Annotated in this window: 103 protein-coding genes, 4 tRNA genes and 1 pseudogene (2 of these 108 only partly in view); 40 read left to right on the top strand and 68 right to left on the bottom strand. The window is 65.7% G+C overall.

The features are described 5' to 3' along the window. From ACQP0C_RS05395 to mftA, 6 genes are all read right to left on the bottom strand, one after another. Positions 1-9,999, bottom strand: partial view of a non-ribosomal peptide synthase/polyketide synthase gene (locus ACQP0C_RS05395; protein ID WP_433731100.1) — the 5' portion only. The gene continues 7,938 nt to the left of window position 1, outside the view; only the first 9,999 of its 17,937 coding nucleotides appear in the window; the start codon lies at positions 9,997-9,999; its stop codon lies off the left edge, out of view. 485 nt (positions 10,000-10,484) lie between these two features. Beyond that, positions 10,485-11,861 (bottom strand): GAF domain-containing protein, encoded by a 1,377-nt coding sequence (locus ACQP0C_RS05390; protein ID WP_433731098.1) that lies wholly within the window; start codon positions 11,859-11,861, stop codon positions 10,485-10,487. Positions 11,862-11,989: 128 nt separating this feature from the next. Continuing rightward, positions 11,990-13,432 carry a mycofactocin dehydrogenase MftG gene (gene mftG, locus ACQP0C_RS05385; protein WP_433731096.1) on the bottom strand — a complete coding sequence of 481 codons (1,443 nt, stop codon included), beginning with the start codon at positions 13,430-13,432 and terminating at the stop codon, positions 11,990-11,992. A 42-nt stretch (positions 13,433-13,474) separates the two neighbouring features. Next, on the bottom strand, positions 13,475-14,875 hold the full coding sequence (gene mftF, locus ACQP0C_RS05380; protein ID WP_433731094.1) for a mycofactocin biosynthesis glycosyltransferase MftF: 1,401 nt from the start codon (positions 14,873-14,875) through the stop codon (positions 13,475-13,477). 228 nt (positions 14,876-15,103) lie between these two features. Then, the gene (mftC, locus tag ACQP0C_RS05375) at positions 15,104-16,651 is read right to left on the bottom strand and encodes a mycofactocin radical SAM maturase (protein WP_433734446.1); all 1,548 of its coding nucleotides are present in this window, start codon (positions 16,649-16,651) and stop codon (positions 15,104-15,106) included. Between the two features lie 14 nt (positions 16,652-16,665). Further along, positions 16,666-16,755 (bottom strand): mycofactocin precursor MftA, encoded by a 90-nt coding sequence (mftA, locus tag ACQP0C_RS05370; protein ID WP_433734445.1) that lies wholly within the window; start codon positions 16,753-16,755, stop codon positions 16,666-16,668. A gap of 473 nt (positions 16,756-17,228) precedes the next feature. Between mftA and mftR2 the strand changes: the two genes are divergently transcribed. Both mftR2 and ACQP0C_RS05360 read left to right on the top strand, forming a co-directional pair. After that, entirely contained in the window at positions 17,229-17,867 is a 639-nt protein-coding gene (gene mftR2 / locus ACQP0C_RS05365) for a mycofactocin system transcriptional regulator MftR2 (protein ID WP_433731092.1), read from the top strand. A gap of 43 nt (positions 17,868-17,910) precedes the next feature. Beyond that, positions 17,911-18,966 carry a 2Fe-2S iron-sulfur cluster-binding protein gene (locus ACQP0C_RS05360; RefSeq protein WP_433731090.1) on the top strand — a complete coding sequence of 352 codons (1,056 nt, stop codon included), beginning with the start codon at positions 17,911-17,913 and terminating at the stop codon, positions 18,964-18,966. Between the two features lie 14 nt (positions 18,967-18,980). Here ACQP0C_RS05360 and ACQP0C_RS05355 read toward each other — a convergent pair whose 3' ends face one another. The 3 genes from ACQP0C_RS05355 to ACQP0C_RS05345 all read right to left on the bottom strand — a co-directional run bounded on the left by ACQP0C_RS05355 (position 18,981) and on the right by ACQP0C_RS05345 (position 21,805). Further along, positions 18,981-19,721: a DNA alkylation repair protein gene (locus tag ACQP0C_RS05355; protein ID WP_433731088.1), complete on the bottom strand. Its 741-nt coding sequence runs from the start codon at positions 19,719-19,721 to the stop codon at positions 18,981-18,983. A gap of 5 nt (positions 19,722-19,726) precedes the next feature. Then, positions 19,727-20,488 (bottom strand): glutamate racemase, encoded by a 762-nt coding sequence (locus ACQP0C_RS05350; protein WP_433731086.1) that lies wholly within the window; start codon positions 20,486-20,488, stop codon positions 19,727-19,729. A gap of 117 nt (positions 20,489-20,605) precedes the next feature. After that, positions 20,606-21,805 (bottom strand): NAD(P)/FAD-dependent oxidoreductase, encoded by a 1,200-nt coding sequence (locus tag ACQP0C_RS05345; RefSeq protein ID WP_433731084.1) that lies wholly within the window; start codon positions 21,803-21,805, stop codon positions 20,606-20,608. 303 nt (positions 21,806-22,108) lie between these two features. Here ACQP0C_RS05345 and ACQP0C_RS05340 point away from each other — a divergent pair, with 303 nt between their 5' ends. The 3 genes from ACQP0C_RS05340 (at position 22,109) to ACQP0C_RS05330 (ending at position 24,414) form a co-directional block, all read left to right on the top strand. Then, positions 22,109-22,465 (top strand): SPW repeat domain-containing protein, encoded by a 357-nt coding sequence (locus tag ACQP0C_RS05340; RefSeq protein WP_433731082.1) that lies wholly within the window; start codon positions 22,109-22,111, stop codon positions 22,463-22,465. 5 nt (positions 22,466-22,470) lie between these two features. Further along, on the top strand, positions 22,471-23,094 hold the full coding sequence (locus tag ACQP0C_RS05335) for a TetR/AcrR family transcriptional regulator (RefSeq protein ID WP_433731080.1): 624 nt from the start codon (positions 22,471-22,473) through the stop codon (positions 23,092-23,094). A 141-nt stretch (positions 23,095-23,235) separates the two neighbouring features. Further along, a complete protein-coding gene (locus tag ACQP0C_RS05330) occupies positions 23,236-24,414 on the top strand; it encodes a lipase family protein (protein WP_433734444.1) in 1,179 nt (392 codons plus the stop codon). On the opposite strand, the gene ACQP0C_RS05325 is transcribed toward ACQP0C_RS05330, so the two are convergent. Next, on the bottom strand, positions 24,411-25,220 hold the full coding sequence (locus ACQP0C_RS05325) for an alpha/beta fold hydrolase (RefSeq protein ID WP_433731078.1): 810 nt from the start codon (positions 25,218-25,220) through the stop codon (positions 24,411-24,413). The two genes, ACQP0C_RS05330 and ACQP0C_RS05325, sit on opposite strands and share 4 nt — an antisense overlap. Before the next feature lie 202 nt (positions 25,221-25,422). Here ACQP0C_RS05325 and ACQP0C_RS05320 point away from each other — a divergent pair, with 202 nt between their 5' ends. Further along, positions 25,423-26,061, top strand: a complete 639-nt coding sequence (locus ACQP0C_RS05320; RefSeq protein ID WP_433731076.1) for a DUF4232 domain-containing protein — start codon at positions 25,423-25,425, stop codon at positions 26,059-26,061. Positions 26,062-26,160: 99 nt separating this feature from the next. On the opposite strand, the gene tuf (ACQP0C_RS05315) is transcribed toward ACQP0C_RS05320, so the two are convergent. The 8 genes from tuf (ACQP0C_RS05315) to hppD all read right to left on the bottom strand — a co-directional run bounded on the left by tuf (ACQP0C_RS05315) (position 26,161) and on the right by hppD (position 34,859). Beyond that, positions 26,161-27,351 carry an elongation factor Tu gene (tuf, locus tag ACQP0C_RS05315; RefSeq protein ID WP_433731074.1) on the bottom strand — a complete coding sequence of 397 codons (1,191 nt, stop codon included), beginning with the start codon at positions 27,349-27,351 and terminating at the stop codon, positions 26,161-26,163. Positions 27,352-27,554: 203 nt separating this feature from the next. Continuing rightward, positions 27,555-28,745 (bottom strand): elongation factor Tu, encoded by a 1,191-nt coding sequence (gene tuf / locus ACQP0C_RS05310; RefSeq protein ID WP_357471446.1) that lies wholly within the window; start codon positions 28,743-28,745, stop codon positions 27,555-27,557. Positions 28,746-28,891: 146 nt separating this feature from the next. Then, positions 28,892-30,994 carry an elongation factor G gene (gene fusA / locus ACQP0C_RS05305; RefSeq protein ID WP_433731071.1) on the bottom strand — a complete coding sequence of 701 codons (2,103 nt, stop codon included), beginning with the start codon at positions 30,992-30,994 and terminating at the stop codon, positions 28,892-28,894. Between the two features lie 140 nt (positions 30,995-31,134). Continuing rightward, entirely contained in the window at positions 31,135-31,605 is a 471-nt protein-coding gene (rpsG, locus tag ACQP0C_RS05300) for a 30S ribosomal protein S7 (RefSeq protein ID WP_014353063.1), read from the bottom strand. Between the two features lies 1 nt (position 31,606). Beyond that, positions 31,607-31,981, bottom strand: coding sequence for a 30S ribosomal protein S12 (rpsL, locus tag ACQP0C_RS05295; RefSeq protein ID WP_014353064.1), 375 nt, complete (start codon positions 31,979-31,981; stop codon positions 31,607-31,609). Positions 31,982-32,351: 370 nt separating this feature from the next. Then, the gene (locus ACQP0C_RS05290) at positions 32,352-32,909 is read right to left on the bottom strand and encodes a DUF3558 domain-containing protein (RefSeq protein WP_433731069.1); all 558 of its coding nucleotides are present in this window, start codon (positions 32,907-32,909) and stop codon (positions 32,352-32,354) included. An 11-nt stretch (positions 32,910-32,920) separates the two neighbouring features. Further along, on the bottom strand, positions 32,921-33,448 hold the full coding sequence (locus ACQP0C_RS05285; RefSeq protein ID WP_433731067.1) for a DUF3558 domain-containing protein: 528 nt from the start codon (positions 33,446-33,448) through the stop codon (positions 32,921-32,923). Between the two features lie 202 nt (positions 33,449-33,650). Further along, positions 33,651-34,859: a 4-hydroxyphenylpyruvate dioxygenase gene (gene hppD / locus ACQP0C_RS05280; protein WP_433731065.1), complete on the bottom strand. Its 1,209-nt coding sequence runs from the start codon at positions 34,857-34,859 to the stop codon at positions 33,651-33,653. A 159-nt stretch (positions 34,860-35,018) separates the two neighbouring features. Here hppD and ACQP0C_RS05275 point away from each other — a divergent pair, with 159 nt between their 5' ends. Together ACQP0C_RS05275 and ACQP0C_RS05270 are read left to right on the top strand one after the other, a co-directional pair. After that, complete coding sequence (locus ACQP0C_RS05275; RefSeq protein ID WP_433682530.1) at positions 35,019-35,543, top strand: Lrp/AsnC family transcriptional regulator; 525 nt, start codon at positions 35,019-35,021, stop codon at positions 35,541-35,543. A gap of 45 nt (positions 35,544-35,588) precedes the next feature. After that, the gene (locus ACQP0C_RS05270; protein ID WP_433731063.1) at positions 35,589-36,755 is read left to right on the top strand and encodes a low temperature requirement protein A; all 1,167 of its coding nucleotides are present in this window, start codon (positions 35,589-35,591) and stop codon (positions 36,753-36,755) included. Positions 36,756-36,796: 41 nt separating this feature from the next. On the opposite strand, the gene ACQP0C_RS05265 is transcribed toward ACQP0C_RS05270, so the two are convergent. Both ACQP0C_RS05265 and ACQP0C_RS05260 read right to left on the bottom strand, forming a co-directional pair. Next, positions 36,797-37,906 carry a winged helix DNA-binding domain-containing protein gene (locus ACQP0C_RS05265; RefSeq protein WP_433731061.1) on the bottom strand — a complete coding sequence of 370 codons (1,110 nt, stop codon included), beginning with the start codon at positions 37,904-37,906 and terminating at the stop codon, positions 36,797-36,799. Between the two features lie 137 nt (positions 37,907-38,043). Beyond that, positions 38,044-39,024 (bottom strand): NADPH:quinone oxidoreductase family protein, encoded by a 981-nt coding sequence (locus ACQP0C_RS05260; protein WP_433731059.1) that lies wholly within the window; start codon positions 39,022-39,024, stop codon positions 38,044-38,046. A 321-nt stretch (positions 39,025-39,345) separates the two neighbouring features. Between ACQP0C_RS05260 and ACQP0C_RS05255 the strand changes: the two genes are divergently transcribed. The 3 genes from ACQP0C_RS05255 (at position 39,346) to ACQP0C_RS05245 (ending at position 42,126) form a co-directional block, all read left to right on the top strand. Then, the gene (locus tag ACQP0C_RS05255; RefSeq protein WP_433725344.1) at positions 39,346-40,560 is read left to right on the top strand and encodes an IS110 family transposase; all 1,215 of its coding nucleotides are present in this window, start codon (positions 39,346-39,348) and stop codon (positions 40,558-40,560) included. Positions 40,561-40,669: 109 nt separating this feature from the next. Then, complete coding sequence (locus ACQP0C_RS05250; protein WP_433731057.1) at positions 40,670-40,993, top strand: type VII secretion target; 324 nt, start codon at positions 40,670-40,672, stop codon at positions 40,991-40,993. Then, the gene (locus tag ACQP0C_RS05245; RefSeq protein WP_433731055.1) at positions 40,990-42,126 is read left to right on the top strand and encodes a transglycosylase SLT domain-containing protein; all 1,137 of its coding nucleotides are present in this window, start codon (positions 40,990-40,992) and stop codon (positions 42,124-42,126) included. The genes ACQP0C_RS05250 and ACQP0C_RS05245 overlap by 4 nt, the downstream gene beginning before the upstream one ends. A gap of 18 nt (positions 42,127-42,144) precedes the next feature. On the opposite strand, the gene ACQP0C_RS05240 is transcribed toward ACQP0C_RS05245, so the two are convergent. The 4 genes from ACQP0C_RS05240 to ACQP0C_RS05225 all read right to left on the bottom strand — a co-directional run bounded on the left by ACQP0C_RS05240 (position 42,145) and on the right by ACQP0C_RS05225 (position 47,432). Continuing rightward, positions 42,145-43,335 (bottom strand): DUF7373 family lipoprotein, encoded by a 1,191-nt coding sequence (locus ACQP0C_RS05240; RefSeq protein ID WP_433731053.1) that lies wholly within the window; start codon positions 43,333-43,335, stop codon positions 42,145-42,147. Between the two features lie 23 nt (positions 43,336-43,358). Next, positions 43,359-45,305, bottom strand: coding sequence for a serine/threonine-protein kinase (locus tag ACQP0C_RS05235; RefSeq protein ID WP_433731051.1), 1,947 nt, complete (start codon positions 45,303-45,305; stop codon positions 43,359-43,361). Beyond that, complete coding sequence (locus ACQP0C_RS05230) at positions 45,305-47,113, bottom strand: serine/threonine-protein kinase (RefSeq protein WP_433731049.1); 1,809 nt, start codon at positions 47,111-47,113, stop codon at positions 45,305-45,307. Before ACQP0C_RS05230 ends, ACQP0C_RS05235 begins: the two co-directional genes overlap by 1 nt. A gap of 118 nt (positions 47,114-47,231) precedes the next feature. After that, positions 47,232-47,432 carry a DNA-binding protein gene (locus ACQP0C_RS05225; RefSeq protein WP_433682521.1) on the bottom strand — a complete coding sequence of 67 codons (201 nt, stop codon included), beginning with the start codon at positions 47,430-47,432 and terminating at the stop codon, positions 47,232-47,234. A gap of 175 nt (positions 47,433-47,607) precedes the next feature. Between ACQP0C_RS05225 and ACQP0C_RS05220 the strand changes: the two genes are divergently transcribed. Continuing rightward, complete coding sequence (locus ACQP0C_RS05220; protein ID WP_433731047.1) at positions 47,608-48,375, top strand: acyl-[acyl-carrier-protein] thioesterase; 768 nt, start codon at positions 47,608-47,610, stop codon at positions 48,373-48,375. A gap of 45 nt (positions 48,376-48,420) precedes the next feature. Here the strand turns inward: ACQP0C_RS05220 and ACQP0C_RS05215 are convergent, their stop codons facing one another. Further along, positions 48,421-50,091: an FAD-dependent oxidoreductase gene (locus ACQP0C_RS05215; RefSeq protein ID WP_433731045.1), complete on the bottom strand. Its 1,671-nt coding sequence runs from the start codon at positions 50,089-50,091 to the stop codon at positions 48,421-48,423. A 183-nt stretch (positions 50,092-50,274) separates the two neighbouring features. Here ACQP0C_RS05215 and ACQP0C_RS05210 point away from each other — a divergent pair, with 183 nt between their 5' ends. Further along, the gene (locus ACQP0C_RS05210) at positions 50,275-50,766 is read left to right on the top strand and encodes a SixA phosphatase family protein (protein ID WP_433731043.1); all 492 of its coding nucleotides are present in this window, start codon (positions 50,275-50,277) and stop codon (positions 50,764-50,766) included. 17 nt (positions 50,767-50,783) lie between these two features. Here the strand turns inward: ACQP0C_RS05210 and ACQP0C_RS05205 are convergent, their stop codons facing one another. Beyond that, positions 50,784-50,987: a hypothetical protein gene (locus ACQP0C_RS05205; RefSeq protein ID WP_354961774.1), complete on the bottom strand. Its 204-nt coding sequence runs from the start codon at positions 50,985-50,987 to the stop codon at positions 50,784-50,786. A gap of 59 nt (positions 50,988-51,046) precedes the next feature. On the opposite strand from ACQP0C_RS05205, the gene ACQP0C_RS05200 reads away from it, so the two are divergent. Next, a complete protein-coding gene (locus tag ACQP0C_RS05200; protein WP_433731041.1) occupies positions 51,047-51,415 on the top strand; it encodes a VOC family protein in 369 nt (122 codons plus the stop codon). A 3-nt stretch (positions 51,416-51,418) separates the two neighbouring features. Here the strand turns inward: ACQP0C_RS05200 and ACQP0C_RS05195 are convergent, their stop codons facing one another. Beyond that, a complete protein-coding gene (locus ACQP0C_RS05195) occupies positions 51,419-51,994 on the bottom strand; it encodes a Uma2 family endonuclease (RefSeq protein ID WP_433731039.1) in 576 nt (191 codons plus the stop codon). Positions 51,995-52,153: 159 nt separating this feature from the next. Between ACQP0C_RS05195 and ACQP0C_RS05190 the strand changes: the two genes are divergently transcribed. From ACQP0C_RS05190 to ACQP0C_RS05160, 7 genes and pseudogenes are all read left to right on the top strand, one after another. After that, a complete protein-coding gene (locus ACQP0C_RS05190; protein WP_433731037.1) occupies positions 52,154-52,624 on the top strand; it encodes a MerR family transcriptional regulator in 471 nt (156 codons plus the stop codon). Next, the gene (locus tag ACQP0C_RS05185; RefSeq protein ID WP_433731034.1) at positions 52,621-53,631 is read left to right on the top strand and encodes an aldo/keto reductase; all 1,011 of its coding nucleotides are present in this window, start codon (positions 52,621-52,623) and stop codon (positions 53,629-53,631) included. Before ACQP0C_RS05190 ends, ACQP0C_RS05185 begins: the two co-directional genes overlap by 4 nt. A 58-nt stretch (positions 53,632-53,689) precedes the next feature. Then, positions 53,690-53,983 (top strand): putative quinol monooxygenase, encoded by a 294-nt coding sequence (locus ACQP0C_RS05180; RefSeq protein WP_433731032.1) that lies wholly within the window; start codon positions 53,690-53,692, stop codon positions 53,981-53,983. A 90-nt stretch (positions 53,984-54,073) separates the two neighbouring features. Next, a pseudogene (locus tag ACQP0C_RS05175) lies at positions 54,074-54,538 on the top strand (carboxymuconolactone decarboxylase family protein); the annotation flags it as partial. 12 nt (positions 54,539-54,550) lie between these two features. Then, the gene (locus ACQP0C_RS05170; protein ID WP_433734443.1) at positions 54,551-54,862 is read left to right on the top strand and encodes a GNAT family N-acetyltransferase; all 312 of its coding nucleotides are present in this window, start codon (positions 54,551-54,553) and stop codon (positions 54,860-54,862) included. Further along, on the top strand, positions 54,859-55,848 hold the full coding sequence (locus ACQP0C_RS05165; RefSeq protein ID WP_433731030.1) for a pirin family protein: 990 nt from the start codon (positions 54,859-54,861) through the stop codon (positions 55,846-55,848). The genes ACQP0C_RS05170 and ACQP0C_RS05165 overlap by 4 nt, the downstream gene beginning before the upstream one ends. A 131-nt stretch (positions 55,849-55,979) precedes the next feature. After that, positions 55,980-56,624 (top strand): hypothetical protein, encoded by a 645-nt coding sequence (locus tag ACQP0C_RS05160; RefSeq protein WP_433731028.1) that lies wholly within the window; start codon positions 55,980-55,982, stop codon positions 56,622-56,624. Between the two features lie 30 nt (positions 56,625-56,654). On the opposite strand, the gene ACQP0C_RS05155 is transcribed toward ACQP0C_RS05160, so the two are convergent. Next, complete coding sequence (locus tag ACQP0C_RS05155) at positions 56,655-57,506, bottom strand: helix-turn-helix transcriptional regulator (RefSeq protein ID WP_433731026.1); 852 nt, start codon at positions 57,504-57,506, stop codon at positions 56,655-56,657. Between the two features lie 100 nt (positions 57,507-57,606). Here ACQP0C_RS05155 and ACQP0C_RS05150 point away from each other — a divergent pair, with 100 nt between their 5' ends. Continuing rightward, positions 57,607-58,620, top strand: a complete 1,014-nt coding sequence (locus ACQP0C_RS05150; RefSeq protein WP_433731024.1) for an aldo/keto reductase — start codon at positions 57,607-57,609, stop codon at positions 58,618-58,620. A gap of 58 nt (positions 58,621-58,678) precedes the next feature. Here ACQP0C_RS05150 and ACQP0C_RS05145 read toward each other — a convergent pair whose 3' ends face one another. The 20 genes from ACQP0C_RS05145 to rplJ all read right to left on the bottom strand — a co-directional run bounded on the left by ACQP0C_RS05145 (position 58,679) and on the right by rplJ (position 81,441). After that, positions 58,679-59,149 carry a PaaI family thioesterase gene (locus ACQP0C_RS05145; protein WP_433731022.1) on the bottom strand — a complete coding sequence of 157 codons (471 nt, stop codon included), beginning with the start codon at positions 59,147-59,149 and terminating at the stop codon, positions 58,679-58,681. Positions 59,150-59,242: 93 nt separating this feature from the next. Continuing rightward, positions 59,243-59,599: a CD225/dispanin family protein gene (locus ACQP0C_RS05140; protein WP_433731020.1), complete on the bottom strand. Its 357-nt coding sequence runs from the start codon at positions 59,597-59,599 to the stop codon at positions 59,243-59,245. Between the two features lie 114 nt (positions 59,600-59,713). Continuing rightward, positions 59,714-60,034 carry a glycerophosphodiester phosphodiesterase gene (locus ACQP0C_RS05135; RefSeq protein WP_433731018.1) on the bottom strand — a complete coding sequence of 107 codons (321 nt, stop codon included), beginning with the start codon at positions 60,032-60,034 and terminating at the stop codon, positions 59,714-59,716. Beyond that, entirely contained in the window at positions 59,935-60,219 is a 285-nt protein-coding gene (locus ACQP0C_RS05130; RefSeq protein ID WP_433731016.1) for a hypothetical protein, read from the bottom strand. Before ACQP0C_RS05130 ends, ACQP0C_RS05135 begins: the two co-directional genes overlap by 100 nt. Then, positions 60,206-60,433 carry a hypothetical protein gene (locus ACQP0C_RS05125; RefSeq protein WP_433731014.1) on the bottom strand — a complete coding sequence of 76 codons (228 nt, stop codon included), beginning with the start codon at positions 60,431-60,433 and terminating at the stop codon, positions 60,206-60,208. Before ACQP0C_RS05125 ends, ACQP0C_RS05130 begins: the two co-directional genes overlap by 14 nt. Before the next feature lie 163 nt (positions 60,434-60,596). Next, the gene (locus ACQP0C_RS05120) at positions 60,597-64,550 is read right to left on the bottom strand and encodes a DNA-directed RNA polymerase subunit beta' (protein ID WP_433731012.1); all 3,954 of its coding nucleotides are present in this window, start codon (positions 64,548-64,550) and stop codon (positions 60,597-60,599) included. A gap of 104 nt (positions 64,551-64,654) precedes the next feature. Next, positions 64,655-68,161: a DNA-directed RNA polymerase subunit beta gene (locus ACQP0C_RS05115; RefSeq protein ID WP_433731010.1), complete on the bottom strand. Its 3,507-nt coding sequence runs from the start codon at positions 68,159-68,161 to the stop codon at positions 64,655-64,657. Between the two features lie 380 nt (positions 68,162-68,541). Further along, positions 68,542-69,246 (bottom strand): hypothetical protein, encoded by a 705-nt coding sequence (locus ACQP0C_RS05110; RefSeq protein WP_433731008.1) that lies wholly within the window; start codon positions 69,244-69,246, stop codon positions 68,542-68,544. An 11-nt stretch (positions 69,247-69,257) separates the two neighbouring features. Then, complete coding sequence (locus ACQP0C_RS05105; protein WP_433731006.1) at positions 69,258-69,968, bottom strand: hypothetical protein; 711 nt, start codon at positions 69,966-69,968, stop codon at positions 69,258-69,260. A gap of 130 nt (positions 69,969-70,098) precedes the next feature. Beyond that, positions 70,099-71,340, bottom strand: a complete 1,242-nt coding sequence (locus ACQP0C_RS05100) for an MCE family protein (RefSeq protein ID WP_433731004.1) — start codon at positions 71,338-71,340, stop codon at positions 70,099-70,101. Then, positions 71,337-72,617 (bottom strand): MCE family protein, encoded by a 1,281-nt coding sequence (locus tag ACQP0C_RS05095; RefSeq protein ID WP_433731002.1) that lies wholly within the window; start codon positions 72,615-72,617, stop codon positions 71,337-71,339. The genes ACQP0C_RS05100 and ACQP0C_RS05095 overlap by 4 nt, the downstream gene beginning before the upstream one ends. Continuing rightward, the gene (locus ACQP0C_RS05090) at positions 72,614-73,888 is read right to left on the bottom strand and encodes an MCE family protein (RefSeq protein ID WP_433731000.1); all 1,275 of its coding nucleotides are present in this window, start codon (positions 73,886-73,888) and stop codon (positions 72,614-72,616) included. Before ACQP0C_RS05090 ends, ACQP0C_RS05095 begins: the two co-directional genes overlap by 4 nt. A 1-nt stretch (position 73,889) precedes the next feature. Next, on the bottom strand, positions 73,890-74,900 hold the full coding sequence (locus ACQP0C_RS05085) for an MCE family protein (RefSeq protein ID WP_433730998.1): 1,011 nt from the start codon (positions 74,898-74,900) through the stop codon (positions 73,890-73,892). Continuing rightward, positions 74,900-75,967, bottom strand: coding sequence for an MCE family protein (locus tag ACQP0C_RS05080; protein ID WP_433734442.1), 1,068 nt, complete (start codon positions 75,965-75,967; stop codon positions 74,900-74,902). The genes ACQP0C_RS05085 and ACQP0C_RS05080 overlap by 1 nt, the downstream gene beginning before the upstream one ends. 8 nt (positions 75,968-75,975) lie before the next feature. Beyond that, positions 75,976-77,328, bottom strand: a complete 1,353-nt coding sequence (locus ACQP0C_RS05075) for an MCE family protein (RefSeq protein ID WP_433730996.1) — start codon at positions 77,326-77,328, stop codon at positions 75,976-75,978. Between the two features lie 34 nt (positions 77,329-77,362). Beyond that, complete coding sequence (locus tag ACQP0C_RS05070) at positions 77,363-78,163, bottom strand: MlaE family ABC transporter permease (RefSeq protein ID WP_063045471.1); 801 nt, start codon at positions 78,161-78,163, stop codon at positions 77,363-77,365. A gap of 69 nt (positions 78,164-78,232) precedes the next feature. Next, positions 78,233-78,940: an MlaE family ABC transporter permease gene (locus tag ACQP0C_RS05065; protein WP_354961092.1), complete on the bottom strand. Its 708-nt coding sequence runs from the start codon at positions 78,938-78,940 to the stop codon at positions 78,233-78,235. A gap of 98 nt (positions 78,941-79,038) precedes the next feature. Further along, positions 79,039-80,115: an ABC transporter ATP-binding protein gene (locus ACQP0C_RS05060; RefSeq protein ID WP_433730994.1), complete on the bottom strand. Its 1,077-nt coding sequence runs from the start codon at positions 80,113-80,115 to the stop codon at positions 79,039-79,041. A 275-nt stretch (positions 80,116-80,390) separates the two neighbouring features. After that, on the bottom strand, positions 80,391-80,771 hold the full coding sequence (gene rplL, locus ACQP0C_RS05055; RefSeq protein ID WP_433682495.1) for a 50S ribosomal protein L7/L12: 381 nt from the start codon (positions 80,769-80,771) through the stop codon (positions 80,391-80,393). A gap of 133 nt (positions 80,772-80,904) precedes the next feature. Continuing rightward, positions 80,905-81,441, bottom strand: coding sequence for a 50S ribosomal protein L10 (gene rplJ, locus ACQP0C_RS05050; protein WP_354961082.1), 537 nt, complete (start codon positions 81,439-81,441; stop codon positions 80,905-80,907). Positions 81,442-81,869: 428 nt separating this feature from the next. Between rplJ and ACQP0C_RS05045 the strand changes: the two genes are divergently transcribed. Continuing rightward, the gene (locus tag ACQP0C_RS05045) at positions 81,870-83,483 is read left to right on the top strand and encodes an MFS transporter (RefSeq protein WP_433730992.1); all 1,614 of its coding nucleotides are present in this window, start codon (positions 81,870-81,872) and stop codon (positions 83,481-83,483) included. Positions 83,484-83,545: 62 nt separating this feature from the next. On the opposite strand, the gene ACQP0C_RS05040 is transcribed toward ACQP0C_RS05045, so the two are convergent. The 11 genes from ACQP0C_RS05040 to ACQP0C_RS04990 form a co-directional block, all read right to left on the bottom strand. Then, positions 83,546-84,079 (bottom strand): NADPH-dependent FMN reductase, encoded by a 534-nt coding sequence (locus ACQP0C_RS05040; protein WP_433730990.1) that lies wholly within the window; start codon positions 84,077-84,079, stop codon positions 83,546-83,548. 214 nt (positions 84,080-84,293) lie between these two features. Continuing rightward, positions 84,294-85,007, bottom strand: coding sequence for a 50S ribosomal protein L1 (rplA, locus tag ACQP0C_RS05035; protein WP_354960268.1), 714 nt, complete (start codon positions 85,005-85,007; stop codon positions 84,294-84,296). A gap of 94 nt (positions 85,008-85,101) precedes the next feature. Further along, the gene (gene rplK, locus ACQP0C_RS05030) at positions 85,102-85,536 is read right to left on the bottom strand and encodes a 50S ribosomal protein L11 (protein ID WP_355179587.1); all 435 of its coding nucleotides are present in this window, start codon (positions 85,534-85,536) and stop codon (positions 85,102-85,104) included. 111 nt (positions 85,537-85,647) lie between these two features. Next, positions 85,648-86,427, bottom strand: coding sequence for a transcription termination/antitermination protein NusG (gene nusG / locus ACQP0C_RS05025; protein WP_433734441.1), 780 nt, complete (start codon positions 86,425-86,427; stop codon positions 85,648-85,650). 140 nt (positions 86,428-86,567) lie between these two features. Beyond that, a complete protein-coding gene (gene secE / locus ACQP0C_RS05020; protein ID WP_433730988.1) occupies positions 86,568-86,966 on the bottom strand; it encodes a preprotein translocase subunit SecE in 399 nt (132 codons plus the stop codon). Between the two features lie 29 nt (positions 86,967-86,995). Then, positions 86,996-87,068: transfer RNA gene (locus ACQP0C_RS05015), tRNA-Trp, on the bottom strand. Positions 87,069-87,299: 231 nt separating this feature from the next. Further along, a complete protein-coding gene (locus ACQP0C_RS05010; RefSeq protein ID WP_433734440.1) occupies positions 87,300-88,358 on the bottom strand; it encodes a fused (3R)-hydroxyacyl-ACP dehydratase subunits HadA/HadB in 1,059 nt (352 codons plus the stop codon). A 260-nt stretch (positions 88,359-88,618) separates the two neighbouring features. Further along, entirely contained in the window at positions 88,619-88,789 is a 171-nt protein-coding gene (gene rpmG, locus ACQP0C_RS05005) for a 50S ribosomal protein L33 (RefSeq protein WP_011211653.1), read from the bottom strand. A 42-nt stretch (positions 88,790-88,831) separates the two neighbouring features. Next, positions 88,832-88,907, bottom strand: a tRNA-Met gene (locus ACQP0C_RS05000). A gap of 91 nt (positions 88,908-88,998) precedes the next feature. Further along, a tRNA-Thr gene (locus tag ACQP0C_RS04995) sits at positions 88,999-89,071 on the bottom strand. Between the two features lie 178 nt (positions 89,072-89,249). Continuing rightward, positions 89,250-89,741, bottom strand: a complete 492-nt coding sequence (locus ACQP0C_RS04990) for a YajQ family cyclic di-GMP-binding protein (protein ID WP_433730986.1) — start codon at positions 89,739-89,741, stop codon at positions 89,250-89,252. Between the two features lie 204 nt (positions 89,742-89,945). Here ACQP0C_RS04990 and ACQP0C_RS04985 point away from each other — a divergent pair. Next, positions 89,946-90,028 (top strand) — tRNA-Tyr (locus ACQP0C_RS04985). Positions 90,029-90,365: 337 nt separating this feature from the next. Next, entirely contained in the window at positions 90,366-90,818 is a 453-nt protein-coding gene (locus ACQP0C_RS04980) for a MarR family winged helix-turn-helix transcriptional regulator (protein ID WP_433730984.1), read from the top strand. A gap of 44 nt (positions 90,819-90,862) precedes the next feature. Here the strand turns inward: ACQP0C_RS04980 and htpX are convergent, their stop codons facing one another. After that, positions 90,863-91,744: a zinc metalloprotease HtpX gene (gene htpX / locus ACQP0C_RS04975; protein ID WP_433730982.1), complete on the bottom strand. Its 882-nt coding sequence runs from the start codon at positions 91,742-91,744 to the stop codon at positions 90,863-90,865. Positions 91,745-91,855: 111 nt separating this feature from the next. Beyond that, positions 91,856-92,878, bottom strand: coding sequence for a polyprenyl synthetase family protein (locus ACQP0C_RS04970; protein WP_433730980.1), 1,023 nt, complete (start codon positions 92,876-92,878; stop codon positions 91,856-91,858). A 194-nt stretch (positions 92,879-93,072) separates the two neighbouring features. Between ACQP0C_RS04970 and ACQP0C_RS04965 the strand changes: the two genes are divergently transcribed. The 3 genes from ACQP0C_RS04965 to ACQP0C_RS04955 all read left to right on the top strand — a co-directional run bounded on the left by ACQP0C_RS04965 (position 93,073) and on the right by ACQP0C_RS04955 (position 95,275). After that, the gene (locus tag ACQP0C_RS04965; protein ID WP_433730978.1) at positions 93,073-94,353 is read left to right on the top strand and encodes a geranylgeranyl reductase family protein; all 1,281 of its coding nucleotides are present in this window, start codon (positions 93,073-93,075) and stop codon (positions 94,351-94,353) included. 1 nt (position 94,354) lies between these two features. After that, positions 94,355-94,768 (top strand): helix-turn-helix transcriptional regulator, encoded by a 414-nt coding sequence (locus ACQP0C_RS04960; protein WP_433730976.1) that lies wholly within the window; start codon positions 94,355-94,357, stop codon positions 94,766-94,768. A gap of 72 nt (positions 94,769-94,840) precedes the next feature. After that, positions 94,841-95,275: a VOC family protein gene (locus ACQP0C_RS04955; RefSeq protein WP_433730974.1), complete on the top strand. Its 435-nt coding sequence runs from the start codon at positions 94,841-94,843 to the stop codon at positions 95,273-95,275. Positions 95,276-95,330: 55 nt separating this feature from the next. Here ACQP0C_RS04955 and ACQP0C_RS04950 read toward each other — a convergent pair whose 3' ends face one another. Then, entirely contained in the window at positions 95,331-95,837 is a 507-nt protein-coding gene (locus ACQP0C_RS04950) for a DUF2505 domain-containing protein (protein ID WP_433730972.1), read from the bottom strand. A 39-nt stretch (positions 95,838-95,876) separates the two neighbouring features. Between ACQP0C_RS04950 and ACQP0C_RS04945 the strand changes: the two genes are divergently transcribed. From ACQP0C_RS04945 to ACQP0C_RS04930, 4 genes are all read left to right on the top strand, one after another. Further along, positions 95,877-96,359 (top strand): DUF3592 domain-containing protein, encoded by a 483-nt coding sequence (locus tag ACQP0C_RS04945; RefSeq protein ID WP_433730970.1) that lies wholly within the window; start codon positions 95,877-95,879, stop codon positions 96,357-96,359. Positions 96,360-96,452: 93 nt separating this feature from the next. Then, a complete protein-coding gene (locus ACQP0C_RS04940; protein ID WP_433730968.1) occupies positions 96,453-97,595 on the top strand; it encodes a glycosyltransferase family 4 protein in 1,143 nt (380 codons plus the stop codon). 174 nt (positions 97,596-97,769) lie between these two features. Beyond that, on the top strand, positions 97,770-98,483 hold the full coding sequence (locus ACQP0C_RS04935) for a demethylmenaquinone methyltransferase (protein ID WP_433730966.1): 714 nt from the start codon (positions 97,770-97,772) through the stop codon (positions 98,481-98,483). Positions 98,484-98,616: 133 nt separating this feature from the next. After that, a complete protein-coding gene (locus ACQP0C_RS04930; RefSeq protein WP_433730964.1) occupies positions 98,617-102,873 on the top strand; it encodes a molybdopterin-dependent oxidoreductase in 4,257 nt (1,418 codons plus the stop codon). 4 nt (positions 102,874-102,877) lie between these two features. On the opposite strand, the gene ACQP0C_RS04925 is transcribed toward ACQP0C_RS04930, so the two are convergent. After that, the gene (locus ACQP0C_RS04925; RefSeq protein WP_433730962.1) at positions 102,878-103,912 is read right to left on the bottom strand and encodes an aldo/keto reductase; all 1,035 of its coding nucleotides are present in this window, start codon (positions 103,910-103,912) and stop codon (positions 102,878-102,880) included. An 82-nt stretch (positions 103,913-103,994) separates the two neighbouring features. Between ACQP0C_RS04925 and ACQP0C_RS04920 the strand changes: the two genes are divergently transcribed. Next, positions 103,995-104,639: a TetR/AcrR family transcriptional regulator C-terminal ligand-binding domain-containing protein gene (locus tag ACQP0C_RS04920; protein ID WP_433730960.1), complete on the top strand. Its 645-nt coding sequence runs from the start codon at positions 103,995-103,997 to the stop codon at positions 104,637-104,639. A gap of 114 nt (positions 104,640-104,753) precedes the next feature. On the opposite strand, the gene ACQP0C_RS04915 is transcribed toward ACQP0C_RS04920, so the two are convergent. Continuing rightward, the gene (locus ACQP0C_RS04915) at positions 104,754-105,329 is read right to left on the bottom strand and encodes a TIGR03086 family metal-binding protein (RefSeq protein WP_433730958.1); all 576 of its coding nucleotides are present in this window, start codon (positions 105,327-105,329) and stop codon (positions 104,754-104,756) included. Positions 105,330-105,461: 132 nt separating this feature from the next. On the opposite strand from ACQP0C_RS04915, the gene ACQP0C_RS04910 reads away from it, so the two are divergent. After that, the gene (locus tag ACQP0C_RS04910; RefSeq protein WP_354960287.1) at positions 105,462-105,698 is read left to right on the top strand and encodes a hypothetical protein; all 237 of its coding nucleotides are present in this window, start codon (positions 105,462-105,464) and stop codon (positions 105,696-105,698) included. 162 nt (positions 105,699-105,860) lie between these two features. Beyond that, positions 105,861-106,094 (top strand): hypothetical protein, encoded by a 234-nt coding sequence (locus ACQP0C_RS04905; protein ID WP_433730956.1) that lies wholly within the window; start codon positions 105,861-105,863, stop codon positions 106,092-106,094. Positions 106,095-106,103: 9 nt separating this feature from the next. Here ACQP0C_RS04905 and menD read toward each other — a convergent pair whose 3' ends face one another. The 3 genes from menD to ACQP0C_RS04890 form a co-directional block, all read right to left on the bottom strand. Continuing rightward, a complete protein-coding gene (menD, locus tag ACQP0C_RS04900) occupies positions 106,104-107,741 on the bottom strand; it encodes a 2-succinyl-5-enolpyruvyl-6-hydroxy-3-cyclohexene-1-carboxylic-acid synthase (protein ID WP_433730954.1) in 1,638 nt (545 codons plus the stop codon). A 338-nt stretch (positions 107,742-108,079) separates the two neighbouring features. After that, positions 108,080-108,523, bottom strand: coding sequence for a DUF6918 family protein (locus tag ACQP0C_RS04895; protein WP_433730952.1), 444 nt, complete (start codon positions 108,521-108,523; stop codon positions 108,080-108,082). Between the two features lie 86 nt (positions 108,524-108,609). Continuing rightward, on the bottom strand, positions 108,610-109,242 hold the full coding sequence (locus ACQP0C_RS04890; protein WP_433734439.1) for a PaaI family thioesterase: 633 nt from the start codon (positions 109,240-109,242) through the stop codon (positions 108,610-108,612). 236 nt (positions 109,243-109,478) lie between these two features. Between ACQP0C_RS04890 and ACQP0C_RS04885 the strand changes: the two genes are divergently transcribed. From ACQP0C_RS04885 to ACQP0C_RS04865, 5 genes are all read left to right on the top strand, one after another. Next, the gene (locus tag ACQP0C_RS04885) at positions 109,479-110,372 is read left to right on the top strand and encodes a 1,4-dihydroxy-2-naphthoyl-CoA synthase (protein WP_354959900.1); all 894 of its coding nucleotides are present in this window, start codon (positions 109,479-109,481) and stop codon (positions 110,370-110,372) included. Position 110,373: 1 nt separating this feature from the next. Beyond that, a complete protein-coding gene (locus ACQP0C_RS04880; RefSeq protein WP_433682471.1) occupies positions 110,374-110,766 on the top strand; it encodes a VOC family protein in 393 nt (130 codons plus the stop codon). A gap of 428 nt (positions 110,767-111,194) precedes the next feature. Further along, a complete protein-coding gene (gene menE / locus ACQP0C_RS04875; RefSeq protein ID WP_433730950.1) occupies positions 111,195-112,355 on the top strand; it encodes an o-succinylbenzoate--CoA ligase in 1,161 nt (386 codons plus the stop codon). Between the two features lie 255 nt (positions 112,356-112,610). Next, positions 112,611-113,594 carry an ATP-binding cassette domain-containing protein gene (locus ACQP0C_RS04870; protein WP_433730948.1) on the top strand — a complete coding sequence of 328 codons (984 nt, stop codon included), beginning with the start codon at positions 112,611-112,613 and terminating at the stop codon, positions 113,592-113,594. Then, a complete protein-coding gene (locus tag ACQP0C_RS04865; protein ID WP_433730946.1) occupies positions 113,591-114,430 on the top strand; it encodes an ABC transporter permease in 840 nt (279 codons plus the stop codon). The genes ACQP0C_RS04870 and ACQP0C_RS04865 overlap by 4 nt, the downstream gene beginning before the upstream one ends. Positions 114,431-114,478: 48 nt before the next feature. On the opposite strand, the gene ACQP0C_RS04860 is transcribed toward ACQP0C_RS04865, so the two are convergent. Continuing rightward, positions 114,479-115,343: the 3' portion of an AfsR/SARP family transcriptional regulator gene (locus ACQP0C_RS04860; protein ID WP_433730944.1), read on the bottom strand. 2,708 nt of this gene lie beyond the right edge of the window; the window shows 865 of its 3,573 coding nt (coding positions 2,709-3,573); the start codon falls outside the window, past its right edge — the gene reads right to left on this strand; the stop codon is at positions 114,479-114,481.

Genomic DNA, 115,343 nt, shown 5'->3' with positions numbered 1-115,343 from the left:
TTCCGCACCGTGCAGACCGTCCGGGTAGACAGTGCGCAGGCTCTCGTGCCGAGCGAGCACATCGGCCAGCGCGGCGGCCAAAGCCTCGACATCCAGTGCACCGGTGAGCCGCAGCGCGACCGGAATGTTGTCCACCGCATCGCCGGGTCCGGTCTCATCTCCCGCGAGAAAACGGTTGAGGAACCAGATGCGCTGCTGTGCGGCCGACAGCGGAATCCGCTCCGGGCGAACGCGAGCGGTCAACTCGACATCGCCATGTCCCGCGAATGCGCCGCGCGACACCTCATCCGCGAGCGCCGCGACCGTGGACACCGCGAACAAGATCCGCACCGGCACCCGCAGATCGAGCGCCGCACCCAACCTCGCCACGACCCGAGTGGCACTCAGCGAGTTGCCGCCGAGGGCGAAGAAGTCATCGTCCAGGCCGACCCGCTCGATACCGAGCACCTCGGCGAAGGTCCGGGCGATGAGCACCTGCATCGCCGTGCCGGGCGCACGGAAGACGGCGGCCTCGAATACCGGCTCGGGCAATGCCTTGCGATCCAGCTTTCCGGACGCGTTGAGCGGGAACTCATCGAGCACCACATAGGCCGACGGCACCATGTACGCCGGTAGCTCCCCGCTCAGTACTGCCTTCACGGCATCGGTATCGACCGTCGCACCGGCTTGCGCGACGAGGTAGGCCACCAACTGTTCCTCGCGCAGCACGACCACCGCCTGTGCGATCGAATCGCCTGCGGCAAGAGCGGTTTCGATATCGCCGAGCTCGATCCGCAGGCCGCGCAGCTTCACTTGGAAGTCGGTGCGTCCCACATACTCGAGCTCCCCATCGGCGCGCCAGCACACCAGATCACCCGTGCGGTACATCCGCGCACCGTCGCCGAACGGATTCGCCACGAACCGATCGCTGGTCAGCTCCGGCTGTCCGACATATCCGCGCGCCAATTGCGCTCCGGCCAGGTACAACTCGCCGGGCACGCCCACCGGCACCGGACGCAACCACCCGTCGAGCACATAGACCTGGGTGTTGAATACCGGCGCACCGATCGGCACGGTGTCGATATCGGCAGCGGTGACCTCGTGGCCGGTGACATCCACGGCCGCCTCGGTCGGGCCGTACAGATTGTGCACGGCCGCACCCGTCAACGCACGCAGGCGGTGGGCGGGCCTCGGTGGCAATGCCTCGCCCGATGCGAATACCAGCCGCAACGAATCACACTGCGCCGCTAGCGGTTCCGTGACGAACACCGATAGCATCGACGGCACGAAGTGCACGACACTGACCCGCTCGCGGCGGATCACCCGCGCCAGATACGCCGGGTCGCGATGTCCGTCCGGCTGCGCGACAACCAGACGCGCGCCGATCTGTAAAGGCCAGAAGAACTCCCACACCGACACATCGAAGGTCGCCGGGGTCTTCTGCAGCACCACATCATCGCCAGTCAGCGCATACGCGTCCTGCATCCACACCAGCCGATTCACGATGGCGGCGTGCGAAACCGCAACGCCTTTCGGCCGTCCGGTGGAGCCGGAGGTGAAGATCACGTACGCGGCATTGCCCGGCGCCAAGGCACCGAGTCGATCCGCATCGGTCAGCGGGGCATCCGAATAGTCGTCGGTGTCCAACAGATCCACATCGAGCACCGCCCACACCCGCGAACGCCCATCGACCTCGGTGGCCAACTCCAATCGGTCATCCGAACGGGTCAGCACGCAGACCGGCCGAGCGGTCCGCAGCACCTGCGCGATGCGCTCCGCCGGTTGATCCGGATCCACCGGAACATACGCACCACCCGCGGTGAGCACCGCGTACATGGCCACGACCAGATCGATGGAGCGCCGCATGCCGATCGCCACGGTGCTATCCGGACCAACCCCGATGGACACCAACAGCCGCGCCAGCCGATTGACCCGGCCCGCGAATTCCCCATATGCCAGCGTCGCGTAGCGACTCGTTGAGGGGTGGCGGTCGGGCGACGGGTGGGCCAGCGTCGCGTAGCGACTCGTTGAGGGGTGGTGGTCGGGCGACGGGTGGAGCGATTCACTCTCGAACGAGACCGCGACCGCCGCGGGCGTCCGTCTCACCTGCGCCTCGAACAGCGACACCAATGTCGCGTCGGTGTCGCCAGGATGCGCCGTCGCGTTCCAGGAGTTGAGGATGAGCGTCCGCTCTTCCTCGTCGAGCAGATCGAGATCGCCGATCCGCATCCCCGGATCCGCCATCGCGTCGAGCACGCGCCGCAGCCGGATCGCGAACGAGGCGACCGTCTCGGCGTCGAACAGGTCGGTCGCGTACTCGAAGGTCGCGGCCAGTCCGGCGGGGGCACCGGCGGCATCGACAGCTTCGGCGAGTGTCAGCTGTAGGTCGAATTTCGCTGTCCGCGTGTCGATATCGAGCGCCGACACCGCGAGTCCGGCCAATTCCAGGCTGGTCTGCGCGGTGTTCTGGAAGTCCAGCATGACCTGGAACAGCGGATGCCGTGCCGCCGACCGCTCCGGCTGCAATACCTCGACCAGCCGCTCGAACGGCACATCGGCGTATGCGAAGGCGCGCAGATCACTGTCGCGCACGGCCACGATCAAGTCGGCGAAGCGCAGCTCCGGACGCACATCGGCGCGCAGCACCAGGGTGTTGACGAACATGCCGACCAACTCGTCCAGCGCCTGATCACCACGTCCCGCGATCGGCGTACCGATCGCAATGTCCGGCTGCCCCGCGAGTTTCGCCAATACCGCGGCGAACGCGGCATGCAGGACCATGAACAGCGAGGCGTTCGCATCCTCGGCCAGGCCGCGTAGTCGCTGATGCGTCGCGGCATCGATGCTGAACGCGTGGCGCGCACCGTGGCCGGTGGCGACCGCGGGGCGTGGCCGGTCCACCGGCAGGGTCAGGACCTCGGGCACACCGGCCAGTTCGGCAGCCCAGTACCGGATCTGCTCGGCGATCAATGATTCCGGATCGTCCTCCGTACCCAGCGCCGCGCGCTGCCACAGGGTGTAGTCGGCGTACTGCACCGGCAATGGTGCCCACCCCGGCTCGGCACCGGCCAGGCGGGCCGCGTACGCGGCCATGAGATCCCTGGTCAGCGGCGCGATCGACCAGCCATCGGCGCTGATGTGATGAATGGAGACGACGAGTACGTGCTCGCCGCTTTCCGGAGCGTCCTCATGGATGTCACGCGCACCCTCGGACCGAATGCCGAGCAGTGTCAGCCGAACCGGCGGCTCCAGTTCCACGGCGAAGGGCATTGCCGCCACCGCACGGATCCGATCGGCCAATTCCGCCGCCGTCACCGCCTCGGGCACGAGCGAAGCCGCGACCTCTTCGACCGCCAGCACCTGCTGGTGCGCGATACCGTCCACCGCTGGATATCTGGTGCGCAATGTCTCATGTCGGCCGAGCACATCCGCAATAGCGGCGTTCATGGCGGCCACATCGAGTGTGCCCCGCAAGCGCATCGCGGCCGTCAGATTGTTCGCGACCGAATCGGCATCGAACTGATCGAGGAACCACATCCGCTGCTGCGCATAGGACAGCGGCACCCTATCGGGACGGGGACCGGCCACCAGCGCCGGACGGTTGCGCGCCGTGCCCTCGGTAGGCAGATGCGCGGCGAAGGCCGCCACCGTCGAATATTCGAACAGCAACCGCACCGGCACCTCGACACCGGCGACCGCGCCGATCCGTCCCGCGATCTGCGTGGCCACCAGCGAATTTCCACCGAGTGCGAAGAAGTCGTCGTCCAAGCCGACCCGCTCGAGCCCGAGCACCGCCGCGAACACCTCGGCCACCGCGAGCTCCGCCGAGGTGATCGGTGCGCGATATGCCTTCGCGGCCAGGACCGGATCCGGCAGCGCCCGCCGATCCAGCTTGCCGGAACTGGTCAGCGGCATTTCCGCCAGCGCGACATAGGCGGTCGGCACCATGTACGACGGCAGCGCGGCGCGCAGCCGCTGCTCCAGCACCGCGCTCAGCTGTGCCTGTGGGATGGCGGTGACCACATAGGCGACCAGCAGTTCACCCGCGGTATGCGCGAACACCCGGACCGCCGCCGCCCGCACATCGGCCGCGGCCACGAGCGCCGCCTCGATCTCGCCGAGCTCGATCCGCTGCCCGCGCAGCTTCACCTGAAAGTCACTGCGCCCCAGATATTCCAGTTCCCCGGCACGATTGCGTCGCACCAGATCGCCGGTCCGGTACATCCGCGCTCCGGCCGGTCCATAGGGATCGGCCACGAAACGCTCGGCAGTCAACTCGGCCCGGCCGTGGTACCCCCGCGCCACCTGGACTCCGGACAGATACAGCTCGCCGATCACCAGATCCGGCACCGGCCGCAGCCGCGCATCGAGCACCAGCACCTGACTCGCGCGCACCGGCCGACCGATCGGCACCGGTCCCGGCGCCGTCGCATCGACCGACGCGTAGGTGGCATGCACCGTGAATTCCGTTGGGCCGTAGAGATTGTGCAGCTCCGCTCGGCTCACCGCGGCGAAGTCGGCCGCGACCTCACCGGTCATCGCCTCACCGGCCACGAAAACCGTTCGCAGCGAGGCGATCTCGGCAATGCCGGTGGCATCGGCGAATACCGTCAGCATCGACGGCACGAACGAGGTCATCGTCACCCCGTGCGCGGCAATGGTAGCGGCCAGATACGCACTGTCGCGGTGTCCGTCGTGTTCGGCGACCACCACGCGCGCGCCACGCGCCAGCGGTGCGAACAGCTCCCACACCGATACGTCGAAGGTCACCGGAGTCTTGAACAGCACCACATCGTCGGACCCGATGCGATACTCGTCGGCAATCCACTCGATCTGGTTCACCACCGACGCATGCGGTACCGCGACGCCTTTCGGCTTGCCGGTGGATCCGGAGGTGAAGATCACGTACGCGGTATTGTTCGCCCGCAGCGGATAGAGCCGATCCGAATCCGTCACCGGCGCATCCGAATAGCCCGAGCAGTCGAGCGCATCGATGGCCAGCACCGTGGAATCGGATTCGATCGTCCATTCATCGCATGTGCGAGTCAGCACGCAGACCGGCCGGGCCGAGGCGATGACGTCCGCCCGCCGGGCCGCCGGTTGGTCCGGGTCCACCGGCACATACGCACCGCCCGCGCTCAGCACGGCATAGGCGGCCACCACGAACTCCACCGACCGCCGCATGCCGAGCACGACCAGCGCCTCGGGACCGACCCCGGCGGCGACCAGCCGCCGAGCGAGCCGATTGACCCGCCCGGACAACTGCGCATATGTCAGCGCACCGTCCCCATCGACCAGGGCCACGGCATCGGGCGTGCGCCGCGCCTGCGCCTGGAACCCGGCCAGCAGGGTAGCCGGACTCTTCAGCGGCGATTCGGCGATACCGCACTCGATCGCCCGCTGCCGACCGGCCGCGTCGAGCAGCGGCAGATCCCCCACCCGCGTCTCGGCATCGACCACGACCGCCCGCAACAACCGAACCAGCCACTGCGCGTAGTCCGCGATGGTGGATTCATCGAATAGATCTGTGGCATAGGCGAATTCGGCCCCGACACCGCTCGGTGCCAGCTCCGCCGATACCGGACCTTCCCCGAGTCCGGCACCGGCGAAACTTTCGGTGACCGTGAGTTGGAGATCGAATTTGGTCACCCCGGTGTTCAGCGTACTGGTGTCGACCGACAAATCGGGGAGTTCGAATCGGATGTCCGCGGCATTGTCGAAAGCGAGCAATACCTGGAACAGCGGGTGTCGCGCCTGCGAGCGCGGCGGGTTGATGGCCTCGACCACCTGCTCGAATGGCAATTCGGCGTGCCCGAAGGCGGCGAGATCGGTTTCGCGCACTCGCGCGAGCAGCGCCGAGAAGGGCGCGGCGGGATCGATCGCGGTCCGCAGCACCAGGGTATTGACGAACATGCCGACCAGGTCGTCCAGCGCCCGTTCACCGCGCCCGGCCACCGGCGTGCCGATCACAATGTCGTCGCCGCCGGACAGCCGCGACAACAGCACCGCGAATGCGGCATGCAGCACCATGAAGTTCGAAACACCCTGGGCACGTGCGAGTTCGGCGATTCCGGCGTGCAACTCACCGGGCAGCTCGAAGCGGAAGACCGCACCTCGCCCGGACGATACCGGGGGCCGCGGCCGATCGGCGGGCAGCTCGACAAGATCGGGCGCACCGGCGAGCGCGGCGGTCCAGAACTCCAGCTGCTCCGCCAAGGGTGCGGCCGGATCCGTTGCCGAGCCGAGCAATTCACGCTGCCAGAGGCTGTAGTCGGCATACTGCACCGGCAGTGGCGACCACTGCGGCACAGTGCCCGCATACCGGGATCCATACGCGGACATCACATCTCGCGCCAGGACCCGCAGCGACAGCCCATCGGCCGCAATGTGATGCAAGACCAGCGCCAACGCGCAGCTATCGTCATCGACCAGGAAGATCCGGGCCCGCATGGGAATTTCGCGCTCGAGGTCGAATCCGAGCGCCGCGAACCGAGCCAACTCCGCGTCCAGCTCACCGGCACCGATCGGCTCGGGCTCGCCGACGACCACGGACTCGTCCGCGGACAGCACCATCTGGCGCGCGGCGAACTCGGCCGCCGATACCGCGGGGAAGATCGTGCGCAGCACCTCGTGCCGGCCGACCACATCGGCCAGGGCCGACCGCAGCGCGGCCACCTCGACCGCACCGCGCAACCGCACCACGAAGGGCATGTTGTAACCGGCGCTGGCACGCTCGAACCGATTCAGGAACCAGATCCGCTGCTGCGCCGGAGATAGCGGAACCAGCGACGGCCGGTGACGCACCCGCAGCAGCGCGAGCACCGGCACGTCGCTGGCTCCACCCGTCCGCTCGATCAGTTCGGCGAGTGCGGACACCGTTGTGGCGGTGAACAATTCGCGAACTCCGAGCCGACAGCCCAGATCCGCCCCCAACCGGGCCGCGACCTGGGTGGCCACCAAGCTGTTACCACCGAGAGCGAAGAAATCGTCGTCACGTCCGACCCGATCGTGACCAAGAACCTCGCCGAACACCCGCGCGACCGCGGCCTCCACCGGCGTCGCCGCCGCGGCATAGTCGGTCGAACTGCGCTCGGGCGCGGGCAGCGCGCCACGATCCAATTTGCCGGAGGCATTGACCGGCAGCGCGTCGAGCACCACGAATGCCGCGGGCACCATATACCCGGGCAGCGCCTGGCTCGCCGCGGCCCGCAGCCGCGCGAAAGATACTGTGCCCGGCTCGGATTCGACGACATAGGCGACCAGCTGCTCGCCCACTCCGGCGTCATCGCGCACCACGACCACCGCGCGTACCACCGCATCGACGGCACCGAGCACGGCCTCGATCTCACCGAGCTCGATCCGCAATCCGCGCAGCTTGACCTGGAAATCGGTGCGACCCAGATACTCCAGCTCGCCATGGGTGGTCCACCGGACCAGATCACCGGTGCGGTACATCCGTGTGGCGGTGCCGTCCGGCCCGCCGAACGGATCGGCGACGAACCGGTCGGCGGTGAGCCCGGGTCGGCCGATGTAGCCACGAGCGAGCTGTACCCCCGACAGATACAGCTCGCCCGCAGCCCCGACCGGTACCGGCCGTAGCCGCGAATCGAGCACATAGAGCCGGGTATTGAACACCGGCGCGCCGATCGGCACCGAGAGGGTATCGGTGTCGGTCACTTCATGGAAGGTGACGTCGACCGCCGCCTCCGTCGGACCGTACAAATTGTGCAGCCGCGCACCGGTCAGCACCCGCAGCCGCTGGGCCAGCGCGGCGGGCAGCGCCTCACCGGAGGCGAAGACCGTGCGCAACGAGGTGCGGTTGGTGAACTCCTGCTGAGCCAGAAACGCTTCCAGCATCGATGGTACGAAATGTACGGTCGTCACGCCGTATTCGCTGATCACCGCGCGCAGATGGGCCGGATCGCGATGGCCGTCGGGCTCGGCGAGCACCAGCCGCGCCCCGACCTGCAGCGGCCAGAAGAACTCCCATACCGACACATCGAAGGTGGCCGGCGTCTTCTGGAGTACGACATCCTCGGACGAGAGCCGATACATCTGCTGCATCCACACCAGCCGATTCACGATCGCCTCGTGCGTAACGGCCACGCCCTTCGGCAGTCCGGTCGACCCCGAGGTGAAGATCACGTAGGCGGGCTGTCCCGGCCGCAAGGCGCTGCGGCGCTCCCGATCCCAGACCGGACCATCGGCGTATTCCGCGAGATCCAGCAGGTCGACACGGATCTGCGGGATCCAGGAAAACTCCGGTGTCGCAGCGGCTTCGGTGGTCAGCACGCAGGCGGGCGCGGCGGTGGCCAGAATATGCGCGGTGCGCTCGGCCGGATGATCTGGATCCAGGGGCACATAGGCCGCTCCCGCCGCGAGAATCGCGTAGATCGCGACGATGAGCTCCGGCGAGCGACGGATGTTAACCGCGATCAGCATTTCGGGTCCGGCGCCGAGACCGATCAGATGCCTTGCCAGCCGGTTGCTGCGGGCCGCTATTTCCCGATAGGTCAGATCCGGCGCACCGGCGCATCGCACCGCGACCGCATCCGGTGTCCGCCCGACCTGCGCCTCGAACATCGACACCAGCGTCGGCGCACCGGCGACCACCGTATGCATATCGAAGGCGGTCGCATTCCAGATCCTGGTGCTGACCTCGAGTTCCAGTTCGGTCGCCACCGCCACCGCCACCATCGGCGTATCGACCTCGGCGGCCACCACCCGCTCCAGATACCGCAGGAAGCGGGCGTGGTGGCGGGCGATGTCATCGGCGGAATACAGATTCGGATTCGCCTCGAAATCCACGTGCACGCTGTCGCGCTCGCCGTAGTACACATTGAGGCTCAGATCCTCCACCGGCCCGGTGGAGAGCACGTGATGCCGGCCGACCGTATCGCCCAGGGTCAGCTCGCTGCCGAAGAGCATGATGTTGGCCAGCGGCCCGAAGAGCGCCCGGCGCGCGGGCCGCCCGTCGGGCTCGGCATCGCGCCGGATGTCCTCGTGCCGATATCGCTGGTGGCGCAGTGCGCCCGCCACCTCGACCCGGGTCGCGCGCAACAGCTCGCCCCAGGTGCCGTCGACCGCGAGCCGCAGCGGCACGATATTCGACAGCATCCCCGCCGACCGCCGCATCGCGGCCGTGGTGCGCGCGGTCACCGGCAGGCTCAGCACCGCCTCGTCCCGATCGGTGAGCCGCCCGAGATATCCGGCGAAGGCCGCGAGCAATACCACCGCCAACGTCGAATCCTGGCTCGTGGCAACGAGATTCATCCGGTTGACCAGCGCCTCCGGCAGTACCCGACCGGCGATCAGATTGGCCGCCGAACGCGGTGCGGTGCGTCCGTCCAGAGTGGTCGCGCCGTCGAATCCGGCCACCCGCTCGGCCCAGTGCTCCCGGTCGGCCTCGAAACGGGCGCTGTCGCGGTAGGCGAGTTCGCCGTCGACCAGCGCGGTCAGCGCGTCCGGCCGCACCGCTGACGGCTCGGTGCCCAGCACCCGGGCGGTGTACAGCTCGGCCACCCGCTGGGTATTGGTCAGCGCGCCGAACCCGTCGAGCACGATGTGATGCGCCCGCAGATACCAGAACGATCGGTGGTCGCCGACCCGCAGCACGGCACCCGCGAACAACCGATCGGCCAGCATATCGACCGGCGCACTGGCATCGGCCCGCATCCATTCCTGCGCCGCCGCCACCGGATCGGCATGGTCGCGCAGGTCGATCGCCTGGATATCAACGGAATTCGCCGGATCCACCCACTGGCACGGCGCACCGCCGGATTCGCCGACCCGCACCAGCACCGATTCGTATTCGCGCGCCGCCTCGGCCGACACCTCTTGCAGGACCGCGGTATCCAGCGCCTGCGGCACATCCACGTACTGGGCCACATTGATCGGCACGTCGGGCTCGAGCAACTGTGCGTACCAGATCCCCAACTGCGCCGGAGCGAGCGGAAACGGTTGCGACGCGGTGTGCGCCGACCCTTCCGGTCGCGCCCCACCCAACTCCGTATCGTGCACCAGAGCCTCCTCGTTCGGCGAAACAACAGCTGGCCGAACGCTTTTGGGCACGACGAATAAGCCCCTGCGGCAACGCTGTTCAGCGTTGGACACATGGCTGGGACGCCACCACAAGATGATTCGGCGAATGCGCGGGGCACGACGACGGCACCCACACGAGATCGGAACAGATTGCGTGAAACGAGATCGGTGACCGTCGGTCACCACCGCGGCGACCGACGGTCACCGCTTGCGCCTAGCTCTTGATCGCTCCTCCAACGTTGCTGCCGCGGTGCGGACGCCGCGGCGGTGTCAGCTTCATCACACGGATGTGATCCGTGCATTGCGAACATTAGGCGCTTCGTTAATAAAAAGGAACTTTTTGCACTAAAAAAAGTTGGTCGATCGTCCAGCGCCCTCAACTGGGCCGACACAACAGGGCAAAGCTGTGTCCGCGACCACATTTCGATCGCGTATGTGAGCCACGGCACTTTCGGATGTGCAGACTATGAGCCCGAACGTTGCATCCGCGTTGCATCGGCGCCCAAGCGCCGATCGAGCACTCGAATCTTGGCCTCGATCTGCGCATATAACGGCGAATCACGATCCACCGTCGCGCGATAGGCGGCCCAGGACGCGGCATCGTCACGCCCCTCGGCGCATGCGGTCCACCGGCGCAGCACCGCGGTATCGCCGGAACTGAGTACCGCGGTGCGCAGCCGAACCCGAAGTTCATCTCGAATATCAATAATTCCGGGCGCGGTCGAGCGCGGCAGCACCGGACCGGCGTACAGCCGTAATGCGGAATCGACATCACCGGAGTCGAGTGCGGCCCGCAGCGCTTCGATATCGGTTGCGACATGCACCCGCAACCGATATGGGCGCGAACCGAATACGTTCGGACCGACCACCGCACGCAGCCGCGACATCGCGGCGCGAATGGTGCCGTTGTCCAGATCCGTGTCATCGAGGAGCAGCGCGAGATGGTCGGCGCCGAGCCCCTCGGGATGCTCGGCGAGCAGCAGCAGGATCTCAGCGTGGCGCTGCGACAACGGAACTCGATCACCCGCGACGCTCAGCAGCGGCTGTCCGAGCCCCAGCACGTCCAGACCGAGCCGGGCCAAGGCGATTTCGCCCGTCGTACTGTCATAGGCAACGGCACGGCCCGCCGACCCGGGCTGCCCCGCCCGCATGGCATTCAGCAGCAGATCCATTTCGGCCGCAGTCGATGTCGCCTTCACCAGCGCCAGGATCTCCGGTTTGGCCACCCGCACGCCCCCGGCGATCATCAGCACCCCGACCAGCCTGCCGTCGGGATCGTGTACCGGCGCGGCGGCACCGGTGATCTGATGCATCCGGTGCAGAAAGTGTTCGGGCCCATGGATCCACGCGGCCCGGCCGGTACGCACCACCAGGCCGACGGCATTGGTTCCGATGCGGCGTTCGCTCAGATCGTCGCCAGCACGCAGGCCGATTTCGGCGGCCGCGTCGACCTGATCGGTATTGCCGTGCACCCACAGCACCCGGCCGAATTGATCGGCCACCGCGACGATCAAACCCGTTCTGGCCGTGTCCTGTACGAGCAATTTGTCGATCAGCGGCATCAATGCGGCAAACGGGTGCGCATCGCGATAGCGCTGCAGATCGGCACCGCGCAGGCCGCGCCCGTCCAGCACGTCCATGGGGTCGATGCCGCCGCGCACGCTGCGCAGCCAGGATTCGAGCACGACCGGACGCAGCAGACCGGCAAGCTGCGACAGCTGCTCGCCACCCGCGCTAAGGTATCCGTGTGCTTGTGCGGCATAGGCTTCCAGAGCGCCGAGTTGAGTGCCGGGTTCGACGCCGTGCCGTGGGGGCCGCCCACCTGCAAGATTGCTGACCATTTGCCTTTCTTTCCGCCCCAAACTTTACCGGCGCGCATTACCTGACAAGGGCGGTTGTCTTGGTTTGTCCGCCAGCTCACATCCCGTTCAGACCTCGTACAAATGTGACCTACCCGTCTTTCAGATCCTTAGGTGAGATATTCGCTGACGCGTTCGGCGATCATTACCGTTGTCGCCTTCGGACCGCGGCTCAGCGGCACCGGCACCACGGAAAGATCCACCACGGATAAGCCGGTCGTACCGTGCACTCGGCACCGCTCGTCGACCACTGCGCGTTCGTCGTCCGCACCGCCCATTCGGCAGGTTCCCGATAGATGTTGAGAGGTAGCCAGATTCGCGTGCAGCCACGCATCGGCGGGTTCCGGTATCGATTCCGGCGCGCGCAGGATCGGGATTCCGTGCAATACCTCGAGCGCGATGGTCACCGCTTCGCGCAATCGAATCCGATCGGTGGCCGCCGATAAGTAGCGGAAATCGATGAGCGGCGCGACGGTGGGATCAGCGGAACGCAGCCGGAGCACCCCTTCGGATCGCGGACGCATGAGCGCAACGCCTAAACGATGGATATACGGGGTAAACGATACGGCGTACGGACGGATTTCGACATCGTCGAGTTCCAGCACATATTCCAGCGGGATACCAGCGCCGCTCGCGAGCGCCGGAGCACTGCGATACTCGATGCCGATCTCGGGATGATCACTGAACCACGCGCCGACCGGCGCGGGATGCAGCACCGGAATATCCAGCGCCCGCAACTGCCGCGGATCGCCGATACCGGAGCGCAGCAACAGCGCGGCGGATTCGATGGCGCCCGCACACAGCACGATGCGATCGGCCGCGAGCGTGCCCGCCCTGCCCTCGTGCAGGTAGTCGACGCCGACGGCGCGGGTGCCGTGGAAACGGATGCGAGTCACCACCATCGCGCCGGTGACCGTGAGGTTCGGCCGGGCGAGCGCGGGCCCAAGATAGGCCGTCCCGGTGTCGACCCGCCTGCCGTGCTCGATATTGCACGGCACCGGTCCGCAGCCTTCGGCCGGAGCGGCTCCGGGCAGCGCGTTCAGGTCGGGAATCGAGGCAAGGCCGAGTGCCGCACAGGCCGAGGCGAATTCGCGACTCAGCGGTGTCGGGTCGGCGGTGCGGCGCACCGGTATCGGCCCGGTCGTGCCGTGCCCCGGCCGATCGCCGTAATCGTGATCGCGCTCGAGTCGGCGATAGGCGGGCAGCACCGCATCGAAGGACCAGCTCGCCGTGCCGTCCAGTTCCTTGCTCCACGCCGTGAAATCGGCCGCCGTCGCGCGCACGAAATAGCCGCCGTTGATCGCGCCCGATCCACCGATCACCCTGCCGCGCACGATATTTCCGACAACGCTGTCGGTGAGGTCAACGGGATAGCGCCACACCACGGTCGATTCGGGGCCGATCGGCATTCGGGTCGCGTCGAGCAGTTGCGCGGCATCGATCGACACCGGACCGGCCTCGACCAGCCGCACACTATGGTCCGGATCCTCGCTCAGCCTGGCCGCCAGGACGCAACCGGCCGTGCCACCACCGACGATCAGCGTATCGACCATCTACATCAGCTCATCGAGAGGTAAAGCCATCACACATTCGATTCAGCTCCGGGGCGTACTCGGCTTGAGCGACTCCAGGCTGCGGGCGCGGAATGCGCCCAGCCACAAGCCGGTTCCGTACGCGATATCGTCCATCCGCTTGTAGGCCACATAGCGGAACGGGTCGAGGCCGCCCGCGTCCCGGTGGGTGAACCAGTCGGCGAAGCCATCCGCGACCGCCATGGTGACCGCGATGCGCCGAACCCGCCGCGACAGCAGCATCGCCACCATGGTGATCGGCCAATAATGTCGGCACATGGCAGAGGCCAGCCGCCAGATACCCGCGAAGTAGCCGCGCGCCAGATAGATCGCCGCGATTCGCGTCGGGTTGTCCAGTCCGGTGAATACCCGGTGTAGTCGCGCCAGCGCGGTCACCATGGTGACCAATCCGCCGAGCAGTCCCCATTTCGTCAGCGTGGCGAACAGTAGGGTCGCCACCGCCGTCCAGAGCGGCATCGACAGCGGCGTCACCATGCCCGGATGCCGCTCGCCGAGCGGTGCGGCGCCGGTGCCGTAGAAGAGCTTGCGACCGAACCAGGCACGGAATGAAATTCGACTGTCGTGCGCCACGTGCGCCGCGGGCTCATAGCGCAGCCGCCAGCGCGCCTGCTCCAACCGCCAGCACAGATCGACGTCCTCGGCCACCTGCATCGACTCGTCGAATCCGCCCTCGGCCAGCAGCGCCCTGCGCCGCACCAGCAGCGCGGCGCTGGGCACATACGACACCAGCCCGCGCGACTGCACGGCCGATTCGCGCCGACCGAGATCGAGTGAGGAGCGAGTGTGTTCATAGCGCGCCAGCGCGTTCGACTCCGGATCGAGTGTGACGATCCGGGGCGCGACCAGCGCCACCTCCGGATCGCTGAAATGCCCCAGCATCACCTCGAGCCAGCCGCTGCGCGGGACCACGTCGGAGTCCAGAAACGCGACGAAGTCGGTTGTCGCGGCCCGCAATCCGGCATTGCGCGCGGCGGCCGGGCCCTGTCTGCGGTCGTGGCGCAGCACCGTCACCCGGCAGCGGGTGCCACGGTTGCGCGGGATCTGGACGGGCTGATCCGAACCGTCGTCGACGACGATCACATTGTGCCCGCGCAGGGCCGCGAGCAGTCGGGCCAGCCCGTCGGTGTTGTTGTGCAGGGGCACGATCACGGTGACGTCATCGAGCGAGGGCAGCAGCTGGGGACGTGGATTAGCGACACCGGAGTCGAGCAGCCGTCTGGCAACAACGGCGGACTTCGGGCCGGTGACCTCGAGGTACCCGTCGCCGATCATCTCGGCGGCCTCCGGGGCAAGTCGCAGCAACCGGGCGGGCGAACCCCCGATCAAGATGCGTCCCCCGGAGTATGCGCGTACCCGTGGATCGATCCGCACCCCGAATCCATCGGGCAGGCGATCATGGCGCATTCCTGGCATGCTAGGCGGAGATTCGCGCATTGGCATCATCAGTCCGGAAAAAAGGACCGAATTCCGTACGAATACGCCCGCGGGGCGGGCTATCTCCCGACACGGCTTTCCGGCGGGTCGCGAGCGACTCGCCGAAGGCATCCGGCAACGAGCTGGCAATCATTGATTTGCCACTCGATAGCCATCGTCGATTGATCACACAGCACATAACTGGCTACCGGCTCGAAATCATGTCAGGGGACTCTCATCGCAGGCGCGCGCGGGTCGCCGCTGCGGCGATGTGCGTTCAATAGCGGGGCGAGATATCGACAGCGTCAGCGGAATCGGGCCCGACTTACGCGATCCGGGTCGACTCGGCGCGGATCGGCGCGAGTGGTCGACCGACGAGCGCGGGATCATCCGTCCGGCGTCGGCCAGCGCCGCCTCGCCGTAGCCCTGCACGCACTCCGGGTCGGGTCCATCCGCGGGCAGTCCGGTGAAGAACTTCGCCGCCATGCAACCGCCGCGGCAGGAGTCGTAGTGGGCGCAGCCCGAGCACGCGCCGCCACCGGTGGGCTCGCGCAGTTCGGCGAAGAGTTCCGATTCCCGCCAGACGGTGCGGAAACCGCCGTCCGCCACCACATTTCCGGCACGGAACCTGTCGTGAATCGCGAAGGGACAGGCGTACACGTCGCCGACCGGATCCACCAGGCAGACCACCCGGCCCGCACCGCACATGTTCAGGCCGGGCAGCGCCTGGCCGAATGCGGAGAGGTGGAAGAACGAATCGCCGGTGAGCACGCCCTCGCCATTGCGCACCAGCCAGTCGTAGAGCACCCGTTGCTGTTGCGCAAGCGGATGCAGTTCGTCCCAGACATCCGCACCCCGACCCGATGGCCGCAGCCGCGTCAAACGCAGTGTGGCGCCGTACTTATCGGCAATCGCCTTGAACTCGTCGAGCTGAGCGATATTGTGCCGGGTCGCGACCACCGACAGCTTCGCGTCGGTGAATCCGGCCGCCGCCAGATTCTCCCATGCCCGGATCGCCATGGCGTAGGACCCCGGTCCGCGCACCGCATCGTTGACCTCGGCGTCCGCGCCATCCAACGAAATCTGTACGTCCACATAGTCACTGGCGGCCAGGCGCGCGGCGACCTCCGGCGTGATGCGAACTCCATTGGTGGAGAACTTCACTCCGACATGGTGCGCGGTCGCGTAGTCGACCAGCTCCCAGAAGTCCTGGCGCACAGTGGGTTCGCCGCCGCCGATGTTCACATAGAAGATCTGCATGCGTTCGAACTCGTCGATCAGCGCCTTGCACTGCTCGGTGCTCAGCTCGCGCGGATCGCGGCGGCCAGAAGAGGACAGACAGTGCACACAGGACAAATTGCAGGCGTAGGTCAGCTCCCACGTCAGGCAGATCGGTGCGACCGAACCGGTTTCGAACTCATCGATCAGCCGCCCACCCGCGCCAGCTCGCGGCTGCCCGGCCAGCGGAAGTGGTGCGGGCATCGGCGTTGGCGCACTGCCCGGCGCGGCCTGCCTGATCATGTCCGAATCGGCCAACTGCGCCAAGGCGCGCACATACGGCCCGGCGAGGTCGTCCGAGACGCCCGCCGCCCGCAGCGCCGCGCGCGCCGAGACATGCGCGGGCAGCGACCGCACGATCTCGAGGATCCGCGGACTCTTCAGGAAGGAGAGTTTGCGCGTGCCGAAGTGGTAGAGCAGCGCACCGAACGACTCCGGCCGCAGCGCCACCCGCGGATGCGGCTCCCATCGGGTATCGAGATCGAGCATGGTCGCACCGCCGGTCAGTAGACGCCGCACATACCGTCGATGGAGACCTCTTCGATGAGGGTCTCTTCGATCAGCGGCGTCTCCTCGATCGACCTGGACTCGATCGTCGCGATCCGTCCGGTGTTGTCGGTATCGGTGTGTCCGATGGATCCGTGCTCCGGCATGCCTACCTCCGAGATGCGACCAGTTACCCCGGCCACGAGCGCGGCCGTGCTCACACGATAACGTCACGAGCTGACAAAATGGAACACGTTTCAGTACGTGAATTACACCAGAGCCAATCCGGCCGGCGCGCCCCCGGGCGTCGCCGCAGGTTTGCCTGCCCACACACGCCGACCGAGCCGCGACCGCGCGCTCTAGACTGCGGGTGGCAAGCAGCTGAACAGGACATGTCGGGCGACATCGCCCGCGGCGGTAGAGGTGGCATGGGAGTCGGACGAATGCAGACGAGCGGGGGCGGCTACACCCCGCGGTGCGAGCTCGAGGCCCGGAGGCAGCAGCTTGCGTAATCAGGTAGGGCCCGGGAACGCCGCAAATAGGACCCCGCGGTGCGAGCTCAAGGTCCGGAGGCGGGAGCTTGCGTAACCACGGAGGGCCTGGGAGCGCCGCAAATAGGACACTGTCGGAATCCGAGATCGTCGAGGCCGCGTTGCGCGTGGTGCGCGAGGACGGCGTGGAGAAACTGTCGATGCGTCGGCTCTCCCGCGAACTCGGAGTTTCGCCGATGGCGCCGTATTACTACGTCGCCGATAAGCGCGAGCTGCTCGACCTCGTCGCCAGCGCGGCACTGACCGGAGTTCGCAAGCCACCGCCCGATTCCGGGCCGTGGCAGCACCGCCTTCGCGATCTGATCGACCAGATCGACGACAAGCTGCGCAAACATCCAGGACTCGGCGATGTGCTGATCGAGCAGATGCTGGGCAAACAGCTCGATCTGATCGCCGCCATCATGGAGATCCTGTTCGAGGCGGGTTTCAACGACCGCAATGTGCTGGCCGGGTACGCGACGATCCACACCTACCTGTTCGGCCGCAGGCGGGTGAATCCGCGCGACCGGTCGCCGCTATCGGAGGTGGCACTGCCGGAGTCGGTGGAGCGGGCCACCAAATACATGGCGGACCTGCGCGGGAAGTACGCCTACGACTTCGGCATGGAAGTGCTGATCGATGGTCTGCAGGCCCAGCTTGTCCGTCAGCCCGATCCCGACGTACGATGAAACTGAAACACGTTCTAGTTTTGGTTGTGTTCGAGAGGACAAGATGACCACCGTCGAAGTTCCACACGGTTCGCGTTCGGTCGTGCTGCGGGTATCCGCGGTCATCGCCGAAACGGCCGACACCTGTTCGCTGGTCTTCGACGTGCCCGACGAACTGCGCGAACGTTTCGACTACCAGCCGGGCCAGTTCCTCACGCTGCGCATCCCGAGCGACCTCACCGGCTCGGTGGCGCGCTGCTATTCATTGGCAAGCTCACCGCACACCGACGACCGACCCAAGGTGACCGTCAAGCGCACCGTGGGCGGCTACGGATCGAATTGGGTCTGCGACAACGTCAAAGCGGGCGACCAGCTCGAAGTACTGCCCCCATCGGGCGTTTTCACGCCGAAGAACCTCGACGACGATCTACTGCTGTTCGGCGCAGGCAGCGGCATCACGCCGGTGATGTCCATCCTGAAGTCGGCGCTGGCCCGCGGGAACGGCCGAATTGTGCTGGTGTACGCCAATCGGGATCACGAATCGGTGATCTTCGCAGGCGAGCTGCGCGAATTGGCCGAGAAGCATCCACAGCGGCTCGTCGTGATCCACTGGCTCGAGCACCTGCAGGGACTGCCGACCGCCGACGGTTTGGCCGCGCTGGTCGCGCCGTATGCGGGCTACCACGCCTTCATGTGCGGGCCGAAGCCGTTCATGGACCGGGTGCACGATGCGCTGGCCCGACTCGACGTGCCGCGTTCGCGCACGCACGCGGAGGTGTTCAATTCCCTTGCGGGAGACCCGTTCGCGGATCAGGCGCCGGTCGAGGTGACCGACGAGGAAGCCGCCGACGCGGCCACCGTCGAGGTCGAACTCGACGGCGAGGTGCACGAGCTGACGTGGCCGCGCAAGCAGACCCTGGTCGACATCATGCTGTCCAAGGGGCTGGATGTGCCGTATTCCTGCCAGGAGGGCGAATGCGGTTCCTGCGCGTGCACGGTGCTCGAGGGCAAGGTCGAAATGGACAATGCCGAGATCCTCGATCCCGAGGATATCGAGAACGGCTATATCCTCGGCTGCCAGGCGCATCCGGTCACCGACCACCTGCGCATCCAATTCTGATCCGGCGCAACCGGTTACAGTCCGCGGTAGTGGACGCGGAGGGCGGGATCGAGGCGCTCGGTCGCATAGCTCAGTGCGGTGCGGCCCATAGCGGCCGCATGCTTGTCGAGGAAGCCGGTCAGCAGTCGCTCGTCGACGCGCTTGCCGACCTCGCGCAGCATCCAGCCGAGCGCCTTCTGGATCAGATCGCGGCGGTCGTCGAAGAGTTGTTCGCAGAGTTCGAAGGTGGTCGAGGCATCACCCGCCTTGATGAAGGCGAAGGTCGACAGCAGTGCCACCCGGCGCTCCCAGAGGGAGTCCGCGCGCGCTAGTTCGAAGAGCAGGTCGCGTGGCCGATCGAGCAGCCAGGGGCCGATGACGTTCTCGGCGGAGACGTCGACCAGATCCCAGTTGTTCACCCGGCCCCGGCGCACCGCGGCAAGATAGAGCTCGACCATCGCCGACTGCCCATCGGTATCGAGCGTGCGCGGTTTGCTCGCCTTGGCGAATCTGGCATTGAGGATGACCAGCGCGGCCAGCCGTTCCTCGTGCACGGCACTGTCGAGCAGCACATCGATCTCATCGAGTGGAAGTGCCGCAAAGCGTTTCGCGATCGATCGGGTGACGGGCACCCGCACACCGATGAAGACATCACCCTCGCCGTACTCACCGGGTCCGGTCTTGAAGAACCGCGCCAGCTGGCCGACATCGGCGGGGTCGGCGACCTCGGCCAACGCCGCACGCACCGCGGCGGCGGTCGGTGGGGTTGCGGCCATCGTTGCTATCCCTGCGCTCCCAGGATTCGTCCCGATTCGAAAGCCGCTGCGCTGACCGGCAATTCGCCCGGCCTACCACTGTTGAGCACCCGCACCGAACCATCGCCGGTGGTCGGCCTGCCGAGCGCGTCCATGCGCCGAATCGTCTGTGCCGCAACGGCTTGCGCGCTGTCGAAGAGCCGAACGCCATCGGGCAGTGCGGCGACGATGGCATCGATGACCAGCGGGTAGTGGGTGCAACCGAGCACCACGCCCTCGACATCGTCCGGAGTCTGTTCGGCCGCGCGCGCGATCGAATCGCGGGCCGCGACCAGGTCACCGCGATCGATCGAATCCGCCAAACCGTGACAGGCGATGCCGACCACCTTCGCATCACCGCCGAAGCGGGCGATCAGATCTGCCTGATACCGACTGGCGGTGGTGGCCGCGGTGGCCCATACCGCGACCGACTTGCAGACCGCCGCAGCCGGTTTGATCGCCGGAACGGTGCCGATCACCGGGACGCCGGGCCCGACCTCCGCGCGCACCTGGTCCAGCGCGGTGACGCTGGCGGTATTGCACGGCAGCACGATCACCTCCGCCCCGAGTTGCACCGAACTCCGCGCGGCGTCGACCACCCGGTCGGTCACCCACTGCTCGGGTTTGGGTCCCCACGGCGCGCCATCCGGGTCCAACCGCAGCAGCAGGTCGACATCCGGCCGCAGCTTGCGCAGCCAGGCGGCCGTGGGCAGCAACCCCAGCCCGGAATCGATGAGCGCGACGATCACCCGACCACCGTATTACAGCCGACCATCACGCCCTACTCGGCCGCCGGGCTGGTGGTATCGAGCGCCCACGCGAGCAATCGCTACGACTGATCCTTTCGAGCGACCTGCAAGCAATCGCTACGGTGTGGCCGCGAGCAGATCCGCGATCGGCGCATTCGCGGCGATCTTCGCGCGAACCTTCATCACCTGGCCGGTCATGCCCGCGCCGACCACACCGGTCAGATTGCCGTGCTGGGAGTAGTAGGCGAGGAATTTGCGGCCGTCGTCGGCGACGATGTGGATATCGTCATTGGCGCTCGGGGTGCCGAGGGCCTGGATCTTCACGTCGTACTGATCGCTCCAGAAGTACGGCACCCGCGCCGCGGTCGGCGGTTCGGCGCCCAGCAGCGCGCAGGCCAGCAGCTTCGCCTGCTCACCCGCATTGGTCCAATGCTCGACGCGCTTGCGCAGCCCGGTCTCGTGCAGCCAGGCGGCCACATCGCCGACCGCCCACACCCCGTCGACCGAGGTGCGGCCCACCTCATCGGCGAGCACACCGCCACCGGCCGCGGGTTCGGCGAGCTCGATACCGGAATCGGCGAGCCATTCGGTCACCGGACGCGATCCGACGCCGATGACCACCAGATCGGCGGATACCTCACTGCCGTCGGAGAGCAGGGCGCCACGCACCCGCTCGGCATCATCGGCGAGGAAGGTGTCCAGGCCGGTCTCGCAGCGCAGGTCGACGCCCTCGGCGCGATGCATGCGGGCCACCAGCGCGCCGATCTGTTCGCCGAGCACCGAGGCCAGCGGCGTCGGCTGCGGTTCGACCAGGACGACCTCGACGCCGCTGGCCCGGAAGCTCGCCGCGAGTTCGCAGCCGATGAATCCGGCACCGACCACCAGCGCGGTACCGGCGCCGGACAATTCGGCGCGCAGCGCGGCGGCATCGGCATGTCCGCGCAGGACGTGCACACCCCGCAGATCGGGCAGTCCGGGCAGACGGCGCGGCCGCAGACCGGTCGCGATGATCAGCTGGTCGTAGTCGAGCGTGCCGCCATCGGCCAGGCGCACCTGGCGCGCGGCCGTATCCACGCCGACCACCTCGGTATTCAGCCGCAGGTCGATCTGCTTCTCGTCGAAGAATTCGGCGGGCCGCAGGGTGGTGTCGTCGGTCTCGCCGCGCACGAACTGCTTGGACAGCGGCGGGCGGTCGTAGGGCAGCCGCGACTCCTCGCCGATGAGGATCAGCTCGCCCTCGTATCCGGCGCGACGCAACTCCTCGGCGGTGCGCAGCCCAGCGAGACCGGCTCCGACGATCACAATCGGCCCGGTCATGCCCGCGCCTCGCTGCGCTCGGCTCCGGCATGACCGGGCCAGCCCGCTGTGGTGACGGTTCGCTCGCTCATGCGGCCTTCCCTTCATTGACGCCGAACCGGCGCCGGGTCGAGTTGGCATCCGTTACTGACGGTGACACGAAGCTCACCCTAACCTTTGCTTGGTCGCACACCGCAGTGAGGGCCGCCACACCGGATCACCCGCCGATCGGTGCGCAAACGTATCCATATCTACATTGATCGGTCGGTCAATCAGCGTTAGATCTGAGTTAGGAGAACAATTCAGAGCCCGAGGAGGCAGACCATGTTCACCGAAAGTCGCGCGCAGGATTTCCTGGCCGTTGTGCTGGGCATCTTTACCGCGCTGTCACCCCTGTGGGTGAACACGAACGACAACGCCATGTGGTCGTTGATCGTCTTGGGCGTGCTCATCGCCCTCACCGGCCTGACGCAGATGTACCGGGCGACCCTGGCGGCCGCCGACTATGCGATGGGCCTGTTCGGCGCATTGCTGTTCATCTCCCCATGGGCGATGAACTACACCGACTACCGCGGCGCATCCTGGACCGCATGGGTAGTGGGTGTGGTGACGGTGGTGGTCGCGGTGGCGGCGTTGCCGACGGTATCGGGTCGGCTGCACGATATGGCGCCGCATCACTGATGCAGATGCCGAAACCCCGGCGAGGCGGGCGGCGCCGTAGCGCGAAAGTCGACGGCGACGCCCGTCAGCTCATTCTCGATGCCTCGGAAAAGCTTTTCGCGGCACAGGGATTCGACGCGACCGCGACCGCGGCCATCGCCGAGGCTGCCGGTGTCCCCAAGGGCCTGGTCTTCTATTACTTCCCCACCAAGGATTCGATCCTGTCCACGCTGATGGCCGAGCGGGTGCCCGCGGAGCCGATCGGCGATATCGGCAGGGTGGTCGCGCCGGGCGATCCGGCGGCCAGCCTGGTCAATCTCGATGCCGCGCTGAATCTGCGCGATCACCACTCCTCGGTGCTGCGCGTCATCATGTGGCGCGAGGCCGATACCCATCCCGATGTCCGCCGCCAATTGCGCCGCCTGCGCGATCAACTACTCGACATCACCGCCGGGGTGCTGCAGGCCAGCGCGCCCGTTCCGGTCCAGCCCGGGACGCTGCGTGCCTGCGCGGCCGCCTGGGTCTCGGCGATGTTCGCCATTGCCAGCAGCGATCGGCTGCACGCGCTCGACGGGGTGCCGCTGCCGACGGCGGATGAGATCTTCAATGTCGCGCGGGTGGTCGCGGCGGGCATGACGCAGCTCGGCTGAACATTCTTTCGGCTGGATAACTGAAAGGCGCGCCTTTACCGATGTCCTCCGGGGCGCGTGATAGACCTTCGGCTTGTGCAGATCAATCGAACCATTCGAGATCTCACCGGTCTCGCGACGCGCGCATTGATCGTCTGCCTCATGGTCGGCGCCTCGACAATATTCCTGGGCGGTACCGAAGCCCGAGCCACACCGATTTACCCCACCCCGGACCCGGACCCTTTCTATGCGGCACCATGGGATCTGGCGAATAAGCGACCGGGTGAGGTGCTCGCGACGCGACAACTGCCACCGCTGCTGGTTTTCCCGGAAACCACGGTCACGCAGATCAAATTCCGTTCGACCAATTCCGCTGGACAGCCCATCGCGGCGACGACCACAATGCTGACGCCGCGCTCGCACGTCCCCGATGGACCGGTCCTGTCCTATCAGCACATCATCAACGGCCTCGGCACGCAGTGCACGGTGTCGCGCGTGCTCTACACCTCCGATCCGGCGTTGCAGCTGCGCGAGGCGGTGCTGCTCAACGCGGTGCTGTTGTACGGCTGGAGCGTTGCACTGCCCGATCATCTCGGGCCGAACTCCGCCTATGGCGCGGCCCGGCTCGGCGGCCAGATCACCCTGGACGGTATTCGCGCCATTCGCCGGGTTCCCGAACTCGAAACAGCGAACAGCAGGATCGCGATGGCGGGCTATTCCGGCGGCGGAATGGCCACCGCATTCGCCGCCGCGATGGCGCCGCGGTACGCGCCCGAACTGGATATCGCGGGTGCCGCGATCGGCGGCGTACCGATGAACCTGGTGAAAATGGTGGAGTGGGTCAACACCGATCCGCATCCGGCATTCGGACTGTTGATGGCTGCCGGTATCGGGCTGGAACGGGAGTACCCGTACCGCTTTCCGATCAGCGACTACCTGAATCAACGCGGGCTGGAGGCACGCACCGCGATAGCCAACGCGTGCACCAACGAAATCCTCTACGTCGGCGCTGGGCACAGTGCCCGCGATTACGCGCGGAATATGCATCTGGCCGATGATCGGAATGCCAGGGCGGTGGTCGAGGAGAACAGTCTGGAACTCTTCGACGGCCTCCCGAGAATGCCGATCTTCGAATGGCATTCGCCGTTCGATCCGCTCATTCCGGTCGACGCGATCGACAATGTCGACCAGCGGTATTGCGCCGCGGGCGTCGCGCTGCAGGCCGAACTCACCTACTCCCCCGAACATCTGAGTGCCGCCGTGCTCGGGATACCCGCGGTGCTCTCCTGGCTCGACGCCCGCTTGCGCGGCGATCCGGCGCCGAACAACTGCCCAGACTAGTCCGCGAGGAATGCGACGACATCGGGCACGAAGCGCTTCACGACCCCCAAGTGGGTGGTATGCGGGTAGATGATCAAGCGCGAGTTCGGGATTCCGTCCGCGGTGCGGCGGAAGTTTTCCATGCTGTAGGCGCTGTCGCTGTCACCGCCGAGAACCAGGGTCGGCGCGGTGATATCGCCGAGCCGACCCATCAGGTCGAAGGCGTCCTCGGCACGGATGAAGGCCAGGGTGTCGGCCGGATTCCGCGGGCGCGCGAGGGGATCGGCCAACCACATGCCCGCGGCGGCGAGGCGCTGCGCGATCGGTGATTTGAAGGCGACCCCGGCCATGTGGTGCAGTCCGCGCTTGCCCGCATAGGCGGCCTCGCCGTAGCGCAGCTGCGCAGTGCGGGCGGCGTTTTCCAGGGTGTAGCCCGATGAGGCGATGATCAGTCGCCGGACGGCGGCGGGGTGGTCGGCCGCGAGCTGCAGGGCCAGCGATCCACCCGAGGAGACGCCGAGAACATCGACGGGTTCGCCGAATTCGTCGTGCATTGCCCGCGCGTGCTCGGCGGCGATATCGGCCATCGTCGTGCCCTCGGCCATACCGGGCGCGCGGTTCACCGCGTAGACCCGGAAATGCGCGGCGAGCGGGGCCAATGTCCTGATCTCGGACTGTCGCAGCCATCCGGTGGGATTGGCGTGATCGGGGGTGAACCACCGCAGGAAGACCAGCGGACGTCCGAATCCGAGCGCGAGATACGGCATGCCATGCGTCCACGTGCCCTCGGTGACGTCCAGTGCGGTGGCCAGGGCCGAATTGCTCATGCTTCCTCCGATCAACCGGTCTTACCTCTTTGCTCGACGTTAGCGCCGACCCATGCCGACCCGCGATAACCTCGGAGGTCATGGGTTCGAGTACCCACTCGGAGGGGTACAGCTACCGCACCGGCGCGAAGTTCGCCCAAAAGTTCGTATGCCCGGATGCGTTGTGGTCCGTAGTCGCCTATTTGGCGGTTACCGTGGGAATATGCGCCTGATAGCAGCGGCCGCCCTGGTGGCGGCGTTGCCGATGGCCGCCTGCGAGAGTTCGTCGCCCGCGCCATCGGCCAGTATGATCACGCGGCCCGCTGTCGCGACAACTCCGCATACACCGATTCCCGGACCATCGGTCCCCGCGGCATCGGTGCCCGGAGCGACAACACCTGCCACCACCGGCCCGCCGGCCGAGACGCCGCCCCCGGGCGCACCGTACTGTGCCGCCACCGATCTCGCGCTATCGATGGAGAGTGCGGGCGGGGCGGCCGGGAGCATCTACGCACCCGTCGACTTCACGAATATCAGCGCCCGCACCTGCACGCTCTTCGGCTATCCAGGAGTGTCACTGGCCGCCGGAGATCCGCCACTGTCGATCGGCCCCGGAGGCGAGCAGATCACCGGAGGCGAGCCGCTACCGGTCATCCTCGGCCCCGGCGCGGTCGCGCATGCGACAGTGCGCTACACCCAGGCGGGAAAATACGACTGCGAGCGCGCTCCGGCCGAATATCTGCTGGTATATCCGCCGAATCAGACTGTCCCGGTGACTCTCCCATTCGATGTGGACGCCTGCGTACAGCCCCCTATAGCGCTACTGCACGCCGAGTACGTGAAACCGGGCACTGTGAACTGAAAACCCGAGCGGCACCGCACCTTTCGATGCGGTGCAGTCCTGGGGCAGCCGGTCTGCGAGAGCGGATCCGAAGCGGCACCGCTCGGCACGCTCAGGAAATCACTCGAGGATCTTAATAACTCGGCCCGCGCCGACGGTGCGGCCGCCTTCGCGGATGGCGAAGCGGAGACCTTCGTCCATGGCTATGGGTTGGATCAGTTCGACCTTCATTTCGGTGTTGTCGCCGGGCATGACCATTTCGGTGCCCTTGGGCAGGGTTACCACGCCGGTGACGTCGGTGGTGCGAAAGTAGAACTGGGGGCGGTAATTGTTGAAGAACGGCGTGTGCCGGCCGCCCTCATCTTTGGACAGGATGTAGACCTGACCTTCGAATACGGTATGGGGCGTGATGGTTCCGGGCTTCACCACCACCTGACCGCGTTCCACATCCTCGCGCCGAACGCCGCGCAGTAGCAATCCGACGGCGTCACCCGCTTGGCCCTGATCGAGGAGTTTGTGGAACATCTCGATGCCGGTGACGTGCGTTTTGGTGCGCTTGTCGCGGATACCGATGATCTCGACCTCATCATTGAGCTTGATGGTGCCGCGCTCGATGCGGCCGGTGACCACGGTGCCGCGGCCGGTAATCGTGACCACATCCTCGACCGGCATCAGGAACGGTTTATCGGTCTCGCGCACGGGCTCCGGAATCGCCTCGTCGACCGCATCGAGCAGTTCGACGATCGATTGCTGCCACACCGGATCACCCTCCAGCGCCTTCAGACCGGAGACCCGGATCACCGGAGCGTCCTCGTCGAATTCCTGGGCCGCCAACAGATCCCGGACTTCCAGCTCGACGAGCTCCAGAATTTCCTCGTCATCGACCATATCGGCCTTGTTCAAGGCGACCAGGATATAGGGCACCCCGACCTGACGGGCGAGCAGCACGTGCTCCCGGGTCTGTGGCATCGGCCCATCGGTCGCGGCCACGACCAGAATCGCACCGTCCATCTGCGCCGCGCCGGTGATCATGTTCTTCACATAATCCGCATGCCCCGGCGCATCCACATGCGCGTAATGTCTACGCTCCGTTTGATATTCGACATGCGCGATATTGATCGTGATGCCACGCGCCTTCTCCTCCGGCGCCTTATCGATCTGATCGAACGCGGACACCCGATTCAAACTCGGATACTTCTGCGCCAAGACCTTGGTTATCGCCGCGGTCAACGTGGTCTTGCCGTGGTCAACATGCCCGATGGTGCCAATGTTGACGTGCGGCTTCGTGCGATCGAATTTCGCCTTCGCCACTGTGCAGCCCCCTTGTGGACTTGCCATGAACAAATGACGAGGTCCCCAACGGCAAGAGCGGCCCCGTACGAACGCCGAGGGCCTCACTCCGACGATAACCCCGAAATCCCCTGCCCACCCCACCTTTTCACCAGATGTCCCCCGAAACGCCGAACGGCGCCGCCCCTTTCGGAGCGACGCCGTTCGAAAAGCGATTCAGTGAATCACTTGATGATCTTCGTGACGCGACCGGCGCCGACGGTGCGGCCACCCTCGCGGATCGCGAAGCGCAGACCCTCGTCCATGGCGACCGGCTGGATCAGCTTGACGGACATCTCGGTGTTGTCACCGGGCATGACCATCTCGGTGCCCTCGGGCAGGGTCACAACGCCCGTCACGTCCGTGGTACGGAAGTAGAACTGCGGACGGTAGTTGTTGAAGAACGGGGTGTGGCGGCCGCCCTCGTCCTTGGACAGGATGTAGGCCTGACCCTCGAACTCGGTGTGCGGGGTGGTGGTGCCCGGCTTCACGACAACCTGGCCACGCTCGACATCTTCGCGCTTGATACCACGAACCAGCAGACCGACGTTGTCGCCAGCCTGGCCCTGGTCGAGCAGCTTGCGGAACATCTCGATACCGGTGACGGTGGTCTTGGTGCTCTTCTCGCGGATGCCGACGATCTCGACTTCCTCGTTCACGTTGATGATGCCGCGCTCGACACGACCGGTGACGACGGTGCCACGACCGGTGATCGTGAAGACGTCCTCGACCGGCATCAGGAACGGCTTGTCGGTCTCACGAACCGGGTCCGGGATGGACTCGTCGACCGCGGCCATGAGCTCGACGATCGACTCGGTCCACTTCGGGTCGCCCTCGAGCGCCTTCAGACCGGAAACACGCACGACCGGCGCGTCCTCGTCGAACTCCTGGGCAGCCAGCAGCTCGCGGACCTCCATCTCGACGAGCTCGAGGATTTCCTCGTCCTCGACCATGTCCGACTTGTTCAGCGCAACCAGGATGTAGGGCACGCCGACCTGACGGGCGAGCAGCACGTGCTCACGAGTCTGCGGCATCGGGCCGTCGGTCGCGGCGACCACGAGGATGGCACCGTCCATCTGCGCCGCACCGGTGATCATGTTCTTGATGTAGTCGGCGTGACCCGGCGCGTCGACGTGAGCGTAGTGGCGCTTCTCCGTCTGGTACTCGACGTGGGAGATGTTGATCGTGATACCACGAGCCTTCTCCTCCGGCGCCTTGTCGATCTGATCGAACGCGAACGCCGCGTTCAGATCCGGGTACTTGTCAGCCAGCACCTTGGTGATCGCTGCGGTCAGCGTGGTCTTGCCGTGGTCGACGTGACCGATGGTGCCGATGTTGACGTGCGGCTTCGTCCGCTCGAACTTCGCCTTCGCCACTTGGTGTCCTCCTGGACTTGTTGGTGCGTGCAGTTGCAGCAGTGCGGTTTACATATTGGGGGTCGTGCTGACTCCCGGCTGATAGGGGCAAGTCTTGCACCTGCCCCGATCATGCAGGCGCGGAGCCTGCGTAGCGCCCGAAGACACTACTCGCCGGTCGCCTTGGCGATGATCTCCTTCGACACGTTGGCCGGAACCTCCGCGTACGAATCGAACACCATGGAGTAGTTCGCCCGGCCCTGGGTCTTCGACCGCAGATCGCCGATGTAACCGAACATCTCCGAGAGCGGAACCAGCGCCTTGACGACACGGGCACCACTGCGTTCCTCCATGGCCTGGATCTGGCCACGGCGGGAATTCAGGTCGCCGATCACATCGCCCATGTAATCCTCGGGCGTGATGACCTCGACCGCCATCAGCGGTTCGAGGATCACCGGACCGGCCTTACGGGCCGCTTCCTTCAGGGCCTGCGAGCCGGCGATCTTGAAGGCCATTTCCGACGAGTCGACGTCGTGGTACGCGCCGTCGAGCAGCGTGACCTTCAGGTTCACCAGCGGGTAGCCCGCGAGCACACCGTACTGCATGGCATCCTGCGCGCCCGCGTCCACCGAAGGGATGTATTCGCGCGGCACGCGGCCACCGGTGACCTTGTTCTCGAACTCGTAGGTAGCACCGTCCTCGCCGACGAACGGCTCGAGGGCGATGATGACCTTCGCGAACTGACCGGAGCCACCCGTCTGCTTCTTGTGGGTGAACTCGAGCTTCTCGACCGGCTTGGTGATCGTCTCGCGGTAGGCCACCTGCGGCTTGCCGACGTTCGCCTCGACCTTGAACTCGCGCCGCATGCGGTCGACGAGGATGTCGAGGTGCAGCTCGCCCATGCCGCCGATGACGGTCTGGCCGGTCTCCTGGTCGAGCTTGACCGAGAAGGTCGGGTCCTCTTCGGACAGACGCTGGATCGCGGTGCCCAGCTTCTCCTGGTCGGACTTGGTCTTCGGCTCGATGGAGACCTCGATGACCGGGTCCGGGAAGGTCATGGACTCGAGCACGATCTGGTTCTGCGGATCGCACAGGGTGTCACCGGTGGTGGTGTCCTTCAGGCCGATGACCGCGTAGATGTGGCCCGCGACGGCCTCGGTGACCGGGTTCTCCTTGTTGGAGTGCATCTGGAACAGCTTGCCCAGGCGCTCCTTCTTGCCCTTGGTCGAGTTGATGACCTGGGCGCCGGAGTCGACCTTGCCCGAGTACACGCGGACGTAGGTCAGCTTGCCGAAGAAGGGGTGCACGGCGATCTTGAACGCCAGCGCCGAGAACGGCTCGCTGGTGTTCGCGTCGCGGTGGATGATCTCCTCTTCCTTGCCCGGGACGTGGCCGTCGGTGCCACCATCGTCCAGCGGGGTCGGCAGGTAGTCGATCACGGCGTCGAGCATGGGCTGCACGCCCTTGTTCTTGAACGCCGAACCACACAGGATCGGGTACAGCTCGGAGTTGACCGTCATCTTGCGGATGGCGCCCTTGATCTCCTCGATCGAGAGCTCCTCGCCGCCGAAGAACTTCTCGAGCAGCGCTTCATCCGATTCGGCGACGGTCTCGAGCAGCTCCTGGCGGTACTGCTCGGCCTTCTCCTGCAGATCGGCCGGGATCTCTTCGATCTCGTACTTCTCGCCGAGCTTGGTCTCGCCCTTCCAGACCTTGGCGTTCATCTCGACCAGGTCGACGATGCCCTCGAAGGTGTCCTCAGCGCCGATCGGCAGCTGGATGACCAACGGCTTGGCACCGAGGCGGTCCTTGATGGTCTGCACGGTGAAGTAGAAGTCCGCACCGAGCTTGTCCATCTTGTTGACGAAGCAGATCCGAGGCACGCCGTACTTATCGGCCTGACGCCACACCTGCTCGGACTGCGGCTCGACGCCTTCCTTGCCGTCGAACACCGCAACGGCGCCGTCGAGCACGCGCAGCGACCGCTCCACCTCGACGGTGAAGTCGACGTGCCCGGGGGTGTCGATGATGTTGATCTGGTTGTTGTTCCAGAAGCATGTGGTCGCCGCGGAGGTGATGGTGATACCACGCTCCTGCTCCTGCTCCATCCAGTCCATGGTGGCGGCACCATCGTGGACTTCACCGATCTTGTAGGTGATACCGGTGTAGAAGAGGATGCGTTCAGTTGTGGTCGTCTTGCCCGCATCAATGTGGGCCATGATGCCGATGTTGCGGACCTTGTTCAGGTCGGTGAGCACGTCCTGTGCCACGGAAATCTTCCCCGCTCGTAGCTAGTTGGGATTTTCGGGGACGACCCAGTGGTCGTCTCTATGTCAACGCCGGAAGCGGCAGGTAAGTGCCGCATTCCGACTCTGCCTCCCGACCCAGAAAACGACGGGCCGGGCAGACGTCACCAGCGGTAGTGCGCGAAGGCCCGGTTGGACTCGGCCATCTTGTGGGTGTCCTCACGGCGCTTCACCGAAGCACCGAGTCCGTTGCTGGCGTCGAGCAGTTCGTTGGCGAGGCGCTCGACCATGGTCTTCTCGCGACGGGCGCGCGAGAAGTTGACCAGCCAGCGCAGCGCCAGGGTGTTGGCGCGGCCGGGACGAACCTCGACCGGCACCTGGTAGGTGGCACCACCGACGCGGCGAGGCTTCACCTCGAGCGACGGCTTGACATTGTCGAGCGCGCGCTTCAGGGTGACGACCGGATCGGTGCCGGTCTTCTCGCGCGCCTGCTCCAGCGCGCCGTAGACGATGCGCTCGGCGGTGGACTTCTTGCCGTCCAGCAGGATCTTGTTGACCAGCTGAGTAACCAGCGGCGAACCGTAGACCGGGTCGTTGATCAACGGACGCTTGGGTGCGGGGCCCTTGCGTGGCATATCAGCTCTTCTCCTTCTTGGCGCCGTAACGGCTGCGGGCCTGCTTGCGGTTCTTCACACCCTGGGTGTCGAGCGAGCCACGGATGATCTTGTAGCGGACACCCGGAAGGTCCTTCACACGACCGCCGCGAACGAGCACCATCGAGTGCTCCTGCAGGTTGTGGCCCTCACCCGGGATGTAGGCCGTGACCTCGACCGCGCTGGTCAGGCGAACACGCGCGACCTTGCGCAGCGCGGAGTTCGGCTTCTTCGGGGTGGTGGTGTACACGCGGGTGCACACGCCACGACGCTGCGGGCTCCCCTTGAGGGCCGCGGTCTTGGTCTTGGCGACCTTGTCACGACGACCCTTGCGGACCAGCTGGTTGATGGTTGGCATAGACCGGCTTTCCTTAATTAGTTAACGCGGTGTCTGGAACTTCATGTCTGTGTTCATTTGGCAGCGCTCTCGGGACCCTCCGTGGTCACGCAAGCTACCGCCTCCGGGTCCGTCGTTCACGCTGCGGTCATCGAGTCTTCACTCGCACGTCCGGCCACGTTTCTCGCGTCCCGAGGTCGGGCGTGTCGCACGCAAGACATAGTCCGAATTCCGGGCACGCCGGAAAGGTCGGCCGCTTTCGCTGGCCTACGTTTGCGCACGAACTTGCCCGCATGCTTCCGGGCACAGCGATCCACGATACCCGTGGCCTCGACACATGGTCAAAGTGGGGTCGGTCGACGCGACCGGAGGGCCACTACCACCGGCCGGGCTACCTGGCCAGATTCAGGGTCAGCTCGACCAATTTCTGGGCACCGGCACACGGATCGGGATGCCCGCCCGGTCGGTAGTTGATCCACCAGCCGATGATGCCGGTATCGGCGGCGCCCGCACTCACCCCGCACGAGTCGGGATCGTTCGGACGGGTCGTCTTCAGACCGCGCCGCCCCTGCACGGTGATGTTCTCGGTGTTGTAGCCCAGCTTGTCGTTATTGGACTTCTCGTTATTCAGTGAGCCTTCCTCGTACCAGTTGAGGGTGACCATGGCCGAGCCGCCGGGTGCGTCCTCGACATCCCACATGCAGACCGCGCCGTTGAACGATGGCGAGACGACCTTCGCATTGCCCACCGCCGAACCGATCTGGTCGAGCCCGACCACCTCGCATTCACGCAGCAGCTTGTCGAAGTTGGAATTGACCGTGGTGGCTCCGCTGCCGCCCGCCGGATGCGCAGAGCCCGTGACGGTCTTACCGCAGCCACCAGCGCTCAGCGCGACCGCGCACACGGTGGCGGCGACGGCCGCGATCCGCAGGCCCGGACGTGAACTCATCTGTGCTCCCCTCACTGCAGCCGCTGCACGGTCAACTCGGCCAGCTTGCGGGTCCGGTCACACGGATTGCCCTGACTGGAGAACAGTCCATAGGACATCGACCATTCGAAGAAGTCGTCGTTGAGCTGCACCGCGAGATCGCAGACCGCACCGCCGGGGTCGAGCGCCTGGAATCCCTTGCGGCCGCCGACATCGATGGTCTCGGGATTGCGGCCGACATTGGAGACCCAGGCCTTCTCGCGATCGATCGGGCTGCCCCGATACGACGCGAAAGTGACACTCGGCGAAGCGAGTCCGGCGGCCTGGAAATTGCAGCCGACCGAGTTCCGATAGACCCGCGCGAGCTGGGTCAGTCCGGCGATATCGCGAACCTCTTGTTCGGTGACATGCCCACATTCACCGACGAACGGGCCGAGCGTGGCGACCTTCGGCGGCGGCCGCAACGGGGCATTCGAGGAATCGGAGTCACCGTCCGAGCCGCACGCCGCTAGCGTCAATGCCAAGGCCAGACCGGTGACGATCGCCGACGGGATCCGCATGCGATGAACTCTACTGAGTTTTTGGCGGCGCGGGCGCCGCGTGTTCGCGGCCCCCGGGAGTCTCGCGTCCGAGCCGTCGAGACTCGCGCCTGCGGCGCATGCGCTTCGACGACTCGGACGCGAGACGGGCCGCGAACGGGTCGCTCGTAAGACTCGCTCCGTTGTGGCTGGTAGTGCGGTGATCTGGCGAACCGATGCGCTGTTATAGATTGCCGCGCGCCGCTTGTTCGCGTTCTATCGCTTGGAACAGGGCCTTGAAGTTGCCCTTGCCGAAGCCGAGAGAGCCGTGGCGTTCGATGAGTTCGAAGAAGACGGTGGGGCGGTCGGTGAGCGGTTTGGTGAATATCTGCAGTAGATAGCCGTCCTCGTCGCGGTCGACCAGGATGCCGCGGCGTTGCAGTTCGCCCACCGGGACGCGGACATGGCCGATGCGGGCGCGCAGTTCGGGATCGGAGTAGTAGGTGTCGGGTGTATCGAGGAATTCGACGCCCTCGCGGCGCAATACATCGACGCATTCGAGAATGTCGCTGGTGGCCAGTGCGATGTGCTGCACGCCGGGACCGCGGTAGAACTCGAGGTATTCGTCGATCTGGGAACGCTTCTTACCCACCGCGGGTTCGTTGAGCGGGAACTTCACCCGGTGATTGCCATTGGCCACCACCTTGCTCATGAGCGCCGAGTACTCGGTGGCGATATCGTCACCCACGAATTCGGCCATATTCGTGAAACCCATGACCCGGCGGTAGAACTCGACCCACTCGTCCATCATGCCCAACTCGACATTGCCGACAACATGGTCGATGGCCTGGAACAGCCGGGTCGGCGTGCCGGGCCGCGGCTGATAGGCGGAGCGGCGGGCGATATACCCGGGCAGATACGGCCCGTAATACCTGGAGCGATCGATCAGCGTGTGCCTGGTCTCGCCGTAGGTGGCCAGTGCCGCCGACCGGACAGTGCCGAATTCGTCTGTGTCGTCATGTGGTTCGGCCAGAATCGTTGCGCCGTGCGTGCGCGCCCATTCGATGCAGCGGTCCACATCCGGCACCTCCAGCGCGATATCGATGACGCCGTCGCCGTGCCGGTCGTGGTGGGCGACCAGCGGGCTGTCCGGTGCGACCGCGCCGGTGACGACGAATCTGGCCGCGCCGCTGCGCAGCACATAGGCCTTGTGATCGCGGTTGCCGGTCTCCGGGCCCGAGTAGGCCTCCAGCCGCATGCCGAAGGCGGACTCCAGGAAGTGGGCGGTCTGGGTCGCGTTGCCGACCACCCAGACCAGCGCGTCCCAGCCGATGACCGGAAACGGATCGACGGCGTCATCGTGATCGACGAGCCCGACGAGCCTGCGCAGCTCGCCGTCGGTGGGCAGCGGGCCGCTGTGTCGCTGGGAGTTCGGCAGGTGCTCGATGGTCATGATCCAAGGAAATCGCCGCCCCCCTGGATAGGCAACATCACCGATTTTCGATAGACACTGTGGCGAATTCGGCTAGGAACTCACCCCTGATGCTGGACAATTTGAATAGCATCGTCAGTGACCCGCATCACGCCGGTCGCGCCCCGAACGGAGGCCGTCATGTCGCGCACGCCCGCGAAACTGGATGAACTCGATCTCGCCATCCTCACCGCGATGCACGAGTATCAGAAGGCGGGCATTCTCGAACTGTCCCGGCGCACCCGGGTCGCGCGCGCCACCGTCCAGTCGCGCATCGGACGGATGGAGGAGTCGGGCGTCATCGCGTCCTATGATCCACAAATCGACGTCACCGCAGCGGGTTTCGATGTGCAGGCCTTCGTCACGCTGGAGATCGCACAGGGTGCGCTGGATACCGTGGCGGCCGAACTCGACGCGATTCCAGGGGTTTTGGAGGCGTATGCGACCACGGGCTCCGGTGATGTGCTGTGCCGGATCGGCGCGGATTCCCATGCCGGGCTGCAGGCGGTGCTGTTGAGTATCGACCGGACGAGTTCGGTGGTGCGTTCGCACAGCGTGATCGTGCTGTCGACGGTCATCGCGCACCGGACGCTGCCGCTATTGCGCACGCTGACACCGACCGGGACCACCAAAGCACCCGCCTACCGAGACAACCCGGAGCACTGACCCCATCTAGTCTCGTAATCCTGTGTCACCGAGTACGAGACTTCGATGAGCGAGCCTGCCGAATCCACCACCGCCACACCCCATGCCCGCGCCACCTGGGCCGAGTTGTTCTTCGATCTGGTCCTGGTCTTCGCGGTCACCCAGACCGCGCATGTGCTCGGCCAGCACACCTCGATCGCCACCCTCGGCCACGCCCTGGTCCTGCTCGCACCGCTGTGGTGGGGCTGGGTCGGCGTCACCATCCTGGTGAATACCGTCGAGGAGACCAATGCCCAACGTCTCGTGCTGTTCAGCTGCGGGCTGTTCATCTACTTGATGGCGGTGGCGGCGCCCGCCGCACTGGATCAACCACGCGGGGCCGCATTGGTTTTCGCGGGGGCGCATCTGCTGTTGCGCATCGTGCTGTTCATCGCCGTCACCCGCACCCACGGCTTCGAGACCGCCATCAATCCGTTCAGCATCGGATTGGTCACGGCCATAGCGATTTTCGCGAGCGCACCGCTGCCGGAACATACGCGCATCTGGGTCTGGACCGGAGCGCTGGTGGTGCAGTTGGGCGCACCGCTGCTGTACGGGCGGGCCGTGCGCAACCGGGCGATCGGGGTCTCACATCTGGTGGAGCGGTTCGGCCTGTTCATCATTATCGCGCTGGGTGAATCGGTGGTCGACGCGGGCGCGCAGGCCGCATCGACCGACCTCGATCCGGAGGTGGTGACCACGCTGGCGCTGGCCTTCCTGGTCGGCGCGGGGCTGTGGTGGATCTACTTCCATCGCTCGGCGCGATTGCTCGAGCACGCGCTGACAACCATGCCCGCGCCCGGGTTGATCGTGCGAGATGTGCTGAGCTATGGGCATTTGGGACTGGTGGCCGGGCTGGTCGCGGTGGCGGTCGGGCTGGGTCATGCGGTGGCCGATCCCGGTCACATCGCACACGGTGTTGCCGCCGCACTGGCACCGGGCGGCGCTGCGCTGTTCCTCATGGCCCTGGTGGTGAATCGGTGGCGAATGCTGGGCAATGTGGCCACGACCCGCATCGCGGCGGCGCTGGGTTTGATCGTCGTCGCGCTGGTGTCGTCGATGCTGCCCGCCATCGCCGTGGTCGGACTCACCGCGGCCGTGCTGGTGGTGGTCGATATCGCCGAGCAGATGGTGGCCGGACCCGGTCAACCGTTGCCCGTGGTCCGGGTGCGGCGGCAATCGCGCTCGGTGTAGTGCCGGGCATATAGGCGGAGCGAGCGGGCCTGCCAACCTCGTCAGGGCCGCAAATCGGCGTCCACATCGAGGATTTCGACGCTCGGCTGCTTATCGGCCTCCAGGAACCCGACCAGTGCATGCGCTTCGGCGTCCACTGCCCGTCGCTCCGCGGCCGTCCACTTCCTGATCGGCGTTATGCGCAGTCGGGCGACGCTCTTCTCCAGGAAGATCTTGTAGAAGCCCGCGAGGAAGCCGTCGACCAGGACCGGTGAAACAGCGGCGGCGAATGCGCGCAGTGGCGGCGCCGCGCCGTCGGGCACGATTCGGGACCGATCCTGATGGGACAGGATCGCATTGTCGTACCAGCCGAGCAAACGGACCGGGGCGGGCAGGTCCGGATCGGCGAGTTCGCCGTCGGCGACGTCGTAGAGGGTGCGGCCGCGCTCGTCGGTATAGGTGCGCAGGCGGTCGCCGAGTTGCGCCACGGCGGCCTTCATACCGGTCAGCTTCGACCAGGTCTGCATATCCATGGTGCTGGCAGGGCCGAAGGCGCGCAGATAGCGAAAGACCAACTCCGCCAGCGGATAGCTCGGATCCAGCGGTGCGCCGAGCCAGGGTTCGACGCGGGACCACACCGGCCTGCTGTTGTCCTTCCACTTGCCGCGCGGCGGGGTCTGCAGCACCGGCAATTGGTACAGCCAGGTCTGCAGCACCGCACCGGCATCGCGATCCGGGTAGATCGCCGCGGCCTTGGCGCGCAGCTCGGCCGCCGACATCGGCGCATCGCCCAGCGCCGCCTCACCGTGCTCGCGCACCTCATCCGGATCCAACCCGACCATCGCGCCGTAGTTGAAACCCTTTCGGAAGGGGACCTTTTCGAGCTCTGGCTGAATATGCGGGGCGATGCGCAGCGCATCCGGCGGCGTCACCAGATGAATCGTGCCGCGCATCAACGTGATCCGCACCAGCGCGCGATCCTCCAGCCCGACCGAAACCGTCGCGGGATCGAAATCCGCTATGCGACTCCACAATCCGACGAACGGCGGCGGTGAATCCTGCGCCTGCAATCCGACCAGATGCTCACACATCTCGAACACATTCAGCGTCGAACGCTCCAGCAGATGCTGACGCGCGAGCAAGGTCCGATTCAGTACTCGATCAGACAGCATCTGCGCAGCGATTCCCTGAGGGCGACGGGTGGGCCAACTCCATGATCAGATCACCGTACCGGTGCGCATGATCTGTCGCGCCGCGCAACGAATAGCCGGAGAATCCATGCGCGGCGTGCCGATTCGTGCCCGGCGGCTCAATGATCAGCGAGGGTGACGACGACCTTGCCGGTGGCGGTGCGATTGTCCAGGGAGGCGACGGCCTCGGCGGCGCGCTCCAGTGGGTAGAGCACGGGCTCCGGCGGGGTGATCTCGCCGGAAGCCAGCAGGGGCGCGACCTCGGCCCACTGTTCGGTCAGGTAGCCCGGATGGGTCATTACCCATTCGCCCCAGGCCGCGCCGGTCACCTCGACGTTCTTCAGCAGCAGTCGATTCACCTTGACCGTGGGGATCTCGCCCGCGGTGAAGCCGACCACCAGCAGACGACCCGCCGAGGCCAGGCTGCGGATGCTGTCGGTGAACCGGTCGCCGCCGACCGGATCGAGCACGATATCCACACCGCGACCACCGGTGAGTTCCTTGACCGCCGCGAGCCAGCCGTCGGTCAGCACCACATCGGTGGCGCCGTTGGCGCGTGCGACGGCCGCCTTCTCCTCGGTGCTCACCACCGCGATGACCCGGCCCGCCCCCAGCGCCGCCGCCATGCGCAGCGTCGAGGTGCCGATGCCACCGGCCGCGCCGTGCACCAGCACGGTCTCCCCCGCGGCCAGCCTGCCGCGGTTGCGCAGGCAGAAGTGCACGGTCAGATCGTTGAACAGGATCCCGGCCCCGGCCTCCAGCGATACGTTGTCCGGCAGGCGGAACACCATCTGCGCCGGTACGACCGCCACCTCGGCCATGGCATTGCCGAGCAGCGTCAGCGCGACCACCCGGTCGCCCGCCTCGACGTGCGCACCCTCCGGAGCCTCGCGCACGATCCCGGAGATCTCACCGCCCACGACGAACGGCAGCTCCGGCTTCATCTGGTACAGACCGCGCGTCATCAGCACATCGGGAAAAGCCACCCCGGCCGCGTGCACATCGATGACCACACTCCCGGGATAGGCCGCGGGTTCGGCGATCTCGACGACCTCGATCGCTTCCGGCCCCTCCAGCTTGCTGACCTGGGCTGCGCGCATATGCCGACCTCTCTGTCCACTCGGCGACACTCACATCATCACCGACGCCGTCACCAACCTAATGGGAGTTGATCGGCGAGCCTACCGCCGGTAGTGGTCGGTGGTAGGCAAGCTGATCGCCCGAGCCGCCGGTCGGTGAGCACTCCCCCCACCAGGAACGAGTGTCGATTCCTAGGGTTAGATCGTGCCCCGGCCGGTCGGTGAGGCTGCCTGTAGCGCTGATGGGGTGTCGTGCCGAGTTGAGCACTGATCCATTAGGTCGCCGCCGGGTCGCCTTGGGCTCCAACATTTTCGGTCTATTCGCGCCTGAGGAGGTGATCGATGATCTTCGTCGGCGATGACTGGGCCGAGGATCATCACGATGTCCATGTGATGGACGAAAACGGCAAGAAGCTTACTGCGCGGCGCCTACCCGAAGGGCTGGCCGGGATCAGCGGGTTCCACGACCTACTCGCCACGCACGCCGCCGAGCCGGACCAAGTGGTGATCGGCATCGAAACCGATCGTGGCCTGTGGGTCGACGCGCTGGTCGCGGCCGGATATCAGGTGTATGCGATCAACCCGCTCGCGGTCACCCGCTACCGCGACCGACACCACGTCTCGGGCGCGAAGTCCGACGCTGGTGACGCGAAGCTACTCGCCGATCTGGTGCGCACCGACCGGCACAACCACCGCCCGATCGCCGGTGACAGCCCCCAAGCCGAAGCGATCAAAGTCCTCGCCCGCGGACACCAGAACCTGATCTGGACCCGCAACCGCCACACCAACGCCTTGCGCTCGGCGCTGCGCGAGTACTACCCCGCAGCCCTGGCCGCCTTCGACGACCTCGCCGACCGCGACGCCCTGGCCGTGCTCGCCCGCGCCGCCACCCCCGCCGAGGGCGCCCGGTTGAGCCTGTCCGCGATCACTGCCACGATCAAACGCGCTGGGCGCCAACGCAATCTCGACACCCGAGCCACACAGATCCAGACCGCGCTGCGTGCCGAACACCTGCACGCCACCGACGCGGTCACCACCGCGTTCGCCACGACCACCCGCGCCGCGGTCGCCATCATCACCGCGATCAACACCCAGATCCACGACCTCGAAGCCGAACTCGCGAACCATTTTGAGAAACACCCGGACGCCGACATCTACCTCTCCCTGCCAGGACTCGGTGTCATCCTCGGCGCCCGGGTGCTCGGCGAGTTCGGCGACGACCCGAACCGATACACCACCACCAAGTCTCGCAAAAACTACGCCGGAACCTCACCCCTGACCATCGCGTCCGGGCGCAAACGCGCCGTACTGGCCCGCCACGTCCGCAACCGACGCCTCTACGACGCCATCGACCAATGGGCCTTCTGCACCCTCACCCAAAGCCCCGGCGCCCGCGCCTACTACGACCACCACCGCACCGCCGGCGACCTACACCACCAAGCCCTACGCGCCCTCGGCAACCGCCTCGTCGGCATCCTCCACGGCTGCCTGCACCACCACACCCCCTACAACGAACACACCGCCTGGGCACACCAACAAAACACCCAAGCCGCTTGACAACTTACGCACCTGGGATGTCTAACCGCCCCCTTCGGCCTCCTGTCCACACCACCCGTTTTTGCTATGCTGACCGCGACCTGAGGTGGGGACGAAGGGGGAGTTTTTCGTGGTGGACACCAATGACCCGGGGACGTTGCGGGTCGACGCAGGCGCGCTACAGACCTTTGCCAAAAGTCTTGGCGATGAGGCGAACGGCATCAAAAAGCTCAACGCCGGTGACGGCTTCAATGCCGCGATCAACGCATTGCCCGGCACCCAATTCGGCGCCGCGGTGCAACCGGCCACCGATGTCGTCAACCGCAGCCTGACCCGAATCGGCGAGCGCCTCGAGAAGATCGCCTCGATCACCCACAATGCGGCGGGCGCCTTCGAGGTCGCCGAGGCCGACTTCACCAACAACCTGAAGACGATCGGGCTGCAACTGCCATGACCCTCACCATCGACGATGTCGCCAAATGGGAGCCCGGCAACCTCACCACCGCCGCGAACAACGCGGGCAAGATCTCGACGGATCTGGATACCGCAGTCCGCAAAGGCACCGAGGACACCACGAAACTGGGAACCGACAAGACGTGGTCCGGCGTGGCCGCTACCGCGGCCAATACGCGGATGGAGACCGAAAAGACCCGTGCCTCCGCGCTGAGTCAGGCACTGCGCGATCTCCAGACCGCCTTCACCTCCCAGGTGGACAACCTGAACAATGCGAAGCAGAAGGTGCTCTCGCTGCGCGACCTAGCCACCAACCCGACCTGCCCGGTCCCTGGCGCGAAGACCGAACCGGGCTTCCACGTCGCCGCCGGCGGCACCGTCGACGCCAATGACCGAATCGCTTGGTACAAGGCGAATCTGAACGAGTCCGAAGCCAACCGGCTCACCTATCAGGCCGGCCTGGACGCCGCGAAATGGCAATCGGACATTGTCAACGCGCTCGCGCAGGCCGAAGGCGTGGCCGAACAGGCGAAGGTCCAGGTGGATCAGGCGCTCACCAAACTCCAGACCGCCTACGACGGCCTCGGCGACCCGAATGCCGTTGCGTCGCAGCCGCAGAACACCAGCACGACACCGACCTCTACCACGCCCACCTCCAATACGGGCAAGCCCAGCTATGTGTCGAGTAGTCACAACGGCGGCAGCTCCGGATCCCCTTCGAACTCACTGTATTCCGGCAGTACCGGCTCGAGCGCACCAACCGGGGCGAAGCCGAGCGGCGATGTGGCCAAGTGGATCGAGGACGCGAAGAAGGCGCTCATCGCCATGGGTTACGACCCGAAAGATATCGATGAGAACGCGATCGCTTTGATCATCCAGCACGAGTCGGCCGGCGACCCGTACGCCGAAAACCGCTGGGACAGTAACTGGGTGGCCGGGCATCCCTCCAAAGGACTCATGCAGACCATCGATAGCACTTTCAACGCCTACAAAGCGCCTGGCCACGACGATATCTGGAATCCGGTCGACAACATTATCGCTGGGGTTCGATATTCGATCGACACATACGGATCGCTCGGCAATGTGCCAGGTGTCGCGGCGGTCAATTCCGGTGGCGCATACCGCGGCTACTGACGGCGAGCGAACAAAACGTCATCGACTGTTGGCGAACAAGGCGTACTGTGCCGCTGCCCGCTGCTGGGTCTCCCACAATCGACGGCCCAGGAGCAATGCGGCGTAGCGGCGGTAGGCGACGAAACACCGGAACTGCGCGTCGGAGGATTGCGCCGAATAGTCCTGGACACAGGACGTATTCGGAACGTCCTCGGGTGGATCGACCGCACGGCGATCAACCGCCGCACCCAATTCCACCGATTCAGCGACGAATACGGTTGCGGCCGCGTCGTCTCGGGTTCGGAATACCAGTACGCTCGGCGTCATCGCGACCCGATCCACACCTGCGCGCTGCAACACCGGGAATCGTCCGCCCTGATCGAGGATGTAGTTCAGATAACCACGCGCGGTGTAGACGACCTCGCCTTGACCATCGGGTTCCGGAACGACTCCACCAGCATGCAGAGCACGAATGAGGACGCTATCCGGATCCTGACGAAGGGTACTGAATTTACCGATCGGAGTTGGGACGAATTTATCCAGTTCCGGGAGTTCGGCGTCGAGGTATTTCTGTGTCATCTCGGTCAGCCGAGTGAGATCCGTTGTCCGAGCATCCGCGAGGACGCTCACCACGTAAGCCCTGTGCGCGGTCGTACTGCCGAGCGTAGGAACCGACGGTCGCCAGTGCGCGCTGGATGTCGGATATTTGGGCAGCGTGACTGCGACATTCTCTGGATTGAGTCCGAAATCCACGGTATCGAGTTCCTTGGCCGCGGCCTCTGCCGCCGTCGCATCCGGAAACCGAAGCACCGTTATCACCAGGCCCTCCCGCTCGTGGCTACCGTGCGTGGCTTTGGTCAGCGGGCGTGAGTCGTCGGCGGATCCAGTCGAGAACCCCACGACGAAGTCGTATTTCTGCAGTACCGGAACGACGGCATCGGCCAAATAGAAGGTCACCGACTTCGCCTCGGTGTGTGCGAGCGCCGCGGCACCACCGGTGTACTTGCCGTCCACCTCATGTGGGCTCAGCACCGCATCCGACATCCGGGCGGCCTCCAGGCGCCGGTATCCGAGGTCGCTCAGATGTGACGACAGTTTGGGGGGTGACGTCGGTGATGTGCCGACATCGAGTGTGCGCACATCGATTTCGGCGGCGACACCCGTGCCGTGGACGGTCGCACCACATCCGGATACGACGACGACAGCGGCGAGCACGGCGACCGTGCGCATAGCTGAAAACATCCGGCCGCGCATCATCGGCTCACCTTGGGGAGATTGTCGAGAATGTTCTGCAGAATCTGCCGCGCGCCGAGGCACCGCAGCTCGGGATGTTCCCCGACCGAGGAACCCGCAACCGAGACCGTCACCACCTCGGACGGACGCCCATCGGTAGCAGGGCGGTACACCCCATGCCGAGTGCACGAGGTCGACTTCATCTCGGCCTCGTCGACATCGACCACATTCCCGCCACCGAAGTCGAAATGAATCGGTTTCTGCTCGTTGGGCGCAGTGTGCGTCCAGAGGTACACGGTTACTGTGTTGGCGGAAACCCACTTACAGGTATGCAGCAAGTCCGGGGTCCCATGAACCAGTTCGCCGATCGATAGTTTCAAGGTGATGGTGTCGACCACCGCACAAGGGTCGTGCCGTGCCAGCGAACCACGAAAGTTCTGCAGCTGCGGCACTTTGACAGTGAGGTTGCGAGCCAGCTCTGCCGCGGCTTCGTCCGAGATTCGGCAAAGTTCGTCGGCCGATCCCTGGCGCGCGGCCCCCACACGGACGACGATTCCGAACTGCGGGTCGGCGGCAGCGGGCGACAACGCCCGGTCGCACTGATTGTCCGCAGCCGCAGGGTTTTCGAGCACCGGAACTCCGCTGACCTTCCTGCTGCTGTCTCGAAATCCATCGATCCGCTCGACCGCCACGGTGATCGAATACCCACCCGCGGTCGCATTGCAGGATCCCCAATCGCCGAAGGCCGGCTTCCGCTCCCATTCCCCCAGGGAACCGACCAACGGATCGTTCATGGCGGCGCACACATCGATCGACCGCAGCTTGGTCATGTTGAACCCGGCAAGCGGGTTCGGTCTACCGGGGTCCGACCCGCCTCCGCTGAGCGCGACCGCACCGGTCACGGCCGCGCCGAGCAGAACCACCACTCCCATGAGCGCACCGATCAAGACCCGCTTGCGCTTGCGCCGATCCGATCGGTTCGGTGACCGTGCCTCGAGCTGCCGGAGTTTCTCATCGAAGCTCGGACCGGCCCCGGGGCTGGTGGTGTCGGCCGCGCCGACGATCTGCGTCGCTTCTGGATCGGTGAGCAGCGCAGACAGTTCCGCGCCCTGCGCGCGGATAGCCTTATGGACGGCGGCGGACCATGGATGTGCCTGGGGCGGAAGCGGTCCCAAAAAGTCGAGGATTTCCGCCGGGGTGGGGCGGGTTTGCGGGTCCTTGCGCAGACAGGGCTCGACGAGGTGACGCACCTCCGGCGCGAGGCCGCTGAGGTCGGGCTGGGTGTGCACGATGTTGTAGAGCGTGTGCGGCAGGGAAGATCCGGCGAAGGGGCTCTTGCCGCCCGCTGCCATCGCTAGAACAGCGCCGAGGGAGAAGATGTCGCTGGCGGGGGTCAGCGCCTCGGATTGCGCCTGTTCGGGCGACATAAAGGCAGGTGAGCCGATGATCGAGCCGGTGTGGGTCAGTTCGGATCGACCTTCGACGGCACGAGCTATACCGAAGTCGATAACACGCGGACCATCCTCGGCGAGGATAACGTTGGCGGGCTTGAGATCTCGATGGATCAACCCGACGCCGTGAATCGCGTGCAATGCGGAGGCAAGGCCGACGGCGAGGGTCCGCACTTGCGCAGATAATAGCGGCCCATGGTCTTGCACCGCCTTGTCCAAGGGCACACCGGGTACGAAAATCGATGCAAGCCAAGGTGTTTCAGTTTCGATGTCGAAGTCGATCACGGCCGCGGTGAAAGCGCCCGATACACGCGCCGAGGTTTGCACCTCGCGTCGGAAGCGCGGCAGGAAGTCCCCTTCGGTAATCAGGTGCGCGTGCACCTGTTTGATCGCGACCAAGCGGCCATCGGGCCCGACGCCGAGTAGCACCCGCCCCATGCCACCGGCACCGAGCTGCCCCAGCAGTCGGTATCTGCCGATCCGGACGGGGTCACCGGGCTGCAGCTGCGTCACCATCAGGATTTCCTCAATCTGTCGACAACCCCACGGAGTACCGATTCAGTTGCGGCACAGGCAGCCTCGACGGCCGTTCGATCTGCGGGCACGACCATCACGGTGATCAACTCCCCCCGATCTTCGATGGTCGGGCGTACCAGGTGAATTGTTGTGCAGACGCCACTGCTGGTGGTGATGCGCGTCGCGGCGAGACCGCCCAGCTTGCCACCGTCCACCACGAGGTTGCTATACCTCGAATTGTCGTCGACCCGTGGTTGCTCATCCGTCCGGACAGTGATGAGGCCGAAATTAGTGGCCATCCATGAGCAGGTGTGTACGTTTTCCGGCGACGGCTCGGCTGTCGATCCCATCGTGGCTGCAATAACCGTTGGATCGACCGATGTGCAGGGGTCCATCGGCACAACCGACTGCTTCGGCGGACTGATGCGCGGTGGATCGGTTGCTAATCGCGTGACAACAGCTTTAAGGGCCTGCGCGGCCAACTCACAGACATCCCCGTCCGCCAGACCGATCTTCACCTCGACACCGACAAATGGTTTGGCGCGAAGCGCGATACCGCGGGCGCACGACTGCGTTTCGGTTGTTGTATCGAGTACCGATTTGCCCGCAACGGAGGTGCCGGTTTCGTTGCGCGATCCCGCAAGTACGGTCCCAACGCCGACCGTCATAGCGGGCTTCTTGCCGTCAGCGGTCGCGAACTGTGTACTGCAGACCGAGGAATTCGTCAGCTTGGGTTTTAGCGGTTGGCCAAGGCCACCGACTACATCGGAGCCGAGCAGTTTGCAGGAGTCGACCAGCCGCAGTTGATCATCGGATAAATCGAGAGACTTGTTCGCCAGCGGATCGGGTGTGGGCTCGGTGCGAGTGACTAGCACCGCCGTGGTCGCGCCTGCCACCAGCAGCGTCACCGCGGTCGCGACAATTGCCCATCGAGGCGGACGCCTTCGCTTTTCGGGATCGGTGACCCGCCCGTCCAGCGCCACCCACCGTTGCGCATCGGCCCGCGCCTGCGCGATCTGTTGCCGGACTCCGCCCGACCAGCTGGATTGGGCGGTCACTGCGTCGACCGATTCGAGCAGCTGAGCGGGCGTCGGGCGATAGGCGGGGCGCTTATCGAGGCACGCATCGAGCACCGGGCGCAATATTGTCGGCACTCGGCTCGTGTCGGCCCGGTTGTGTACTACGTTGTACAAGGTCTGCGGCGGCGACGCCCCGAGGAATGGGCTCTGTCCGGTCGCAGCGAACAAGAGCATGGCACCGACGGAGAAAACATCACTGGCGGCGGTGAGCTGTCGGCCTTCGGCCTGTTCCGGTGACATGAACGCGGGCGATCCGACTACCGAGCCGGTGCTGGTGAGCTGGGGATCACCCTCCAACGCCCGCGCAATTCCGAAGTCGATGACCCGCGGACCATCCTCGGCGAGCAGCACATTGCTGGGTTTGAGGTCGCGGTGCACCATGCCCACACGATGGATTTCCATGAGTGCCGACGCCAGGCCCGCGGTGAGCAATCGGAGTCCGCCCAGCGGCAGCGGGCCGAATTGGTCGACCGCGGCGCGCAGGGATGGGCCCGGTACGAACACCGAGGCCAGCCACGGCTCGGCGGCGTCGGGGTCGGCATCCATGACCGCGGCGGTATAGGCACCGGTGACGCGCTGTGATGCCTGGACCTCGAGGCGGAAGCGGGCGCGGAATTCCGGGTTCTGCGCCAGGTGGCGGTGAATCATCTTGACCGCGACGAGGCGTCCGTCCGGCGATCGCCCGAGCAGCACTCGCCCCATCGCCCCCTGCCCGATTACACCGAACAAGCGATGGCGGCCTACCGTGCGAAGATCATGTGGCCCTAGTGATTTCAACCCCGCCCCTCCCCTCGGCCCTGCCCGGGATAGTACCGGCGAGATCGCCGATCGTCCCGCGGCGCAGCGCTCAGGCGAAGCTTTTGCCGCGTTCGGCCAAGGCGGTGCGGAGTTTGACGATGGCGGTCGGGCCGACGCCGTGCAGGGCGGCGACGTCGCGTTCGGTCCAGCTGGTCAGGTCGGCCAGGTGCTGGATTCCGGCGGCGGCCAGGGCGCGTTCGGCGGGTTTGCCGAGTTTGGCGGGCAGGTCGGAGTCGGGGCCACTGGTCACCGGCCATCACCTCTCATCGAATCGCTGCGCGGCACTCATTGCCCGTCCTGCTCGGCGGGACCGGCAAGTGAGAGTAGAGGCGGCTCGACGCGAGGGTGTGACGTACGCCCCGTAAAGTCGTCTCAGAACAGCAGCGTAAAAGAACGCGGCACACCGTGCAGCGCGAGGAGCACCAGTGTCACTCGATCAGCCACTCGCCCCGCTTCCCCAGGAGGGCATGGGGTTTGCGTCGGCGTGGCCCATCCGGGCTGGCGATGTAGATCCGTACAACCGGCTGCGGTTCGACGCAGTCGCACGCTATCTGCAAGACATTGCCTGGGAGCAGCTGCAGCAGACGAATCTGCATACGACCGATCCGACCTGGATCGTGCGTCGCACGGTCATCGACGTCATCCGGCCGATCCTGTGGCCCGACAAGGTGCGGCTGCTGCGGTGGTGTTCGAGCATGTCCACCCGGTGGACGAATATGCGGGTCCGGGTCACCAGCGCCAACGGCGGATTGATCGAGACCGAGGGCTTCTGGATCAATATCAGCGAGTCCAACAACATGCCAGCGCGGATCAGCGATGAGGGCCTGGCCTATCTGGCACAGACCACCAATGAGCACCGCCTGCGCTGGCGGCCCTATCTCACCGACGCCACACCGCCGGAATCGGATACCGATATGCCGTTCCCGGTGCGGGCCACCGATATCGACCAGTACAACCATGTCAACAATGCCTGCTACTGGCAGGCGGTGGAACAGTTCCTGGTCGAGTACCCCAAGCTGGTCGCGGGCCCGCATCGCGCGGTGATCGAGTATGTGGCGCCGGTGCTCGCTCGTCAGCACGTCACGGTGCGCAGCCGCTTCGAGCCGGGCGACCGCTCCGGGCGGCCGGTACTGCGGTTGTGGTTCGTCGTCGGCGGCATCACCACCACGGTCGTGCGCATCATGCCCCTGTAAGACAAACCGGCTCCGTTCACTCGAAACGGAGCCGGTCTCGCCGATTCAGCCGCGCGCGGCCTTGAGCAGGTCCTCGCGAGTGGTGAATTTGACCCGCGGACGTCCCGCGGCCTTGCCCGCGGACTTCTCCGCCGTATCGATGGCCTTCCACCCCGCACGGTCGACCAGATCGGCCTGCCGCTGCGCGATCAGCGCCTTCAGCGCGGCCCGATCGGCCTGTGGCGCACCGAGTTTGCCGGTGCTGAAGTCGGCGATCAGCAGCTCGACGGTCTCCTCGGAGTCGATGCGGTTGGACCCGATGACACCGCGCGGACCACGCTTGATCCAGCCGCTCACATAGACACCGGGCAGCGGGATACCGTCTTCGCCGATTACCCGCCCGTGCTCATTGGGAATGACCGCGCGACGCTCGTCGAACGGCAGATCCTTGATCGGTTCGCCCTTGTAGCCGATGGAACGCAGCACCAGCCCGGTCTCGAGGGTTTCGGTGCGATCGGTCGTGCGCGCCACCAATTGGCCGTTCTCGCTGACCAATTCGTTGTGCGCGAACTCCACCGACTCGACGTGATCGGTACCGTGCAATGCGGTCGGCGAGGCCAGGTAGCGGAAGACGATCCGCTTGTTCGCCGGATCGCGGGGCGCCGCCGCGAACTCCTCGGCGAGGGTGTACTTGAGCTGCAGCGACGGCTCGACCTCCGGATCGTCGAGCAGCGCCTGGCTGGCCGGGTCGAGGGCGAGGTCGGCCTCGTCGACGACGATATCGACGCCCTTCAGATGTGCGAGCGCCAGGAACTCCGGCGAGGTGTAGGCCGCTTGCAGCGGACCACGCCTGCCGAGCACGACCACCTCGCGGATATTGCTGGCGCGCAGCGCATCCAGGGCATAGTCGGCGATATCGGTCTTGGCGAGTTCGTCCGGATCCACCGTCAGCACACGGGCGACATCGAGGGCGACATTGCCGTTGCCGACGATCACCGCGCGCTCGGCGGATAGGTCGAAGTGCCGGTCCGCGAAGTCGGGGTGGCCGTTGTACCAGGCGACGAACTCGGTCGCCGAATGGCTGCCCGGCAGATCCTCACCGGGCACGCCGAGATGGCGGTCGGCGGATGCGCCGACGGCATAGATGACCGCGTGGTGATGGGCCAGCAGTTCCTCGTGCGTGATGTGCGTACCGACCTCCACGTTGAGGTAGTACTGCAGCGTCTCGCGACGGAACGCCGATTCGAACATGCCCGAGACCGTCTTGGTGCCCGGGTGGTCGGGGGCGACACCCGCGCGCACCAGCCCCCACGGCGTGGGTAGCCGGTCGAACATCTCGACCTCGACATCGCAGCGCCGCAGCAGTTCGTCGGCGGCGTAGCAGGCAGCCGGCCCCGCGCCGACGATGGCGACGCGTAGCGTGCCGAGCTCCTTGGGCGGACGTGGGGGCGTGACGATCGGATCGAAGTTCGATTCGAGCGGATGCCGTTGGAAGTAGGCGGCATTGATGTCACGGAACCTGGCCAGCGACGCGGTCAGATCATCCTCGGAGAAGATGGCCTCAACCGGGCACGCGTCGACGCAGGCACCGCAGTCGATACAGGTGTCGGGATCGATGTAGAGCATTTCGGTGGTCGCGAACTCCGGCTGATCCGGGGTAGGACGAATGCAATCGACCGGGCACTCGGTGACGCAGCTGGCGTCGTTGCAACAACGCTGCGTGATTACGTAGGCCATATTGTGCAGATCCTCGAAAATGTACGTGGGTTGTAGCCACCCAAGGGGGTCAGGTGTGGGCGGGAGCGTCACCGCCGCGGAGCCTGCGGAGGGTGCCCCAGGGGGCGCCGCGTTGTGATGCCGCTTTCAGTTTGCCTCGAGTGTGGCCGAGGCCTCTGTTCCCCTAGGCCTTACCGTATCTGCATGGTGCGGACTCTGATCCTCATGCGGCACGGTAAATCGGCCTACCCCGACGGTATCTCCGATCACGAGCGCCCGCTCGCGCCACGCGGTCGGCGCGAGGCCGGCCTGGCCGGACAGTGGTTGCGCGATACCCAGCCACCGATCGATGCGGTGCGCTGCTCGACCGCCACGCGCACGCGCGAGACCCTGGCCGCCACCGGCGTCACCGCGCCGGTGGTCTATGAGGCGGGCATCTATGAGGCGTCGCCGCGCACGCTCATCGAGTTGATCCAGCTCAGCGATGACGATGTCGCGACGCTGCTGGTGATCGGGCACGCACCCGGAATGCCGTGGACGGCATGGGAGTTGGCGAGCAACCGGGATTCGGATCCGGCGATCGAGCTCAGCAGGAAATTCCCCACCTCGGCACTCGCGGTGCTCGAATTCGAGCGGCCGTGGGCGCAGGTGGACGAGGGCACCGGCGATCTGGTGCGCTTCCACATCCCGCGCTGAGCACGGACTCGGCGTCGTCAGCGCAGTAGTTTGCCGCCGACGACCACGACGACGCCGAGGACGACGAGCAGGACGAACGCGGCGAATCCGCCGAGCAGCCACCACACGACGCCGAGCGCCAGTACGAACGGCGCCACCGCGATGGCGGTGATCACCGGGCTTTCCTTGACCGTGGCCCAGGCCGCGCGGCCCCTGATCCGGTCGATGTCCTTACCTGGCATGTCACCAGGGTAGGTGCGAAAACCAGTTCTCGCCGTCGACCCGGTGGGATGCTCAGCAGATGGATTGGAAAATCGAACTGGTCGCCATTCCGGTGACCGATGTGGACCGTGCCAAGGATTTCTACACCAAGATCGGCTTCAACGCCGACCACGACCAGCGCGTCAACGAGAGCTTGCGCTTCGTCCAGCTGACTCCGCCCGGCTCCGGGTGTTCCATCTGCATCGGCGAGGGCATCACCGATGCCGCACCGGGCAGCGTCGTCGGCATGCAGATGGTCGTCGCGAGCGCCGAGGACGCATACCAGCAGCTGGTCGCGGTCGGTGTGGAGGCGTCGCCGGTAAAGGACCTCGGCTGGGGCCTGTTCACTTTCTTCGCCGATCCGGACGGGAACAAGTGGGCCGTGCAGGAGTTGCCAAGGCGCGACTGAATATCAACCCAACTGATCGAGCCGAATAGTAAGCGGACACGGTGAGGTGGTTGTATACGTGCCGGTCACCTCACCGTTGTCGACGTAACCCAGCTCCTCGGTCAGCGACAACGGAAGCAGACTCACAGGTGAGTCGAGATCGATGATCCAGTAGTGCGGAATCCCGGCATCGGCATAATCGACACGTTTGACCTTGTAGTCCATGCGCCGCGATCCGGGCGAGACGATCTCGATGACGGCGACTACACCGGATGCACGCAGAATCCCGCCCTCGGACTTGCGACGCTGTAGTTCGCTGCGCCGCACCAGCACCAAATCTGGCCGACGGACTGTCGCAGGCTCGTCCTCACCCGCCAATTCCAGATTGATATCCACCTCCGGAACAGCGACCAAGTCCGGAGGAAGCTGGTCGCGCACCTGGGAACCGAGATCGAGGCCCGCCAGCATATGCTCCGGCTCTGGCGACGGCGCCATGGTGAGGCTTCCCTCCTGCAATTCCAAGCGGAACTGATAGTCCTCGTGAAGGGCCAACCAGTCCTTTATCGTCAGCAGCCGTCGTGGTTCAGGAAGTGCCGTCACCCTCGCTCCTCAGCTCGCCCCACCCTGGTCGGCTCCAGTGTCCCACGCGAAGTGCAGGGTCGGTGGCAAGCGAATCCGCGCTTCGGCAGAATTGAGACTTGCTTGGAGTGCACTCCAGGTGGCTAACGTCGTTTGTGTTCATCGAGAAGGGCGAGTGCAGTGGGTGGAGCCGTAGGTCAGGTTGTCGGTGATCAGCAGGCCGTCGATATCGATCGGGAGAAGCCGCGGTATTCGATCGGGGAGGCGGCCGATCGGTCCGGACTCAGCCGCGACACGTTGCGGTGGTACGAGCGGATCGGGCTGATGAACTACATCGGGCGCGATCACGCCGGGAAGCGCCGGTTCAGCAATCGCGATCTGGAGTGGTTGGCATTGATCGGCAGGCTGCGCACCACCGGCATGTCGGTGGCCGACATGGTCCGCTACGCCGAATTGGTGCGGGAGGGGGAATCCACCGTGCCCGAGCGGCTGCAGATGTTCCGCAATACCCGCGCCGAGGTGCTCGCCAAGATCGACGAACTTCGCCAGACGGTGGCCGTGCTGGATTACAAGATCGACCTCTACGAGGGCAAGACCTCCGCCATCAAGCCGGCCGCACTCACACAACCATGTGAAGGGATCAAAATATGAGCTCGCTTCCGACCGCGGCCTTGGGTGCCAGCGGCATCCAGGTGGGCACACAAGGCCTGGGCTGCATGGGAATCAGCGAATTCTATGGCCCATCGGACCTGACCGAATCGCGGGCGACCCTGGATCGCGCACTGGAACTGGGTGTCACGCTGTTCGATACCGCCGACGTGTACGGCTCGGGTCATAACGAAGAATTCCTGAGCGATTTCGTACGAGCCAACCGCGACCGGGTGGTCCTCGCCACCAAGTTCGGCATCGCCCGCAAGGCCGACGATCCCACCTACCGCGGCGTCGACAACTCCCCCGAATACATTCGCAAAGCGGTCGATGCCAGCCTGCGCCGTCTCGGCATCGACACCATCGACCTGTACTACATGCACCGTCGCGATCCGGCGGTCCCGATCGAGGAATCGGTCGCCACCATGGCCGAACTCGTCGCGCGGGGCAAGGTGCGGGCGCTGGGCCTGTCCGAGGTGACCGGCAACGAACTGCGCGCGGCCCATGCGGTGCATCCGATCGCGGCCGTGCAGTCCGAATGGTCGCTGTTCTCCCGGGATGTCGAGCGCAGCGCGGTACCCACCGCCGCCGAACTCGGCGTCACATTCGTGCCGTACTCGCCGCTGGGTCGTGGATTCCTCACCGGATCCTTCGCCGCAGCCGGCGAATTGACCGATGGCACGGACTTCCGGCACCGGCAACCGCGCTTCTCCGGCGATAACGCGGCGCACAATGTCGAACTGCTCGCACCGCTGCGCGCCATCGCGGACGCCCGCGGCATCTCGCTCGCCCAGGTGGCATTGGCGTGGGTGCACGCTCAGGCGGGTGTGCACGGGCTGACGGTGGTCCCGATTCCGGGCACCCGCAGCCGCACCCGGCTCGCCGATAACGTTGCCGCCGCGACCATTTCGCTCACCACCGAGGAATTGGCCACGCTGGACCCGATCGCCGACAAGGTGGCCGGAGACCGCTACGCGGATATGTCCTTCAGCTCCGCCAGCCGGGAATGACCGCGCGGAGCGACTGCGCTCAGGTTGCCCGAGTAGCACAACACATCAGGAGTCATCGGTGTCCACACTGACACTCAATGTCCGGTTCACCGCCAAACCCGGTCACGAGACCGAGTTGCGCGAAACGCTCGAGGATATGGTCGCGCCGACGCTCGCCGAGCCAGGTTGTCTGGCCTACGAGCTGTACCTGCACCCGAGCGATCCGAGCCGTGTGGTGCTGCTCGAGGAGTGGGTCGACGTGGCGGCGCTCGCGGCGCATTTCGAAACGCCGCATCTGAAGGAGTGTGCCGCCGCATTGGCGGAGATCCTGCTCGAGCCGATGCAGGTCCGGCGGTTCAACGACGTCGGCTGAGCCGGCACGGCACCCGATCACACCCAACGCAGCACGGCGATCCGGACCGCAGTCCGGGCATATCGCCGTGCTGCTCTACTATCCGGACCTATGGAGTCTCCAGGCGGGCGTGTGTTCATGGATAAGCAGACCCCGGAAGCGTTTCGAGCACTGAACACCGTGGCCAGCACGGTCCGCGCGGCGGGTGCCGCGGCCGGACTGGACCGCAAGCTCATCGAATTGATCAACCTGCGCGTGTCGCAGATCAACGGCTGCGCCTACTGCCTCGACGTGCACCATCGCGCGGCCGTCGCGGCCGGTGCCACCGAGCGCGAACTCGCCGTACTGCCCGCATGGGACCGCACCGAGCTGTACACACCTCAGGAACGGGCCGCGCTGGCACTGGCCGAACTCAGCACCACGCTGCCGGATGAGGCGACGATGGACCGTGAGTACGCTCGGGCCCGGGAGCATTTATCCGATGATCAGGTCTCGGCGATCCTCTGGATCGCCACCACGATCGGCGCGTTCAACCGGGTGTCCATCCTCAGCAAGCACCCGGTGCGCCCGCGGAAGGAGAAGCCGACCATGACCGAACCGACGCCCGAGAGCAAGGTCGTCCGCAACGACGAGAAGAACCGCTACGAGGTGTTCTTCGGCGGTGACCTGGCCGGGTTCAGCGAATACGAGGAGCGCGATGACGAGACGGTGTTCATCCACACCGAAATCGATGGCGCGTTCTCCGGTAAGGGCCTCGGCAGCATCCTGGCCAAGAACGCGGTCGAGGATGTGATCGCGCGCGGCCGGGTGATCCGGGCGCTGTGCCCGTTCATCAAGGCCTACCTCGAGAAGCATCCGCAGTACGACGAGCATGTGGTCGGCAAGGGTGTCACGCGGTGAGTGATCTCGACCCGCATCCGGAGGAGGCGGTCTGCGAGGCGTCGCCGGGTCCGGGACCGGTCGCGGAGTTCTATCCGGCGCGCGAGGTCCCACTCGGCGGTGTGCGCGGCGTCTACGTGGAACGCGTACTGCCGCAACGTGATCTGCCGACCGTCGGCGCCTGGTGCTTCCTCGATCATTTCGGCTCGCCAACGGTCACCAAGACGGGTGCGTCGCCGGATATCGACCCGCATCCGCATATCGGACTACAGACGGTGACCTGGCCGTTCGACGGACGGATCCGCCATCGCGATTCGATCGGCTCCGATGTGGAGATCGAACCGGGTCAGCTGAACCTGATGACCTCCGGCCGCGGCATCGCCCATTCCGAATACGGCGTCGCCGGTGCGCACGCCGGGCACGGGCTGCAACTGTGGATCGCATTACCCGGCCACAGCCTCGGCATCGATGCGCATTTCGAGCAGCATCGCGACCTGCCGGTCTACCAGGCCCCCGGAGTGCGGGCCATCGTCCTGATCGGCGCCTTCGCCGGACTCACCTCACCCGCCAAGGCATATACGCCGATCGTCGGCGCGGACGTGCGGATCGAGCCCGGCACCGATACCACCGTCGCCCTCGATCCCGATTTCGAGCACGCACTCATGGTGATCGAGGGCGACCTCACGGCCGCCGACACCGAAATCGCCGCTGGCCCACTGCTCTATCTGGGCACCGGCCGCGACGAACTGCGTCTCACCAGCACCGAGGGCGCCCACTTCGCGCTGATCGGTGGCGAACCGTTCGGCGAAGAACTGGTGATGTGGTGGAATTTCGTCGGCCGCAGCCACGAGGACATCGTGGCGGCCCGAAATGATTGGGAGAAGCACGATCTCGACCGTTTCGCCGATATCGCGGGCCACACTCCGGAACAGCGCATCCCGGCCCCGCCATTGCCGGGTCTGCATCTGAAGCCGCGCAAGCGCCGAATCGGCCGGGCCAGAACCTGATTCCGAGGCACCGACGCGCGGCCCCGGTGAAATTAGCGGCATGACCCTCTTCTGATACAGATCACAAAACGGTAACTTGGTGGGCAACCGAAACGGACATTCCACTCGGGTGGCGCGACGAGAAGAGCACGATGAGGATCTCCACTATTACCGCGACGGCACTGCTGGCTCTGGCAACCACGACGATCGGAGCCAGTGTCGTGCACGCGGAACCCACACCGCCCGTGGCGAATTCGACCGCTGACGCACCACTGGACCTGCAGGGCGTATTCCAGCAGATCGGCTATCACGTCACGGCCGCCGAGAACCGCCACGCCGTGGTGGCCACCATTTCGGAGGGTCGCTGGGATCTGGTCCGGGAGAACAAGGTCATCTCGCTGACCGACCACAACGGACAGGTCGTCGCCGCGCTGCCGACCGCGCTGAATATCGGCGGACACCGGATTGATCTGGCCCCGACCATCGAAGAGGCGGGTACCCGGCTGTCGCTGACGCCCATCAGCCAGACGGACGGGCCGGTGCGCGATGTCAGCACCCAGGAGCGCTTCTTCGGTGCGATCGAGAAGTCGATGCCGCAGGTCCTGACCGGCGCTGCCATCGGTGCGGCCATCGGGTTCGTACTCGGATTCCCTCTCGGCCTTTTCGTGATCGACGTGGTCACCGTTCCGATCACCACCGTGGTCGGTGGCGTCATCGGCGCGTTCGCGGGTCTGTCGGCGGGCGGTGGTGAGCCCGCGATCCAGGCCGCGATGGACTATTTCAACGTCAATCCCTGAGCACCGTAATCGACTGCGGAGCTGGGTGATTCACCCGTCGTGGGCGGGCAGCAGAAGCTGCGTGCCGATGACCCGCAACAGATCCAGCTTCTCCGCCGCATCGGTACCCGGACGGGGCAGGTAGACCAGCAGTCGCTGTGCCTCGTTCGGGGTGAGCAGGGTTTCGCAGATCGTATCGATCAGCCCGACCTCGGGATGCAGGATCCGCTTGGTGTCGGAGATCCGCACCGCCACTTCGTGTTCGTTCCAGAGCCGGTCGAATTCCGCACTCGCGGCACGCAATCGGCTCACGAATTCGGTGACATCGGCATCGCCGGAACGACGAGCGGCGGTCGCGCGCAGGTCCGCGACATGCTTGCGGCCCAGCCGATCCCAGTCCTCCGCCGGGAAGATGGCCCGCGACGACGGGTCGGTGAACCACCGCCAGGCGTAGAACCGATCCCAGCCACGGCGATTCCCGTGATCACCGACGAGCAGCGTGTGCATCCGGTTCTGCACCAAGACCTCACCGAGGTCGGTGATGACGGTGGCCGCGGTGTCGTCCAGCTTCGCCAACACATGCATGATCCCGGGACCGACGTGCTTATCCGCGAACTCGCGCCCGGGCGGGGTGTGGTCGCACAGGTGGTAGAGGTGGTCGCGTTCGTCATTGCTGAAGCGCAGTGCCCGCGCCAGCGCGGCGAGCACCTGCGTGGACGGCCGCGGGCCACGCGACTGCTCCAAGCGGGTGTAGTAGTCGGTCGACATGCCCGCGAGCAGGGCGACCTCGTCCCGGCGCAGGCCGGGTGTGCGGCGGCGGACCCCCGGCGGCAGCCCGACATCGGCAGGCGTCAGCTGTTCCCGGCGCCTGCGCAGGAAATCGGCCAGTTCGGAACGGTCCATGTCACCACTGTCCCGCAATACCCGCCGCCGAGCCAGGGATCGCCGATCCCCCGATAAGCGATCTCTGCCGCACCCCTTTCCCAGGGGTCACGCTTGAACCATGACGACATCGAAGATCACCACCGATACCGAACTCGGCAAAACCGGCCCTACGATCAGCCGCATCGGACTCGGCGCCATGGGCATGTCCGGCATATACGGCGCCGCCGACGACACCGAATCGATCGCGACCGTCCACGCCGCCCTGGACTCGGGCGCAAATCTCATCGATACCGGCGACTTCTACGGCGCCGGCCATAACGAGATGCTGATCGGCAGGGCAATCGCCGAACGTCCTCGCGAGGATGTCGTACTCAGTGTGAAGTTCGGCGCGCTGCGCGGACCGGGCGGCACCTGGGGCGGCACCGATAACCGACCCGTCGCACTGCGCAATTTCCTCATCTACAGCCTGCAGCGCCTCGGCGTCGATTACATCGACATCTACCGGCCCGCTCGACTGGACCCGAGCGTTCCGATCGAGGACACCATCGGTGCCATGGCCGAACTCGTCGAGGCGGGCTACATCCGGCACATCGGGCTGTCCGAGGTCGGTGTGGATACCATCCGCCGGGCCGCGGCCGTACATCCGATCGCGGATCTGCAGATCGAATACTCGCTGATCTCACGCGGTATCGAGGCCGAAATCCTGCCCGTGACACGGGAACTCGGCATCGGAATCACCGCGTATGGCGTGCTGTCACGCGGACTGCTGAGCGATTCGGTGCGCCAGGGCGCGACCTTCGCCCCCACCGATTTCCGTGCGCACAGCCCACGCTTCCAAGGGGAGAATCTCGACCAGAACCTCGAATTGGTCGATGCGCTCGCGAAGATCGCGGCGGCGAAGGATGTTTCGCTCGCGCAGCTGGCCATTGCCTGGGTGCTGACCCGGGGCGCGGATATCGTACCGATCCTCGGCGCGCGCACCCGCGAACGCTGGTCGGAATCCCTTGGCGCACTGGATGTCCAGCTCAGCGCCGAGGAGCTGGCCAACATCGAGGCCGCGGTGCCCGCGGATCGGATCGCGGGTGAGCGCTACGCGGCCGCGCAGATGGCGCTGCTGGACAGCGAGCGCTGATCCGGCCGGGAGGGCGGCTCCGCCGCCCTCCCGACTACGGCCTGTCCGATCTCCGCGGTCACTTCCTCCTGGGACGGATGACCGCGGTGAAAGCCGATGCGGCGACCGACTTTCCGGTGTTGTCGGTAATGTCCACCGGGACCGCCAATTCGACATCGACCCGCGCCGCGATATCGGCGCGCACTCGCTCGAGCGTTTCGGCGGACAACTCGCAGGTCGCGCGGAACGGGCCCGCCGCGCCCCTGGCCCGGGCCAGATATTCGATCCGGCCGTCGCGAGCCACGATGAACGTCTCACCCATCAGATCGACGATGCCCGAGACCGACGCACCCATCGCCGCGGTCTCGGCCAGGCCGAACAGCACCGCGGCGTGCAGATCACCGTTGTGGTTGAGGTGTTCGGGCTTGGGCGCGATCGTCACGACATTGCGGCCCGCGCCGAACTCGGCCCCCTCGATCCCGGCGTACTGGATAAACCCGAGCTTCTGAAAACCGGCCATCACCGGCTCGCCCATGGCTGCGCTGTCCATCGCATCTCCCACCAAACTGAAACGTGTTCTATTTTCATACCTCGGCGGTGCGCGGTTGTCCACAGTTCTCGCTCGGGTGGCGCAGTGCAGCGGTCAGTACGAGGACGAACTCGTCAGCGTGACGACGAGATAGCCGACCGCGAGAACCGCACAGACAACATTGGCAACGGTGGCGGCGATCGCCCAGGCCCGCGCCTTCTTGGACGCATCCAACGCACCCGCGAAATCCCCGCTGTGCCACTTCGAATGCACCTGCGCACCAAAGACAATCGATACGATGCCGAGCACGGACCCCACCATGCAGGTGAGCGTCCCGATAATGGTGGCCCCGATCGCCCAACCCAGATGAGCGGGCGGCTCCGCCGGCGGATATCCATACCCCGGCGGCGGGCCATATCCAGGCTGGTTGGTGGGGTAGCCGTAACCGCCTGTCTGTTGCCCATCAGTCATGGCAGTGATCCCGTCTCGAAGTCGAGCCCGGCATTTCCGGCCGGACCCGGGCCGAGGCGTTACCAGCGTACGAACCGGGCCCACACCGCGCACCACAGCCCAGCATCGAGTGGACTAGCGGTGATACGACCGGGGCAGCCGGTATCCGCGTTCCGCGAGTATGGCGCGCAATAGATCCGGACGGTTGGTGATCAGCCCGTCCACGCCACGATCGACCAGCGCGGTCATGGTGGCGCGATCGTCCACCGTCCACGGCACCACGGTCATACCGCGCTCATGCCCGGCGCGGCCGGTTTTCGAAATACGCCCGATGCACTTCCATCGCAACCAGCCGGTCAGAGAGCATCGACCAGAATGACCTGCACGATGATCTGTATGAGTAGCGGTCCTGTTTCGACCAGGTTGTAGAAGATGGTCACGCCGCCGATATCCCACTCGTAGGCATCCGGGATCTCGTCTCCGCCCGCTCGGAAGGGAATAGCACCCTTGGCAAGCGGAAGCGGGTCGTCGAGCAGGTCGAGCAGCGCCAAGCGGACTCGAACGCGAAGCACGTCGGGCAGTTCGTGAACCTGTTGCTCGGCTCGCGGGCTGACCTCGATCAGAACTCTACGGCCGGTCAAAGACGTCGTCCCGCTGCAAGTCCTCATGAGTCAGGGTTCGAAATGAACCGGGATCGGCAGCGAACTGGGCCATTCCGTCGCGGATCTGTGCGGCAACCTCGGTTCTGCGCTGCTCTGCACGCAAGCGGCGCAGTTCTTCGCGTTCAGCTTTGAGCTGCTGATACTCGCTGAGGCTCACGATCACCTCGACGATCCCGTCGGGACCCGTGATCACGCGATGCGGGTCACCGGCTGGCAGTGGGCTAGCGGGCGGCATCTGCCCATAGTAGGCGGCGACCTGCGTCCGTGGCTCTGATCCTGGTCACGGCGGAGAGGACCTGGACAATGCGAACGGCCCCCGCTCCGGATGGGAGCGGGGGCCGCATGCTGTTACCGGGTCAGCGGTAGTCGCTGAAACCGTAATCGTCGAGCGGGACCGCGGCGCCGGTGGTGGTGCCGAAGCTGTCCGGGCTGTAGTAGGTGTCGTCGTAGGACGGCACCGCGTACGCCGCGGCACGAGCCTCTTCGGTCGGCTGGACCTGGATGTTGCGGTAGCGGTTGATACCGGTACCGGCCGGGATCAGCTTGCCGATGATCACGTTTTCCTTGAGGCCGATGAGCTTGTCCGAGCGGCAGTTGATGGCCGCGTCGGTCAGAACTCGGGTGGTCTCCTGGAAGGATGCCGCCGAGAGCCACGAATCGGTCGCCAGCGACGCCTTCGTGATACCCATCAGCACCGGGCGACCCGCCGCGGGCTCGCCGCCCTCGGCGACGACCCGACGGTTGGAGGCCTCGAACTCGGCGCGCTCGGTGAGCGAGCCGGGCAGGAACTCCGTGGCACCGGAATCGATGATCGTCACGCGACGCAGCATCTGGCGCACGATGACCTCGATGTGCTTGTCGTGGATCGACACACCCTGCGAGCGGTAGACCTCCTGGACCTCGTGGACCAGGTGGATCTGCACCTGACGGGGGCCCATCACGCGCAGCACCTCATGCGGATCCGCCGCGCCTTCCAGCAGCTGCTGGCCGACCTCGACGTGGTCACCATCGGAGAGCAGACGCTCGGTGCCGTCGTCGTGCTTGAACACACGCAGACGCTGACGCTTCGAGAGCTTGTCGTAGACAACCTCTTCGCCACCGTCATCCGGGATGATGGTGATCTTGTAGAAGCGATCGTCGTCCTCGAGCCGCACCCGACCCGAGACCTCCGCGATGGGCGCCTTGCCCTTGGGCACACGAGCCTCGAAGAGCTCCTGCACACGGGGCAGACCGCCGGTGATGTCGTCACCCGCGACACCACCCTGGTGGAAGGTACGCATGGTCAGCTGGGTACCGGGCTCACCGATGGACTGCGCGGCGACGATACCGACGGCCTCACCGATATCCACCAGCTTGCCGGTCGCCATCGAGCGGCCGTAGCAGGTGGCGCAGACGCCGGTGCCGGTGGTGCAGGTCAGCACGGAGCGGACCTTCACATCGGTGATACCGGCGTCGAGCAGTGCCTCGATGGCCGGGTCGCCGAGGTCGGCGCCCTTCTCCACGATGACATTGCCCTTCGCGTCGATCGCATCGGCCGCGAGCGTCCGCGCGTAGGCGGAGGTCTCCACGTGCGCGTCCCGGATCAGCGTGCCGTCGAGCTGCTTCTCCGCGATCGGCACCAGGATGCCGCGCTCGGTGCCACAGTCGTGCTCGCGCACGATGACGTCCTGCGAGACGTCCACCAGACGACGGGTCAGGTAACCCGAGTCGGCGGTGCGCAGCGCGGTGTCGGCCAGACCCTTACGGGCACCGTGGGTGTTGATGAAGTACTCCAGAACCGTCAGGCCCTCACGGAAGGAGGACTTGATCGGCCGCGGGATGAACTCACCCTTCGGGTTGGTAACCAGACCCTTCATACCGGCGAGGGTACGAGTCTGGGTGAAGTTACCGGTCGCGCCCGAGTCGACGATCGTGATGATCGGGTTGTCGGCCGGGTAGTGCGCACGCAGCGCCTTACCGACCTCTTCGGTTGCTTCCTGCCAGATCTTGACCAGGGCGTTGTTGCGCTCCTGGTGGTCGAGAGCACCACGCTGGTACTTCTTCTCGATCTGATCGGACTGCGCCTCGTAGCGCTCCATGATCTCGGTCTTCTCCGGCGGAACGAGCACGTCCGACATCGAGACCGTCACGCCGGAACGGGTGGCCCAGTAGAAGCCGGCGTCCTTGAGCTTGTCGACGGTCTGCGCGACCACGATCATCGGGTAGCGCTCGGCCAGATCGTTGATGATCGTGGCCTGACGCTTCTTCGGCATCTGCTCGTTGATGAACGCGTAGTCCGCCGGGAGCAGCTCGTTGAACAGCACACGACCAAGGGTGGTCTCGGCAATCCACGCGTCGCCGCGGCTCCAGCCGTCCGGGAACTGCTCCGTCTCGACGGCCTTCGGCGGACGCTGGTCGGTGAGCCGCACCTTGATCAGCGAACGCACGGTGAGCTCACCGCGGTCCACCGCCATCTGCGCCTCGGCGGGCGAGGAGTACACGCCCTGTTCCGGTGCGTCCTTGGTGGCCTCCTGGTACTCGCCCTTCGCGCCCTGTTCCAGGCGGGTCAGGTAGTACAGGCCGGTCACCATGTCCAGACGCGGCATGGCCAGCGGTCGACCCGAGGCGGGCGACAGGATGTTGTTCGAGGACAGCATCAGGATGCGGGCCTCGGCCTGCGCCTCCGCGGACAGCGGCAGGTGCACGGCCATCTGGTCACCGTCGAAGTCGGCGTTGAACGCCTCACAGACCAGCGGGTGCAGCTGGATGGCCTTACCTTCGACCAGCTGCGGCTCGAAGGCCTGGATGCCGAGGCGGTGCAGGGTGGGCGCACGGTTCAGCAGCACCGGGTGCTCGGCGATGACCTCTTCGAGGACATCCCACACCTGGGGCCGCTGCCGCTCGACCATCCGCTTGGCGGACTTGATGTTCTGCGCGTGGTTCAGGTCGACCAGACGCTTCATCACGAACGGCTTGAACAGCTCCAGCGCCATCAGCTTGGGCAGACCGCACTGGTGCAGCTTCAGCTGCGGACCGACCACGATGACCGAACGGCCCGAGTAGTCGACGCGCTTACCGAGCAGGTTCTGGCGGAAACGCCCCTGCTTACCCTTGAGCAGGTCGCTCAGGGACTTCAGCGGGCGGTTACCCGGACCGGTGACCGGACGGCCGCGGCGGCCGTTGTCGAACAGCGCGTCCACCGACTCCTGCAGCATCCGCTTCTCGTTGTTGACGATGATCTCGGGCGCACCCAGATCGATCAGTCGCTTGAGGCGGTTGTTGCGGTTGATCACGCGGCGGTACAGGTCGTTCAGGTCGGAGGTGGCGAAGCGGCCACCATCGAGCTGAACCATCGGGCGCAGCTCCGGCGGGATCACCGGAACGGCGTCGAGCACCATGCCCATGGGCGAGTTGCCATTGGCCTGGAAGGCCGCGACAACCTTGAGCCGCTTGAGCGCGCGCAGCTTCTTCTGGCCCTTGCCGGAGCGAATGGTCTCGCGCAGCGAATCGGCTTCGGCATCGATGTCGAAGTTCTCCATCAGCTTCTGGATGGACTCCGCACCCATGGCGCCGGTGAAGTACTCGCCGTAGCGATCGATCAGCTCGCGGTAGAGCACCTCATCGACGATGAGCTGCTTGACCGACAGCTTGGTGAAGGTGCTCCAGATCTCCTCGAGCCGGTCCAGCTCACGCTGGGCCCGGTCGCGGAGCTGACGCATCTCGCGCTCGCCGCCGTCCTTGACCTTGCGGCGCACATCGGACTTGGCACCCTCGGCCTCGAGCTCGGCCAGATCGGCCTCGAGCTTCTGGGCGCGGGCCTCCAGGTCGGCATCGCGCTGATCGGCGACGGCCTTCTTCTCGACCTCCATCTCGGCCTCGAGCGTGGAGAGCTCGTTGTGACGCAGCTCCTCGTCGACACCGACGATGACGTAGGCGGCGAAGTAGATGATCTTTTCCAGATCCTTCGGCGCCAGGTCGAGCAGGTACCCGAGGCGCGAAGGCACGCCCTTGAAGTACCAGATGTGGGTAACCGGAGCGGCCAGCTCGATGTGGCCCATCCGCTCACGGCGCACCTTGGCGCGAGTCACCTCGACGCCACAGCGCTCACAGATGATGCCCTTGAAGCGGACGCGCTTGTACTTGCCGCAGTAGCACTCCCAGTCCCGGGTGGGACCGAAGATCTTCTCGCAGAACAAGCCGTCCTTCTCCGGCTTGAGCGTGCGGTAGTTGATGGTCTCCGGCTTCTTCACCTCGCCGTAGGACCACTGGCGGATGTCTTCGGCGGTGGCCAGACCGATCCGGAGTTCATCGAAGAAGTTGACGTCTAGCACGTAACTTCCTTTCCCCTATTCGGGTCGAATTCGAGCAAAAGTTCACTAGTTGGTGGAACGCGGAGCCGAATGCGGTTCGCTATGAACAGCATTCGGCCTACCGCCTAGTTCGCCAGATCGTCGACGGTGGCGGCTTCGTTCCTGGACAGGTTGATGCCCAGGTTCGCGGCCGCGCGCTCCAGATCCTCGTCGTCACCATCGCGCATCTCGATCGCCGCGCCGTCCGAAGACAGCACCTCGACGTTGAGGCACAGTGACTGGAGTTCCTTGAGGAGCACCTTGAACGATTCCGGGATGCCCGGCTCCGGAATGTTCTCGCCCTTGACGATCGCCTCGTAGACCTTCACGCGGCCGACCACGTCGTCGGATTTGATGGTGAGCAGTTCCTGCAGCGTGTAGGCCGCGCCGTAGGCCTGCATGGCCCAGCACTCCATTTCACCGAAGCGCTGACCACCGAACTGTGCCTTACCACCGAGCGGTTGCTGGGTGATCATCGAGTACGGACCGGTCGAACGGGCGTGGATCTTGTCGTCGACCAGGTGGTGCAGCTTCAGGATGTACATGTAGCCCACCGCGACCGGGTACGGGAACGGCTCACCGGAACGGCCGTCGAACAGCGTCGACTTGCCGTTGTCGTCGACCATGCGCTCACCATCGCGGTTCGGCAGGGTCGAGGACAGCAGACCGGTCAGTTCCTCTTCGCGGGCACCGTCGAACACCGGGGTGGCGATGTTGGAATCGGCCGGAGCCGCCAGCATCTCCTCCGGCAGCGCCCTCGCCCAATCCGGACGGGCGCCATCCGCACCGACGCCGACATCCCAGCCCGCCTTGCCGATCCACCCGAGGTGGGTCTCCAAGATCTGGCCGATGTTCATCCGGCGCGGCACACCATGGGTGTTCAGGATGATGTCCACCGGGGTGCCATCCGGCATGAACGGCATGTCCTCGGTCGGGAGGATCTTGCCGATAACACCCTTGTTGCCGTGGCGACCGGCGAGCTTATCGCCGTCCTGGATCTTGCGCTTCTGCGCCACGTACACGCGCACCAGCTCGTTGACGCCAGGAGGCAGATCGTCGTCGTCCTCGCGCGAGAACACGCGGATGCCGATGACCTTGCCGGACTCACCGTGCGGCACCTTCAGCGAGGTGTCGCGCACCTCGCGCGCCTTCTCACCGAAGATCGCGCGCAGCAGCCGCTCCTCCGGAGTCAGCTCGGTCTCCCCCTTCGGGGTGACCTTGCCGACCAGGATGTCGCCGTCGCGCACCTCGGCGCCGATGCGCACGATGCCACGCTCGTCCAGGTCCGCCAGGACCTCGTCGGAGACGTTCGGGATATCCCGGGTGATCTCCTCGGCGCCGAGCTTGGTGTCACGGGCATCGATCTCGTGCTCCTCGATGTGGATCGAGGTCAGCACATCCTCTTCCACGAGGCGCTGCGACAGGATGATCGCGTCCTCGTAGTTGTGGCCTTCCCACGGCATGATCGCCACGAGCAGGTTCTTCCCGAGCGCCATCTCACCGTTCTCGGTGCACGGACCGTCGGCCAGCACCTGACCGGTCTCGACCCGCTGACCCTCGTCGACGATCGGCCGCTGGTTCGCGCAGGTGCCCTGGTTCGAGCGCGCGAACTTGCGCATCCGGTAGCTCTTGCGGGTGCCGTCATCGGCCATCACGGTGACGTAATCGGCCGAGACCTCTTCCACCACGCCGGACTTCTCGTTCACCACGACGTCACCGGCGTCGACCGCGGCGCGCAGTTCCATACCGGTACCCACGATCGGGGACTCGGAACGGATCAGCGGAACGGCCTGACGCTGCATGTTCGCACCCATGAGGGCACGGTTGGCGTCGTCGTGCTCGAGGAACGGAATCATCGCGGTCGCGACCGACACCATCTGGCGCGGTGAGACGTCCATGTAGTCGACCTCGGAGGCGGGCACGAGTTCGTTCTCGTCATTGCCCCGGCGGCAGAGCACGCGCTCCTCGAGGAAGCGGCCATCGGCGTCGACCGGCGAATTGGCCTGCGCACGGACGTGGCGGTCCTCTTCATCGGCGGTGAGGTACTTGACCTCATCGGTGACCACGCCGTCGACCACCTTGCGGTACGGCGTCTCGATGAAACCGAACGGGTTGACCCGCGCGTACACCGACAGCGAACCGATCAGGCCGATGTTCGGGCCTTCCGGGGTCTCGATCGGGCACATGCGGCCGTAGTGCGAGGTGTGCACGTCACGGACTTCCAGACCGGCGCGCTCACGGGACAGACCACCCGGACCCAGCGCCGAGAGACGACGCTTGTGGGTCAGACCCGAGAGCGGGTTGTTCTGGTCCATGAACTGCGACAGCTGCGAGGTTCCGAAGAACTCCTTGATCGCGGCCACGACGGGACGGATGTTGATCAGGGTCTGCGGCGTGATCGCCTCGACGTCCTGGGTGGTCATCCGCTCGCGGACCACACGCTCCATACGCGACAGACCGACCCGGATCTGGTTCTGGATCAGCTCGCCGACGGTGCGCAGGCGACGGTTGCCGAAGTGGTCGATATCGTCGACCTCGACCGGCACCTCTTCGCCGCCGGGCGCGGTCATCGCCCGATCACCGGCGTGCAGACGCACCAGGTACTCGATCGTGGCGACGATGTCTTCCTTGGTGAGCACCGATGCGGTGATCGGCTCGCCGAGGTGGATGCCCAGCTTCTTGTTGATCTTGTAGCGACCCACGCGCGCGAGGTCGTAGCGCTTCTCCTTGAAGAACAGGTTCTCCAGCAGGGTCTGCGCGGACTCCTTGGTCGGCGGCTCGCCCGGACGCAGCTTGCGGTAGATGTCCAGCAGCGCCTCGTCCTGACCGGCGGTGTTGTCCTTCTCCAGGGTCGACATCATGATCTCGGAGAAGCCGAAACGCTCGACGATCTCCTCGGTGGTCCAACCCAGCGCCTTCAGCAGCACGGTGACCGGCTGGCGGCGCTTGCGGTCGATGCGCACACCGACGGTGTCGCGCTTGTCGACATCGAACTCCAGCCAAGCACCACGCGACGGGATGACCCGGACACTGTGCAGGTCCTTCTCGGTGCCCTTGTCGACGGAGTGATCGAAGTACACACCCGGCGAACGCACCAGCTGCGAAACGACGACGCGCTCGGTGCCGTTGATGATGAACGTGCCCTTGTCGGTCATCATCGGGAAATCACCCATGAAGACCGTCTGGCTCTTGATCTCACCGGTGTTGTTGTTGATGAACTCGGCGGTCACGAACAACGGTGCCGCGTAGGTCATGTCCTTGTCTTTGCACTCGTCGATGGAGGCCTTGACCTCCTCGAAACGAGGATCAGAGAAAGACAGGGACATCGACCCGGAGAAGTCCTCGATCGGCGAGAGCTCCTCGAGTACCTCCTCCAGACCGCCCGTTAGTCCGCCGTCGCCGCGAGCCGCGGCTTTTTCACGCCACGAAGGCGAGCCGATCAACCATGCAAATGAGTCGGTCTGTAGATCGAGAAGTCCGGGCACCTCCAAGGGTTCACGGATCTTCGCGAAAGACACCCGCAACGGGGCTCCGGGGATTCCGGCAACTGCCTTGGTCTGGGTGGAGACTGCCAAGATGCGTCCTTCCAGCACCTCACGCGCGTCGCGTGGTGGTCCGCGACCGTCGCTTGTCTGCTACGAATTCCGCTGGTCACAACCCGAACGAAACCCGAACAGGCAACAACGGAAGTAACACCGGAAGGGTGGAACTTACGTGTGCAAATCGAGGTATGGACAGGAGGCAGCCAGCGCAACGTCCAACCGTACACCCATACGCAAGGTGGTGTCAAAGTACCACCCGAACCAGCCGCCGCGTGGCGGCACGCCGTGACCGTTATGACCGTGTGTCCTGCCCGAATCGCTGGCTGCGTCGGGTAGCCACGGGGCTCATGAAGCCACTGTGACAGCTGCCGCTGTTGTGAATAGCGTGACGTGTCCGGCGAAACTCGTCAAGTGGCAGGGCTCGCGGGCGATTACTGGTCGACGATGGCCGAGGCCAGCCACTTTCCGTCGACCTTCTGCATCTTCAGCACGATCGGGCCCGATGCGCTCTGCTGCGCGACGCCGTTCTTGTTCGCGCTGACCACGAAGTTGACCAGCAGCTCGGCCCGATCCTTGGTGAGCAAGGTCACCCCGATCGGATCGGCGAGTGCGTCGGCGCTGGTCTGCGCCTGTTTCAGGGCGGCGAGATTGGTATCGGCGTACTTGTCGAAATCGGTCAGCATCTGGCCGGTGACGACCGCGTGCACCGCATCCTTGTAGCCGTCGAGTTTGTTCACGTCATAGGCGTAAATGGTCTTCAGCGCATGGGAGGCGGCCGCGGTCACCTCCTCGGTGGCCTTGGTGTCCACATAGCCCAGGTTCGAATCGTCGATACCCGGACGGAAGGCTGCGACCGTGGCGAATGCGCCGAGCAGCACGGTGGCGATGAGCATGGCCGCGACGAGCCCCCACCCCCGCCCCAGGCGCAGCCGCTGCGACCAGGGCCGCGACGGTGTGGGCTGCGCAGCGGGACGTGCCGGCTCGGTGCCCGCCACCTTGGTCCTGCGCTTCGCGGTGGACTCATCGGTCGTGCGCGTGCCACGGCGGGTGGCGGCGGATCCGGTGCTGGCCGCGGTGCGGCCGACGGTGGGACGGTTGCGGGGAGTGATCCGATTGACTGGTCGACGAGATGCCATGGCGGGTTCTCCTACGATCCGGGCTTGGGCGGGGTGGCGCCCGCGGACGGCGTCGCACCGGTCTGCCCGGCAGTCGGCTGATTCACGGGGATGGGCTGACTCAGCGGATTCGCCTTCTCGGCCTTCCAGACCTCCCCCTGTTCGACCAGATCCAGCGCCCAGGTCTGCCGGTAGGCATACGGCGCCACATTCGGCGCGGTCCTGGTGGTCTGCAACACGATCAGCGCAGAGGCGTGATCGCGCTCGGAGTTCAGCGCGGTCAGCGAGGAGCCGACGACCTTTGATTCCAGCCTGGTCTTGGCCTCCGTGGCCTGCGAGCGGAACTGCTCCTGGGTCTTGGTGGCGTCATCGAGCAGCGATCCGGTCATCGAGGACTGGATCAGCTTGATCGAACCGTCGACATCATTGGGATCCAGCGACATCAGGTTGATCGCGGCCTGCCTGGCATCGGCGAGGGCGGTATCGCGCGCATCGGCGCGCGGACCGTCGGTGAAGAACGCCGCGCGCACCCAGCCGGTGCCGAACCAGGCCGCGGCGATCAACGCGACGACCAGCGCGGCGGCCGCGGCCATGGTGACCGCGAGTCGACCGGCGGGAGCGTCGGCGGACGCCTCCGCCGGGCGTACGGGATCCGATGCCGTCGCGTCATGCGCCGCGGCATCAGCTTCCGTGGAATCGGTGCCGGTTGCCACCGGCGTTTCCTTGGACATGTCGATGCTCACGACCGTACCTCGCTAACGCTCGGCACGGTCGTGCCCATCATGGGCGCTGTGTTCTTGGTTCGCTCGCTTCGCTCACTCACGGCGAGACACCCTAACTTCAATTACTGCGGCGGGGCCGCATAGGTCCTGTTCACCGCTTGGGCGTGACCCCCAACAGGGTGGCCATCTGGACGGCGATCGGGTTGAGGTTCAGCTTTTCCGGATCGGTTTTCGGGGTGGAATCCCAGGGCTGGGTAATGCTCGGATCGGCCAGATCGGCGCGCATCCCACCCCGCACCGCCGTTGGGTTACCAAACGGCACAGTGCATTTCGCGTCCTTATTGAACGGGAATTCGTCGCGGGTGTCGTCGAAGTTCGGATTCTCCCGCTTCATCTGCTCGAGGATGCGCTGGGTGCCCTCGTAGCCTTGGGTGCAGGCGGGCGGGTTGTTCACCTCGAGCACCAGGCCGAAGTGGCTGGTGCCGTCGCCGGGTGCGGTGGAGGAGGCACCGATGGACAGCTGCGGAATCATCTGCAGCAGCGGACGCAGCGCGTAGAACTTCGGCGAGATGCCCAGCATCAGCTGACGCAGGTTGGCCAGATCCTCGGTGAGGGCGCCGCCGCTCTCGTTGAGCAGTGCGCCGATCTGCTCGCCCGCGTCGATGCCGGTGCCGATCAGCCGCCGGATATCCGGATCGCTGGAGCGCAGCTGCGCGGTGAGCTCGTCGAGACCCTGACTGAACTGGCGGATGTAATTCGACTGATCCGCCTGGGTGCCCAGGGCGATCCGGCCGTCGCGGATCAGCTGGATCGTCTGCGGCAGGGTGTCGTTGAAAGTCGCGGTGAACTTGTTCAGCGAATCGACGAAGACCTTCAGATCGTCGCCCTTACCGTCGAAGGCTCGGCCGAGTTCGGTGACGGTTTTGTTCAGCGCGGTGAGATCGACCGAACGCGTGAAGGAGTCCACGCTCTGCACCAGTTGCTCCACCGAGATCGGCGTCGTCGCCGAGCTGATCACCGAACCGTCACGCAGGTACGGGCCGTGGTCGGCATCGGGCTGCAGGTCCACATACTGCTCACCGATGGCCGACCGGTTGGCGATGACGGCGCGGGCCGATTCCGGAACCTTCGGCGCGCTCGAATCCAGCACGAGCTTGATCGCCACACCGGTGTCGGTGAGTTCGAGATCGCCGACCCGGCCGACCGGGACGCCGCGGTAGGTCACCTCGGCGCCCTTGTAGATGCCGCCGGTCTGCTTGGCCTCGACCCGCACGTGGTACTCGCCGATGCCGAGCATGTGATCGAGCCGAACGTATTTGGCGCCGACGAAAACCACGCCGAGCACCGCGATCACGGCGAACGCGATCAGCTGATAGCGCACCAGGCGGGTCATCGCTGACCACCTCCGATTTGGTCGAGAATCGCCCCGAGCGGACCGGTCGGCAGCTGCGGCAGGCCAGCCGGGAAGCGCGGCATATTGGGCGGTAGCGGCAGCAGCGAAACCGTCGGCCAACCCGGGCGCGGGCCATTGCCGCCGTAGTACGGGTTGGTCGGGTTCACCGGTACCTCCGGGCCGTAGGGCGGCGGGATGTACACCGGATCGCCCTTGCCGACGCCGAGATTGCTCAGCGTGACACCGATCTGCTGGTCCACCGAGAGCCAAGTGTTCACCTGGCCACCGAAGGTGCCCTCCAGCGTGGAGTCCGGGAAGGGATAGGTCGGCACCAAGGGCAGCGCGGTGACCAGATCCGGTGCGGCCCTGCCGAGTTCCTGCAGGGTCGGACGCAGCGAGGTCAGATCCTTGATCAGATCGTCCTTGGAGTGGTTCAGCACGTCGAAGCCGGCCTGACCCACTCGGTCCAGCTGCTGGAGCAGCGCGATCAGCTGCGGCCGCTGCTCGTTGAGGATCTTGATGCCCTGCGGCAGCTCATTGATGATCTTGCTGATCTGATCGGTCTGGGTGCTCACCCGGTTGCTCAGTGTGGCGAGTCCGTCGATGGCCCTGGTGATGTCGTCGACCTGATCGTTCAGTCCCGCGATCAACTTATTGGCCTGATCGAGCAGCGAGCGCACCCGCTCCTCGCGACCGCCGAGGGTCTTGTTCAGCTCGGTGACAATGGGCTGCAACTGCGCGACGCCGCCGCCGTTGAGCAGCAACGACAACGCACCGAGCACCTGCTCGATCTCGGTCGCGTGCCTGGTGCGGTCGGCCGGAATGACCGAACCGTCGGTCAGCTTCTTGGTGTCGGGCTGATCGGTGGGCTTGGACAGCTCGATGAACTTCTCACCCAGCAGATTCGACTGCCGCACCTCGGCCCGTGCATTGGCGGGCAGATCGACCGAGGAGTTCACCACGGCGCGCACACTGGCGGTCCAGCCGTCCGGTGCGAGCGCGATCCCCTCGACCCGGCCCACCGGGACACCCTCGACCTTGACCGCGGACTGCGACACCAGATCGAGTACATCGTCGAAGCGGATATCGATGGTCATCGGATGGTCACCGACATCGGCGCCGCCGGGCAGCGGCACCGCGTAGATGCCCTCGGAAGAACATGAGACCACCAGGACCGCGCTCATGCCGACCACTAGTGCGGCGCCGACCATTTCGAGCGACCTGCGAGCAGTCGCTACGCGCAGAGTGCGTGCCGCGGAACGGACTCGCTTGTTCATCGCTGGCCACCTCCCTGCGAGGGCGGAAGTTGATCGGACGGGGTGCCGGGAACGGTGCCCGGCACCGGAGCGCGCTGCTCGTTCTCGCCGCTGAGAATGCCGAACGGCAGGATCAGCGTCGGCGTCTTCACGCCCGCGGTGATCTGATCGGTGATCTCCTTGCAGTGCTCCAGAATCGGGCGCATCTGTTTGCCGAGCGCCTCGAATTTGGGATCGCCCGGCATCAGCTTGCCCAGGTCGAGCATCTTGCACACCACACCGAACGGGTCCTGCAGATCGGTGAAGTTGGCGCGCATATCGAGGGTGCCGGATTCCGCGTTGTGGATATTGATCAAGTTGCTCAGCGCCAGCGGCAGCACCGGCAGCGCCGCGGCCAGATCGTCGCGCTGCTTGGCCAGCGTCGCGGTGAGCGTGGTCAGGCCCTGGGCGTTCTGCTGGACCAGATCCCGGTTCTCATCGATGAACCGGGCGACATCGCCCAGTGCGATCGACAGCAGATTCAGCGCCGCGCCGAGATCCTGGCGTTCCCCGGCGAGGAATGTCGAGAGATCCGCGAGCTGGGCATTGAATTGCCGCACCTGCTGGTCGTTCTGGGCAAGCATGGTGACGAAGGTCTGCAGATTCTTGACCGTGTCGAAGATATCGCCGCGGGCATCACTGAGGTACCGCGTCGCGCGCGAGAGCTGGGTGATGCTGTTGGCCAGCGCCTCGCCATTGCCCGACAGATTCGCCGCTGCGGTGCGCACCAGCTGGTTGACCGCGCCGTCGGCATTGGCGCCCTTGGGGCCCAATGCGTCGGAGAGTTCGGTAATGCTCTTGTACAGCTGGTCGACCTCGACCGGGGTGACCGTGCGTTCGCGCGGAATGGTCGCGGTGCGAGCCATTTTCGGACCGCCGGTGTAGGCCGGGGTCAGCTGGATGTAGCGATCGGAGACGATCGATGGCGTGATCTGCGCGGCCTTGGCTTCGGCGGGGATGTCGTAGCTGCGATCGACGCTCATCACCACCTTGACCTGATCACCTTGCGGCTCAACCGAATCCACATGCCCGACCGGCACGCCGAGGATCCGCACATCCGAACCCTGGTAGATGCCGACAGAGCGGTCGAAGTATGCGGTGATCTTGGTCGTGGTCATCCGGTCGAAGAGCCACCAGAGCGCCCCGGCCACGACCAATGCCGCGATCAAACCGATCGCGATGGCCACCTTGGTGCCACGACCCGAGGACCGCAGCGTGGTCAGCGGTTCCTTACGAGGCCAGTTCACCCCCATATCAGTTACCTCCCAGGGTGCGCACCGGCGGCCGGTTGCCCGGAATCTCCGGCAGGCCAGGCGGCACCAGGTTCACGATCACGGCGTCGAACCAGCGGCCGGTGCCCAGCACGTTGGCGTAGAGGCCGTAGAACGGGGCCGCGAGTTCCAGCGTCTTGGAAATGTTCTGCTGGTTGTCGTTGAGCAGGTCGATCGCCGACTTCAGGTTGGTCAGCGCCGTCCCCATCTGCTTTTCGTTATCGGCGACCAGGGCACTCAGCTCGGCGGACACCGTCCTGGCGCCGCTGAGCAGCTGTGCGATCGACTGCTGCCGAATATTCAGCTCCGCCAACAGCTGTCCGCCATTGGCGAGCAGACGCTCGAACTGCTGATTGCGGTCCGCGAGCACCCCGGTGGTCTGCCTGGCCGCCGCGAACAGCTTCTTCAGCTCTTCATCGCGCTTGGCCAGCGTCTCCGAGAGCCGGGCCACACCGTCGATGGAGTTGCGGATCTCCGGCGGGGTCGTTTCGAACGCCTCGGAGAGCACTCGCATGCTGGTGGCCAGCTGCGCGGTGTCGATCTTGTCGATGTTGTTGGCCGCATCGCTGAACGCGTCCACCACGTCGTACGGAGATACCGTGCGCGACAGCGGGATCGCCTTGCTCGGATTCGCGGGCTCGGAGCCCTTCGGGTCCAGCGCCAGGTACTTCTGCCCGAGCACGGTCTTGATCTGGATGGAGGCGGTCGTCTCGTTGCCGATCCAGGCGTCCTGGGTGCGGAAGTCGACGAGCACCTTGTTGCCGTCGAGCCGAACATCCGATACCGCACCGACTTTCACACCCGCGATGCGCACCTCATTGCCCTTCTTGAGGCCGGCGGCCTCGGAGAACTCCGCGGTGTACTTGGTGCCGGCGCCGATGATCGGCAGCCGGTCCAGGAAGAACGCGGAGACCGTCACGAGCAGCACCATGGCAAGGCCGAGCACACCCATGAACGCGGGGCTGCGCTTGCCGAGCAGGATCCGGTCGTCCATCAGTGACCACCCTTCCCCTGGCAGCGCGGTGCGGCATTGGTGTAGATCGGCTGGTTGACCGTCGGCATCCCGGCCGGCAGGTTGAGCTGCGGCGCGTCCACCGCGCCCGGCCCGACCACGATGTCGATACCGCACAGGTAGAACTGGAACCACGAGCCGTAACTGCCGGCGCGGCCGAGCTTTTCCATCTTGATCGGCAGGTTGGTCAGCGCCGTATTCACGTCGTCCTTGCGCTCGTCGATGGTGCCGGTCAGCTGGCTGAGTCCGGCGATCGAGCCCTGCAGCGTCGGGCGGGTCGGCACCAGCAGATCCGCGGTGGCCGAGGCCAGATTGCCGAGCGAGGTGACCGAGCTGCCGATCGTGTCGCGGTCGGCGGCCAGCCCGCTGACCAGCGCCTCGGTATTGACGATCAGCTGATCGAACTGGCCCTCGCGCTCATTGACCGCGTTGAGCACGGCCGTCAGGTTCTTGACCAGCTCGCCGATGACGGCGTCCTTGTCGGCGATCTTGTTGGTCAGATTCGCGGTGGTCGACACCAGATCGTGGATGGTGCCCTGCTCGCCTTGGAAGACCTGAATGATCTCGTAGGACAGCTTGTTCACATCATCGGCGGTGAGCGTCTGGAACAGCGGCCGGAAACCGTTGAACAGCGTGGTCAGGTTCAGCGCCGGCTTGGTGTGCTCGAGCCCGATGGTCGCGCCCTTGTTGAGCTTGCGGCCCTGCTCCCCCGCACCCTGTTCGAGCGCGATATAGCGCTGGCCGACCAGGTTTCGGTAGCGGATGGTCGCCGTGGTCGAGGCGGGCAGCCAACTGCGGTCGGTCAGTTCGAAGCCGACTTCGGCCTGGCGCTTGTCCACGATCTTGACACTGGTGACCTTGCCGACCCGCACACCGGCGATGCGTACCTCGTCGCCGGGATTGAGCGAGGTGACATCGCTGAAGCGGGCCTTGAACGGGGTGCCGCGGCCGGTGTAGTTCGCGATCGAGAGCCCGAGGACCGTGGTCGCGAAAAGTGTGACGATGATGAAGATAAGGAGCTTGGTCAGCGGCGATCCGAGGCCGCGCATCTTTTCCTTCATCGCACGCTCACCTCGCTGCCGCGGAATGCGGGTGCACCGATCCGGGTGACCCAGCTGGGCACCTGCTCGGGCGAAACACCGTTGGCCGCACCGTAGATCGCGCCAAGAGTCCGCTGTTCGGTCTGCGAACCCACCGTGGTCGGCACATTCGCGGCCGGATACTTGCCGAACTGCGGCACCGGCAGGCTGCCGCTGACCTGGTCACCCGGATTGCGGCTGGGCACCGCGTAGGAGCCGTCATTGTTCGGTCCACCGGTGTACTGGCCCGGATCGGTGAATACCGGGTACTCCGGCACGCACCACGGTCCGCGGGTGTCGAGCCAGCGTGGCTCGTCCTGGTTGGGCAGGTACTTGCCGCGGGTATTGGTCAGCTCCACCGACACCCGGGAGCCGGGCCGCGACGTGCCCATGCCCATGATCTGGTCGATGCGCGGCTTCATCTTGGCGAAGTTCGCCATCGCGCAGGCGTAGGTCGGCGAGTAGGTGGCCAGCAGTTCCAGCGCGGGGCGGGAGTCGGCGGCCAGGTCGATGATGTTGTCGCGGTTGGCGACCAGGAAGTCCGCGGTGCTGGCCGCGGTCGGGTTCAGCGTCGCCAGCAGCGTGTCGATCTGCGGGCGGCGCTGCACGATGGTCGCGTTGGTGGTGCGCAGATTGTCGAATGCGTCGACCAGCTGCGGCAGGGCGTCGGAGTAGGTGGCGGCCACGTCGGCGAAGCTCACCAGATCCTGCTTGATATCGGGCATCACACCGTTGAGTTCGCGGAAGATGGTGTCCAGCTTGTCCACCGACTCACCCAGTGCCACACCCTGACCCGAGAGCGCCTGCGACAGCGCACCGAGGGTGGAGCCGAGGTCCTGCGGCGGAATCGCCTGCAGCAGCGGCAGCACATCGTCGAGCAGCTTGCTGATCTCGATGGCATTGCCGCTCTTGTCCTGATGCAGGGTGACGCCGGCGGTCAGGTGCTGCTTACTGGGTTCGTCCGGGATGACGAGGTCCACGTACCGCTCGCCGAAGAGCGTCTTCGGCAGCAGCCGAGCCGTGGCGTTGACCGGAATCTGGGTGGCCTTGGCAGGATCGATCGCCAAGTCGAGGGTCACCTGACCGCCCTCGGATCGGCTGGACCTGACCTCGCCGACGTTGACGCCGCGCACCTTCACATCGGCATTGCGGGTCAGCGCATTTCCCACACTGTCGGTGATCAGGTCGACCCGGACGGTGTCGACGAACGCCTTGTTGTAGATCGCGACCGTCGTCACCAGGAATAGTGCACAGACCACGAAGAACGCGATACCGAGCAGTCGGATGCGCAATTTCTCCGTCGCGCGCCACATCTGCACGCGATCACTCATGACGGCACCTCACTGCTTGCCGTTTCGATGCCCGTCATCCCGCGACCCGCACTGTCGTTGTCGTACCCCAGATAGCGAGGCTGAGGAAGAAGTCCAGAACATTCACCAGCACGATCGCCGCACGCACCGCGCGACCCACCGCGACGCCCACGCCGGCCGGTCCACCGGTGGCATTGAAGCCGTAATAGCAATGCACCATGATGATCACGAATGCGAAGACCAGCACTTTGACGAACGAATACAAGACGTCTTCGGGTGGCAGGAACAGACTGAAATAGTGGTCATAGGAGCCACTGGATTGTCCGTTGAACCAGATGCTGATCATCCGCGAGGCCAGGAATGTGCCGAGCAGTCCGACGATGTAGAGCGGAATGACCGCGAGGAAGCCCGCGATCACCCGGGTGGTGACCAGGAACGGCACACCCGGCACCGCCATCACTTCGAGCGCGTCGATCTCCTCGGAGATCCGCATGGCGCCGAGCTGAGCGGTGAAACCACAACCGACGGTTGCCGATAGCGCGAGCGCGGCGACGAGCGGCGCGATCTCACGGGTATTGATATAGGCGGTGAGGAAGCCGGTCAGCACCGAACTGCCGAGCGAGTCCAACGCCTTGAAGCCCTGCAGGCCGACGACCACGCCGACCGAGCCGGACATGAAGACGATGACGCCGATGGTGCCGCCGATGACGGCGAGCGCGCCACTGCCGAAGGTCACCTCGGCGAGCAGCCGCATGACCTCCTTGCGGTAGTGCACGGCGGTGCGGGGAATCCAGGCGATGGCCTTGGAGTAGAACGACATCTGATCGCCAGCGCGGTCGACGACGTTCACGGGCATGCGCGCGATCTCACGGACCCGGCGGGCGGACTTCGCCAGGGCCGGGGGGCGGTACGAGGTGGCCACGGGTCAGGCGCCCTTGGCGGGGACGACTTGTAGGTACACCAGGGTCAGGATCAAGTTCACGAAGAACAGCACCATGAAGGTGATAACCACGGATTGGTTCACCGCGTCTCCGACTCCTTTCGGGCCCCCTTTGGGATGCAAGCCCTTGTATGCGGCGATCACGCCTGCGAGTAGACCGAATATCAAGGCTTTGATTTCGCCGATCCACAGGTCAGGCAGCTGGGCCAGTGCGGAGAACGAAGCGAGGTAGGCGCCGGGCGTGCCGCCTTGCAGCCCGACATTGAAGAAATAGCCACCCGCGATGCCGACCACCGACACCAGGCCGTTGAGCAGCAGTGCGACCAGCATCATGCCGAGTACGCGCGGCACAACGAGCTTCTGTACCGGATCTACGCCGAGCACCTCGAGCGCGTCGATCTCCTCACGGATGGTGCGTGAGCCGAGATCGGCGGCGACCGCCGATCCGGCCGCGCCCGCGATGATCAACGCGGTGACAACGGGGGCAGCCTGCTGGACGGTAGCCAGCACGCTCGTGGCGCCGGTAAAGGATTCGGCGCCGAGTTGTTTGATCAACGAGCCGGTCTGCAGCGCGACAACCGCACCGAACGGAATGGCGACCAGTGCGCTGGGCAAGATCGAGACACTCGCGATGAACCACGACTGCTCGATGAATTCGCGCAACTGGAAAGGCCGTTTGAACGTCTTGCGCATGACGTCGATGAGCAGCGCAAAGATGTTGCCGGCCTGGCCAAACCCCGACTCCACAGGAGTCCGCAATCGCGCCAGGGTGGAATTCACGATCGCAGATGTTACCCGTTAGTTGTGTTGTGGCGCACGGTAGTCTCGAACGAGCCACCCTGGTATCCACCCTGGTCGCTGTTCTGATACGCCATCACCTGCGTATCGTCGTTCTGATCAAGTGACTCGCGGATAGCCACCTGGGCCGCGTGCGGCAGGGTGTGCATGATTTCGCGGACTCGCGCCTGGCGGCGAAGTACAGCCTGGCGTACCGGCATACCGGGCGTCGCCCGCATCTGCGGGATGATGCCCTCGACCTCCTCGGCACCACCGTGGTGGTGGCCAGCGTCGACGAGCGCCTGCTCGCGGGCCATCTGCGCCTCGTCCTTCTCCTCGGACATGCCGATCGGACCGATCATGCGACCGTTGAGGAACTGCTTGACCACCGGCTCCTCCGAGGTGAGCAGCACCTCGCGCGGGCCGAACATCACCAGCGAGCGGCGGAACAACATGCCGATGTTGTCGGGCACCGTACGAGCCAGGTTGATGTTGTGCGTGACGATCAGGATCGTCGCGTCGATCTGAGCGTTGATATCGATCAGCAACTGCGACAGATACGAGGTACGAACCGGGTCCAGACCGGAGTCGGGCTCATCGACCAGGATGATCTGCGGATCGAGCACCAGAGCGCGGGCCAGACCGGCACGTTTGCGCATACCACCGGAGATCTCGCCCGGGAGCTTGCCTTCGGCGCCGAGCAGACCGGTCAGCTCGAGCTTCTCCATCACGATCTTCTTGATGTCGGACTCGGACTTCTTGGTGTGCTCACGCAACGGGAAGGCCACATTGTCGAACAGGTTCATCGACCCGAACAGCGCGCCGTCCTGGAACAGCACACCGAACAGCTTGCGAATTTCGTAGAGCTCCTTATTGGAGCAGGTCGTGATATCGGTGCCATCGATGAAGATCGAACCGCGCTCCGGACGCAGCAGTCCGATCAATGACTTCAGAAAGACGGATTTACCGGTACCCGAGGGGCCGAGCAGCGCGCTGACCTCACCCGAGGGCAGCGTCAGTGAGACGTCCTGCCAAATACGCTGTGAACCGAAGGATTTGGTAACCCCTTCGGTCCTGACCTCGACGCCCACGCCAACCTCCACAAATTCTCAGCGAGCAGCCCACCGGCGAACCGCGCTATCGGGTATCACGGTGTGTCGCGTCACAGTGGGTGCGGTCACTGTATCCCATGAGCATGACGCGGCACACCCTAACCTGACCGAAGAGTAACCCCGAATCACTCTCAGTATTCGCATTACCGTCGCATGCTTCGGGACAAAGCAAACGGGCGGTCCCCACTGGGGACCGCCCGCTCGACGACGCAGCCGTGGCGCCCCTTGCGGGCCGCTCGGCGGGGTCAGGTGAATTACTTGACCGAGACCTTGGCGCCGGCCTCTTCCAGCTTCGCCTTGGCAGCCTCGGCGGCCTCCTTGGCGACCTTCTCCAGGATCGGCTTCGGGGCACTCTCGACCAGGTCCTTGGCTTCCTTCAGGCCCAGGCCGGAGACGATCTCGCGGACCACCTTGATGACCTGGATCTTCTTCTCGCCCGCACCCTCGAGGATGACGTCGAACTCGTCCTGCTCCTCGGCGGCCTCGGCCGGAGCGGCACCACCGGCGACGGCGGCGACGGCGACCGGAGCAGCCGCGGTGACCTCGAACTTCTCCTCGAACTTCTTGACGAAGTCCGACAGCTCGAGCAGGGTCATTCCGGCGAAGGTCTCGAGCAGTTCGTCAACGTTGGCCATTGTTGTTTCCTTTCGGTAGTTGGTTGTCTATGAGGGCGAGCCGCCCGCTGTGTTGAATTGCGGCGCTCCCGGGGTCCTACGTGGTTACGCTGGCGCTGCCGCCTCCGGACCCGTCGCTCACGCCGCGGGGGTGTTACTCGGCGGCAGCTCCGCCTTCGGCCTGCTTCTTCTCCTGCAGGGCGGCGGCCAGGCGGGCCACCTGCGAAGCGGGAGCGTTGAACAGACCGGCAGCCTTCGCCAGGTTGCCCTTCATGGCGCCTGCCAGCTTGGCCAGCAGCACCTCGCGGGACTCCAGGTCGGCGATCTTCTCGACCTCGGCAACGGACAGCGCGTTGCCGTCCATGTACCCGCCCTTGATGATGAGCGCCTTGTTGTCCTTGGCGAAGGTCTTGATGGCCTTCGCTGCGTCGACCGGCTCGCCCTTGATGAAGGCGATGGCGGTCGGTCCGACGAACAAGTCGTCCAGCCCAACGACGCCCGCCTCGGCGGCCGCACGCTTGACCAGGGTGTTCTTGGCGACGGAGTAGGTAGCGCCTTCGCCGAGCGCGCGACGCAGATCGGTGAGCTTGCCGACCGACAGACCACGGTATTCCGTGATGACAGTGGCCGTTGAGCTCCTGAACTGCTCCGTGATCTCTTCGACCGCGGTGACCTTCTCGGGTTTTGCCATACTTCGCCTCCTCTCTGGATGTCGGTTCGTATTCGAACTGCCGAGTACCAGGGGCCAGCGATAAAGCAAACGCCCCGAACGCAGAGCGTTCCGGGGCGCAATAGGTGATCGACCCGGCATGCACCGGATCAATGCCCAGCCTCGGTCCTCCCTGCGTGGGCCGCCGACTTGATGCCGGACCTTCGACCGCGCCCGAACGGACGCAGTGACCAACGGTCTTCGGTAGAACGGATTGGGTAGTCATCGAACTCGTCGATTACTTCCGTCCACAGTAGCCGAGCCCGCCCCCATCTGCCAAAACGGGTGCGACCGGGATGCTTTCGCGACCGAATTGTTGTGGCGTGCCTCACAATTCGCCCGTGAATGTGGCGGATGTCGCCAGCAACAAGTGTTACCAAGAGTGACAGATACTGCTTGACTACCGAACTATGGCAACCTCCATAGTCGATCCACCGGTGCTGCTGGAACGACGCACCAGGCGCTTCATCGCCCTGGCCGTCATCTGCCTCGCGGAACTGCTGGTCGTCCTCGACAACACCATCGTCAACGTGGCCCTCCCCTCCATCGGGGTGGAGTTGGCCACCGGCGTCAGCGGCCTGCAATGGGTCGTCGACGCGTACACCCTGACCTTCGCCGGACTGTTGCTCGCCTTCGGCAATCTCGGCGACCGCTACGGACGCCGCCGGATGCTGATCATCGGTTTGCTCGGCGTTGCCGTGATGTCGATCGGCGGCGCGCTCTCGGAGTCCATGGGCAACCTCATCGCCGCCCGCGCCGCGATGGGCATCTTCGCCGCGGCCGTCTTCCCCGCGACGCTGGCGCTGATCATCAATGTCTTCACCGATAAAAGCGAGCGCGCACTGGCCATCGCGGCCTGGACCGCGATGGCCGGATTCGCCATCGCGATCGGCCCGATCTCCGGCGGCTGGCTGCTGGAACACTTTTCCTGGCATTCGGTCTTCTGGATCAATGTGCCGGTGGCGCTGGTCGCGTTGGCCGCCACCATGATCTGGGTGCCCGAGTCGCGGTCCTCCCAGGTGGGTCGGCTCGACCTGCCGGGCATCGCGCTCTCGATCGCGGGCATCACACTGCTGGTGTGGGCCATCATCGAAGCCCCGCGCAATGGCTGGCTGTCGACTATCACGCTGGGCGTGGCCGCACTCGGAGTCGCACTGCTCGCCGCGTTCATCACCTGGGAATTGCGCACCAGCGCACCGATTCTCGATATGCGGCTGTTCCGGAATCGCCGATTCTCCATGCCCGCCTTGTCGATCGCGGTCGGATACTTCTCGATGTTCGGGTTCCTGTTCCTTATTACTCAGTACTTCCAGGGTGTCCGCGAATACACACCGCTCGAATTCGGCATCGCCTCATTACCGTTCGCGTTCTCCGTAGCCATCGGCGCACCGATCGCGACGCTGCTCGCCACGCGGGTGGGTGCCACGCCGGTGATCGTTTTCGGGCTGTTGCTCACCGGATCAGGGCTGTATCTGGGCGGTCAGGTGACCGTCGACAGCAGTTATGTCACGGATGTGCTGCCGTCGATGGTGTCGATGGCGCTCGGCTTGGCCATCGTGCAGGGACCGGCCACCGAGTCCATCATGTCGTCGCTGCCGCTCGACGAGGCGGGCGCGGGGTCGGCGGTCAACGACACCACGCGCGAGATCGGTGGCACGCTCGGCGTCGCGGTCCTGGGCTCGATCGTGGCCTCCTACTACACGACTCGGGTTTCACCGCTGATCGACCGGGTGCCCGCGGGGATGATGAACACGCACGAGCGCAGTCTGGTGAAGGCCAGTCCGCTCAGCGTGCTGGAGATCCGGAAACGAGAGCTGGCGCCGCTCTTCGATGCTCAGCGCGAAAACCTCATCACCGCCATGAAAACGGCGGCTTTGCAGGGTTCCCACGCCGCATCCCTGGTAGCCGCGAGCGCGGTGGTGGTGTGCGCCATGGTCGTAGCCATCTTCCTGCCCTGGGGCGTCCAGCAGGGCGAGTCCGTCCTCCTCGGCTGGCGCAAATCCACCGAGCCCCAGGAAAACTGACCGTCGAATGGTGGCTCGGACCGGGTCCGAAAGCCACCATTAGACTCGCCTCGGCGGGGTGGTCAGGCGGGGGTGGTCTGGCGGATCAGGCGGGTCAGGGCCGTGAGTGCGCCGGTGCGGAATTGGGGGGTGGTGACCAGGCCGTCGGGGTCGATGGCATCGCGAGGTACCGGAAGGTGGGCGCAGGTGACCGGGTCGACGATGGCGCCGACGTAACCCAGCACCGTGGTCAGGGTTGCGGCCGCGCCTTCGCCCCGGCCTTGTGCGGCGACATTGAGGAAGGCCGTTGGTTTTTCGTAGAGGTCGGCGGTGCCGACAGTCCAATCGAGCAGGTTCTTGAAGCTGCCGGGGAGGGTACCCGCGTATTCGGGGGTGCAGAGCAGGACCGCGTCGGCGCGCGAAATGTGTTCGTGCAGTGCGACAACCGAGCGATGGCCGGTCCCGTCATCGTCCGGGCTGAATGCGGGAAGTTCGGCGAGGCCCTCGTACCAGAAGGTTTCGACACCCTCCGGCGCGATCGCCGCGACGGTGCGCAGTGCGGCGGTATTGGTCGAAGCACTACGCGTGCTTCCGGAGATGAGCAGTACGGTGGTCACCTTATGGCCAACCGTCGCCGCGGGTGAATTAGTCCGGTTCGCGGGTGCGTCCGCCGCACCGCGAGCGCCATGCGCCGCCGCCCACGAGAATCGGCCGAAGATGCACAAAGGGCGGGAACGCGATTCGCGTTCCCGCCCTTTGCGGTAATACTCAGCTTCCCGCGATAGCGCTCAGCTTCCGAAGAGCTGGGCTACCGAAGAGCCAGGGTGCTACTTACGCATCCTCGTCGAGGAGGTTGCGGGTGCGGTTCGGGTCCACCGGGATGCCCGGTCCGGTGTTCGTCGAGACCGTCACCTTCTTGACGTAGCGGCCCTTGGCGGTCGACGGCTTGGCACGCAGGATCTCATCCAGCGCGGCGCCGTAGTTCTCCACCAGCTTGGCATCGTCGAAGGACGCCTTGCCGATGACGAAGTGCAGGTTGGCCTGCTTGTCGACGCGGAAGTTGATCTTGCCGCCCTTGATGTCGTTGACGGCCTTGGTCACATCGTTGGTGACCGTGCCCGTCTTCGGGTTCGGCATCAGGCCGCGCGGGCCCAGGACACGCGCGATCCGGCCGACCTTGGCCATCTGGTCCGGGGTGGCGATCGCGGCGTCGAAGTCCAGCCAGCCGCCCTGGATCCGCTCGATCAGATCCTCGGCGCCGACCGCGTCCGCACCGGCGGCCTCGGCCTCGGCGGCCTTCTCACCGGCCGCGAACACGATGACGCGGGCGGTCTTACCGGTGCCGTGCGGCAGGTTGACCGTGCCGCGGACCATCTGGTCGGCCTTGCGGGGATCCACACCGAGACGAACGGCGACCTCGACGGTCGCATCGGTCTTGGTGGTTGCGGTCTCCTTCGCCAGGCGCGCGGCGGCCAGCGGGGAGTAGAGCTGAGTGCGATCGACCTTCTCGGCCGCGGCGAGATACGCCTTGCTTCGTTTTGCCATTTTGTCTGTGTCCTTATCGGTGTTCAGATGTGGTTGCCGGGCCTGGCAGGCCCTCCCACGTGGGTCCCGGCAGCTGGTCCGGGATTACGGGAACTCAGCCCTCGACGGTGATGCCCATCGAGCGAGCGGTACCCGCGATGATCTTGGCCGCCTGGTCGATGTCCTTGGCGTTCAGATCTTCCTGCTTGGTCTTGGCGATCTCCCGGACCTGGTCCATGGTGACCTTCGCGACCTTGGTCTTGTGCGGCTCGGCCGAGCCCTTCTGCACACCGGCGGCCTTGAGCAGCAGCCGAGCGGCGGGCGGGGTCTTCAGCTTGAAGTCGAAGGTCCGGTCCTCGTACACCGAGATCTCGACCGGAATGACGTTGCCACGCTGCGATTCGGTCGCGGCGTTGTACGCCTTGCAGAACTCCATGATGTTGACGCCGTGCTGACCGAGCGCGGGGCCGACCGGAGGGGCCGGGTTCGCCTGGCCGGCCTGGATCTGAAGCTTGATGATCCCGGCGAGCTTCTTCTTCTTGGGGGGCATCTTTCTTTCCTAGGTGTTTGTTTTCCTTGCTCTTTGCAAGTCCAAGGTGAATCAACCCGTGGTCCGGGCCGATCCATTCCGTCGTCCCGTCGCCGGGGCGGCAGAGTTGGTCTAGATTTTCGCGACCTGGGTGAACGCCAGCTCGACCGGAGTCTCGCGACCGAAGATCGACACGAGCACCTTGAGCTTCTGCTGCTCGGCGTTGACCTCGGAAATGCTGGCGGGCAGCGTCGCGAACGGGCCGTCCATCACGGTCACCGACTCGCCGACCTCGAAGTCGACCTCGATGACCGGCTTGGGTGCGATATCGGTGGCGGCCGCGGTCGCCGCGGCGGCCTCGGCAGCGGGCTTCTTCTGCTGCTGTGCGGCCGGGACCAGGAACTTCACCACGTCATCGATGGAAAGCGGCGACGGGCGCGAGGTGGCGCCGACGAAACCGGTGACACCGGGGGTGTTGCGCACCGCGCCCCACGACTCGTCGTTGAGCTCCATCCGGACCAGGATGTAGCCGGGCAGCACTTTGCGGTTGACATGCTTGCGCTGGCCGTTCTTGATCTCGGTGACCTCTTCGGTCGGCACCTCGACCTGGAAGATGTAGTCCTCGAGGTCCAGGTTCTGCACGCGGGTTTCGAGGTTGGCCTTCACCTTGTTCTCGTAACCGGCGTACGAGTGGATCACATACCAATCACCGGGGGCGCGCCGCAGCGCGGCCTTCATCTCGGCGACCGGATCGGCGGGTTCGGCATCGACAGGAGCAGCCTCGACAACTTCGGCGTCAGCGGCGTCGGATTCGTCGACCACAGCTTCCTCGACGGCCGCAGACTCCTCGACGGCCTGCACCGCGTCGTCGACCGGGAACTCGTCGGTTGTGTCGTTCTCCGGGGTGCTCACTGGGGCACTCGCTTCCTGTGTCGTCACGTACATCCTTTGCGTACCGGGTCGGGCGCGCTGTGACGCGCCGCCCCGGGATCGGCTACCGGCGTCGGCAGATCGTTTCGAGCGCCCTGCAAGCAGTCGCTAGCGGTGATCAGCTAGCCGAACAGCCAGTTGACACCCTTGATGAACGCCACATCCAATCCGCTGATGAACGCGACCATGAAGATCACGAACACCAGAACAACGCTCGTATAGGTGACCATTTGCTTCCGGTTGGGCCAGATCACCTTGCGCAGTTCCGCGATAACTTCGCGCAGGAACTTGATCAAACGCTTGAACGGGTTACCCGTCTTCTTGCGCTCGGCCCGATCGGTCTTCTTGGCTGCCTTGGCCAGGGTGGGCCGGTCGATCGTGGCGACCGAACCCGTATCGGCCTGCGACGCAGAGCGACCCCGCCGGGCGGACCGCTTGCCGCTCGGCCGAGCCATGGCGGCGGTGTCGTCGCCATCCTCGGCAGCATGCGCGCCGTGGCGAGTATCCCGCTCGTCGACCACGTCGATCCTTTCGTCGCTGGCATCCAGGGCAGGGGCGACAGGACTTGAACCTGCAACCTGCGGTTTTGGAGACCGCTGCTCTGCCAATTGAGCTACGCCCCTTTGATCGGACGATCAGAGCTGTCCGATCACTGTTCTGTGTTCAGTTGTCGTTCTTGCTATCTGGTGTCACACAACACGCGCGCTACTCCGGCAGTTGCCGACCCCGTGGTGAATCCTTACGGACTCACCTGGAGCCAGCCTTGCAGAGCAGCGCGCAGCGGCTGGTGACCCCAGAAATCTGAGTGTACGTTACCGCCCGCGGCATTTGCCAATCAGGGTCACCCGACCAGCTCAGACCAGTTGCACGGTTGCCGTAGCCCGTCCGAAGATCTTCTTGCCCGCCGCCTTCGCCACGATGGCGACGACCGCGGTCCGGGTCTCCGGATCCACCGATTTCACCTTACCCGTGAACTCGACCTCCGCGGGCTCCTCGGAGCCGACGTACACCGGACTGGTGAAGCGAACGTTGTATTCCTTGACCGCGCCGGGATCGCCGAGCCAGGAGGTGACGAAACCGCCGCCGAGGCCCATGGTGAGCATGCCGTGCGCGACCACATTGTCCAGACCGACCAGCTTGACGACCTCGTCGCTCCAGTGGATCGGATTCGCGTCGCCGGAGACACCGGCGTAGTTCACCAGATCGCCGCGCGTCAACCGGACGGTGCGCGGGGGCAGCTCGTCGCCGACCGCGATGTTCTCGAACTCGAGCGCGTGCTTGCTCGGCGCGATCGCGGGCACCACCGGCACCGGCGCCGCGGCGGGAGCGGCCAGGGTGCGCGGGTGATGGGTGGGGGCGTCCTCGCCGATGCCGTGCATGAGCACATTGCGGACCGCGCCCTGCAGGTTCGGGTCGATATCGCCGCCGCTGCGTCCGATCAGCGTGGTGTAGGTGGTGAGCACCACCTCGTCCTGCGCGGTGACGATGTTCTTGGTGACGATGATGTCGCCGCCGAAGGCCTGCCGGAACGAGTGCAGGTAGACATCGCAGACCAACTGGTCGCCGACTTTGATCGGCCGATGGAATTCCAGGATCTGATCGGTCTGCATGATCTGGCTCAGGTCGTAACCGGTGACGATCTGCTCGAACAGCTTGCGCTGGGCCAGAATTCCGACCAGGGAAATGAAGGTCAGCGGGGCGAGCAGGCCGTCGTAGCCGTACTCCTGCGCGGCATCCTCATCCCAGTGCACCGGGTGGTAGTCCTGTACGGCGCGGGCGTATTCACGTACCTTCTCGCGGCCGACCTCGTAGTAGTCGTCGACGCGGTAGTGATGACCGACCATCGCCGCGGCGTGCGCCGCAGGATCGAGTTCTTCGTCCATTGCGACCGCTTCGTCTGTACCGGTGTTGATTGTCACGGGAGGACTGTACCTATCTGACCCCGCAACCGGAGTCGACGAGCGTTCACGACTGCGCCTCGCTAACGCTCGGCTCTATCGTGCCCGCATTGGCGGCTGTGTCTGTTACTCACTCGCTACGCTCGCTCGTGCCCCGCCGGCGCGTGAAACACGTCAGGGCCGGACATGATGTCCGGCCCTCGCAAGTGTCACGACCCGAGAATCCGGGACGAAACCCGGAAGCCGATCAACGCGGCAGCGGCACGCGTGGTGGACTAGCGGGATTCGCGGTGCGCCCGGTGCGTGCCACAGTTCGGGCAGAACTTCTTCAGCTCCAGCCGATCCGGGTCGTTGCGCCGGTTCTTCTTGGTGATGTAGTTGCGGTGCTTGCACTGCTCGCAGGCCAAGGTGATCTTTGGCCGGACATCGGTGGACTTCGCGGCCACGATATTCCTTCTTTCGGTCAACCAGATGGTCTGATCGGTCTTTGGTAGCGATGGCCGGACTTGAACCGGCGACACAACGATTATGAGTCGTTTGCTCTACCGACTGAGCTACACCGCCACGGGGTCGCATTGCCTTGGTGATGCCGCGCCCGGCTCCACAAAGTGGAGGGTGTAGCGATGCCGAGTCGGTCACCACCGGCAATCCGGCGAGCCCCCTAACGGAATCGAACCGTTGACCTTTTCCTTACCATGGAAACGCTCTGCCGACTGAGCTAAGGGGGCATGACTAGCTCCGCACCGCGATCTTTGATCACGACCCCGGCGCGGCGAAGTCTTGAACGAGGTTACACACTCACCGGTCACAGTTCCAAACCGGGTGGTCAGAGCCGGTTTGCGGCCACCCGCCGAGCGGCCGCCAGCGACTGCTTGCAGGTCGCTCGAAAGGATCAGCCACGGCGTCCTACCGGTAATTGACGAACTGCAGTGCGATGCCGAAGTCATCACCCTTCAGCAGCGCGATCACCGCCTGCAGATCGTCGCGCTTCTTGCTGGAGACGCGGAGTTCATCACCCTGGATCTGCGCCTTGACACCCTTGGGGCCCTCATCGCGGATCTTCTTGGAAATCTTCTTCGCATGTTCGGCGTCGATGCCCTGCACCAGGGTGCCGGTGATTTTGTAGGTCTTACCCGAGGCCGCCGGCTCACCGGCGTCGAATGCCTTGAGCGAAATATCGCGGCGGATCAGCTTTTCCTTGAACACGTCCAGCGCCGCTTTCACCCGCTCCTCGGCCTCGGCGGTCAGCACGATCTTGTCCTCACCGGACCATTCGATGGTCGCGCCGGTGCCACGGAAGTCGTAGCGGGTGTTCAGCTCCTTCTCCGCCTGATGCAGCGCGTTGTCGACCTCCTGACGGTCGACCTTGCTGACAACATCGAAAGACGAATCGGCCACACTTCGCTCCTGTCCTGGCGGTCCAACGGTCTTGACAGACCCTTTCGAGCGACCTGCGATCAGTCGCTACGGACCGGCTGTTCCGGTCACGGTCAGTTCTACCCCGCGGCGCGACCGTAGTCCCGTCGCATGGCCGATGGCCAGCCGGTTTGCATTATGGGTGCGGGTTCGTTGTAAGCTGCACTGCGCGCCGAGAAGCGCGACGGCAGGTTGCCCGAGCGGCCAATGGGAGCAGACTGTAAATCTGTCGGTGAAAGCCTACGTAGGTTCGAATCCTACACCTGCCACCGAAAGCCCCCGCCGATCACAAATGATCGGCGGGGGTTTCTCTTTTTGCCGCACGCGATCAATTCACGAGGGCCGCAAACTATTGCGGTTCATGTTTGCGCGCCGCAGAATGCGATGCGGTGACTGCGCAGAGCGGTTGGCGGGCTCGGGATTTCACTGCATTGAAATCCGATGCCGAGTTCGTCGGTGAATCGGTCATGTCGTGCGTCCTTCCAGATCACCGGGCAGATCTGCGATCGCCGGCACTAGCCTTGCCAGAGAGATCAGATTTTGCTTTGCAAGCAAAATTACTTTGTATGCAAAGGCTATTGGGAGGTCTGGTAGATGTCAACGGACGTGCCCGGCATCGGGGTGGAAGAGGGCGTTCGGAGCCTGCTGCTGCTCATGCCCCGGGTGGTGGGACGAGCCAAGAAAATGCGCGTTCCCGAAGAGCTGCAATCGTTTTCGCTCGCGCCGCGACATCTGTCACTGCTGGCGAATCTGGTGTTCGAGGGGCCGATGACGGTGAACGATCTGGCGGCCCGGCTGGAGGTGGCGCCGACGACGGTCAGCCTGATGGTGGGCGATCTGAGTCGTCAGGGGGTGCTGGAGCGGCGCTCGGATGAAAAAGACCGGCGCCGCACCATCGTTGCCATCGCGGCGGCGCACGAGAAGTCGGTCAACGCCTGGCTCGGCGGCAGTGCGCGGGCCTGGCGGAAGGTGCTCGAACCATTGGATGCCGAGCAGCGGCGGCTGTTCGTGGCGACGCTGCGGGCCTACGAGCAGGAGCTGGCGGCCGAACACGATTGAGCGCCTCGGTATCCGGCGCTCGGGTATCAGTCGTCGCGGGCAGCTCAGTAGCGGCGGGGACCGCCCGCCATTTCCTCCAGCCGGGCGATGCGGTCGGCCATCGGGGGGTGGGTGGAGAACAGGCGGGCCGCGCGCTCACCGGTGCGGAACGGGTTGGCGATCATCAGGTGCGACTGGGCGGTCAGCTGCGGTTCCGGGGGCAGCGGGGCGGCCTGTACGCCGCGTTCCAGCTTGCGCAGGGCCGAGGCCAGGGCCAGCGGGTCGCCGGTCAGCTCGGCGCCGGACTGATCGGCCTGGTACTCACGCGAGCGGGAGACCGCCAATTTGACCAGGGTCGCGGCGATCGGGCCGAGCAGCGTCACCAGGATGACGCCGACGATATTGGGGCCCTCGCCGTCGCGATTGCCGCCGAACATCGATGCGAAGAAGGCCAGGTTGGCCAAGCCGGAGATGACCGCGGCCAGCGCGCCCGCGATCGAGGAGATCAGAATGTCGCGGTTGTAGACATGCGATAGCTCATGGCCGAGGACCGCGCGTAGCTCGCGCTCGTCGAGGATCTGCAGGATGCCGCTGGTACAGCAGACGGCGGCATGGCGCGGACTGCGGCCGGTCGCGAAGGCATTGGGCGCGTTGGTCGGGCTGATGTAGAGCCGTGGCATCGGCTGGCGCGCCGTGGTCGCGAGCTCACGCACGATGCGATAGATGACCGGGGCCTCCAGCTCGCTCACCGGCTGCGCGTGCATGGCCTTGAGCGCGATCTTGTCGCTGTTGAAATAGGCGTAGGCGTTCATACCCACCGCGAGCAGGATCGCCAAGAAGAGAATGGTCGGGCTACGGAACATCGCTCCGGCGAGCACGATCAAGGTCGAGAGGCCGACCATGAGCCCGAACGTCTTCAGCCCATTCGCATACCCGTGCGTGTGCATAGGTCTCCTTGCCCACTCCCCCGTTCGTTGCGTGCCTTACGGCAGATCAACGATAGAGATCACGGGCAAAGTTCCGGGTGTGATCGAGTCCGGCGTGCCGGGCCGCGACCACTAGCCGACGCGCTCGATGGTGTAGCGGACCAGATGCTCCAGGGCGTCATTGGCCGGACCCGAGGGCAGTGCGGAGAGTTCGGCGTGCGCGAGATCGGCGTACCCCTGCAGCTTCTCCTTGGCCAGCACCATGCCGCGGGAGTGGGCGAGCAGGCCGAGCGCCTCTTCGACCTCGGCGTCGGTCTCCAGCGGGTGGGCGAGCAGTTTGCGCAGGCGGTCGCCCTCGGCGCCCTCATCGCGCAGCGCGTACAGCACCGGCAGGGTGTGCACGCCCTCGCGCAGGTCGGTGCCCGGCGTCTTGCCGGACTGTTCGGCGGCCGAGGAGATGTCGATGATGTCGTCGGAGATCTGGAAGGCGGTGCCGACCGCATCGCCGAGCCGGGCCAGCCGTTCCACATGCTCGGTGTCGGCGCCGGAGAAGGTGCCGCCGAAGCGTCCGGCGGCGGCGATCAGCGAGCCGGTCTTCTCCCAGACCACGCGCAGGTAGTGCTCCACCGGATCCTGGGAATCGCGGGCCCCCATGGTTTCCCGCATCTGGCCGGTGACCAGTTCGGCGAAGGTCTCGGCGATGATCCGCACCGCGTCCGGGCCCAGGGTCGAGGTGAGCCGGGACGCGTGCGCGAACAGATAGTCGCCCGCGAGGATGGCGATGCTGTTGCCCCAGCGCGAATTCACGCTCGGGGCGCCGCGGCGCATCGGGGCCTCATCCATCACATCGTCGTGGTAGAGGGTCGCCAGGTGCACCAGTTCGACGACGGTGCCAGCGGTGATCAGGGCCGGATCGGTCGGGCGCGGGCCGAGCTGCCCGGTGAGGATGGTGAACAGCGGTCGGAATCGCTTACCCCCGGCCTTGGCCAGGTGCAGCGCCGCCTCCTGCAGGAACAGCTCGCCGTCGGACAGCTCATCGATCAGCAGTTTCTCGACATCGATGAGTCCGTTGCGCACGGTCGCCGCGAGCTCGGTGTCACCGAGATCGACTCCGGCGACCACCGTGCTCTCATCACTCACAGCCGATGTGCTCATCTCTTCTCCCAGCGCTGCGTCCGACCCCACGGTAGAGAACCTAGCGTGTCCCCGCCGCGCGGCCCATGAACACCGTCACTATGCGGTGTATCAGACACTTTCGCACATGCTTTTCCGAGCTCATCGATCGCATGGTGTGCGGCACAGGCGGGCACCATCGACATGAACCGAACCCTCCTGCAAGTATTGACCGCATGGGTTCACCGGATGTCACACCCGCGGGCGCGGACGGGGAGACGCAGGGCGCGATTCCCACTCACACCGAAGTGCTCGTGATCGGCGCCGGACCGGCCGGTTCCGCCGCGGCCGCATGGGCCGCGCGAGCCGGCCGAGATGTCGTACTCACCGATTCCGCCGTCTTCCCACGGGACAAGACCTGCGGCGATGGACTCACCCCGCGCGCCACCGCCGAATTGGAGAAGCTCGGACTCGGCGCCTGGCTGCGCGCGCACACCGTGAACCACGGCCTGCGGATGACCGGCTTCGGCCGCGAGGCCCTGCTGCCGTGGCCGGGCGGTTCCTTCCCAACGTATGGAAGTGCCGTTCCCCGAACCGAACTCGACGACAAACTGCGTGAGACAGCCGTGAAGTCCGGGGCCAGGATGCTGGACGGCACAAAGGTGATAGATGTCATCCGCGAGGGTGATCGCGTCGCCGGTGTGACGGTGAAGACGGCGGATGGCACCCAGGTGATCGGCTGCAAGACGCTCGTCGTCGCCGACGGGGTGCGCTCCCCGATCGGCAAAATGCTCGGGCGCACCTGGCATCGGCGCTACGCCTACGGCACCGCGGCCCGCGCCTACATCAAATCCGCGCGCAGCGACGACCAGTGGATCACCTCACATCTGGAATTGCGCAATGCCGACGGCGAATTGGTGCCCGGCTACGGCTGGGTGTTCCCGCTCGGCAATGGCGAGGTGAATATCGGTGTCGGATCGCTGGCCACCGAGAAGCGCCCCTCGCATATCGCATTGAAACCGCTGCTGGAGCATTACACCTCGCTGCGCCGCGAGGAGTGGCAGTTCGAGGGTTCGCTGCGCGCGGTCGCATCGGCGCTACTGCCGATGGGTGGTGCAGTGTCGAATATCGCGGGGCGCAACTGGGTGCTGATCGGCGACGCCGCGGGATGTGTGAATCCGCTCAATGGCGAGGGCATCGATTACGGCCTGGAGGGCGGTCACATGCTCGCCGGGCTGCTGGACGAACCGGATCTGACGACGGTGTGGCCGGAACTGTTGCGGGCCCGCTACGGGCGGACCTTCTCGGTGGCGCGGCGGATCGCCGGACTGGCGACCCATCCGCGGATGGTGCCGATGGGCGGGCCGCCGGTCATGCGGTCGAAGTACCTGCAGCGCACTGCGGTTCGGGTGATGGGCAATCTGGTCACCGACGAGGATCTGGATCTGACCGCACGGGCCTGGCGCGCGGCGGGTCGGGCGTCCTACCGCTTCGACGAACTCGCCCCGTTCACCTGAGATGACCGGATTACCTGCGCTCTACCTACTGCCGCACCTGCGGCGGGCGCGGGATCTCGCCGATCGCGACTATGCCGAGCCGTTGAATCTGGACGAATTGGCCACTGCCGCAGGAGTTTCGAAGTATCACTTCCTGCGCGCGTTCGCGGCGGTCTACGGGTTGACGCCCGCGGCATATCTGGCGGAGCGGCGGATCGAGCGGGCACAGGACTATCTGCGGGCCACCAATCTCACCGTGACCGAGGTCTGCATGCTGGTCGGGTACAGCAGTCTTGGATCGTTCAGTAGCAAGTTCCGGCAGCTGGTCGGGGTGACGCCATCGGAGTACCAGGCCAAATTCGCCGATGGGGCGCCGCGGATTCCGGGCTGCTATGTATTCATGCACGGGCTCTCGGACCGCAAGCCGCCGAGTTGAGTCGCCAGTGCTACGCACAGCTCAGCAATTTCGGAGAAGCGGCCGGAGCACCGCGTTTTCTAGCCTTTGGGCATGACTATTACCAACGTTTCCCTGGTCACCGTGTACGTCACCGATCAGGACGCGGCGAAGCAGTGGTACATCGACAAGCTCGGATTCGTTGAGACCAGCGATGTAACCATGGGCGAGAACGGATTCCGCTGGGTCAGCGTCGCACATCCCGATCATCGCGAACTCGAGATCACCCTGATGATTCCGGGACCGCCGCTGGATGACAATCTGGCCGACGCCATCCGCCGGGCACTGGCCAATGGCACCAACGGCGCGCTCGGGTTGAAGACCGATAACTGTCAGAAGACCTTCGAGGAGCTGACCGCCAAGGGCGTGGAATTCATTCAGCCGCCCGCCGACCGCCCCTACGGCACCGAGGCGATCATCCGCGACAACTCCGGCAACTGGTTGGTGCTGGTGGAACCCAAGGAATTCAGTCCGGAGGACTTCGCCTGACCAGCGGCCCGCACACGCCCTGGCCTTCGACCGGGGCGTGTGCCGCGCGGCTGGCTCAGGCGCTGGCCTGGGTGGCGAACCACGCCTCGATATGTTTGCGTTCGCTCTCGAGCACCCGGTGATGCAGTTGTTCGGCGAGCGGTTCGATGGCGCCGCCGACCAGCGGAACCTTCACCTGCACCGTGCCGACGACCTCGATTTCCGACCCCTCGGCGGTCGGGCGGAGTTCGTAGGTGCCCGTCATCTCGCTGGCGATGCCGCCGGTGGCGCCCTCGAAGGTGCCCTTGGCGATCTCGCCGTTCAGCGCCTGCCAGTTGTCGGTCCGCGAGAGCACCAGGTCGCTCTTGAGCACCTTGCGCACTATGCCGGGAACCTTGTCGTTGCTGGCCTTTTCCGTCATATGGATGCGGATGGTGTCCGCGCCGTCGGGGTGCGATAGGTCGACTACGGCGGATTCGGCACCCGCGAACCGGGACCGCCAGACTTCGTCGTTGGTGAGTGCCCGGTGGAGATCTTCGACCGGTACGGCGTAGGGCACGGTGAAGCTGAATTTTCGGGACATGGGCGCCACGCTAGCGGAGGCGGCAAGTAGCCTGTTGGAGTGTCGGAAACCAGCCAGTCTGCAAGGCGGTCGAACCGCCTGCGGCGGGCCAGGATCGGTGTCCTGACAGCGGCGATAGTGATCAGCACGCTGGTCGGGCTCTTGGTGCTCGCCGCCTGGCGCAATGACTATCTGATCAGCTCCGACAAGGGTGTGACCTCCGCCGAGGTGCTCTCGGCCGGGCGGTTGCGCTCGGCGGTCACCTATGTGACGCCCGACGGCAAGACGCACAATCCGAAGGTCGGCGTGCTGTATCCGACCAATCTCACCGCGGGTGAGCGGATCAATGTGGAGTACAGCCGCAGCGATCCGGATCTGGTGCGGGTGGCCGGGCGTGATGTGCGGGTCGCGATTCAGCCCGCACTGTCGGTGATCGTGGTGGTGTGGGGTGTCGCGCTGCCAACGATGTGGATTCTGGCCCGGTCCCGGCGCCGCACGCCGGGACCCGCCGACGGCGCGCGCGCCGCCGCGAGCGCCACCTGAGCCGGACCCGGCACCCCGACAGTTCGCCGGATCTTTGCGTACCGGTCACGTCGACGTGACGGCGCGGCGCGGTGCGCGAGTCAGTCTGACAGGGTGCGCGTAGCCATCGTTTCGGAGTCGTTCCTGCCGAATATGAACGGCGTCGTCAATTCCGTGCTCCGGGTGCTGGATCACCTGGACCAACACGGTCACGAGGCATTGGTGATCGCGCCGGATACGCCGCGCGGGCTGCCCGCCGCCGCGGACGACCACAGCCGGTTCCCGGTGTATCGGGTGCCCGCGGTGATGGTGCCGAAGGTCAGTTCGTTGCCGGTCGGCCTGCCGCAGCCCGGAATCACCGCCGTGATCGATGAGTTCGACGCCGATGTGGTGCATCTGGCCTCGCCGTTCCTGCTCGGCGCCGGTGGGCTCGGCGCCGCCATGCGGTTGGACCTGCCGTCGGTGGCCATCTATCAGACCGATGTCGCCGGATTCGCGAAGAGCTATGGGCTCGGGCTGGCCAGTCGGGCGGCCTGGGCATGGACGCGGCGCATCCACGAGGGCGCGACGCGGACATTGGCGCCATCGCGCGCGGCCGCCGAGGATTTGGCGCGGCACGGTATTCCGCGGGTGCACCGCTGGGGGCGCGGGGTCGATATCGCCCGGTTCACGCCATCGGCGAAACGACCGGAACTGCGGGCCTCCTGGTTGCGTGGGCAGGACAGGCTGCTCGTCGGTTTCGTCGGTCGGCTGGCTCCGGAGAAGCATGTGGAGCGCCTCGCGGTGCTGGCGAGCGATCCGAAGATCCAGCTGGTGATCGTCGGGGACGGGCCGGAACGCGCCCGGTTGGCGCGGATGATGCCCACCGCGGTGTTCACCGGTGAGCTCGGCGGTGCCGAGCTGGCGCAGGCCTACGCGAGTCTGGATGTGATGGTGCACGCGGGCGAGCACGAGACGTTCTGTCAGGGTGTGCAGGAGGCGCTGGCCGCCGGGGTTCCGGTGATCGGGCCCGATGCGGGCGGACCGCGCGACCTGATCGCGCACTGCCGCAACGGCTACCTACTACCCGTGGACCGCTTCTCCGAACTGCTGCCCAGTGCGGTTGCGGCGCTTCGCGATCCGGTAACCAGGGCGCGGTTCGCCAGTGCCGCGCGCAAGTCGGTGCTGCATCGGACCTGGCCCGCCATCTGCACCGAGTTGATGGGGCACTACGCCGATGTCACCGGTATTCGGATGCAACTGCCGCACACCGCCTGACGGCGCGAATCTCGGCTCCGTCATGTGAGTTTCGCGACGTCGTGGTTCCCATTCGCGCCAGGCGGCGCGCGTGACCATGCGAAAACCGCGCATACAGCGGTGATCGAAACTGTCTGGGCCAGTTGAGTGTGAGGGTTCTCGTGGGTCGGCTGGTACGCGCGGTAGGTTCAGGGTGTGGCGAAAACAGAGCAGCGGGAATCGGTTCGAGCCTCGCTGGACAAGCAGCCGCACGAGGTCGCGTCGATGTTCGACGGGGTCGCGAAGCGGTACGACCTGACCAATACCGTCATTTCGTTGGGACAGGACCGATATTGGCGCTGGGCGGTGCGCAAGGCGCTGGCACCGCGACCCGGTGAGCGGGTGCTCGATCTCGCCGCTGGCACCGGGATTTCCACGCTCGACCTGGCGAAGTCCGGCGCGTGGTGTCTGGCCGCCGACTTCTCGCTCGGCATGCTCGCCGCGGGCAAGTTCCGCAATGTGCCGATGGTGGCGGCCGACGCGACCGCGCTGCCCTTCGCCGACAATTCGTTCGATGCGGTGACCATCTCCTATGGCCTGCGCAATATCTCCGAGACCGATCAGGCGCTGCGCGAGATGCTGCGGGTCACCAAGCCGGGCGGGCGGTTGGTGGTCTGCGAGTTCTCCACACCGGTGGTGCCGGTTTTCAGCACCATCTACATGGAGTATTTGATGAAGGCGCTGCCGAAGGTGGCGCGGGCGGTCAGCAGCAATCCGGACGCCTATGTCTATCTCGCCGAATCCGTGCGCGCCTGGCCGAATCAGCGGCAGTTGGCGATGCGGATCGCGGATGTGGGTTGGTCGTCGGTGAAGTGGCGGAATCTGACGGGCGGGATCGTCGCGCTGCATCGCGGCTACAAATTGGGCTAACGTCCTGGTCACGGGATATTTCTGTGGTGTGCGCCACAGCTCACCGACGACTTTTGTGCCGGTGAGGTTATTTGTCACCTCCCGATAACGTTGGGTAAATCCGGCGCAATCGGCGATCAGCATGATCGGTGGCATGACCGATGCAGCCTCCGACGGCACGAGCACCGCCAGAACGGCATGCTCGTACTGCGGCGTCGGCTGCGGTATCACCGTCGAGACGCGTGCGGGCGCCGATGGTGCGCCGGTCATCGCCAAGGTGCGCGGTGACAAGCTGCATCCGACGAATGCGGGCAGGCTGTGCACCAAGGGCGCCACCCATCTGGAGTTGATGCGGGTGCCGGGGCGGATGGAGACCGCGTACCGGCGGCCCCAGCGCGGCCAGGTGCCGGTGCCGTTGCCCGTCGATGAGGCGGTGCACGAGGCGGCGACCCGGCTGCGGGCGATTCTGGACGAGCACGGACCGGATGCGATCGCGCTGTACGTCTCTGGACAGATGTCGCTGGAGGCGCAGTACCTGGCGAACAAGTTGGCCAAGGGCTATCTGCGGACCAAGCACATCGAGGCCAATTCCCGATTGTGTATGGCCAGCGCCGGGACCGGCTATAAGCAGTCGCTCGGTGCGGACGGGCCGCCCGGATCCTATGACGACTTCGAGCACGCCGATCTGTTCTTCGTGATCGGCGCGAATATGGCCGACTGCCACCCGATTCTCTATCTGCGCATGGTCGACCGGGTCAAGGATGGCGCGAAGCTGATCGTGGTGGATCCGCGGCGCACCGATACGGCGGCGCGCGCGGATCTGTTCCTGCAGATCGCACCGGGCACCGATCTCGCGCTGTTGAACGGGCTGCTGCACCTGCTCGTCGAAAACGGTGATATCGATGCGGATTTCATCGCCGAGCACACCGAGGGGTGGACGGCGATGCCCGAATTCCTTGCCGACTATCCACCGGACAAGGTCGCCGAGATCACCGGACTGGCCGAGCAGGATATCCGCACGGCCGCGCGTTGGATCGGCGAAGCGGGGGAATGGATGTCGCTGTGGACCATGGGGCTCAACCAGTCCACCCACGGCACCTGGAACACCAACGCGATCTGCAATCTGCACCTGGCCACCGGCGCCATCTGCCGTCCCGGCAGTGGGCCGTTCTCGCTGACGGGCCAGCCCAATGCCATGGGCGGACGCGAAATGGGTTATATGGGTCCGGGACTGCCCGGCCAGCGCAGCCTGCTCTCCCCCGCCGACCGCACCTTCGTGGAGGCCGCCTGGGGTGTCGAGCCCGGCACGCTGCGCGACGAGGCCGGTCCCGGCACCATCGAGATGTTCCGTGCGTTGTCCGATGGGCAGATCAAGGCGGCCTGGATCATCTGCACCAATCCCGTTGCCACCGTGGCCAATCGGAAGACGGTCATCGGCGGTCTCGAGGCAGCCGAGCTGGTGATCGTGCAGGACGCCTACACCGAGACCGCAACAAACGCCTATGCGGACCTGCTGCTGCCCGCCACGCTGTGGGCCGAGGCCGATGCGGTGATGGTGAATTCGGAGCGCAATGTCACGCTATTGCAGCGCTCGGTCGATCCGATCGGCGAAGCGCGCCCGGACTGGCTGCTGATCGCGCAGGTCGCCACGGCAATGGGCTTCGAGGGGTTCGAATACACCTCCGGTGCGGAGGTTTTCGACGAGATCAAGCAGTTCGCCAATCCGGCCACCGGATACGACCTGCGTGGTATGAGCTATGACCGGTTGCGCGAAGGGCCGATGCAGTGGCCGTGTGCCGAGCCCGATCGCGCACGCAATCCGATCCGCTATCTCAATGACGGTGTCAGTCAGGAGCCTTTCATCGACGACGCCGGACATCAGCCCCGGCTGGCCTTCGCGACACCGAGCCGTCGTGCGGTGTTCTGGCCGCGCCCGCATATGGCGCCGGAGGAGATGCCCGATGACGACTACCCGTTCGTATTGAACACCGGTCGACTGCAGCATCAGTGGCACACCATGACCAAGACCGGCAAGATCGACAAGCTGACGAAATTGACCGGGCAGCCGTTCGTCGAGGTGCATCCCGCCGATGCCCAGCGGCTCGGGGTCGAGGCGGGCGATCAGCTCGAAATCGCCTCGCGGCGCGGACGAGCGGTGCTGTCGGCGCAGGTCAGCGACCGGGTGCGGCCCGGTGATTGCTTCGCACCATTCCATTGGAATGACGAGCAGGGCGAGTATCTGACGATCAATGCGGTGACCAATGACGCGGTGGATGCGGCCTCGCTGCAGCCCGAGTACAAGGCGTGCGCGGTGTCATTGCGGCGGGTCGCGGCGGTGCCGCAGCCGCAAGCACCCGCCGGAGTAGCGGACTCTTCGACACAGCCGTTGAGCGAACCAGCCGCACCGGGAGCAATCGCTGTCAATGGCTCGCCGGACGCGCATCCGCTGGCGGTCATGCTCGGGCTCGATGCGGGCATTGCCCCGACACTGAGCGAGACCGAGCGCATCTATCTCACCGGATATCTCTCGGCGTTGCAGTCCATTCCGGTGACCGGGCAGCCGGTGCTGCCCGCGTCCGCGCCGATCGCCCAGCACAGCCGGTTGTGGATCGATGGGCTGCTGGCGGGCATGTACTCGCGCAGTGCCGCATCGCCGACCCCATCGGCGCCCGCCGACGATACTCCGGACGAGCCACCGGCCCGCCCCATCACCGTGCTGTGGGCGTCCCAGACCGGCACCGCCGAGGAACTGGCCGTTACGGCCGCCGCGCGCCTGGCCGAATGCGGTTACACCCCACGGCTGCTCGATATGGACTCGTGCGAACTCGACGAGCTCACCGGCGATGTGCTGGTGATCAGCAGCACCTTCGGCGACGGCGGTCCGCCGGATAACGGAACCGACTTCTGGGAACGCCTGAACGACAGCGTGATCCGATTGACCGGCATGCAGTACGCGGTCTTCGCGCTCGGCGACTCCTCCTATGACGACTTCTGCGGCCACGGCCGCAAACTGGACACGAAGCTGACCGAACGCGGGGCCACCCGACTGCTGGCGCGCGTCGACAGCGAACCCGATTACGAGGAATCGGCGGCGCGCTGGCTCGACGAGGTGCTCACCGCACTCGACGGCGGTCGGGAAACCGGCGCGTCCGAGGCGAGTTCGTCCGGTGCCGACGGAACTCGGATGCCGATGCGTCCCACCGGTGGCACTGCCACGTTGGTACTGCCCCGCACCGCTCCGGCCCTGGGCCGGACTCAGAGCTCGGGCCCCGCGTCGTTCACCCGCAACGCGCCGGTGACCGCACCGCTGGTGCGCAATGAGCCGCTATCACATACCGGATCGCCGAAGGAAGTGCGCCAGTTCGGATTCGACCTGCACGGGCTGGAAGCGTCCTACGAGGTCGGCGATTCGCTCGGGGTATGGCCCGCGAATTGCGGCTCGCTGGTGACCGAATGGCTCGGTGCCACCGGATTGGACGGCCGCCGGGTCATCGAGGTCGACGACCAGGAACTGCCGCTGGGCCAGGCGCTGCGTACCCGCTATGACATAACGAAGGTCAGCCACGATCTACTCACCTTCATCGCCGAACGCAATCCGAACAACCGGCTGGCGAAACTGCTGCGCCGCGATAATCGCAATGAACTCGACAACTACCTGTGGGACCGACAGGCCGTCGATGTGCTGCGCGACTTCCCGGTGCGGGCCGATCTCGTCGAATGGCTCGGCACGCTGAAAAAGCTGCAACCGCGCCAGTATTCGATATCGTCGAGCCCGCTGGTCAGTCCCGATGAGGTGCAGCTCACCGTCGGGATCGTCCGCTACGGCGATCCGGCGGCGATCGGCTCGGCGGCGCGCCGCGGTGGGGTGTGCTCGACCTTCCTCGCCGACCGCGCCGACGCCGATGCGGCGGCGGTGCCGATCTTCCTGCAGCGCGCACCGCATTTCCGGCCGCCGCTGGATCCGACGGCACCGATGATCATGGTCGGTCCCGGTACCGGTATCGCGCCCTTCCGCGGCTTCCTCCAGGAGCGCCGCGCCCTCGGATGTTCCGGGCGCAACTGGCTGTTCTTCGGCGATCAGCATGCCGCCCAGAACTTCTACTACCGTGCCGAATTGGAAGACATGTTCCGCTCCGGCTTCCTCACCCGCCTCGATCTGGCCTTCTCCCGCGACCAGCGCGAGCGAATCTACGTGCAGCACCGCATGATCGAACACGGTGCGGAGCTGTGGTCCTGGCTGCGCGACGGCGCGTACTTCTATGTGTGCGGCGACGCCGCGCGGATGGCCAAGGATGTGGACGACACCCTGCTCACCATTGCCAGGATCCACGGCAAGCTCGACGAGGACGGTGCGCTGGCGTTCAAGAAACAGTTGGTCGCCGAGAAGCGCTACGTCCGCGACGTCTACTGATCCCCTATACCGCGGGCGGATTCAGGCGGGCGAAGTCGGGCAGCCGGTAGTAGGGGTAGTACGGGTACGGCGGCGTGACGGCGCTGGCCTTGTCGAGGCGGGCCATCTGGTCGGCGTCGAGTTCCCAGCCGATCGCGCCGAGGTTCTGGCGCAGCTGCTCCTCGTTGCGCGCGCCGACGATGACCGTCGAAACCGTGGGGCGGCGCAGGAGCCAGTTGAGGGCGATCTGCGGGACGGTCTTTCCGGTCTCGGCGGCGAGTTCGTCGAGGATATCGACCACGTCGTAGAGCCTCTCGTCATCGACCGGTGGGCCCGCCGCGGCGGTCTGGTGCAGGCGGCTGCCCGCCGGAAGCGGCTGGCCACGGCGGATTTTCCCGGTCAGGCGGCCCCAGCCGAGCGGGCTCCACACCACCGCGCCCACGCCCTGATCCCGACCGAGCGGCATCAGCTCCCACTCGTAGTCGCGGCCGACGAGCGAGTAGTAGACCTGATGGGCCACATAGCGGGTCAGGCCGTGCCGGTCCGCCGCGGCGAGGGATTTCATCAGCTGCCAGCCCGCGAAGTTGGAGGCTCCCAGATAGCGGATCTTGCCCGCGCGCACCAGATCGTCCAGTGCCGCGAGAACCTCCTCGACCGGGGTGTGTGCGTCGAAGGCGTGCAGCTGGAACAGGTCGATGTAGTCGGTGCCGAGCCTGCGCAGTGAACCCTCGACGGCCTTGATGAGCCGCGCACGTCCGGAGCCCGCCTCGAACGGCGCCGGACCGGTCGGCAGGCTCGCCTTGGTGGACAGCAGCAGCCGATCGCGCCTGCCCTCGATGGCCGCGCCGAGCACTTCCTCGGAGGCGCCGTCGGAATAGACATCGGCCGTATCGAACAGGGTGACGCCCGCGTCCAGGCTGATATCGACCAGGCGACGGGCCTGCTCCGCATCGGTATCACCCCATGCGCTGAACAGTTCCCCGCGCCCGCCGAAGGTGCCCGCGCCGAAGCTCAGGGCCGGGACGTGCAGACCTGACGCGCCGAGCCGCCGGTACTCCATGATGACTCCTAAAGGGTCTATAGTTCCGTTAACACGGTCGAACCTACACCCATTGCGCCATAAATGAAACTGGAGTTCCGTTATGCCGTCCGACAATGCCACCCCCGGCTCGGTCCGCCCAGGTGGGCGCACCGCCCGCGTCCGCGAGGCGGTCTTGCAGGCCGCGGGCGATCTGCTCGCCGAACGCGGTTTCGCGCACCTGGATCTGACCGAGGTCGCGGCACGCGCGGAGGTCGGCAAGACCACGGCATACCGACGCTGGCGCAACTCCACCGGACTGGTCGCCGATCTACTCGTCGATATGGCCGAACAGTCGCTGCCGCACGCCGACACCGGCTCGCTACTCGGCGATCTCACCGCCAATGCCCGCCTGGTCGCCAAAACCCTCACCGACCCACGCCAGGGCAGGCTCTTCCAAGCGGTCATCGCCGCGGCCACCTGCGATGAGACGGCCGCCGCCGCACTGCGCCGCTTCTACGACATCCGCCTCACCGAATGGTCGCCCTGCATCGATGCCGCCATCGCACGAGGCGAAATCCCGGACGGAACCGACGCCCGCGCCGTACTCACCGCGGTCTCGGCCCCGCTCTACTACCGCCTGCTCGCCAGCGGCGACCCGATCGATGACGAAGCCGCCAGCACCGCCGCCGCGGCGGCCGCCCAGGCGGCCGCCGCGGGCATCTTTACGAAAGACGCGAAAACGCCAACTGCACCTGAGGACTCATGAAGCCAGCGCGGTGGGCATTACGACCGTCCCGGCTCACCGCGACAGAGACCGGCTCTGCCCCGCACCGAAAGGATCAGCTCGAACTCGCGGCGGCGCCGGCGATGCCGCAGGCGATCAGCGAGTCCAGGCCGGATCGCGACCGGTGAGTCCGATGACTCGATCCAGTTCCGGCGGTGTCGGGCACCGGCACGACGGGGCCGAACATGCCCGGTGCGCCTTCGGCCGGTGTGTTACTGAGGAATTCGAGCAGAACCGATAGATGGATGGATCGGCGGCCGGTCGCTGACCGGTTGCCAGGGCGAGATCCCAACTGTGCACGACGGTTTCGTTGAGTGCGGTCGTCGCCATCACCACCGCCGGAGCCGATACACCGCCCGCCTCGGTCGCACCGTTCCAGGCCGCCGGATCCCGCCAGGCCTCGACCAGCGCCTTCAGCTGGGCCGGGATGCGCGCACGCCAGTCGTCGGGCAGCGCGGTCTCCGGGCCGACCGCGGGCGGGACCGAACGGCCGACCGCCTCCTTGGTCGCGGCCTGCCGAGAAGCCTCGGTGAGCATGATGACGTGGGCGAGCAGATCACGCACGGAGGTATCGGCGCAGGGTGTCGGTGCCGTGAGCTGTTCATCGGCAATTGCGCCGACCACCGCCGCCATGGCGGTCGCGGCCGGTTCGAGATCGAAAATCGGGTGCATCGGGGCCTCCTCGCGCTGGACCGCGGCCGAGCCGATCCCGCGCCGGGCGTGAGCCTCCTCGCGGCTCCTACCGCACCCCATCGCAACCAAGTCGTAGCGGCGAAAAGTGCTGGAAAAGCGGAGAATTGGTAGATGAAGGGCGATCGGGTGGAGATCGTCGTCGACTTCGGCGACGAGTCTCGCAGTTATGAAGTGGCCGCAACGCGTGCGGGGCGCAAGGTCGAGGTCCGCATCGCGCGGGGCGTGGTGGAAGTCAGCGAGGTGACGCGCACCGGAGTCCCGGTGCGTACCGCGCGGTTCCTGGCCGGGCGCACACTGGCGCTGGTCGAACATCCCGCGAACGGGTCTGGTCCGGTCGAGGGCGAGTGAGGCGACCCGAGTAGCGGATGGGTTGCCGTGCGGCCGAACTAGGAGCATTCTCAACAGTGTTGGACTGATGTCCGCTCGCGCTGCGATTCCCGCAGCACCTGGTTTTCCCCCGGCAGATAATCGGGTACCCGGCCGCAGAGCACGCGCGGAGAGGAGTGAACGATGACCGATCCCAGCACATCCCGCACGCTGGACGAGGTTGGCGAGGCCGACTACGTCGAGCAGTCCGTCGTCGCCTATCCCGACTACGACGATGACAGGGCGGATATCAGCAGCGAACGCGATCTGGTGGCCGCGGTCGACCGGGACGCCTTCAGCGCCGATCCGGCCGATGTGGTGGAGCAGTCGATCGCCGTTCCGCTCGATGACGATCACGAACCGGGTCCGGCGTACTGAGCTCTCGGCTCACGGCGCGATCTTGGCCCGGACCGTCGCGTGCAACTCACGCAGGCTGGAGCGCTCGGTCGCCACTTCGAGTACGCGCAGACCGTGCGCATGCCCCGCCAATTCGGCCGCCAAGTGCTCCGGATCGACCTGCTTGTGCGGGATCCGATAGGCGGCGCACAACGCGGCCAGATCCATCCCGTGCGGGGTGCCGAAGACGCGCTCGAAGACACCGGCGTACTGCGGGTCGCCCTGTTCGAGGAGTTCGAAGATGCCGCCGCCGTCGTCATTGGCGACCACGATGGTCAGATCGGCGGGCCGGGGTTCGCCGCGGCCGATGAGCAGGCCGGAGGCGTCGTGCAGGAAGGTGAGGTCACCGATCAGCGCGATGGTGCGACCGGTGTGGTGCAGTGCCGCGCCGACGGCCGTGGAGACGGTGCCGTCGATACCCGCGACGCCGCGATTGGACAGCACCCGGATACCGGGGCGCGGATGCGAGACCAGGGCCGCGTCACGCACCGGATTGGATGCGCCGAGCAGCAGCTGGTCACCCTCGCGCAGTGCGTCCATCACCACACCCGCGACATGTAGGCCGGTCGGCTTCGGATGCTTGGCGAGTTCCGCGCGGACCACCCGATCGGCCTTCGCGTTCAATTCCCGGCAGTACGCCAGCCATTCGGCGCGCGGCGCACCCGAGATGATCGCTCTGGTTCCGGTGCCGACCACATTGCCGGAGACATCGGGCCAGCGCGGACCGGTGGTGAGCGCGTAGACGGTGATGGACGGGTCGGCGAGCACCTTCGCGACCTGACGATGCAGCGTCGGCCGCCCGGTGATGATCGCCTGGCGCGGCTTCAGCAGCGGCAATGCCAGCGGATGCAGGGCCGGGCCGTGCATCGGAGCGGTGGGTTCGGCGACCGTCGGCAGCTCGGCCAGTTCCGGACGCAATCCGGCGCCGTGGCCGGAGATGACGACCGTATCGGGCGTGAGATCGAGTTCGAGTGGGACATCGAGCGTCGCGTACTGGGTCGACGTCCACGCGGCACCACCGACGCGCCCCTGCGGCGCCGATTCACCCGGCGCGTGATCCGGGACCAGCGGCTCGCGCAGTGGAATATCGAAATGCACCGGCCCGGCATTGCCGGAGCGGGTGCCGCGGGCCGCGGCCAGCACCCGGCAGACGGCCGAACGCCACTGGCTGTTCTGCTGGCTGTAGGGCGCACCGTCCCCGCACTCCTGCTCGGCGAGTCCGAGGCTGATCGAGGCACGCACCTGGCTGCCGAACAGACCGAACTGCTCCACGGTCTGATTGGCGCCGGAGCCGAGCATCTCGTAGGGCCGGTTGGCACTGAGCACCACCAGCGGAACCCGGGCGTAGTTCGCCTCCAGCACCGCGGGACCGAGATTGGCGACGGCGGTTCCCGAGGTCATGACGACCGGTACCGGCAGTCGGCTGGCAATCGCGAGCCCGATGGCCAGAAAGCCAGCGGTCCGCTCGTCGATGCGCATGTGCAGCCGTAGCTTGCCCGCCGCATCGGCCGCCTGGAGGGCGAATGCCAGCGGCGCGTTCCTGGACCCAGGACACAGAACGACGTCTCGCACACCCCCGCGCGCGAGTTCGTCAACGACCACCTGCGCCTGTGCTGTAGACGGATTCACGCCTCCAGCCTCTCAGACAGTTGCTCCGACGTCTTCGTCACCCTGCTCACAAACAGGTGTTCGAGTGGGAATTTGCCGCCCGCGCCCACCACCGGACGCGGGCGGCCGGTATGCGCCGCACATCGAAATCCCGCCTCGCCGAAGCGGATTTGAGATGCGGCGCAAGGATCACCGCCCTACCGACCACTGCGGAGCGAGTCTTACGAGCGAGGAGTTCGCGGCCCGTCTCGCGGCCGAGTAGTCGAAGCGCATGCGCCGAAGGCGCGAGTCTCGACTGCTCGGACGCGAGACACCAGGGGGCCGCGAACACGCAGCGCCGCAGGCGCTGCAAATCGAACTCAAGCGTGGCGCTGCACGAGGTCGCCGAGGCGCGGCAACGCCTCGATGACGTTCTTCTTGGCCGAGGAACGCATCGACGAGTAGACCTTCTGCAGCGCCGGACGCGTCGAGGCCTCGGCACGCGCGTCGGTCACCGCGAGCAATGCCTCGGCGACCTCATCGGACTTGGCGACCAGCAGGTCGGCGAAACTGCCGGATCCCGTGGCCGTGTATTCCTGCCAGAAGGGCTCCAGCTGGGATACCAGCTTGGGCGCCAACGACTCCAGCGCATCGGGCACGATGTTGGGGCTGATCTTCTTGATCGCCGCGTACCCACCCTTGACCGCAAGGCCAGACGCACCACCCTTGTCCGACACCTCGGCGTCCAGAACCTCCTTGGCATCGGCAAGGAAGGCCGTGCGCTTAGCGTCGTCGAGCAGGGATTCAGACAGTGCTGCAACCACTTTCAGGTTCCTCCGGGATCGATGTCGATGAACGAGCGCACGTCACTATACGCACTGGTGCGCGCGGTCACACGGCGCTCTTCCGGCTACGGCTGCCACGGCAGCAATTGGACCATCAATCCTTCACAATCTGCGAGGACATTGCCCTGCTCATCGGCCAATTCCGCGGTTATGTACGTTTTGCGCCCTTCGATGCGGTCGACGCGACCGCGCACGGTCAGCGACGTCTCCAGCGGAGTGATCTTGCGATAGTTCACATGGAGGTAGGCGGTGCGGCTGATCGGTCGTCCCGCGTAATGCACGATCATGCCGAGCAGGTCGTCGAAGAGCAGCGGGAGCACACCGCCGTGCGCGGCGCCATTGCCGCCGAGGTGGTAGCGGCGGAACTCACCGGTCATCTCGATGCCATCGGGTCCGGCCTCGACCACCTGCCACGGCAGCAGCAAAAGGCTGCCGCGCCCGGGCAATTCGACCGCGCGGCCCGCCGGGCCCTGGAGTTCGGGCGCACGATAGGGCTCGAGCAGTTCGACGAGCGCTCGCGCCTGGGCGAGCGCGTCACCGAAGACCTCGTCGGGCGCGTCCACGGAGACGGCCAGATCCTGCAGGGTGCGCATGACCTCGACGAACGGCCCGAAGTTGGCCCCGATCCGCGCGCGGGAGACCTTGGGGAAGCCACCGTGCTTGTCGTACCGGGATTCGTCCACCGCACTGTGGTCGATGCGCGGGCCGGATCGTCCGACACTTCGCTCGGTAACCCGTTTCACTGCCTCACGCCCTCCCGTCGCCCGACCGCCGCCCCTCATCGAATCGCTCCGCGATGCTGCATCCATACCTGCACGGTAACGTCTTGTTTTACACCGTCAAGTCGTACCGCCGAGTAACGCCGTCGGCACCGTAGAAGTTCGCATGGAACTCGCTGGCGCCCGGATTATCGACGGAAGCAATAATCACTGGGGTGACGTTCAATCCGAAGCTGTGGCGGCCCGTTCCAGGGTTCGAGAACCTGACCGACATCACCTATCACCGGCATATCGAACAGGGCACCGTCCGGGTGGCCTTCGATCGGCCGGAGGTGCGCAATGCGTTCCGTCCCCATACGGTCGACGAGCTCTATCGCGCGCTCGATCACGCCAGGATGACCCCGGACGTCGGCGCGGTCCTGCTCACCGGCAACGGACCGAGCCCGAAGGACGGCGGCTGGGCCTTCTGCTCCGGCGGCGACCAGCGCATCCGCGGCCGCAGCGGCTACCAGTACGCCGAAGGCGAGACCGCGGACACCGTCGACCAGGCGCGCGCGGGCCGCCTGCACATCCTCGAAGTGCAGCGGTTGATCCGGTTCATGCCGAAGGTGGTCATCGCGCTGGTCAACGGCTGGGCCGCGGGCGGCGGGCACAGCCTGCACGTGGTCTGCGATCTGACCCTGGCCAGCCGCGAGCACGCCAGATTCAAGCAGACCGACGCCGATGTCGGCAGCTTCGACGGCGGTTACGGCAGTGCATATCTCGCGAAAATGGTCGGCCAGAAATTCGCGCGCGAAATCTTCTTCCTCGGCCGTCCCTACACCGCCGAGGAAATGCATCAGATGGGCGCGGTGAACAAGGTCGTCGACCACGCCGAACTGGAGAATGTCGCGCTGGAGTGGGCCGCCGATATCAATGGCAAATCCCCGCAGGCCCAGCGCATGCTCAAGTACGCGTTCAATCTGCTCGACGACGGTCTGGTCGGCCAGCAACTGTTCGCGGGCGAGGCCACCCGGATGGCGTACATGACCGATGAAGCGGTCGAGGGCCGCGACGCCTTCCTGGAGAAGCGCAAGCCGGACTGGACCCCCTACCCCTGGTACTTCTGACATGGACATCCTCAGCAGCCGAGTCATCCTGCGGCCCGCCGACTATCGCGCCACACTCGCCTTCTACCGCGACGGACTCGGGCTGGCGATCGCGCGGGAGTATCCGGGCGGCACTGTTTTCTTCGCTGGACAGTCGCTGGTCGAGGTGGCCGCACACGGCGGATCGGGTAGATCCACGGCGTTCGAGGGCGCGCTCTGGCTGCAGGTACGCGACATTTCGGACACCGCGGCCGAACTCGCGCTCAAGGGCATCTCGATCGATCGCGCGCCGGTGCAGGAGCCGTGGGGGTTGATCGAGATGTGGGTGCACGATCCGGACGGGGTGCCCATCGTTTTGGTCGAAGTGCCTGCCGAGCATCCGATCCGACGGGATTCGCGCTGGTCACCGGACTGATCGCGCGGGCGGCGGCGACCAGGGCGACCCGGTCCGAGTTGCCAATGCCGACCCCGGCGAGGACGATAACGCACGGATGGCCGCCCGACCGCCGACGTCCGGGTGACCGCCACTGAGTACCGTCCTCCGAGTGAATCGCAGTCTCGATGTCCGGCGTACCCGAGTTCTCCTCCCCTGACGCGGCCGAAGCCACTCCCCGCTGCCTCAGCAAACCGACCCCTGCCGCATGCGGTGACGCTGACATGACACGATCAAGGTCGTGAGGGAGCGCAGCGAGCGAACCATGAACACAGCGCGCCTGCGCACGACAGGGCCGAGCAGCAGCGAGGTGCAGTCGTGAGAGAGCGAAGCGAGCGAACCATGGGTACTGCGCGCCCGCACACTGCGGACCCGCGCCCGATGGAGCCGAACCTCAGCGAGGCACCGTCATGAGCAAAACCCTGCGGACGCTGCCGATGCCGACGGGATCGGGGCTCGGCGATGTGATGCCGCATTTGCGAGAAGTGTTGGAGGGGAACGGTCCAGCCTGGTTGCCGATACCCACCAGCGACCGCCGGGAGGCCCGGCGACTCAGCGATGCGCTGGCTCCGGGCGAGCCGATCGATGACGAGGTGGCGCTCGTGGTGACCACTTCCGGCACCACCGGTGTCCCGAAGGGCGCCATGCTCAGCGCGGCGGCGCTGCGGGCCAGCGGGACCGCGACCCACGATCGTCTCGGTGGTCCCGGCACCTGGCTGCTCGCCCTGCCGACCCACCACATCGCCGGCATTCAGGTGTTGCTGCGCAGCATCCTGGCCGGTACCGAACCCGCCGTCCTCGACGTTTCCGGCGGCTTCCTACCCGAGGCGCTCGCGGGCGCCATCTCCGGTATGCGCGGTGAGCGCCGGTACTCCGCATTGGTCCCGACCCAGCTCATCAAGGCCCTGGAGGCACCCGCCGCGGCGGCGGCGCTGGCCCAGTTGGACGGCGTGCTGGTCGGTGGCGCCGCCACTCCGGCTCGGGTCTATGAACGCGCGAAAGCGGCCGGTATCAATGTCGTTCGCACCTACGGCATGAGCGAAACCTGCGGTGGTTGCGTATACGACGGTATTGCGCTGGACGGCACCGAGATTCGCATCGAGGACGGTCGCGTCCTGCTCGGCGGCGCGATGATCGCCACTGGCTACCGCGGTCATCCCGACCATCCGGCCTTCGCCGAACCCGGCTGGTTCCGCACCGAGGACGCGGGCACCTATGAGAACGGCGTGCTCAGCATCACCGGACGGCTCGACGAGGCGATCATGACCGGTGGGCTGCTCGTCATCCCGCAGGTGGTGGAGGCCGTGCTGATCAACCATCCGGGAATCAGCGAATGCGTGGTGCTCGGCCTGCCCGACGACAGGCTCGGTCAACGGGTCGCCGTCGCCGTTGTCCCCGCCGCCGGCGCGAGCCCGACCCTCGAGGAACTGCGCGACCACGTCGTGCGCGAACTCGACTCCATCGCCGCCCCACGCGAACTCGCGATCCTCGACGAGCTGCCCTTGCGCGGACCAGGTAAACCGGACCGCGCGAAACTGCGCGAACACTTGCTCGCGGAGTCGACGCACTAGTACACCGACCGGCTCGGTACCGACCTTCGGCACCTCCGGGATTCGGTATGCGGCCCTACGCCGAACCCCACAGCTGAACCAGGACGTTCTGCCGTGATCCGGGGCCGATTCGTGCGCGAACACAGGTGCATCCGGCCGTTCGGCGCGACTCCGGCAACGCGCGTCCGGCGGGCTCGGCCGATGCAAGCCGGTGCAAGAATGGGGCGACACTGCGGTGCAAGGGCCGTGCAAGACACCGGCCCCAAAGTCTTACCCATGACTTCTTTCACACCCAGTTCAGCGCTCGCCGTAGAGGCGGACGGCCTGGTCAAGGTGTTCGGGGAACAGCGCGCCGTCGACGGTGTGAGCCTGGCGGTTCCGCAGGGCTCGGTCTACGGCGTGCTCGGACCGAACGGCGCGGGCAAGACCACGACCATCCGCATGTTGGCCACCCTGCTGCGCCCGGACGGCGGCAGCGCCCGCATCTTCGGCCGTGACGTCGTCGCCGAACCGACGGCCGTGCGGTCCCTGGTCGGCGTCACCGGGCAGTACGCCTCGGTCGACGAGGATCTCACCGCCACCGAAAACCTGGTCATCTTCTCCCGCCTGCTCGGTCTGAGCCGCATCGATGCCAGGCGCAAGTCGGTCGAATTGCTCGAGGAGTTCGACCTCACCGAGGCGGCGGACAAGCCGCTGAAGAACTTCTCCGGCGGCATGCGGCGCCGTCTCGATCTGGCCGCCAGCCTGATTGCGACACCGCCGCTGCTGTTCCTGGACGAGCCGACAACCGGCCTCGATCCGCGCACCCGCGCCCAGATGTGGGAGACCATCCGCCGACTGGTCCGCGAGGGCGCGACGGTGCTGCTCACCACGCAGTACCTCGACGAGGCCGATCAGCTCGCCGACCGGATCGCCGTCATCGACCACGGCAAGGTGATCGCCGACGGCACCGCCGACCAGCTCAAGGCCTCGATCGGCGGCTCCTCACTACACCTGACGCTGGTCGATCGGGCCCAGCTCGATGAGGCCCGCCGCATTGTCGGCGAATTCCTGGGCACCGAGGCCCAGATCACGCCGGAGGCCGGACGGCTCACGGCGCCGCTGCAGGACGCGGGCATGACCGCCGATCTACTGATTCGCCTGCGCGAGTGGGAGATCGCGATCGACGAGATCACTGTCAGCAAGCCCAGCCTCGACGAGGTCTTCCTCACCATCACCGGCCACCCGGCCGAAGACGACAACGAACGGAGCGCGGCATGACCACCATTACCGCCCCTGATCAGGCCGCACGGTATGCGGCACCACACTCGATCCCGGAGGTCAGCAATCACATCAGCCTCCGCCAGACCGTGGCGAGCTCGTTCACCATGGCCTACCGGGGCATCCTCAAGATCAAGCACAATCCCGAGCAGCTGTTCGATGTGACGGTTCAGCCGATCCTGTTCACCGCGCTGTTCGCCTATATCTTCGGCGGGGCGATCGGCGGGAGTGTGTCGAACTATCTGCCGGTTCTGGTTCCCGGCATTCTGGTGCAGACCGTGATCCTGACCTCGGTCGTGACCGGTACCCAACTGCGCGAGGATATGGACAAGGGCGTCTTCGACCGATTCAAATCCCTGCCCATTGCCCGCATTTCGGCTCTCGCGGGCGCGTTGATCGCGGATATGGTGCGCTATGCGCTGGCCACCACCCTGACCATCCTGGTCGGCCTGGCCATCGGCTACCGGCCCGAGGGCGGATTCGTCGGTGTCGTGGTCGCCGGTCTGGTCATCGTGGTCTGCTCTTTCGCGGTGAGCTGGATCTGGGCGCTGGTCGGCGTCACCGGTAAGAGCGCCGCTGGCGTGCAGGGCATTTCGATGATGGTGATGTTCCCGCTGACCTTCATGTCCGGTGCCTTCGCTCAGGTCAGCACCATGCCGGGCTGGATGCAGGGGCTCAATCACGTGAATCCCGTGTACTACATGGTGAACATGGCCCGAGCGCTGATGAACGGCAATGTCTACGGCAGCGATCTGGCCTGGTCGCTGATCGGTTCGGTGGTCGTGATCGTGATCTTCGCGCCGCTGAGCATCAGGGCGTACATGCGCCGGGCCTGACCACTCAGGTCTGACCGCTAACCGAAAGTCGCGGTGGGAGACGCCAAGTCACCCACCGCGACTTTCGTTGTCACAGGGCAGTTCCTGCAGCAGTTCAAGAATTCGGTCGGCCGCTTGCCGTCGACGCAGACCCGCGGCACGCTCCAGCGCTTCGTCGAAGCGATCATCCCCCAGCGTTTTTCGATGCAGCGCAATGTGGCGCCGCAATTCGGCCGATGGACTGTCCTGTCGTGCCATCACTTTGCTGGCCACCGACACCAGCTCCAGGCCGATCTCCGAATCGGGTCGGATCGCGAGATGAAAGGTTCCGACCGCGTTGCCGACCGCACCGATCTGCGGCAGATCGTAGAACTGCCCGAGGCGACCCGCCGCGAGGCGGATCAGTGTGCGGACGATATCTTCGGCTTCGGCGGGCTGTCCGTAGAGCACGTGCGCGTCCACTGCCCCGCTCGCGGTCATGAGGATGCCCGGCCCCGGCATCGGTTCGTCATCGGGCCAGCCGTACAGGTCGAGCGCCCTACGGTAATGGCGCAGCCCGGCATCGATATCGCCCTCGGCCAGTTCGAGTTCCGCCATTCCGATCACGACAGGGGCCAATCGGTGGTTGCGCCGGATGTGCGGATCGTCGATCGAAGACCCGTGCGCCGGGTCGCCGTCCGGCGCGCCGAGCGCGAATCCCAACTCCCGCCGTGCCTCGGCGAGGCGGCCCGCGCCGATCAGCGATACCGCGAGATAGCTGCGTATTTCAATGGCTTCCTCGTGTGCGCGCAACTCCCGCAGCAGATCCCCGGCCCGGCGGTAGTACTCCACCGCGTCGGAGTAGTGCGCGGTCTGTCCGGCGAGCTGCCCCAGATGCTGGGTGACCATCGCCGTGCCCCAGATATCAGTGCCCTCGATCAGCCGCAAAGCGGCC

Source organism: Nocardia sp. CA-129566, assembly GCF_050956075.1.
GTDB lineage: Bacteria > Actinomycetota > Actinomycetes > Mycobacteriales > Mycobacteriaceae > Nocardia.
Note: the sequence above shows the minus strand (reverse complement) of the source record. Positions and strands in the feature narration are given on the sequence as shown.

Excerpts from the sequence above, each read along its gene's own strand:
- ACQP0C_RS05390 (WP_433731098.1), bottom strand. The coding sequence starts at position 11,861 with ATGGTCAGCAATCTTGCAGGTGGGCGGCCCCCACGGCACGGCGTCGAA.
- mftG (WP_433731096.1), bottom strand. The coding sequence starts at position 13,432 with ATGGTCGATACGCTGATCGTCGGTGGTGGCACGGCCGGTTGCGTCCTG.
- mftF (WP_433731094.1), bottom strand. The coding sequence starts at position 14,875 with ATGCGCCATGATCGCCTGCCCGATGGATTCGGGGTGCGGATCGATCCA.
- mftC (WP_433734446.1), bottom strand. The coding sequence starts at position 16,651 with ATGCTCGATCTCGATACCCGATGGGAGCCGCATCCGCGGGTGGCGCTG.
- ACQP0C_RS05360 (WP_433731090.1), top strand. The coding sequence starts at position 17,911 with ATGACCACCGTCGAAGTTCCACACGGTTCGCGTTCGGTCGTGCTGCGG.
- ACQP0C_RS05355 (WP_433731088.1), bottom strand. The coding sequence starts at position 19,721 with ATGGCCGCAACCCCACCGACCGCCGCCGCGGTGCGTGCGGCGTTGGCC.
- ACQP0C_RS05345 (WP_433731084.1), bottom strand. The coding sequence starts at position 21,805 with ATGACCGGGCCGATTGTGATCGTCGGAGCCGGTCTCGCTGGGCTGCGC.
- ACQP0C_RS05340 (WP_433731082.1), top strand. The coding sequence starts at position 22,109 with ATGTTCACCGAAAGTCGCGCGCAGGATTTCCTGGCCGTTGTGCTGGGC.
- ACQP0C_RS05335 (WP_433731080.1), top strand. The coding sequence starts at position 22,471 with ATGCCGAAACCCCGGCGAGGCGGGCGGCGCCGTAGCGCGAAAGTCGAC.
- ACQP0C_RS05330 (WP_433734444.1), top strand. The coding sequence starts at position 23,236 with ATGGTCGGCGCCTCGACAATATTCCTGGGCGGTACCGAAGCCCGAGCC.
- ACQP0C_RS05325 (WP_433731078.1), bottom strand. The coding sequence starts at position 25,220 with ATGAGCAATTCGGCCCTGGCCACCGCACTGGACGTCACCGAGGGCACG.
- ACQP0C_RS05320 (WP_433731076.1), top strand. The coding sequence starts at position 25,423 with ATGCGCCTGATAGCAGCGGCCGCCCTGGTGGCGGCGTTGCCGATGGCC.
- rpsG (WP_014353063.1), bottom strand. The coding sequence starts at position 31,605 with ATGCCACGCAAGGGCCCCGCACCCAAGCGTCCGTTGATCAACGACCCG.
- rpsL (WP_014353064.1), bottom strand. The coding sequence starts at position 31,981 with ATGCCAACCATCAACCAGCTGGTCCGCAAGGGTCGTCGTGACAAGGTC.
- ACQP0C_RS05290 (WP_433731069.1), bottom strand. The coding sequence starts at position 32,909 with ATGAGTTCACGTCCGGGCCTGCGGATCGCGGCCGTCGCCGCCACCGTG.
- ACQP0C_RS05285 (WP_433731067.1), bottom strand. The coding sequence starts at position 33,448 with ATGCGGATCCCGTCGGCGATCGTCACCGGTCTGGCCTTGGCATTGACG.
- hppD (WP_433731065.1), bottom strand. The coding sequence starts at position 34,859 with ATGACCATCGAGCACCTGCCGAACTCCCAGCGACACAGCGGCCCGCTG.
- ACQP0C_RS05275 (WP_433682530.1), top strand. The coding sequence starts at position 35,019 with ATGTCGCGCACGCCCGCGAAACTGGATGAACTCGATCTCGCCATCCTC.
- ACQP0C_RS05270 (WP_433731063.1), top strand. The coding sequence starts at position 35,589 with ATGAGCGAGCCTGCCGAATCCACCACCGCCACACCCCATGCCCGCGCC.
- ACQP0C_RS05265 (WP_433731061.1), bottom strand. The coding sequence starts at position 37,906 with ATGCTGTCTGATCGAGTACTGAATCGGACCTTGCTCGCGCGTCAGCAT.
- ACQP0C_RS05260 (WP_433731059.1), bottom strand. The coding sequence starts at position 39,024 with ATGCGCGCAGCCCAGGTCAGCAAGCTGGAGGGGCCGGAAGCGATCGAG.
- ACQP0C_RS05255 (WP_433725344.1), top strand. The coding sequence starts at position 39,346 with ATGATCTTCGTCGGCGATGACTGGGCCGAGGATCATCACGATGTCCAT.
- ACQP0C_RS05245 (WP_433731055.1), top strand. The coding sequence starts at position 40,990 with ATGACCCTCACCATCGACGATGTCGCCAAATGGGAGCCCGGCAACCTC.
- ACQP0C_RS05240 (WP_433731053.1), bottom strand. The coding sequence starts at position 43,335 with ATGCGCACGGTCGCCGTGCTCGCCGCTGTCGTCGTCGTATCCGGATGT.
- ACQP0C_RS05235 (WP_433731051.1), bottom strand. The coding sequence starts at position 45,305 with ATGGTGACGCAGCTGCAGCCCGGTGACCCCGTCCGGATCGGCAGATAC.
- ACQP0C_RS05215 (WP_433731045.1), bottom strand. The coding sequence starts at position 50,091 with ATGGCCTACGTAATCACGCAGCGTTGTTGCAACGACGCCAGCTGCGTC.
- ACQP0C_RS05210 (WP_433731043.1), top strand. The coding sequence starts at position 50,275 with ATGGTGCGGACTCTGATCCTCATGCGGCACGGTAAATCGGCCTACCCC.
- ACQP0C_RS05205 (WP_354961774.1), bottom strand. The coding sequence starts at position 50,987 with ATGCCAGGTAAGGACATCGACCGGATCAGGGGCCGCGCGGCCTGGGCC.
- ACQP0C_RS05200 (WP_433731041.1), top strand. The coding sequence starts at position 51,047 with ATGGATTGGAAAATCGAACTGGTCGCCATTCCGGTGACCGATGTGGAC.
- ACQP0C_RS05185 (WP_433731034.1), top strand. The coding sequence starts at position 52,621 with ATGAGCTCGCTTCCGACCGCGGCCTTGGGTGCCAGCGGCATCCAGGTG.
- ACQP0C_RS05170 (WP_433734443.1), top strand. The coding sequence starts at position 54,551 with ATGACCGAACCGACGCCCGAGAGCAAGGTCGTCCGCAACGACGAGAAG.
- ACQP0C_RS05160 (WP_433731028.1), top strand. The coding sequence starts at position 55,980 with ATGAGGATCTCCACTATTACCGCGACGGCACTGCTGGCTCTGGCAACC.
- ACQP0C_RS05155 (WP_433731026.1), bottom strand. The coding sequence starts at position 57,506 with ATGGACCGTTCCGAACTGGCCGATTTCCTGCGCAGGCGCCGGGAACAG.
- ACQP0C_RS05150 (WP_433731024.1), top strand. The coding sequence starts at position 57,607 with ATGACGACATCGAAGATCACCACCGATACCGAACTCGGCAAAACCGGC.
- ACQP0C_RS05145 (WP_433731022.1), bottom strand. The coding sequence starts at position 59,149 with ATGGACAGCGCAGCCATGGGCGAGCCGGTGATGGCCGGTTTTCAGAAG.
- ACQP0C_RS05140 (WP_433731020.1), bottom strand. The coding sequence starts at position 59,599 with ATGACTGATGGGCAACAGACAGGCGGTTACGGCTACCCCACCAACCAG.
- ACQP0C_RS05110 (WP_433731008.1), bottom strand. The coding sequence starts at position 69,246 with ATGGCATCTCGTCGACCAGTCAATCGGATCACTCCCCGCAACCGTCCC.
- ACQP0C_RS05100 (WP_433731004.1), bottom strand. The coding sequence starts at position 71,340 with ATGACCCGCCTGGTGCGCTATCAGCTGATCGCGTTCGCCGTGATCGCG.
- ACQP0C_RS05095 (WP_433731002.1), bottom strand. The coding sequence starts at position 72,617 with ATGAACAAGCGAGTCCGTTCCGCGGCACGCACTCTGCGCGTAGCGACT.
- ACQP0C_RS05090 (WP_433731000.1), bottom strand. The coding sequence starts at position 73,888 with ATGGGGGTGAACTGGCCTCGTAAGGAACCGCTGACCACGCTGCGGTCC.
- ACQP0C_RS05085 (WP_433730998.1), bottom strand. The coding sequence starts at position 74,900 with ATGGACGACCGGATCCTGCTCGGCAAGCGCAGCCCCGCGTTCATGGGT.
- ACQP0C_RS05080 (WP_433734442.1), bottom strand. The coding sequence starts at position 75,967 with ATGCGCGGCCTCGGATCGCCGCTGACCAAGCTCCTTATCTTCATCATC.
- ACQP0C_RS05075 (WP_433730996.1), bottom strand. The coding sequence starts at position 77,328 with ATGAGTGATCGCGTGCAGATGTGGCGCGCGACGGAGAAATTGCGCATC.
- ACQP0C_RS05070 (WP_063045471.1), bottom strand. The coding sequence starts at position 78,163 with ATGCCCGTGAACGTCGTCGACCGCGCTGGCGATCAGATGTCGTTCTAC.
- ACQP0C_RS05065 (WP_354961092.1), bottom strand. The coding sequence starts at position 78,940 with ATGCGCAAGACGTTCAAACGGCCTTTCCAGTTGCGCGAATTCATCGAG.
- rplL (WP_433682495.1), bottom strand. The coding sequence starts at position 80,771 with ATGGCCAACGTTGACGAACTGCTCGAGACCTTCGCCGGAATGACCCTG.
- rplJ (WP_354961082.1), bottom strand. The coding sequence starts at position 81,441 with ATGGCAAAACCCGAGAAGGTCACCGCGGTCGAAGAGATCACGGAGCAG.
- ACQP0C_RS05045 (WP_433730992.1), top strand. The coding sequence starts at position 81,870 with ATGGCAACCTCCATAGTCGATCCACCGGTGCTGCTGGAACGACGCACC.
- rplA (WP_354960268.1), bottom strand. The coding sequence starts at position 85,007 with ATGGCAAAACGAAGCAAGGCGTATCTCGCCGCGGCCGAGAAGGTCGAT.
- rplK (WP_355179587.1), bottom strand. The coding sequence starts at position 85,536 with ATGCCCCCCAAGAAGAAGAAGCTCGCCGGGATCATCAAGCTTCAGATC.
- htpX (WP_433730982.1), bottom strand. The coding sequence starts at position 91,744 with ATGCACACGCACGGGTATGCGAATGGGCTGAAGACGTTCGGGCTCATG.
- ACQP0C_RS04970 (WP_433730980.1), bottom strand. The coding sequence starts at position 92,878 with ATGAGCACATCGGCTGTGAGTGATGAGAGCACGGTGGTCGCCGGAGTC.
- ACQP0C_RS04965 (WP_433730978.1), top strand. The coding sequence starts at position 93,073 with ATGGGTTCACCGGATGTCACACCCGCGGGCGCGGACGGGGAGACGCAG.
- ACQP0C_RS04960 (WP_433730976.1), top strand. The coding sequence starts at position 94,355 with ATGACCGGATTACCTGCGCTCTACCTACTGCCGCACCTGCGGCGGGCG.
- ACQP0C_RS04955 (WP_433730974.1), top strand. The coding sequence starts at position 94,841 with ATGACTATTACCAACGTTTCCCTGGTCACCGTGTACGTCACCGATCAG.
- ACQP0C_RS04950 (WP_433730972.1), bottom strand. The coding sequence starts at position 95,837 with ATGTCCCGAAAATTCAGCTTCACCGTGCCCTACGCCGTACCGGTCGAA.
- ACQP0C_RS04930 (WP_433730964.1), top strand. The coding sequence starts at position 98,617 with ATGACCGATGCAGCCTCCGACGGCACGAGCACCGCCAGAACGGCATGC.
- ACQP0C_RS04925 (WP_433730962.1), bottom strand. The coding sequence starts at position 103,912 with ATGGAGTACCGGCGGCTCGGCGCGTCAGGTCTGCACGTCCCGGCCCTG.
- ACQP0C_RS04920 (WP_433730960.1), top strand. The coding sequence starts at position 103,995 with ATGCCGTCCGACAATGCCACCCCCGGCTCGGTCCGCCCAGGTGGGCGC.
- ACQP0C_RS04915 (WP_433730958.1), bottom strand. The coding sequence starts at position 105,329 with ATGCACCCGATTTTCGATCTCGAACCGGCCGCGACCGCCATGGCGGCG.
- ACQP0C_RS04910 (WP_354960287.1), top strand. The coding sequence starts at position 105,462 with ATGAAGGGCGATCGGGTGGAGATCGTCGTCGACTTCGGCGACGAGTCT.
- ACQP0C_RS04905 (WP_433730956.1), top strand. The coding sequence starts at position 105,861 with ATGACCGATCCCAGCACATCCCGCACGCTGGACGAGGTTGGCGAGGCC.
- ACQP0C_RS04880 (WP_433682471.1), top strand. The coding sequence starts at position 110,374 with ATGGACATCCTCAGCAGCCGAGTCATCCTGCGGCCCGCCGACTATCGC.
- menE (WP_433730950.1), top strand. The coding sequence starts at position 111,195 with ATGAGCAAAACCCTGCGGACGCTGCCGATGCCGACGGGATCGGGGCTC.
- ACQP0C_RS04870 (WP_433730948.1), top strand. The coding sequence starts at position 112,611 with ATGACTTCTTTCACACCCAGTTCAGCGCTCGCCGTAGAGGCGGACGGC.
- ACQP0C_RS04865 (WP_433730946.1), top strand. The coding sequence starts at position 113,591 with ATGACCACCATTACCGCCCCTGATCAGGCCGCACGGTATGCGGCACCA.